Origin of the sequence: Sphingobium sp., from assembly GCA_035196065.1 — a bacterium.
GTDB classification, from domain to species: domain Bacteria; phylum Pseudomonadota; class Alphaproteobacteria; order Sphingomonadales; family Sphingomonadaceae; genus Sphingorhabdus_B; species Sphingorhabdus_B rara.
Genome location: CP136575.1, coordinates 2,447,723 through 2,563,065 on the forward strand (window position 1 = coordinate 2,447,723; position 115,343 = coordinate 2,563,065).

The window sequence follows — 115,343 nt, forward strand, 5'->3', positions numbered from 1 at the left end:
GCATATTCTGCGCGCGCGCTGCGCAGGAATTTGCGCCGCGCAGGAATGTTGCCGAAAAGATTTTCGACTCGCACGCGCGTCCCAGGCGGAATGGCCGCCGGCCCCTCGGCAATGAGGCGGCCGTGATCGACGGTCCTCCCCCAGCCATCGCCGCCACGTACCCGGCTTTCGACTTGGAAACGTGAAACGCTGGCGATTGAGGGCAATGCCTCTCCACGGAAACCCATGGTCATCACCTGATCGATATTGTCATCAGGCAATTTTGAGGTCGCATGTCTTTCGAGCGCAAGGGTAATTTCGTCGGCTGTCATCCCGCAACCGTCGTCGCTGACCTCGACTAGATCGAGTCCGCCAGCGCCCAGCCGGATCGACACCTGCCGCGCGCCTGCATCGATCGCATTTTCCACCAGTTCTTTTAACGCACTGGCCGGTCTTTCCACCACTTCACCGGCTGCAATCCGGTTGATCAGCGCATCGGGGAGCCTTCTTATTGACATCTGCGCGCACGTAGCCCAAGCGCCCGCGCCAAGCGAATCCTTTCATGGCAGGCCGACCGATTTTGCTGTTTAGTAATACAGCGATTTCCTGTAGGGCGGCGCGATTGCACCGGACAGCCAAGGCAGGACAATAGCCCGCGTTCCCAAGCATTTCTCTTCGGGTGAAAGATACAGCATGTTCAAACTTTTCCGATTTGCCTCCCAAGACATGGCAATCGATCTCGGCACTGCGAATACCGTAGTCTATGTACGCGGCCAGGGGATCGTTCTGAACGAACCTTCGGTGGTGGCGATCGAGACCATCAACGGCATCAAACGCGTTAAAGCGGTTGGCGACGACGCAAAGTTGATGATGGGCAAGACGCCCGACAGCATCGAGGCCATACGTCCGTTGCGCGATGGCGTGATTGCCGACATCGATGTGGCTGAGCAGATGATCAAGCACTTCATCCACAAGGTGCACGGCAAGCCCCGGATGTTCAGCTATCCCGAAATCGTGATCTGCGTTCCTTCGGGTTCGACCAGCGTTGAGCGCCGCGCGATCCGCGATGCCGCATCAAATGCGGGCGCCAGTGCAGTCTATCTGATTGAGGAGCCAATGGCAGCGGCGATCGGTGCTGACATGCCGGTAACCGAACCGATTGGTTCAATGGTCGTCGACATTGGCGGCGGCACGACAGAAGTTGCCGTGCTCTCGCTGCGCGGCCTTGCCTATACCACTTCGGTCCGCACCGGTGGCGACAAAATGGACGAAGCGATTGTCTCTTATGTGCGCCGACACCATAATCTGCTGATCGGTGAAGCGACTGCGGAACGTATCAAAAAGGATTTCGGCACTGCGCGCGCGCCTGCTGATGGCATCGGTCAAACGATACACATAAAGGGCCGTGATCTTGTGAACGGCGTTCCCAAGGAAATCTCGATCAACCAGGGCCAGATTGCCGAGGCATTGTCTGAACCGATCGGAACGATCGTCGAGGGCGTTCGCATCGCGCTTGAAAACACGGCACCTGAACTGGCCGCCGACATTGTCGATCAGGGTATTGTTCTGACGGGCGGCGGCGCTTTGATGGCTGGCCTTGACGAACATCTACGCGATGAAACCGGCCTTCCTGTCACCGTTGCCGAAGACCCGCTGACCTGCGTTGCCATCGGCACCGGCCGAGCGATGGAAGACCCCGTGTTCCGCGGCGTCCTTCTCACCGCATAAGGTAGGTCAGACGATGGCGCCGCCCAGAAACCGGCGCCCGGGTTTTTCCCGCAGGGCGCAGTTCAGCCTGTTTGTCACTTATGTGCTGGCGATCGCCGGCGCAGTGATAGGCGGGCTGTTACTGCTTGTTTCAATCGCAGACCCCAAAGGCTTTGCAGCGCTTCGCGCGGGTGCCGCCGAAGTCACCGCGCCCGTTGCCCGAACCTTGTTTGCAATTCGCCGCAGCATATCCGCGATAGGCGAAAATACCGGCGCCTATCTGGACGCCGCTTCACAAAATGCCAGCCTGAAACGGCAGTTGGCAGCGAGCCGGACTATCATCATCGAAGCCAAAGCGTTGAAAGCGGAAAATGCTGAATTGCGGACGCTTCTGGGCCTGAAGAAAGCGGAGGCGAACCAGATTGTCGCGATCGGCAACCTCGTCAGCAGCACGGCATCGAGCAGCCGGCGCATCGCAATCCTCTCCATCGGTTCGAACAGCGGCGTTGCTGCAGGCTATCCGGTACGTGCAGCGCGCGGCCTGATCGGCCGGGTGATCGAAACCAGCCCGACGACTGCCAAGGTGTTGCTTATTTCCGATGCCGAAAATGTCATCCCTGTGCTGCGTGTGCCCGACGGCCTGCCGGCACTTGCCAGCGGGCTAGGCGACGGCACTATAATGATCCGACCGGTCGATCTGGGCGTCAACAACTTCCGGCGCGGTCAAGTCGTCGTGACCTCGGGAAGTGGGGGGCTTTATCCTCCAAGCATCCCCTTTGCGCGAATCGTGCGAAAGACCAGCGATGGCGCGCTCGCCCGCCCGATTGCCAGTGCGGCCTCGGCAGAACATGTGCTGGTGCTCAAACCCTATCAGACCGCACCCAAAAAGGTGCTGGACGATGCCATCGCAGCGATGCCTGAAGTCGGGGACGACGAATGAAGAGGCAGATGTTCGCCACCGGGCGCAGACTTCTGGGCCCAGGCCGCGAATATGAAAGTCGAATCGACCGCGAACAATCGCCGGCGCGGATGCTGATGGTGCCGATACTGTCGGTAATGGCAGGATCGATGCTGACCTCTGCATTGCCACTTGTGGCGGGCGTACCGCTGCTTCCTCCTTTCGGTTTGCTGATACTGCTAGCCTGGCGACTGATGCGACCCGGCATGTGGCCTGCATGGATCGGGCTACCGCTCGGCCTGTTCGACGACCTTTACAACGGCCAGCCATTTGGCAGTTCCGCGCTGGTATGGTCAGCGTGCATGATCATGATCGAACTGCTCGACCTGCGGGGTGTATGGCGCGATTATTTACGAGACTGGCTAATCGCAGCTGTGCTGATTATGCTGGCGCTGCTGGCCGGGCTGGGCATTTCGGGGTTAGCCCATCCGGCGCCGGAGGTTCGCATCATTGTACCGCAGATCATATTGTCTATCCTGCTATATCCTTTAGCAGTTCGGCTATGTGCGCGACTGGATAGCTGGCGGCTGTCCGCATGAGGGATAACCGTGGGCCGACCACCGGGCAACTTGAATTCATTTTTTCGCGCCGCTCGCTTTTCATTGGCGGGGTGCAGGCCGTTATCGGGGCTGTTGTTGCAACGCGTATGGCCTATATCTCGGTCGCCGAGAATGAGAAATACAGGCTGCTTTCCGAAAGCAACCGCGTCAATCTGACACTGATTCCACCGCGCCGCGGCTGGTTCATCGACCGCATAGGCAAACCGATCGCAACCAATCGCGCCGATTTTCGGGTCGATATTATCCCCGATCGGCTTCAGAACAGCAAAGCGACTCTTGAAACGTTGACGACCCTGCTTGATCTGAAAGCAGAGGATGTCGAGCGGATCGAAAAGGAACTTAAAGAGGCTCAGGGCTTCCAACCCGTCCAGGTAGCGGCGGGCCTTGATTATGAAAGCTTTGCGCGCGTCAGTGTGCGCCTTCCCGATTTGCCCGGCGTGAGCCCGCGACAGGGCTTTTCGCGTTTCTACCCCAGCGGGGCTGCGGTCGGCCATTTACTTGGCTATGTCGGCACTGTTTCAGCCGAGGAATATCAGAAAGAAAAGGACCCGCTGCTTATCACACCAGGCTTTAAGGTCGGGAAGCAAGGTCTTGAAAAAACAATGGAAATGCGCCTACGCGGAAAGCCGGGTGCAAAGCGGACCGAGGTCACAGCGCGCGGCAAGATCATACGCGAACTGTCAAGCAGGCCCGACACACCCGGAAAGCCGGTACAGCTAACGATCGATATCGATCTTCACAATTATGCGGCGCGCCGGCTCGGCGTCGAATCGGGATCGGTAGTCGTCATCGACTGCCTGACGGGTGACGTTTTGGCGCTTGTGTCGATGCCCTGTTTCGATCCGAATAGCTTTTCGGAAGGCATTGGTCGGCTCGAATGGAAAATGCTCAACAGCGATGAACGCATCCCGATGCTTAACAAATCGCTGCAGGGGCTTTATCCCCCAGGCTCGACCCTCAAGCCCATGGCCGCGCTTGCCATGCTCGACCATGGCATCGATCCAGATGAAAAGGTGATGTGCGGCGGCGGATACCGGCTGGGCAACCGCGTCTTCAAATGCCTTGGCCGTCACGGGCCAATGGATATGCGCTCCGCCATCATGAAGAGCTGCAACACCTATTTCTATGCGATGGGCAACCGGATCGGCTATGATGCGATCGCGCCGACCGCGAAACTGCTCGGGCTCGGACAGGAATTCCCCTTGCCGTTCCAATCGCAAAGATATGGCACAATACCGGACAGCGCCTGGAAAATGCGCAAATATGGGGATGCATGGACGCGTTCGGATACGCTGAACGCAACGATCGGACAGGGCTATGTCATCACCAGCCCATTCCAGCTTGCGGTGATGGCGGCGCGCATCGCGTCGGGCCATATGCTCGAACCCGAAATATTGCTGAAAAAGCGCAACGGCGCGCCCAAGCACCTGCCTTTTCCCGACGACCATCTTCAGGTCGTTCGCGACGGGATGGATCTCGTGGTCAATGGCGCCGGCACCGCCGTTCGCAGCCGGCTGGAAGTTCCCGACGTTACCATGGGCGGCAAGACAGGCACTGCACAGGTTCGCGCGATCAAGGGCGGTCAGCGCGGCCAAGGCGGCACAAGGCGCTTTCGCGACCATGGTCTGTTCGTCTGCTTTGCGCCGGTTGCGCAGCCACGCTATGCAGCTGCTGTGGTAATCGAACATGGCATGGGTGGCGCGCGTGCAGCCGCTCCCGTTGCCAAGGATGTCCTGACTTTCCTTTATGATCGCGAAAAGGCGATGGCCTCGCTGGAGGCCCTGGAAGCCGGTTGGGGTGGCGGCATAGAAGAACGTATGGCCCGCCAATATGCAGCTTTTCAGGCCGGACAAGGCGTGCCGGCGACCGAACGGAGCGAAATGTGAACGCAATCGTTCCGGCACCAATCGCCGCCCTTCCCTGGCGCGTGATCTTTGTGCTGCTCGGGCTGGCAATGTTCGGCACCGCCGTCCTCTATTCTGCTGCGGGCGGCAGCTTCAGCCCCTGGGCAGGAAACCATATCATCCGTTTCTGCGTATTGATGACCATGGCGGTCATAATGTCGCGCCTGCCGCTCGATTTCTGGAAACAAATCACTTTTCCGCTCTACCTCATCCTTCTGTTGATGCTTGTTGCGGTAGAACTGATCGGTTTTGCGGGCGGCGGCAGCCAGCGCTGGATCGATCTGGGCATCATCACATTCCAACCATCGGAGCTGATGAAGCCAACAGTCGTGCTTGTCACCGCATGGTTTTTCGATCGCCTGCCGCCATCCAAGATCAACGGCCTCGACGCTGTCTGGCCGGTTGCCATCATGCTCATCGTGCCCAGCATCCTTGTGATCATCCAGCCCGATTTCGACGCTGCGCTTGCCTATATCTTCTGCGCCGCCGTGGTCGGCTTTCTCGCAGGCTGGCCGATGATCTACTTCATTGGCGGCGCCTTGGCTGTCGCGGTCATCGCCCCGCTTGTCTTCTTTTTCGGACTGCGCCCCTATCAACAGGATCGCGTTCTGATCTTCCTCAACCCTGAACAGGATCCGCTCGGCGCCGGCTATCATATCACCCAGTCCAAGATCGCGATCGGCTCTGGCGGCATATTTGGCAAAGGTTTCGGCAACGGAACGCAAAGCCATCTTGATTACCTGCCCGAAGGCCATACCGACTTCATCTTTGCCACCATGGCAGAGGAATGGGGCCTGATGGGCGGCCTGATCATCATCGGCCTGTATGTTTTGCTGATGCGCTGGGGACTAAAAGTCGCGATGGAAAGCACTAGTCGCTATGGCCAACTGGTCGCTGGCGGACTGACCTGCACGATCTTTTTCTACATCATGGTCAACCTTTTGATGGTCGTCGGATTTGCCCCTGTGGCCGGCCTTCCTCTGCCTTTCATCAGCCATGGCGGATCGTCGATGCTAACCATGATGATCTGCGTCGGCATCATCATGTCGATCGAACGCCACCCCGGAAGGCGAACTTTCGGCTAAATCGCCAAAAGGCTGCCGCGCGGAGGCTTGACAAGGCCAACGGAAAGCATCAAAGGCGCGCTTCATTTTGCGGGATCAAGCTTGATTCTGCCGGGTGGACGCATAGCTCAGTTGGTAGAGCAGCTGACTCTTAATCAGCGGGTCCTAGGTTCGAGCCCTAGTGCGTCCACCATATTTCTCCTTGTGAATCAGTAGTCTGCCCAGCTCGTTTCGGAAGCAGCTTTCTGGCGCTGCCTCCTGCTTAAAGCATAGGCATCACATAGGCATCAGATGTCGGCCTCCGAAAACTTACACCAGATATTCAGGTTAAGCTCTGCGTGTCGCATAACTGCAACAAACGGTAGGCAGTCAGAATTCGCAAGCGGGAGAGGGTCAAGCATTGGGTCCATCAAAGCAGATTACAAGCGAAACGCGCTATTTCAATCGCGAGCTGAGCTGGCTCAAATTCAATCGCCGGGTGCTTGAAGAGGCTGGAAACCGCAAATATCCACTTTTGGAGCGGCTGCGTTTTCTGTCAATTTCGGGCAGCAACCTCGATGAATTTTTCATGGTGCGCGTTGCAGGCCTGCGTGGGCAACAGATCCGCAAAATTGACGAACTGTCCATCGACGGGATGACCGCCGGGGAACAGCTGGAAGCCATTACTCGGGATGCCGATGTCTTGATGGCAGAGCAGCAGAAACTTTGGCAGCATCTGCGTAAGCAGCTGGCGAACGAGGGAATCTCTGTCTTTGAACCTGTTGAGATCGGCAAAAAGGCTGAAACTGCCGTCGAAAAACATTTTCGTGACCAGATCCTCCCGGTACTCACCCCGCAAGCCCTCGACCCGGCACATCCCTTTCCATTCATCCCCAATAAGGGGCTCAGCCTGATTTTGGAGATGCGCCGATTAAGCGACAAGGCGGTCATCCGACAGTTGATCATGATCCCCCCTGCCCTGCCGCGTTTTGTTCGCGTTCCTGGGCCACGCCGGCGGTTCGTTACGATCGAAGAACTCATCAAATCTCACATCGGCCTGCTTTTTCCCGATCACAAGCTGCTAAGCGCCGGTGCATTCCGGATCATCCGCGACAGCGATATTGAAATTGAGGAGGAGGCGGAGGATCTGGTCCGCCACTTCCGCAGCGCGATCAAAAGGCGCCGGCGTGGGCGCGTCATCCGATTAAAGATGCAGAAAGGCATATCTCCAAAGCTGCAGAAACTTGTCCGCGAGGCGCTGGGCGGTGAAAGTTCGATCGTTTCCGAGACGATCGGGTTTCTAGGCATTGGCGATCTGGCGCAGCTTGTCGACGAAGATCGCCAAGCACTCAAATTCAAGCCATATACGCCCCGCTTTCCAGAACGGATCCTTGAACAGGGTGGCGATTGCTTTGCCGCCATTCGCCAGAAGGACATTGTCGTCCATCATCCCTATGAGAGCTTCGACGTTGTCCTCGCTTTCCTCGAACAGGCGGCGTCAGACCCTGATGTCATCGCGATAAAGCAGACACTGTATCGTGCAGGCAAGCAATCGGCGGTAATCCGGGCTTTGTGCGACGCCGCGGAGGCTGGCAAATCGGTAACGGCTGTTGTGGAACTTAAGGCGCGGTTCGACGAGGAACAGAATTTGCTTTGGGCATCGCAGCTCGAACGATCGGGCGTGCAAGTGATCTACGGCTTTGTCGACATGAAGACACACGCCAAGATTTCGTTGATTGTGCGTAAGGAAGCAGGATCGATCCGCACCTATTGCCACTTTGGCACGGGCAATTACCATCCGGTCACTGCCAAGGTTTATACCGACCTCAGCTTCTTCACTGCTGATCCACGGCTCGGGCGCGACGCAGGGCAGATCTTCAACTTTGTCACCGGCTATGTCGAACCGCACGGCCTCGAAATGTTGAGCATGAGCCCACTCGGCATGCGCGAACATATCGCGGCTATGATCGATGCCGAAATCGCGTTTGCGCGCGAGGGCAAGCCTGCATCGCTCTGGGCAAAACTCAACTCTCTTGTTGATCCCAAGATCATCGACAAGCTCTACGAAGCGAGCGAAGCGGGGGTCGAGATTGACCTTGTCGTGCGCGGCATTTGCTGCCTGCGCCCCGGCGTAGCCGGGCTATCTTCGCGCATCCGTGTAAAGTCGATCATTGGCCGCTTTTTGGAACACAGCAGAATCTGGGCCTTTGGCAATGGCAAGGACATGCCCCACCCCGGCGCGTTAGTGTTCATTTCTTCGGCCGACTGGATGAGCCGCAATTTCGACCGCAGGGTCGAGTATATGCTGCCAATCGAGAACCCGACCGTGCACGATCAGATCCTAGACCAGGTAATGGTCGCCAATCTGATCGACAACCAGCAAAGCTGGAAACTGCTACCAAGCGGAGAATATGAGCGGATCAAGGCGAAGGGCCGGAAGTTCAACCTGCACCATTATTTCATGACCAACCCGTCATTGTCTGGCAGGGGCGGCGCCCTTGCAGAACGTAATGATGTCCCCAAGCTGGACCTTATCCGGCAGTAAGCCTATTCCCCCCGGATGATCCTTTCGCCCCGCGCCGTTATTGACATTGGATCGAACGCAATCCGCCTGGTCGTCTATGGCGGCCCGCCGCGTGCGCCGATGCCGATCTACAATGAAAAAGCGCGGATCGCGCTTGGCGATTGCGTGTCGAAATCGGGAGAAATCGATGCCGACGTGATGGACGCCGCCATTGCTGCGCTGGTCCGTTTTGATGCGCTGACCCGCGCGATGCAAGTCGGCGAAAGACATATCATAGCCACAGAGGCGACCCGCCGTGCGACGAATGGAGCAGAATTCCTTGCCCGCGCGACAGATGCAGGCGTTGCCATCGAGATGATCAGCGGCGAGGCGGAGGCGCGTGCCTCCGCACTGGGCGTTGTGTGCGACATGCCTTGGGCTGAAGGCTATGTCGCCGATCAGGGCGGTGGCAGCCTTGAACTGGCGATGATCGAAGATGCCGTCCCGGCCCAGCCAATCTCAATGCCATTCGGAACGATCCCATTGAGCCAGCGCGGAGACATAAACCCCAAGGCGATAGCAAAGGACATTGAGGCGAGGCTCGACCGGGCAGGCGGTTTTACAATCCGCCAAGGACTTCCTTTGCACCTTGTCGGCGGAGCTTGGCGTGCACTGGGCCAACTGCACATGCAGACGGTCGGTTATCCGCTGACCATCCTGTCCAACTATACCTTGCCGCAAGCGGCGCTTTCTGACCTCGCCAAGGTCGTCGAGAATGAAACAACCATGCAGGCATCAGGGGTGGTATCAACTGCGCGCATTCCTTTCATGCCGGCAGCGATGGCCACACTCGAAGCGCTCGATCGCATCTTCGCACCATCGGAAATTCGGGTCAGCGTCTATGGATTGCGCGAAGGTCTGCTGTTCGACCGGCTCGATCCCGAATTACGTCGCGAAGACCCGCTGATTGCGGCGGCACGTCATGAAGGCAACCGTCTGTCGCGCTTTGCCTATCATGGCGACGGCATTTCCGGCTGGATCGCGCCGCTTTTCGACGACGATCCCCCGCGGCTTGTGCGGTTGCGACATGCGGCATGTCTGCTCGCCGACAGCGCATGGAATAGCCACCCTGAATATCGCGCGATCCACGCCGCCGGACTGGCGCTAGAGGGTAATTGGCCGGGCGTGACAGCCGAGGATCGAGCGATCCTCGCTGGCGCGCTTTACGCGGCTTATGGCGGCAAGCGCCCCGGACTGCCTGTACTCGCCGAACTGGCGTCAGAAGCCGATCTCGATCGGGCACGGCTGTGGGGCCTTGCCGTCCGACTGGCGCAACGGCTGGATGGCGGCACCGGAACGGCGCTCGGTAGCGTCGCCTTGCTCCGGCGCAATGGCAAAATCGGCCTCGACTATGCCGGAAAATATCGGCAGCTCGAATCATCTACGGTGAAGCGCCGACTGAAACAGCTTAATGAAGCCTTTGCAGCCTCCACCCGCTAAAACAGCGCCTTGAGCACATCTGCCCAGGACACATATTTGAAGTTTTGGGTTTCGGGGCTGTTGTCACCATCCTGCACAACGAGCAGACCGGCCGGATAATCGGGTCCAAAATCGCTCAGTGCGAGTTCAAGACCATCTGTTTCCTGCACACCGTCTACACCCGGGCCATCGCCGATACGGAACCGGCCGATATAGCGCCCGCCGCGCAAGCTGTATAGCGTGTAGGCATAATCACCTTGGCTCGACGCCAGCAGATAGCCGCCATTGCGTCCAGCAGGGGCGATCGCCAGCCCTTCGGCGTCGGCAACCAGTTGCTTGCCATTGGCGCGCGCCATAGCCCTTGCCTTTACGGAGGCAGTCGGCCGCGCATCGAACCGCCAGATTCCAACATCCTCTTCCGCTACGTAAAGAAGGCCGGTACGATCATCGACCACACAGCCCTCGGACTGACTGCTAAGCTTTATCTGACGGACGACCTTACCGGTGATGATGGCTCCCGACAGATCAAGCTCGACCTGGTCGATACGGCCGTCCTTCAGCACCAGAAAGGCATAGACGCGCCCGTCACTCTTCCGCTGCCACAGGCACATGCCATAGGCTTCACCCGGCCCGATCTGCAGGTTAGCTAGCGGCAACAGCTTTCCAGCATCGGTATCGAGCGTGAACAGCGCAATCGCGGCATTGGTCTCATCGCGACGGTCGCTTGCCGCGACCAGTACCGCCGTTTCGCCATTCACCCTCACATTGTCGCGCAAGTCGACATTGTTAAGACGGGGCGCGGGTGTGAACGACACCGCCCGACCGGCCATGTCATAGACATGGATGCCTGCACGCTTATCAGTCCCAATAATCAGACTTTTTCCGCGATCTGACGGATTGACCCATATTGCCGGATCGTCAGCCGCATCGTCAATTGTTGCCACCGGGGTCGTTTCGGCTTTTGCCATCACAGTCTTTGCCGGCAGAGCAGCGGCAATCAGCTGCTCTACCGGAATTTCGGCTTCCTCCTCGGCCGCCACGGGTGTGTGAACCGGGGCGGGCGCGGCGGCGAGGAGAAACAGAGAAAGCAGCTTGCCCATCAGAATGTGAAGCGGACGCCGCCGGTATAACGGCTGCCGAAACGCTCCCATTCGATCGTGTACTGGCCATTACGCTGTGCCGGAATGCCGAGTGCGTTTAGCAGGTTCGAGGGATCGGAATAACGGCGTCCTGGATTGTTCAGCAGGTTCGAGGCGTCAAAATAGACTTCGAAGCCCTCGAATAGTTCGTAACGGGCAGAAAAATCGAGCTCGTCATCAGCCGCCCAATAGGTATCGCCGGCGTCGGCCAAGTTATCGGCAAAACCGTCTGCCCAGGTCGTGCGCTTTTGATATTGCAGGCGAAGCGATAGGCCATATTTTTCATAATAGCCGCCAACATTGAACACAGCTTCCGAGGTTCCAGGAAGCGGTACCCGACGCGATGGCACAAGCTGCACCCCTAAATTGTCGAGCAGTGCAGGCTTGGTCACCTTAGCATCGTTCCAGGTCGCATTGGCTGTGATACCGAACCCGCCCATCCAGTCGGGCAGACCGAGCTGCTCGGTATAAGGTTCGAGCTGCGCTTGGACGGCGGCTTCGACGCCATAGATACGCCCCTTGCCGCCATTCACGATCCCGCTAAATGCATAGCCAGACCGGTCGATGCCGCCGAAGTTGAGAGCATCTGAGCCAAAACTGCGACGCGAGGTGTAGAGCACCTCCTCCACGCGCTTGTAGAAGGCCCCCAGCATGAAATAGCCCTGCGGCTGGGCATAATATTCGTAATAAGCGTCGACGCCATAGGCCCGCTCGGGCTTAATAGCAGGATTGCCGCCGGAAATGCGCTGGTTTGCATCGTCCACCACGACATTGGGGCGCATCTGGTCGTAATCCGCACGTGCTGCGCCGCTGGTGAAGCCAACTCGGAACTTTTGTTCATCGGTCACGTCGAAATTGACATGAAGGCTGGGGAAGGCCAGCGTGCTGCTGCTCTCGGTTTCGACCGTACCGGTAACGCCCGGGATGGTCGCAAGCGACTGCCCACGGTTGGTGACTTTTTCCACACGGACGCCGCCGATGAAGCTACCCCCGTCAAACTTGCTATTCGCCATCAAATAGCCGGCAAGGATGCGTTCCCGCACATTGTAATGATTGCCGCTCACCGGGGTCGAAGGGAAAAGCTCCGCGGCGCGGTCAGTAGCATCGCGCATTGCGTCTTGGCTGAAATATCGGAACGAATAACCAAGCGGGATTTCGCCGCGAAATGGCCTGTCGAGCGAGAAGGCCGAATAGCTGGTCGGCATGCCGATAGCCGCAAATTGTGCAGCTGTATTGAGCAATATTTCGCGCTCGCGGTTGATCTTCGTTCGCTGGTCATATTGGAAACCGGCGCGGATGCGGCCTTCACCGCCGAATAGGTCGATGTCTCGGGCTAGTTCGGCCTTGAAGGTATATGCCTTGGTCGGATCAACCGCGATCAGGCGGCGCAGCGACGACAGAGGTTTGGTAAAGCCGTCGATTGCCGTCACCGGCGTACCCGCCTGAAAGCGAGTCGGGCTGGCAAGCTGGTTGGTCGTGAACAGGGCGATCCGCTGGAATCGACCATCGGCAAAATCATAAGCGATGGTCGGGCGCAGGTTACGCGTCGATGGGCTGTCCCAACGCGCTTCGCCGACGACCGAACGGTCATCTTTCGAGACCGTGTAATTGGCCACCCATTTGAAGCCCCAATCGTCGCCGAGACGATGGCTGCCTTCGGCAGTGTTGGTGAACACAGACTGGCGAAAGGCGCGCAGCGTTGAACGTTGGTTGATGTCGATGCCATAGACCGTGCCAAGGAACGCGTTGTTATTACAGACATCTGCATAGGCGCTGGTCGTCGGGGTGTTGGTTGGCGCAGTCGCACATGCGGCAGTATTGGCGACAAGATCTCCCTGCCGATCGTCCATATCGAAGATATAATTGTCTCGCGCCTCATCATCGGTGAAGATGGTGTAAAGCGAGCGCAGCGAGATAGTGTTGTCCGCATCCGGGCGGAAATCGACCCGGCCGGAAACCGACCAGTTCTTTCGCGTCAAGCGATAGAGCTTGTTTTCAGTCTCACGCGCCCAGAAGCGGTTCTCGAACCCGGGGCGGCGATCCTGCGATACCTGTTCCCAGTCGGTTTCGAAATTGTCGGTGACCATGTTGCGCTCATAATAGCTACCTGAGAGCAGCACGCCGATTTCACCGACATTGGTGTCGAAGACGTTAGAAAGCGTCAGCGAACCTTCATATTCCTCGCGGCTGCCATAATCGACCTTGCCGCCTCCCAGTTTGCCCGACAGGCGGAAACCGTCATAATCGAGCGGCGAGCGGGTGATGATATTGACGTTGCCCGAGATCGTCTCGCCGGGCATGTCCGGCGTCACGGCCTTCGATACCACAATCTGCGAGGCAAGCGCGCTGGGGATGCTGTCGAAACGTGCATCGCGGCCTTCGGGGCTGACGATGTTGATGCCGTCAAATGACAGCGTGGTCCAGTAATTGGGCGCCCCGCGCAGCGAAAGATAACGCGCCTGCCCCTGATCGCGTTCGACCGCCAGGCCGGGAAGACGGCCAGCTGCCTGTGCAATATTCTGGTCCGGAAGGCGGCCGACCGAATCTGACGCAGCGACTGTTACCAGCGAATCCGAATTCTTCTGGATGACAAGCGCGGCTGCTTCCGATTCGGCAATCGGTCGACTCCCGGTGACAATGATCGCATCCTCATTGGCTGGCAATTCCTCACTGCCGGGCGCTTGCGCGATGGCCGGAACAGCAACAAATGCTGCGCCACAGAGAAGAAACTGCCGGAACGTTTTAGAAATATTATCGGATGACATTTACAATCCCCTGATCAAAACTCAAAACAGCAGCTAGCGTTGCCATATGACTTATTGGGGAATCTTCGGTGACGGATTTGAGTCGGCACTGTGACCAATTAATGTCGCCACCTGAAGTGACTCAACCAGGAGCTAAAGATTGACAATAATCGCCGTCTTCAGCCCCAAGGGAGGCGTCGGGAAAACCACAATTGCGGTTAATCTTGCCTGGTGTGCGGCACGCCAAGGCGCTCCAGTGCTCTTATGGGAAATAGATCCCCAACGCGGCGCATCATTTTTGCTTGGTGAAGACGAACTTCCCACAGACCCCATGCTGCCTATATTTGCCCGAGAACGGCCTGTAAATTCTGCCATAGTTCATACCGAGGTCGACCATCTTGATCTTTTGCCGGCAGACAATAGCCTGCTAAATCTTGATAGTTTCTTCTCGCGACTAGGCAAAAAGCGCCGACTCGCCCGCATCGCATCAGATTTGCAAGAAGAGTATCAAACGATTTTTCTTGATTGTCCGCCTGCCATGAATGAGGTCGGCCGGCAGATCTTGCGCGCCGCAGATCTGATTATAGTCCCGCTATCTCCCTCACCGCTTGCGCGAAGGGCGCTCGACGAAGTTATGCGCCAATTGGCCTTGATGACAAAGTCATCCGCAGTGGTGCTGCCGGTGTTCTCAATGATCGACCGGCGACGATCGCTTCATAAGGAAGCATGCAAAGCCCAACCTGACTGGCCAGTAATACCTATGTCGAGCGCAATCGAACAAATCGCTGTACAGCGCGCGCCAATAGGAAGCTGTGGCGGCAACTGCCTTGCGGCTGATGCCTTTGCAAAATTATGGACAGCTATTGATCGCAAGCTCGGCTCATTATCCCGACCATGAGCCTTGCCGAACAACGTAGCGTAATCAAACATACTTAATTGAGACGCCAAACCGTCATCGGTATCACGCATTTTTGAAACAGTGTAATCCTAGTGCGCCCCCTCAGAACAACCAAAGAGGGAATCACAATGCGCATCACCACTCTCCTGCTGTCAACGGCGGCACTTGTCGCAACGCCTGCATTTGCCCAAGCAACCCTGCCGGGAAACACCGACAGCGCGCCTGCTGATGAGATTGTCGTCTTCGGCCAAGGCGAAACCCGCCAAGTACAAGAAATCAAATCCGAGGACATCCAGATCCTCGCTCCCGGCACCAGCCCGCTCAAGGCGATTGAAAAGCTGCCTAGTGTGAACTTCCAGTCAGCCGACCCGTTCGGAACATACGAATGGTCAAGCCGCGTATCGATCCGTGGCTTCAACCAGAACCAATTGGGCTATACGCTCGACGGTATCCCGCTTGGTGATTCCACCTATGGTAATAATAACGGCCTGCATATCGGCCGTGCTATCACTTCCGAAAACATCGGCGTGACTCGCGTTTCACAAGGTGCAGGCTCAATTGGCACTCAGGCGACCAACAATCTCGGCGGCACGCTGGAATTCTTTTCCGCCGATCCCGCAGACGGTTTTGGCGTTGATGCCAATCTGACCTATGGATCGGAAAACACCCTCCGCGGCTTCACACGCATCAATTTTGGCGAAAGCGACGGTGTTCGCGGTTTCGTTTCGGGCGTTTATCATAACGCCGACAAATGGAAGGGCGGCGGCGTTCAGAAAAACTGGCAGATCAATGCCAAGGCAATTGTACCGGTCGGTGAGGCAGAGTTCGATGCCTATTTCGCTTATTCCGACCGGGCCGAACAGGACTATCAGGACCTGTCACTCGAGATGATCCGGCGCCTCGGATATAATCACGACAATTTCTTTCCCGACTATGCCCGTGCGATTGCGGCAGCACGTGGTAGCTATGTTGCACCGATCAACAATCTTGACGACAGCTATTATGACGCGTCCGGACTGCGCAAGGATACACTCGCGGCTTATGGTTTGATGGCTCCGCTCGGCGAAAGGGTGACCTTCAAGATCAAAACCTATTACCATGACAATACCGGTCAGGGCACTTGGGGCACACCTTATGTCGCCAGCCCTAACGGGGTACCGATGTCCGCTCGCACTACGGAATATGATATTCAGCGCGGCGGTGTTTTTAGCTCGCTGGAAGCGGAAGTTGGGGATCATACAATCAGCGTGGGCGGCTGGTATGAACATAATGATTTCACGCAGGCACGGCGTTTCTACGCTTATGAAAGCCTTACAAATGCCGGGCGCGATCACACCAAGTTTTTACGCAATCCATTTTTCACCCAGTGGCTGTTCGATTTCAACACCGACACCCTGCAATATTATGTGCAGGACAAGATCGCGTTGGGCGACCTGACCATCAACCTCGGCTGGAAGGGTTTCCAGGTCAACAACGAGGCCGACCCGCGCGTGCAGGGTTCGCTTGCCGCGGGCAAGATCAAGTCACAAGACTGGTTCCAGCCGCATGTCGGCGTGGCATACAAGCTCAGCAGCAATGCCGAAATGTTCGGCGGCTTCACCCAAGTGACCCGCGCATTTGTATCGTCTGCGACCAGCGGTCCCTTTTCGACGACACAGGCGGGTTTCAATGCACTGCGCACGCGTGGTCTTAAGCCAGAAGAATCGGACACGTTTGAACTGGGCGCTCGTTATAATGACGCGCGGTTCAACGGCGTGGTCGGAGTTTATTTGGTCAACTTCAGGAACCGATTGCTGGGCGTTCCGACAGGCCCCGGCATCGTCGGCAACCCGGCAATCCTGCAAAATGTCGGTTCGGTACGCTCGATCGGATTCGAGGCAGCAGGCGATTACCGCCTCGGCAACGGATTTACAGTGTTCGCATCCTACAGCTTTACCGATGCAAGCTATCGCGACAATGTCATTGTCCCGGGTGCCACGGCAACAGTCATCGCGATCAAGGGCAAGGACGTGGTCGATACACCAAAGCATATGCTGCGCGGTGAAATCGCATATGACAGCGATGGCCTTTTCGGTCGCTTGGGCGCCAATTACATGAGCAAACGCTACTTCAACTATCTGAATGATCGCTCGGTTCCTTCGCGCCTAGTCGTCGATGCCACATTGGGCTATCGCTTTGATGCAGGCTGGCGTCAGCCAATCGAGTTGCAGCTGAATGCCACCAACCTATTCGACAAGAAATATGTATCGACGATCGGTTCAAACGGGTTTGGCAATAGCGGTGACAACCAGACGCTGCTCGCAGGGGCTCCGCAGCAGTTCTTTGCGACGGTCAAGGTCGGATTCTGATGCGAATGATGCCCCGCCTTCTGGCTGCTGCCGCCCTGCTCTCCCCTGGGGCAGTAGTGGCCGAGCCTGTGCTGCTGATCTCGATTGACGGCCTGCAACCGGCCGATATCCTTGAAGCAGAAAAGCGGGGCATCGACATCCCGAACCTGCAAAGGTTCGTAACGCAAGGCAGCTACGCCAGCGCCGTTGTTGGCGTGCTGCCGACCGTCACTTATCCCAGCCATGCGACTTTGATTACCGGGGTTTCACCCGCCGAACATGGCATCGTGTCGAACACCGGATTTGATCCACTTCAGATTAACCAGTCAGGCTGGTATTGGTACGCCAGCGATTTCAAAGTCCCAACTTTATGGGATGCCGCTGCCAAGGCGGGGCTCAAGACCGCAAATGTACATTGGCCGGTCAGCGTTGGCGCGACATCAATCACGTTCAACTTGCCGCAAATCTGGCGCACCGGGCATGGCGACGACATCAAGCTGATGAAGGTTCTGGCAACGGCTGGTCTTGTCGATCGTCTCGAAAAATCCGTTGGACAAACCTACGCCCAAGGCATTGACGAAAGCATTGTGGGCGATGAAAATCGGTCGCTGTTTGCCGAAGCCTTGATCCGCGAGGAAAAGCCGGATTTCATGACCGTTTATTTCACTGCTCTTGATCATGAGCAGCATGAAAAGGGACCAGACACCGCTGAAGCGCACCGTGTCCTTAAGCGCATTGATACAATCGTCGGCCGACTGGTCAACGCGCAGATGAAGGCTGATCCCGATGCGGTGATCGCTATCGCATCGGACCACGGCTTCGCGGCAACTTCAACCGAGATTAATCTCTATAGGGCTTTCATCGATGCCGGCCTGATCAAGCTCGATTCCGCTGGCAGGATCAAGAGCTGGCAAGCAGCGCCCTGGAATTCTGGTGGCTCGAGCGCGATCATGCTCGCCAACCCCGATGATGCAGCGGTTGCAGCCCGCGTCCAGGCGCTTCTCGAGAAACTCAAAAGCGATCCTGCCAACAAGATCGCGAACTTAGCTGTTCCTGAAGATGTCGCGTCCATGGGCGGTAATCCAAGAGCCAGCTTCTATGTCAATTTCGAATACGGAGCCTATGCCGGGGGGTTCAAAGGCGTTGATGCACCGCTGGTTGCTCCCTCTGCTTCGAAAGGCATGCACGGCTATTTTCCCCGCGGCAGCAGAATGCGATCATCATTCATGATTATGGGTAAGGATGTGTCTGCAAAACGCGACCTCGGCGAAATCGACATGCGCATGATAGCGCCAATGCTTGCCGCGCATCTTGGCATCAGCCTTAGCCATAGAACGCCATAGTCCGGGTGTTTTACCCCAGAAAATTCGACTTATCACTGCAACTCTTCGGTCGGCGACCCGTGAAACAGGAGTCATGAATTTGTCATTTAGAGGCTGCATTTAGCAGAAATTGCAGAGGGGAAGCCAATAATGACGGATCGGAAGACAGTGCTCTTTACAACGCACCGCCCTACCCTCCTCACGGAATTGCAGAGGGAGCGCCCTGACCTAGCAGTAATGGTCATTGGATCAACGGTTCCTCCTTTAGATCCATCATCCGCAACCTGGTGCTTCGTCGATTTTGTAATGCACCCGATTTCGGGAATTGAAATGTGCCGCCGGCTTCGCAATGAACTGGCGACACACGAAGCCAACATAACGATGGTGTTTGAGGAACTGGATTCCGATCTTGTCTCTCGCGCGCTGAAGGCGGGAGCTGATGACTATACGATCGGAACACTGGCAATTAGTGACATCTTACACCGGCTAGACACCAAGTCGATCCCGACAACTTGGTTGAACGCTAAGATCGAGCTTGGCGAATTGGCAATTGAGCCGCTCGCTCGCCGGATCAGATACAGAGGCCAAAGGGTGGATTTGGCACCCAACGAATTCAATTTACTTCTGCATCTTGCGCATCAGCCGGACCGGGTCTTTACCCGCGAGGACATTATCAAGCTGATTGGCAAACCATCCGAGGAAATAGACACTCGCACAGTCGATGTCTGGATCGGCCGGCTCAGGAAGGCGCTCAAACTGGGTGGTGCACCTGACATTATTCGAACGGTTCGTCCCATGGGATATATGCTTGAGATTAATTGAATGGTGCAATAAAACCGACATCAAACCGACGCTGAATTGTCCCCATATCGCGACGTGAATGTAAAATTCTTCCTCTAAATAACGACCATAAGTCGTTGGGGGAGACGGAGCGATGTTGAATAATGTTGAAACCGCAGCAAGAAATCTTACCGCTCCTCCAGCAGCTAGTCCTCCAGACTGGATAGCATATCCGGAGCCAAAAAGTTTTCGACCTAAGGCGCGGTTTCGCACGATTTGGGTTTCGGACATTCACCTCGGTACAAAGGGCTGCAATGCCGAACTGCTGCTCGATTTTCTGCAATCCACCGAAAGCGAGACGCTCTACCTCGTCGGTGATATCATCGACGGCTGGCGGCTGCGCAAGGGTTGGTATTGGCCCGACACCCATAATGAAGTCGTGCGTAGGATTTTGAAGATCGCGCATCGCGGGACGCGGGTTGTGTTCATTGTCGGCAATCATGACGAAATGCTCCGCGATTATGCAGGTTTCTCCTTCGGCGGGATCGAACTGGCGCGGGAAGCAATCCACGAAACTGCTGATGGACGGTTGCTCCTGATAACCCATGGTGACGCTTTTGATGGCGTCGTGCTCTACGCACGTTGGCTCGCCTTTCTCGGCGACAAAGCCTATGAATTACTGCTCAAGGCTAATGTCTGGCTGAACCGGCTGCGCAAGTGGTTCAACCTGCCCTATTGGTCACTGTCATCTTATCTGAAAAAGCGGGTTAAAAACGCGGTCCAATATGTCTGCGCATTCGAGGATGCGGTGGCACGCGAGGCTGCGGAGCGCGGTGTGGACGGCGTGGTATGCGGCCATATTCATTGCGCCGAAATTCGCCAGATTGGCGAGACAACTTATTACAACGACGGCGACTGGGTGGAGAGCTGCACCGCGCTGACCGAAGCATTTGATGGCAGCATGCAAATTGTAGACTGGCTCGAAGTACATCGCAGTGAACATGCGTCCCGGAAAGTGCGGGAGACTGTATGAGGATCGCGATTGTAACAGATGCCTGGTTCCCGCAGGTCAATGGCGTTGTACGCAGCCTTGTCATGACAGTATCGATCCTCCAGCGGCGAGGTTACGAGATTGAACTGGTGACACCTGATCAGTTCGCGACATTGCCGATCCCGGGCTATAGAGAAATCCGTTTGGCGGTCGCTCCTCGGTTCCGGGTCCGAAAGACATTGGGCAACTATCGGCCCGATATCGTGCATATCGTAACGGAGGGTCCGATCGGATGGGCAGCGCGGTCATGGTGCATAAGCCGCAATGTTCCTTTTACAACAGCCTTCCATACGCGCTTTCCAGACTATGCGGCAGTGCGGACAGGCATTTCGGCCGATCGGTTCTGGCCCATCATGCGCCGTTTCCACAAGCCTGCCCGAGCGGTGCTTGTTTCGACCTTCAGTTTGATCGAAGAGCTGGAAAAACGGGGGATTAGAAATTCCCGACTGTGGTCACGCGGCATCGACAAATCGGTATTCCGCTCCGGCCTGCCACCCCTTGAGGCGCTGGCCGACTTGCCACGTCCAATTTTGTTGTCCGTCGGACGGGTAGCGTCCGAGAAGAACTTGCCTGCATTTTTAAATGCCCCCGTTGCCGGGACCAAAGTTATAGTAGGCGACGGTCCGGCGCTTGCGCAATTGCGCGCACGGTTCCCGGATGCCATTTTTCTAGGCGCACTGTTCGGCGAGGAACTCGCACGCGCTTATTGCAGTGCAGATGTTTTTGTCTTTCCCAGCCGCACCGACACTTTTGGTCTGGTGGTCATTGAAGCGCTTGCCTGCGGTCTGCCGGTAGCGGCCTACCCCGTCGCCGGCCCGATAGATATATTGGGGCGTTCGGGTAGAGGCAATTTTGATCAGCTGTCCGAACCGGCCGGCGTGGTCGATGAATCGCTTTCGCACGCCATTATCCGGGCGCAATCGGCATCGCCTCAATCAGCAACAGAATTGGGATCCAGTTTTGACTGGGAAAAATGCACCGACCAGTTTCTCAGCGCGCTTATCGATGCAGTCGAAAGCCCGTCGGAAGAAATTCAGAAATTACTGCCTGCCTGACTTTGAGGCGCTAAAACCAATACGAAAACCATTGGCTACATAGAAGTAGGGGAACAGCCAAAGCAAGACAGGTGCCGAATGGGAGCCGTGTGACATCACGTCCTCGCACAGTCGCAAATAAAACAAGCACCAAGCCGAAACCACTGGCCCCCAACAGCAACAGAGGCAGATCGAGCGGGGCACACCAAAGTGCAATCGCAGCAGCCAGTTTCGGGTCTCCTGCCCCCATACCTTCTCGGTGGCGAAGCACCATATAAGTACGGCGCAGCGCTTCGAGCAGCAAATAGGCAAGCACGGCACCCATCAGCCGCGTAGCAAGTCCAGACCCGCCAGAAGTGACACTGCCACCAATGGTTCCGACCGCTGCAAGGGCTATCGTCAGCCGGTCAGGTAACCAGAAATGCCGTGCGTCCAGCATCGCAATGGGCAGCAGCAGCAGCAACAATGTTAACCAAGCGAACGCCGCTGTTGGTGGCAGCAAAAGAAAGACCGTGAAAGCAACAGCTGCACTCAACGCCTCGCTTAACGGCTGTATGCCATCAATCGGCGCTCGGCATTGGGCGCATCGCCCGCGCAGCGCTACCCATGACAGCAGCGGCAGCATTTCGTACCACGAGAGTGTCCGACCACATCCGTCACATGTCGAGCGGCCCGCCACGGTCTGTTCCGATCGCGGCCAACGCAATACGATGACCCCGATATAGCTTCCGATGATTGCACCGCACATACCAGCAAGAATGGCGGAAACCAGAGGGCCGACGTAAAGCAATATGTCCACGGGATTACCCAAGGCTACCAGAATTTTCCCTTGGCGCTAAGCCGATAGCCACTTGCAACTGGCGTGAGGCCCGCTTGATCCAGCAGCGGAACGAGCTCGGCTGATGGTTGTTGTAACAGCAGCTTTACACTATAGCTGCCGGTGCCGGAAATGCGCAGTTCCAGGCGTTCCATTCCTGACCCGCTGGTCATCGGCAGCAACAAATCCCCTTTGTCACACCGTGCACGGCCAATCAGGCCATCACCTAACCCCAGAATTGCGAATATCTCGCTGTCGGGCCGACTTCGAATACTTCCGCTTGCCGTGCGACACCGCCCATCGGAAAGATCGACCGACAGATCTTCAAATTCCAACCGCACCGCAGACATGCCGGGCAGCAACCCGCCAATTACGATCGGGCCGTTCAATTGTTCGACCGCAACTCCGCTAAAGCTCTTTGCAATACGGCCCCGCAGCCCTTCTGTGCCAGCCGCGGCAGGCTGACTGAACCATAAGGAATAATCGGCAGTAAGCAGACCGAGAGGACGCAATCCTGCTTCAATCGTTCCGATAGCAACAGACCCCGCGCGCATGTCAAATATCCGGCCGGCCCAAATCGAACCGCTGGCGCCGGATGCGGCCATGGTCGAGCTGTTGGGAATGCTGGTTGAAAGCAGAAAACGCATCGGCATTAACGCGAGCAATGCCAGTATGAACACCAAGCCGGCGGCGATCCTGGCACGACGCGAAAGCTGGAATGCGATCATCGCCCGGCCCTTGTCAAAACGATCCGCGCCGCGACTGTTTGGTCGCCGGCCTGCTTGATCTCGATGGTCTCAACCAAGACACCCGACATTTCGGTTTCTGCTATCCATTTCATCAGCGCAGCTGGCTTGGCTTGGGCCATGTAAAGCGCAACCTTGTCCTGTCCTTGAGATGTCAGTTCGTCGACCGAGAAGCCAGCTTCGGTTGCAGTCCCGCGAATGATTGGTTCCAGCGCTGCCTGTTCACCAGCGACAACGGTGGGGCTGGCATTTGCCCGCAAATCAGCAACCATAGCCTCGACGGAAACGCGCCGCTCCAACGCTTCGCGATAGGCGATACGTTGATCGGTGATCGCATTGGTCAGCGGCAAATAAAGCCCATATATTGCAAGCACAAGGGCAGACAGTCCAGCGGCAACGGCAACCATCACCCGCTCGCGCAGCGACATATTGCTGTACCAGTTTTTGAATGCTTCGATCATGGTGTCCTCACAGTGATCGCCGCCGCAATCGCGCCATTGGCTTCCTGCCGGGGCGTCGCCGTTACCTTGAAACCCTTGGCCTGCAAATCTGTCAGCACACGATTAATCGGATCAACCGATGCAGCCGTCAACGTCAGCGACACTATCCTGTCTTCCCCAAAGCGTAGGTCGCGCAAAATTGCACCCTCGGATTGACGCAGCGACTGCCAGACCGCCACAGTCGCAACGGTAAAGCTGCGCTTTCCGCCGCCACGCGAAACCAACTCACGCTCTATCCGCGCGGGCGCCTCGTCAGGGGACTGAACCGACGGCACCATCTTTTGGGCAGCGGCAAGCGTTGCTGCGTCTTCGCGCGCGACAGCCTGTTTTGCCTGGACCCAGTTCGTAATGGCAAGAAGCAGGCTCAAGATAAGTGCTGCACCGCCGATAATCCCGGCAAAGCGCAGTTTGTTGCGGTCAATTGCCGACCTCCGACGTTTCTTCGCAAATTCACCGCTACGAAGGTCAATAGGCGATGCTTGCAGCGCAGCGCGAAGACTGTCGCCGAGTTCGGCATCGTTGATCTCGAGAATGCGCTGTCCGTCGATCAACCTGGCGAGCAGTTCGGATTCGTCCGGCAAGAGCAGTGCTCCCGAGCGGACAACTGCCATTCCGCCTAGCCTAGCGCGGACCGGATCAATCTGATCTGGGAGGACGAGCCCAAAAGGCCAGACATGATCCGGATCAAAGCCATGTGTCTGCAATATACCCAAAGCAGCCGCAAACTGCGCTCGATCAATCGTGATCGACTGAATATCGGCGTCTCGGGCCTGCGCTGCGACATGCACTTTGCCAGGATCGACAGAGGCTGATGCTGCATCAAGCCGAGCGGCCGTTTCGGCCTGCCGTTTTGTCAGGCCGTCATAATGATGCACCCGCATTACGCTGTCTTGCGGTGCCACCAGCGCAATAAGCAAGGGCGTTTCGCCCTCAGTCGGGGCGGCATGACCCGGTTGCAGCGCGGTTTCGGTCAAATCCCAGAAGCGGGGCTGATCGGTCGGATCGCAAGGCAAAATGCTTATTCGGGCAAGCAAGGTCATCCTGCATCACCCCAACGGCGCCATATGGTCCGAACTTGCGGCGATCGGGCATCGAGAAGCGCCTCGCTCTCCAGCTCAATTGATTCAGCCGCGATTCGGCTGCGTATAAAAAACCAGTTGCTTGTCACACCTATTTGACCCTGAATATCGGCTGGGATTTGGGCTGCGGCCAATTGCGGCTGCGCCCAGAACCTGACGGCGCTGCCATAGCCTCCGGCTGGTCTAATGGCGAGCAAAGCCTTCGCCTGCGTCGGCGAAACTTTTCCCTCAAGTAACGCCGCAAGCAATATCGCACGTTCGGGAATGAGCGTGTTGGCATTGAGTTTAACGGGCTCCGAAATCGGCAAAGCGCAGATCCAAGGGCGCAATCGTTCAAAATGGGACGATGTCACCCCCCGAACGGCCCGCAATTCGCCCGCATCGACCAAGAGCCTATTGGCCGCCAGAAACGGACTGCTCAATCCGGCATAATAGCCGTCCTCTGCGCCATAAGGTAAGGCGTCGCTGTCACTGTCGATCCAGTCTGCAGTTGCATCGGCAATCACCGCCGCATCGGCAGGCGCGATTGCCAACAGCGTCATCAGTTTGGCAAATTGACCGATACTGCGACGGTTAGCGGACAACTGCCCTCCCTTGCCGGAGACGAGGCTGTTGAGATTGAAGCAATTCTGGCCATCGCTGATGTTCACCACTGCCTGGCCCCGGTCGACTGGTACCGGCAAGTCGCGCCCCAGCCAGTCTCCGTTTACGGTCAATTGCGCGGGGCTGGACTGGATCAGGTCTTCCAGCCGCACCGCCGCGATCGCCTCTGCGGCATAGCTATAGGCCCGCGCCTGCGCCATTGCAGCCCCATTGACCGCCAGACGGGTCGACAGACGCAACCGGTCCAGCGCAGTTGCAGTGATCACGGCCATTACAGCAACCAGCAGCAAAACGGTCAACAACGCTGCACCCCGTTCACGCTCGGGCATTTTAATGGCATCAGACACCGGACAGTTCCTCCGGCTCAACAGGCTTAGGCAAGCCATCGGCACCAACAAGGAACAGCATCTTATAAGCGGGTGCGCCGGCTGCGACGATCTGCATTTCGACTGCGCGCGGCATCGCTTCAGGATCCAGCGCGGACCAATCGCTCCTCCATATGCCGGTAGCATCCCTGAACCGGACAGAGATGTCAGCAACGTTGGCGAGAATGATGGCCTCGCTGCTTTGGCCGCCATCAGCATGGGCAGTCGAACCGCGCACAAGCTGACCCTTGGTGAAACGATACGAAATTCTGCCGAGCGATGACTGGCCGGTATCGTCTGTGCCGACCGCACCTATGCGACTGAAGGAAAACAACTGGCCATCGACGGTGGTGAAGGCCGCATCGATAGTGCCACCAGATCGGCGCACCGGCCGGGGCACAGCCTGAGCAAGGTCTGCTTCGAGAAGGTTCGACAAACGACTTAACGTGGCGCGTTCGCCCAATTTGGTACGCAACTGCACCTGCCCGTCGGCACTGCTACGCAGCAAGGTGACCCCTGCAGCGGAGACTAGCCCGAAAACGAAAAGCGCAACAAGCATTTCGACAAGCGTGAAGCCATTGGCACAAGTTATTGGACGAACCATGCGCATTACAATGCCCGCCTTGCCAGCGAGATCACGGCCTTTCCGCCCTGCACGCCTTCCACAACAATATCAACGCGGACGAAACGGGAGTCATCGGTTTGTCGCGCAGTCTGGCGCCAGACAAAGTTCTGCCCGCCATTGCTATCGTTTCCGCGCGTTTCACCCAGCACAGGTGGCTGGGGACCAGACAACACATCGACCGCGCGATTGCGAGCGACCTGCCATGCCATTTCATGGCTGATCACGTCCCCGCCCGTACGCAGCGAAAAAGCAGACAATCGGATCAGCGCAAGCGCAGCAAGGCTGAAAATCGCGAGCGCGACTACCACCTCGATCAAGGTGAAGCCATCGGGTCGGGGATGGTCAGCGCGCAACTGCCACCTCACCCGAAGCACTGATCTTTACGATGCTGCGATCATCCGTATCGGACAGGGTAATTTCGACTGCGCGGGACGGCAAGCCGGTGGCATCAAAAAAGATGCGGTTGTTGGCCGGGCCACTTATGCGTACCCCGCTGCTAAATTCTTGGTTGCGGAAGGCCGTATCCAAGTGGGGTTGCCATTTACCGTTTATCCTTCTTTCGAAACCATAGCCTGACGCGCGTGTCCAGACCGCGATCGGTCTCGCCTGCAAAACGGCTTCATCGCGCGCAGATGCGATGCGCGCGGCCAGCCTTTCAGCGTCGGTGCGTAGCGCGCTGCCACCCGGCGGGACCACAAGGACCACCGCCGCCGATGCTAGGCCAAGGATAAAAACCACAACCAGCATTTCGACGAGCGTGAAGCCGTTCTCGGTTGGCGTGGGTTTATTCCGAATAGATATCGGCATTTTCATTTTCGCCACCAGGCGCTCCGTCAGCCCCTAGCGAATAAACGTCAAACGCGCCGTTGCGGCCGGGATTGGCATATTGATAGGGCCGACCCCACGGATCATTTGGCAGTTTTTTGATGTATCCCGGGCGCGCCGAGCTGGATCCAGCAGCGGCCGGCGGTGTTACAAGTGCCTGCAAGCCCTCGCTTGCCGAAGGATAGGTCATGTTATCCAGCCGATAACTCTCCATCGCCTGTGACAGCGTAGATACATCCGCCTTGGCCTTAGCCACCATCGCTTTGTCCTGATTGGGCAGAACGTTGATAACCACGACGGTGGTGACAAGCCCGAGGATGAAAAGCGTCACCAGCATTTCGGTTAGGGTAAAGCCGTTGGACCGAATTCCCGGCGACTGGCGCGGTTCGGACTTTGGCAGCTTTTCCCGGCGGCTCTGGCGGACCGGCATTCCGGTATCGGTGAAGAGGTTCCAGATGAGTTTGCGAGAGATCATGGTCACAGTCCTGCAAGGTTTTGCAATTGAAGAATGGGAAGGAGGATCGACAAGATGATGACGGCAACGACACCGCCCATCATTACAATGATCAGCGGCTCAAGGAGGGAAAGCGCTGTTGCCGTAAAGTCGTCGAATTCGCGTTCAAGATAATCGGCAGCCCGCTCGAGCATGATATCCAATTGCCCGGCACTCTCACCGCTTGCCGCGAGATAAACGAGCAGGGGCGGGAAGACCCCAGTCGCTCGCATGGCACCAGATAGGCTGCCGCCCCCGCGCACCTGTTCAATCATCATGTTGTTGGCCTTGCGCAAGGCCCTGTTGCCGATGGTATCGCGGGTGAGCCGTAATCCATCAAGCAAGGGCAAACGGCTTGACACCATCGTGGCGAGCGTCCGCGACAGGCGTGCTGCATTGAGATCACGGATCAACCGGCCCAGAAAGGGAAGACGAAGCAGATGGCTGTCCACCCTTAGCCGAACAGTTTCTCTCCGCAGCAATGCCGCGAAGACGCCCACGATGAAGGCCAGTGCCAAAAGTAGCAGCCACCAATAAGCAGCGAGAAAAGCGGAAACGCCAATGACGATTTGGGTGATCAAGGGCAATTGCTGATTTACATCGTCAAATTGCTCAACCACGCGTGGCACGACCGAAATCATCAATGCCGAAACGACCAGCGTTGCGACCAGCGTTAGGATTAAGGGATAGGCGAGAGCCGAGAGCAGCTTGCTGTTTATTGCTGCCCGCCGCTCCAATAGCGTCGCAAGCCGCAAAAGTATCTCGGGAAGTGCCCCTGAACTTTCACCAGCTGACACCATCGCCCGATACAGCGGAGGGAAACTGGCTTCTTCGCGACGCATCGCTTCTGAAAGGCGCTGCCCTTCGACGACACCGCTATGCACATTGCCGAGGATTGCACGGACCTGCATAGATTCGGTTTGAAGGCTCGCAGTACGGAGCGCTTCTTCCAGCGGCGAAACTTGCACCAGCGAGGACAATTGTCGGGTAAACAAAGTGAGCTGCTTCAGACCTAGCTTTGGCGTTCGACGCAGGATCGCCGTGACCGAAACCGTTCGCGCTTCACTGGCTGCCGGCTCGACAGCGATAATATGTAATCGTTGGCGGGCAAGGCGCGCGCGCGCAGCAGCGTCATTGGCAGCAGCCACCCGACCAGTGCGTTCTCGGCCTTCAACATCGATTCCCCGCCAAGCGAAATCAGGCATCTCCGCTTGCCTCCGCACGCATGATGCGTACTGCCTCTTCAGCAGTCGTCTGACCTTCCGATACCAGCCGCCGTGCAGCCGCCGCGAGATTGGGATTATTGGCGAAAACATGACGGGCGATAATTGCTTCGTCGCCGCCATTGGTGATGTACCGCCTTACTGTATCGTCGATCTTGATTGTTTCGAACACGCCAATACGACCCTGAAAGCCAGTTTGACCGCATGACGGGCACCCCTTTGCGCGGTAAATCACGCTTCCGGCATCAAAGCCAAGCAATGCCGCAGCGCTCGCATCAGTCTGCACGGGCTCTCGACATTCCTGACAAAGACGACGCACCAGTCGCTGCGCGATGACCCCCCGCAAAGTCGACGCCAGCAGAAATGGTTCGATCTTGAAATCGCGCATGCGTGTAATGGCGCCGATTGCATCGTTCGTATGCACTGTAGAAAGCACAAGATGCCCTGTGAGTGCCGCCTGCACAGCAATGTCTGCGGTTTCGCGATCGCGGATTTCCCCGACCATCACCACGTCAGGATCCTGACGCAAAATCGCGCGCAGCCCAGCCGCAAAGGTCATTCCAACCTTGGCATTGACTTGAGTCTGGCCAACACCTTCGAAGGCATATTCAACTGGATCCTCGACCGTCAGTATATTGCGCTTCCCGTCATTTAGTTGCTTGAGACAGGCATATAAGGTCGTCGTCTTGCCCGAACCGGTGGGGCCGGTCACAAGAATGATGCCATTGGGCTCGGACAGCGCTGACCCCACCATCGTCCGTGCATTTTCAGACATGCCCAGCAAGTCGAGCGAAATGAATGCGTGATCCTTATCCAGAATTCGAAGAACCACGCGTTCGCCAGCGCGACTTGGTAGGGTCGAAACGCGCACATCGATCGGTTTTCCGCCTAGTGTCAGGCTGATGCGGCCATCTTGCGGCACACGCCGCTCGGCGATGTCGAGTCTTGCCATGACCTTGATGCGGCTGACCACGACCGGGGCGACATGAGGCGGCATACGCAGCCGTTCCTGCAAGACACCATCTTGCCGCATGCGGACAACAAGGCCGGTTTCATAAGGTTCAACATGGATATCGGAGGCGCCTTGGCGGATCGCCTCTGCAATAATGCCGTTAATCAACCGGATCACCGGAGCATCGTCGGCGCTGTCAAGCAGATCATCGGCGCTCGGCAAGGCAGAGCCCAAAAGGTCTCCCTCGTCCGTCTCTTTGCCGATCGACCCGGCCATCGCTTCGGCCGTCCCGTCAACGGCATATGTTTCTGAAAGATGCCTATCAAAATCAGCGGGTTCGGCAATCTCGACATCGAAAGGCATTGCGAGATAACGGCGAACCTCAAGCAAATCAGCAGGGTTAGCATCGCTGCGCATGGCAACGCGCAGCCGCCCGCCGTCATCGTCAAGGATAACCACACCCCTGCTTTTGGCGAATGCATAAGGCAGATTTACGCGCAACGCTGGCAACAGCGGCGAACCCGGAACCTCTCCTTCCGGCCTGCTATCGCTCATGGTCGGACCTCGCTTTCGGGCAGCGACTGGATTGCGCCATCCTCGGTTCTGCTGCGATCGGTTGACGCGCCAATTAGGACATCGCCCTGCGAAACCGTCGGAGCCACGGGTGACACCGCACCCATATAGTCCCGAAAAAGCTGATCGATCGAAGGCTCAAGATCAGGATTACGGTCAAGCTGCAGGTTGCGCACATAATCATAGCGACGCGCGGTATGGACATCGCCGTCAGCACGGCTGCGGATGACGGTCGGACGGATAAACACCGTCAAATTGGTCTTGCGCCTTGTCCGGCTCTTCGACTTGAATAACTCGCCCAGCAGCGGAATATCGGACAGCAAGGGAATTTTCTCGATGGTCCGGCGTTCATCATCGTTCAGCAGGCCGCCAATTGCAAGGATCTGGCCATCGCCTACCGTCAGGGTCGTTTCGAATTCGCGCTTGTTGAAAATCAGGTCCGACGATCGGTTCGACACTGGGCCGGCGACACTCGAAACTTCCTGCCGGACGAAGAGCTTAACTTCGCCCTGCTTGTTGACCTGCGGCATCACCTCCAGCTTGATACCTACTTCCTTGCGCTGCACGGTCCGAAAGGCATTGTCAAAATTGCCAGAAAGAGCCTCACCAGTCGTGATTGGCACATCTTGCCCTACCAGAAACTTGGCCTTCTGGTTGTTCAGCGTCACAATATGCGGCGTTGCGAGGATGTTGGATTCGGTATCATTTTGCACGGCGTTGATGATCGTTCCGAAAATCGCATCATTGCCGATGTCGAGTGCCAGCCCGCCAAAACCACCGGTTGCGTTAAGTAATGATTGGGCAGCTGCCTGCTGCAAGCTGTCTCCAAGCGGAGAACGCTGCGTTGTGGTCGTCACATTTCCATTTACCGTGGTTGTGTTGGTGGCCAATTCTTCTGCAGCTACCGCCCCGCCAATGGTCAATATGCTTGGAACGGCATTGGAATAGTTGGTCGCCGCAAAGGGGGCATTCTTCCCACCAACAAGGAACTGAACACCAAGGCGCTTTGCCGCATCGTTGCCAATCTCAACGACGATAGCCTCAACCAGCACCTGTTGCGGACGCGTATCGAGTTGCCGGATAAGTTCGCCCAGCATTTTCTGCACGTCCGCACTCGCCGCAATGATGATGGCATTGCTGCCTTCATAGCGACTGACAACCACCTTCCCGCGACCGCCGAGCGCCGTTGCCGAACCAGTGGCAGTAATCGGGGCGGCAACCGACGCAGCTGACGTGGCGCCCGCGCTTGGCGACGCATTTGCAGCCGCCGCAGGCGCAACGCCTGCATCGCTGCTTTCACTTCCCGTTTCACCGATCAATGAACGGATAGTAGGCAGCAAAGTCTCGGCATTGGCATATTCAAGCGGATAGACGCGGATTTCGGCACCGGATTCTGCCCGCTTGTCCAGTTCGCGTGCCATAGCAGCAAATCGTGAAACCGAAGTCGGATCGCCGCGCAACGCAATAGCATTACTTGAATCTACCGGAACCACCGTCACCGGCGGACGGCTACCCTCGCCGCCGACGCCCTGCCCTGCGAGACCCTGCAGCGCGCTGGCAATCTCGCGTGCTCCAGCAAAATCCAGCGTTACGATCTGTGTTGCGGCGCTATCGCGATCGATCTGACGAACAAGATCGCGAATGCGGCGAATATTGTCTGCATAATCTGCAATGACCAAGCTGTTTGCATTGCGGTTGGCCGTGATTGAACCTTCCCGGCTGACCAAGGGCCGCAAGGTTTCGACGGCCGCCGTGGCATCGATCGAACGCAGCCGGAAAACCTCTGTCACAAACTGGCTAGCGGGTGCCGAAGCCGATCCAACGCGTGACGGCTGGGTTGCCGCCCCTTCAGCCTGCTGGATGCGATAACCGCCGCCGCGCAAAGGAATGGCGACAAGGCCATTGGCCCGCAGGGTAGACAAAAATACTTCAAAATATTCAGAACGCGACAGCGATCGATCGGTAACTACCGACACCTTCCCCTGCACCCTGCTATCGACGATGAAGGTTTGACCCGTAACGCGCGCGGCATCCTGCACAAAGGCGCGAATATCGGCATCTCTTACGTTCAGGACATGCTGGGCCTGCAAGGGGGTTACAGCCAGCAAGGCGACAAGCGAACAGGCGATCAGATATTTCTTCATTATGGTTCCAGAATAATGGCGACCGGGACTTTTTGAGCACCCCGCTCAACATCGAGCGTCAGGCGCGCACCGGGGCGCAATTGGGCTGCAAGTTCGGAAGGCGCGGAGACAGGCCTGCCGTTGATGGCGGTGATAATGTCACCCTTCTGCAATCCGGCAACGCCGAGCATCGTGCCGTCATCCTTGGCGGCAACGACCAAACCAGTCACCCGGCCTCCTTCGCTCCTCGGGGTGAGGCCGATCGATTGTTGCAGGTTCTGGGAGTTCAGCTTGGGCGCGCCGTTCTTGGAACCGGCTGGCCCCGATACCGTTGTGACTGGCGGGACCGAAGGCTGCGGGGTTACATTCTCCGCAGGGACTGACTGATCGATGAAAAGCTTTTCAAGAATGCCGTTATTACTGATCACGACATGGTCGAATGCGACTGCATGCAGCACGGCGCCGGGCATGATTGTTTCGCCGACGGTCCAACTCGACTGGATGCCATCGGCGCCTGCGATAATGGCCGAGCCGCCCCCTGAAGCCTCATTGGTTCGGATCCCGTAAAGTGTCAGCGGCAGTGACGTAACAATTTCTGTATTTGTGGACGCAAACTGCGTCCTGAAAAATGGATCAAAACCGCCAAAAAGTGCCGACCTCTCCGCCAGTGGAACGATTTGGGCCTTGGTGGGTCGCCAATCGCCGATTGGGGCTAACGGCGTGACAACCGTCCAGATCAGGCGGGCGGCCTGAACCGCTGCAACCACAATTGCCAACACTAGAAGGAGGTCGGCAACCGAAGGTCGCGGGACGCGCCCGATCAACCGACTGACCTTTGTTCGCAATTGATTTTCCAACCGAACTACTCCCTGACCGAAAATGATTTATTCCGGTCCGAAGACAGTTGGATGACTCTTGCGTTTCACTTTAATGACAAAGGCGAAAGAAAAGGTCGGCAAAGAGGTGCTTCGCCCTTTCTTTCGCAAAAATCAAAACTCGACATCAATACCTAGGCTGAACGAACGGCCAGGCTTATACCGATTGTAGAAGATGCGATTGTCGCCATTTTGCTGGAATTCCTGATATTTGGTTCCGGTCAGGTTCCGCGCCTCAAACTTCAGTTCGATTTCCTGATCACCGATCTTGATCCCCTGCCGTGCTACAAAATCCAGTTCGAAACCTGGGCGCTCGACAATGTCAGGCTGATTGGATGCGCCGCGGCTGGTAACCCGATCTGACGCATAATTCAAAAGCAGCGTCTGCGCCGACAGGCTGTCGGTATCTTCAAAACCAAACTGCAGATTGACCAGATGGTCCGACTGGCCCGTGAGCGGCGCGCCGTCACGGAAGAAATCAGCCGCATTGGTCGAAGACGCCGAAAACACGGCAACAGGATCGCCAGGTTTCACGCTGATCTTAGATTTGGAATATGTGTAGTTGGCCACCAATACGAGACGACGCGTCGAGAAGAATCCTTTTTCGGAAAGCGAAGAAAGATCGAAATATTTCTGAAGCTCGAACTCGGCACCGTAAAGCTGAGCGGTCGGTGCGTTGGCGAAGCTGGTAACGACGCTGTTATCGTTGAAGCTGGAATATGCCTCGATCGGCTTATCAATTTTCTTGAAGAAGCCGGCAGCCGAAAGCCGCTGATCGCGATCGAAATACCACTCGTACCGCGCTTCGGCATTGTACAGTTGGCTGTCGGTTAAAAGCGGGTTGCCGCGATATTGACGGTTACTGTCCGGATCGAAAAAGGTCTGGAAGATCAGTTCCCGAAACTGCGGGCGCGCGATCGTCTTAGAACCGCTGACGCGGAATTGCATCTGGTCAGCCAGTTCCCATGTAATCGTTGCAGACGGCAGCCAGTATTTCTTGTTGAGCGCAGTCGAAGCCAAAACCGCCGTAGGCGTGGTGAAAACCTGCACGGCTTCGACCGATTGCTTAGCGGCCTCATAACGCACACCCAGATTAACGTTGATTTCGGGTGTGATATAGGCGCGGATCTGGCCATAGCCGGCATTGTTGACCAAGCTGGCATCAAAGATCGGATTGCCTTCATTGGTGTCGATCAAACCAATATTATAGAATTTGATGACATCGGGTTGCAGCAGCAAATCCGGACGGAACAAGGCAACTGCGGTCGGAAATGTTGTCGGCGCTGTGAACAGGAAATCACGTTTTTCTGTGCGGCGTGCCGTATCCGTATAAGCATACCCAATCGTCGCAGTAATATCGGGCGTGACATTATATGTCAGGTCGAGGCCGCCTGCCCAAAGATTTTCGTTCAGGTCAGAATAGCTGACTTCGGCGCTGCCCTGCTGACCGTTATTAAGGCGATTTATGAAATACTTGCCATAGGGATCGCTCGCAACATTGCTGCGGAAATATTCGAAGCTCAATTCGCCCGGAGCTTCGCGCTGCGAATTTGCAAAGGCCAGACGCACGTCGAGTTTGATGTCTGTCGCGGGGCGGAATTCGCCGACAAGTTGCGAAGTAACGAGTTGACGTTCAAACCAACCAGTATCCTGCTGCTGCAATGTAGCGATCGGCGACAGCGTCTGACGCGTGCCGACGCCCAACCGTGTCTGCTTGATTGTGTCGCGGATAAAGACATTGGTCCAGCGCAACTTCTGGTCACCGGCTTCAATGCCGAAACCGACCATTGCGTTGGCAACGATCCGATTGTCTGTAAGAACCCGCCGGAAATCGAGTTCCTTTTGCGACAGATCCGCCGATGCTGCTGTCTGCTGGATCGTATCGCGGGTCCGCCATTTGTTGCTGTATCCAGCGGATGCAAGAATACCGAGCGTTGCATCGTCGCCGATTTCAAAGCTGGTGCCACCCGACAAACTCGCCGAGCCATTGACTGGAAGATGTTTGTTGCGCTGGATCACGCCATTGCGTCCGGTCACCAGTTCAGATGCAATCGCCTGGGTGTTGACGTTGCCTTCACTTATCCGAGCGCCGCTGTTCAGGTAACGCTTTAAGGCCGGTGGGACCGCACGATTATCGTTGGTAAAACCACTCCAGTCGATGGAACTGCCGTAATGGGTATAGCCAAGCTGATTGGTCGTCTCGCTATTACCGCTAACGCTTCCGCCAACGCTGAGAAAGGTTTCCTCGGGTATTGCCTTGGTTGTCAGGTTGATGACACCGCCGCCAAATTCGCCGGGAAAGTTCGCCGAATAGGATTTCTGAACAAGCGACGAAGCGATGAGACTGGTGGGAAAAAGGTCAAGCGGCACAACGCGGCGCAGCGGTTCAGGGCTTGGCAAGGGTAAGCCGTTGAGCAGAGCAAGCGAATAGCGATCGCCAAGGCCGCGCACATAGACATAGCCATTGCCCACAACGCTAAGACCGGTGACGCGGCCGAGCGCGCCAGCAATGTCGCCTTCGCCTGTGCGGGCAATATCGGCCGCCGACAGGACCGAAACAACTTGGGGTGCAGCCTTTTCGACATTCTGGCTGCGACGACCTTGAACGACAATTTCGCCTCCGGGGATTGACACGTCGACAGTTTCATCCTGCGCAGCGTCGGCACTAGTCTCGGCGTCCGCAGCAGCTTCCGGCGGTTGCTGGTTTGCATCGTCCTGCGTGGCCGCGGCACCCGCAGGCTCTTCGGCCGACTGCGCGAATGCGTATGATGGCATTACGAGAGCGGTTGTAACGAGCAGGAGGCTCATTCGCCCAAAAGGCTTCAGCATTGGAATTCCCTTATCCCCGATTGGAAAAAGGGGTGAGGTGCCGCCACGGCGCACCCCACCCCGATCATCATTAAGCGCTTCAGAAGATCGGAAGCGAGGTGCAGAGGCCGGTGTTGCCGGTGCCGAAATCGGCAGTGCTGCTGTTGCAGGTCCAAGTGCGGTACCAAGTGTCGTTGGCATCGCGGACTGCACCGATGTATGTCACGGCATCAAAGAACGACGAGATGCTGGTCGGGTTGAATGCCGGAATTGCTGTTTCAGCTGTGCCGTTGATGAACAGCGAGCTGAAGCTGGGCGTGAAGGCATCATTGTTGTTGTTCGAACCCGTGCCGAAAATGGCTGCAACCTGCGCTTCGGTCACGCCGTTGCGACCCGAATATTTCGGGTTGCCGCACTGCATCGCGACCGAGCGGAAGACCGGAGCACCGGCTTCATCGATTGCGGCATCGGCCGTGGCTGATGCGGTCTGCGCCCGGCTGATGGCAAGGCAGGCCGTGTTCGGAGCCGATACGACACCATTTACCAGCGTATAATCGGTGCCACCACGCAACAGAATAGCAGTCTGGTTGCCGGGAGTTGCGCGCTGGAAGAAGGCGAAGTTTGAAATCCGCGTATCCTGACGCGGGTTGTTCCCGTCGAGCGCATTGTCTGAGTCCGCCTCAATGATCGAGTCACCCGCAGCGGCGCGCTGAACGGCGATCACATATTGGAAGTTTGCCTTCAAACCCACGTCGGTATCGATGCTATCGTCCTCAGCACCGACTGAGATGTAGTATTTCATGTTAACGCGGCCACCGAAGAACTCAGCACCATCGTCCGAACTGTTAAACACCTGAATGTTGTTGAGCACTGTTCCGGTACCCGTACCGCCGGTGGTCAACGCCTGCAATTCGGAGTTGCCCGAGAGCACGAAGCCCGAGAAGCGGATCTGGACGAAGCTCATCCGGCCGCTATTGTCTGCGGGGTTAGCACCGCCGTAAAGCGCAGGATCAACGGCACCTTCAACCTGGCGTTCGCATGCAGCGGTGCCGGGCGTTGCTGCCGGTGCAGCGCAGTCGGTTACAGGTGCGCGACCAGAAAGAACGACCCCGCCCCACTGACCGCTGGAGCTATCGGTATTGAGGCCGAGGACATTGTCACGGCTGGTAAAGATGATTGGCAGGGCTGCCGTGCCAACTGCGTTGATGCGGTTGCCGCGGTTGACGTGCAACCAGGAAACACCCGTGCCGCCAAACACGATCACGCCGGGTTCAATAGAGAGCGTTACGACATTGTTGGTCGATGAAGCGCCCTGATCCGTGCCGACGTCAACACGGCCGCCGAGACGGTACAGCAGGCCCGCAACGCGCGGGAGCGTGGAGCTAACATTGACGCGCGCAGGCAATGTGCAGACGCGATAGGTACCGGTCGGACCGGTGATTGTGCCGGAATCAGTCAAACCCTGCGGATCGGCAATCGTCGGGCATCCACCAGCCGGGGTCACCGCTGCGGGCGGCGGCGGCGGCGGCGGCGGGGGTGGCGGCGGAGCCGGATTGTTGATGGTGATGTTGCCACCTGCACCAGGCGATGCAATGTCATCTGCGCCGCAGCCAGCGAGCAAACTGGCTGCCGCCGTCACATAAACGATCCCACGCAATTTAGGGTCAATCATTCTGAATCTCCGCAATAAACCTTTGCCCTGATCGGGCAGCGAGACATGCGGGCGCGAATCTGAAAAGGGCCCCACCCGTCGTCGAGTAGAGGCCCTATGCTATGCGTGTGACTCTATTGTTTGGATTTGATGACAATACTGTGAATGTTATGTGTCATTTTTATTTCTGTATCCACAGGGATACATCCACGTCGCAAATGCGCGCGTGAAATTTAGATTAAAATATTTTTAATTTAGTGATTTGAGCGCCAATAATGCAGCCTTACGCGAGCCCATAACCGAACCATCGGCCAGCACAAGATCCACCTCCTCGGTGGATTTCGCTGCAGCTTCAAACGCTTTGCGCGCACTCGCCTTGTCGCCAAGCCGCGCATGCGCCCGACCGATGTTAATCAAACGGGCCGGATCGTTGCGCGCAGTCTGATCGGCGAGCAATTGGCGCAAGGCACCTTCATTGTCGTTCGACATTAGCGCCGCATAGCCTGGTGTCGTGCGATCCGCATTCACCTCAGCCAAGGGAGCCTGCGCGACCGCCGCAGAGGCAACAAACATGGCGGCCATCCCACCAAAGAGAATCACTCTCATCGTATATCTCCTTCTCCGTTCTCCTGATTGTTACACTATCATTACAGTCGACGAAAAAAAGCAAAATCGGTCGGTCGGATGGCTTTTTGGGCAGTGGGGCATAATGAGCTCTGCAAGCGTCGGGTGCAGTGCCTCGAAATGCCTCGTACGAAGGCCACGCACGGGGGACGAAACAATGATCTCGAACCAGCCTCAGCCTCGCCGGGATTTCCGGCAGCGAGGGGTTTAAACGACCAGTTCGATTAGAAGGTTGAACGGAAACGGCGATTTTGCTTCGTCTCGACTTAGAGCATACCAAGACATCCTCGGCGAGTCCGCTGGCAAAAGTCCAAATTTTTCGAGCCTTTTTGCCAATAAAAAGCAGAATAGGGATTTGGAATCCCAACCGTATTTCTTTTCTGGCCAGCCGATCCTTGATTTTTATTTCGCCTAGTCAACCACCGACCGCAGCGAATGCTGCCTCTCGATTCATTAACTTGGCTTACAGCTTTAATCTTGTTGGAGGACGAGTTTATTTCGACAATCCCAGCAATCGCCTCTCAGCTTTTTAAGCGGCGCGGTAAGCGCGGCAAATGGGCGTCTCCGCTGCGAACCGTAAGAGACACCCCTGCCCTGCACGGACGCAAACTGGCATTTGCGCGGCGGGAGGACGAGCGTCGTGCACCTGCGGCCGGCTATCGGACAGACCGCATACCAGCGCACACCGGCAGATGCCGCCCTAGAAGCGCAGTTGCGCCAACCTGTCGATTTCATCTTCCACGAACCCCTCTCGTTCGATCAGCCGATCCACCAGCCGTTCTCGCGTAGGTCTGCGGGTATATTTGGACAACGCACGGAGGCGCATGTCAGCCTTGTAGATGGCGCGATGGGCTCTCTCGATCGGGCACTCGCGTTGCGAGCCATATGCGACGTTCCAGCCGCTTACGGACGCGAAGTGTGTTTTGCCTGGCGGGAGAACAAGGACTGCGCACCTGCGGCCAGTATGTGGGCACAGTGCATACCATCGCTCTCCGCCGAAGGGGGCCGGCAGGCAGTCGAGCCACACCATACAATCGACCTTCCTGTCGAAGGCTCGCCCGGTGATTTTCAGGCAGGGAAAGGGTTCTCTACATTCGATGTCAGTCATCAAAGTCAGCCGCGCTATAACCTCTCCGTCGCTGCTCCAATATCGCTCCCGACGGTTGAAACAGTGTCGCCTAAGCATACCGAGGCTTTTAAGTTGCGACAGACTGATGCGCACGCACTCGTCGGTCGACGGCCGGTTGGTGCGTCGCCCAGATCCGTAGCCACCCATGCCGCCTCCAGATTAATCGAAATTCCCTGCGTAAATACATTTTTTAAGTGACTGCGTCGATTATTTTCGGAGGGATGGTTTCTAAGTGTTTCGAAGTTAAGTTTCGGCCAGCTTGCTTCTGCTACACGCTTCACCCCTATAGGGTGGTGAAGCATGCAGCATTTGAAGCAGCATTTGCTCGCAATGCTACAATTGCTGATTTGTAGCATTTTGAAGATGAAGCACGATCCGTACCCGCATCAACTAGGCGCCACGCTTGGCAGATACAAACGATCATGATGCGTCTTAAGGTGGCCTTGCTCGCACAGCCGGTCGAGCGCCCTTTTGACACTCGTTCGGCGTTGGTCACGCCGTCCTTTAGAACCCTCGGCCGGTTGTGGTTCAAAGGGTATCAACTCGACACAAGCGTCTATAACATCTTGGGTTAAGGCCCCCTCGGACGTGCCTGCCCCGCATTGGCGCGCGCGGTTCATGATATCCCTTTGCCTCGCGCCGGTAGGTCCATCGGACTTATTCTTCCTTTGTGGAGCGGGGACATATTCAACAACACAACTGGTTTCAGGATCGCCGTCAAAGTCGACGCCTAAGTCAATGACATTAAGATGAAACCCCCATGCAAGATTGTCGTCGCCATCTTTCATTTTCGTGATCTTTAGCAGCCGACCACTATCATTGGCGCTGACCTCGAGTTCAGCATCTGCTGCAGCCCTGATACCCGACCACCCCCGCGCACCACGTGCCGCATCTTTACCCGCATGGTGAACGATTAGTGCTGTTGCGCCTGTGACTTGGGTTAGCGTTCGAATGTTCCCTAGGGCGCGCCCCATGTCTTCACTGGAGTTCTCATTCTTTCCCGGCGTCACCTGCGCGAAGGTATCGATCACAAAGATATCAGCCGCGACTGCTTTAAGCGCTTTGGCTAGCTCAGCGATATCCACATCTTTGATGACGTCAGGTGGCACATTGATAACTCCAATGTCAAAATCCGCCTCATTTATGCCGTGGCGCTTACAGTAGGCCCGAATACGCTTTCCAACTCCCCCTGCCCCCTCGGCAGCGATGATAACGGCATTCGCCTTGTTTACACGGTGTCCTTGCCAAGGAACGCCTTGAGCGATTGCGGCAGCCATATCCAAAGCGACGAAGCTTTTCCCGCTACCAGACGCTCCGTACAGGACGATCAGATCCGCCTTTGGTATTACGCCTTTTATATACCATTCACACGGCTGGTGCAGAATAGGATCTCCAGCCGAATAAATCGGAAACTTACCGGAAAAGCCTTCGGGCGTACGCACCCCATCGACCTGAGGCAGTTTTTCTAACTCCTCTTCGACAAGATGGCGCAGATTGTCTGCCTCCCATTTGGGTGCACGATAACCAGCATCCTTGGCCATCTTGATGACGGTCGCCATCGTGACCTGCCTGCGGCGCTGCCCTTTCCGGCGATCGAAGCTGTCCCACTGCGTGCGCAACCCCTCAGTGCCGGGGTAAGTAGCCCCGTCAGATGACCATTCGTCCCAGAGTTCGAAGCCGGTGTCGTCCCCTTGACCTTCATGATGCAGGGCAAGGCCAATTCGGATCCAATCGTCTCGACTCATGTTAGGGTCGAGCGCAGACAGTAGTTCCTCCATCTGCTCGACCGACAGGCCGAGGCGTGGTTCGCGACCGATCATGAAGTCCTCGGGGTCGGCCTCGACCTGTGGCTGCGAAGTGCGGAAGCGATTTTCGCAGAGGTTGCGCACATCGTCGCCCGCAGGCGCGATGTAGTTGGGCCCGACCACTAAGTCTGACACGGGCAGGATGTTGCCGGTGAAGGTCACGAAGCCCGAGGAGCTGAAGGTCTCGAAGCCGTACTGGTCGTCGGTCGCCTTGCTCTTGCGGTTGCCCAGATCGCCCTTCAGGGCGGCCCTAATGCCCTTGCCGCTCGGGCTGTACTCGGCATATGTGCGACCGACGATCTGTTCGATCTCGGGCGGCAGGGAGCCGTCAACGCCGACGCAGTTGTCGAAGTCGAGGAAGGTGTAGCCGCAGCCGGGCAGCGGTGCGAAACCCACACCTTCAAAACCTTTTTCTGCAGCGGCGGCTCGCGCAGTCGCGAATGTTGTCAAACGCTCGCGATCATTGCGATCACCATTTGCCCCATACCGCCGCATACCATCAGCCCAAGACGGTACCTTGCGAGGCCGGGCCTCACCCTCGACCTGCTCGAAGCGCCAGATCAACCACGCAGGGATTTCGCGCAGTTCTTCGGGTACCTCTATCGACATGATTTTGGTTACGCTAGCGCTTTGCCGGATCATACGCCAACCTCGCAAAGATCACCGTTGTTGTCGGAATATTTGTTGGGCAGTTTCGCAATTGTATCGAGCACGGCCGAAGTGAGCTTTAGCGCTTTTGTCAGTTCAGCTTTTGTGTCTCCCAATGACCGCTCCAATTGCATCAGTGACAACCATAGGGCGTCATTATCGCTAAGAAGGTTGCGGAAGGAAACGCCGTAAAGGTGTTCCATCACCATCGCTTTACCCAACGGGACCGAACCTTGCTTTTGCCAGCGATTGAACTCATTAGGCGTAATGCAGATTGCGCGCGAAATTGCCACGACACCGCCTGCCCGAGCAACGACTTCCTCGAAAGCAATCGCTTTGTTTGGTGTCTGACATTCAACTTCAAGCTGGTCTGGTATTGGTTTGTTCTTAGTATCCATCATTTAAACTCCTAAAGGCGCCCGCATCGACGTGCGCCGCCCTTCGCATTCGCAATTGTTGGGACATTTAAGCTGCGCGGCAGCCACTTGAGGTGCTGGTCGATGCGACCAAACGGCTCTCCAGCCACTTGTCGAGTTCGGCGCGTCGATAACGAACGGCGCCACCCAGTTTGACATATAGAGGCCCTTCTCCTGTGAGCCGGAAACGCTCCAGGGTGGGCTTGGAGTGTTGATTGTCGTTGAGAAGTGACCCGTTAGGGGCATAAGTTTTCACTGAGATTTGACCCATGTTTGAACCACACCCTGACCGACCGGTTGGGGGGATGAGGAGTGATCAACATGGATTTATTGAGTGTGATACGTCGCTGGCGTTTTCGGCAAGGGATGCCGATCCGTGAGATTGTACGGCGGACAGGATTGTCGCGGAACACGATCCGCAAGTATTTACGTGCAGACACGTTAGAACCGGTATTCAGGGCCTCTGTTCGGCCGAGCAAGCTTGATCCGTTTGCAGAGAAGCTGTCGGGGTGGCTGCGGATTGAGGTTGGCAAGTCGCGAAAGCAGAAGCGCACAGCCAAGCAGATGCACGCTGATCTTGTGGTATTGGGCTATGACGGTTCCTACGAGCGGGTTGCAGCCTTTGTGCGCGCTTGGAAGGCTGAACGCCAACGCGAGCAGCAGACCAGCGGACGCGGCACTTTTGTGCCCTTGGTGTTTGCGGCGGGTGAAGCCTTCCAGTTCGACTGGAGCGAAGACTGGGCCATTATAGGTGGCAGGCAGACCAAGTTGCAGGTAGCGCATACCAAGCTATCATACAGCCGAGCGTTCATTGTTCGGGCATATCCACTTCAGACCCACGAGATGCTGTTCGACGCGCTTGCTGAGGCGTTCAGGGTGCTGGGCGGTGTTCCCCAGCGGGGTATTTTTGATAATATGAGGACGGCGGTCGATCGCATTGGCCGGGGCAAAGTCAGACAGGTCAATGCGCGCTTTGCCGCTATGGCGAGCCATTACCTGTTCGAAGCAGACTTCTGTAACCCGGCCTCGGGGTGGGAGAAAGGACAGGTCGAGAAGAACGTGCAGGATGCGCGGCGGCGGCTGTGGCAGCCCCTTAGTGCCTCTGGGCCCAGCTTCCCCGATATCGATGCCCTGAACGCTTGGCTGGAGGAACATTGCATTGCGCAATGGGGGCATATCAAGCACGGTAGCCTGCCTGGTACCGTGGCTGATGTGCATGCCGAGGAAGTCGCCAGCTTGATGCCGCAGGGCCGTATCTTCGACGGCTTTGTCGAACACAGCAAGCGGGTATCCCCGACCTGCCTCGTGAACTTTGACCGTAACCGTTATAGCGTGCCGGCATCGTTTGCGAACCAGCGGGTGAGCCTGCGGATATACCCGAACCGGGTCGTTGTTGTTGCCGAAGGGCAGATCGTGTGCGAGCATGTTCGGATTATTGAGCGCTCGCACCATATGCCCGGCCAAACGGTGTATGACTGGCGCCACTATCTGGCAGTAATCCAACGCAAGCCCGGTGCCTTGCGTAACGGGGCACCCTTCACCGAACTGCCGCAAGCGTTCCGGCAGTTGCAAGGGCTGATCCTCAAGCGGCCTGGCGGCGACAGGGAGATGGCCGAGATACTGGCGCTTGTGCTGCATCATGATGAGCAGGCAGTGCTATGCGCGGTCGAGCTTGCCCTTGATGCTGGGGTGGCGACCAAGACCCATGTTCTCAATATCCTGCATCGTTTGACCGATGGCAAAGCTATCCCGCCAACCCCTATAGATGCACCACAGGCTTTGCGCCTTGCGCGCGAGCCTCTAGCCAATGTCGGGCGCTACGATGCCCTCCGGAACAAGGAGGCGCGTCATGCGTCATGATCCCGCCAGCGCCGCGATCGTGGTCATGCTACGCGGCCTCAAGATGTACGGCATGGCTGGCGCCGTCAGCGACCTGATCGAACAGGGTGCCCCTGCGTTCGAAGCGGCTGTGCCGATCCTCTCGCAGCTGCTCAAGGCGGAGATGACCGAACGTGAGGTCAGATCCATCGCTTACCACATTAAGGCAGCCCGGTTCCCGGCCTACAAGGATCTGGCCGGGTTCGACTTTGCAGCCAGCGAGGTGAATGAAGCCCTCATCCGTCAACTCCATCGTGGAGATTTTATAGACGGTGCCGACAATATCGTACTGATCGGCGGTCCCGGGACAGGTAAAAGCCACATGGCTACAGCGCTTGGCGTGCAGGCTGTTGAGCATCACCGCAAAAAGGTCCGCTTCTTCTCCACGGTTGATCTGGTCAATGCGCTGGAACAGGAAAAGGCTATGAATAAAGCTGGCCAGGTTGCCGAGCGCCTGCTGCGCCTTGATCTCGTCATTCTCGACGAGTTAGGCTATCTGCCGTTCAGTCCATCAGGCGGCGCGCTGCTGTTCCATCTGCTCTCCAAGCTTTATGAGCAGACCAGCGTCATCATCACCACCAATCTATCGTTCAGCGAATGGGGCGGTGTGTTCGGTGATGCCAAGATGACGACCGCTTTGCTCGATCGACTTACGCACCACTGCCACATCCTTGAGACCGGGAATGACAGCTTCCGCTTCCGCGCCAGTGCCGCAGCGCCCAAAAACAGAAAGGAAAAACCAACCTCTTGACCCAAAACCCGCAACGCGGGATATACCAACCACCCGGGTCACTTCTCAGTGAAAATAACGGGTCACTTCTCAACGACAATCAACATTCAGTGGTGCAATCGAACAGATCAGGGCAAATTTCACGCCCAAACATGCGGCTACCTTTGCCGTCGACTATCGCTTCCCGCGCTTTTCCTTCGGGCAATTGCGCGCGAACATGAACCTCGATACGGCAGGGAATTATTACGCGAACGGCACCGTCAACTTTAAAGCCGAGAAGGCGATGCTCCTTGGTGGCCGTGTGACGCTGGGTGACATCAGCTTCCTCGACAATGATCTGGAGTTTGCTCTGTGGGGCAAAAATCTGACCAACACGCGCTATAATCTGTTTGATTTCCGCGTTGCCGGCCGAAATACGGCCACGCAATATAATGATCCGCGCACATATGGTTTTGAAATGCGTGCGCGTTTCTAACGGACGTTGAAGAGCAAGGGGTTTCCGATGAAGACATGGATTTGCGGATTGGTGGCGATTGCCATCGCATCGTCACCGGCTCAGGCTGAAAACATCCTGATCACCAATGACGACGGCCTGACCAGCAACCTGAAGGCGCTTTATACCGCACTGAAGGCCCAAGGTCATGACGTGATCGTCTCTGTTCCCTGTCAGGGTCAGAGCGGCATGGGTGCTGCCATCAAATTCATGCGGCCATTGGGCCCCCTTGCCACAAATTGCCTGAATGACGCCGCGAAGGCCGGTGATCCCGGCGTTGGCCCGATGACCCGGACGGGCTTTGAAACCGACTTTCACTATGTCGACGGAACGCCCGTAATGGCAACATTATATGGCCTCGACGTGCTGGCACAGGCACGGTGGGGCAAAATGCCCGACCTTGTCATTTCCGGACCGAATGAAGGCCGCAATGTCGGGACAATGATCGTGTCGTCGGGAACGGTCAGCAATGTTCAATATTCGACGGCACGCGGCGTGCCTTCGATCGCCGTGAGCGCGGGTACCAACAGCGTGGACAACGCAAAACTGGCCAACCCCAATTCGGCACTTGTCGCGGAACGGACCGCTGAGTTGGTAGGGAAGCTGTTTGCGAACAAAGCTAAGGGCGCTTTGCTGCCGACGGGGATCGCCCTCAATATCAACCTGCCTGATGATGTTGCCAAGGCCAAATGGAAAGCGACACGCATCGGCAGTTACGAGATTTATGATATCCGCTTTACCGCCGACATGGGAAAAAGCGAGGCGGCCGCGGCCTTTGGCCTTGGAGGCGTGCACAAGCCAGGAATGGTATTGGGCTTCAACAAAACCCCTCCCCGCGCTGACCAATCGGATGACGAGGCCGGTGTTTCCCTGACCCACATCTCCATCAGTGCTGTTCAGATTGGGTATGAACCTGGCGCGCGGCAAAACCCGGATAAATGGCTGCGCAGGCTTATAAAGAAGCTGGACGGGAAATAGGCAGCCGCCACTATACCTATTCGTCCATCTCCCGCTTCACTCTGGCCTCACCCATCTGGCGTTCATGCAGAGTGATCCGTTGCGCTTTTGTCCAACCTCGTGCGATCGCCGCAAGCCTTTGATCACGCGCCGGATGGGTCGGCGTTTCCCAATTCTGGGCATATTCAGATGCAACGAGCTGCGCCTCCTGCAGCGTAGCCCCCATACGATAAATCAGAAATCCGGAAAACTCGTCCGCCTCCAATTCACGGACTTTGAAATTCTGGTCATATTCGAAGATATGGCCAAGCAAATGGTGCCCAATTTCATGCAGAATTACAGAAATTTGTGACCATTTGGGCGAGCCATAGCTGCTTATTTCGCGAATGAAGGCCGGATTATAGTAAATCACTCGATGCCCGCGCTCATCCATCGTTGCCAGTGCATTTGGAATGCGTGCTGCCTGTTGCACGAAATTGCGGGTTAGGCCGGCATGCTCCATGATGTGGTCGATAACAGCGTCGACGCTGTTATCGTCATGGTCGACCGGCTCCAGCCTTTCGCCAGAATCCGGTTTTCCAGCATGATCAAATGCCAGCATCTGTGGTGGCTGTTGGGCCTGTGCGAACGATGCCCATGGAAACCCTGCGCAACAAACCGCCAGTAGCAGCAACCGCACAATAGACGGCATTGCGACATATGAGAGCAACGGGCGAGGGTTCACCACAAATTGCCCATGCGAACTTGACCCGAAGCTTTTCATTGTTAGCTCGAGGCTATCTCAGCCAGCGTCCGATACTAACAATTATCGAAGCCAATCCGGCACCATCGGGACCGTCCGTTCCCATCCGCTGGGGCGCGCTCAAGGCACAGCATTGCAAAAACGGGAGACCATCGCGGCCGCCCGATTTTGAGCGATCTAGGCCTTATCAGCTGTCGATATTGCGCCGGAATGTTTCAGGCAGGAACATCAAGCCAATCACCACCGTCACGCCGGCAACGATGATCGGGTACCAAAGGCCATAATAAATGTCCCCTGTGGCAGCCACCATCGCAAAGGCCGTAGTGGGCAGAAATCCGCCGAACCAGCCATTGCCAATATGATAGGGCAGCGACATTGCTGTGTAGCGGATACGCGTCGGGAAGAGTTCGACGAGCAGCGCGGCAATCGGGCCGTAAACGGCGGTCACCAGCAGCACCAAATATGTCAGAATCGCGATGACAACCGGCGTGTTAATCTCATCGGGATTGGCCTTAGAAGGATATCCTGCTTTGGCTAGTGCGGCTCTCGCCTCGTCTTGGAATTTAGCGATCGCAGCCTTGCGTTCATCGCCATTCACCTTCGCCGGATCGGGCGCTATCAAAACAGTATTGCCGATGCGGATCTGGGCAACAGTGCCCGCGGGTGCCTCAACCTTGCTATAGCTGATCCCACCCTTGGCGAGGAAGGATTTCGCAATATCGCAGCTCTTGCTGTCAAACTTGTTCCTGCCAACGGGGTCAAACTGGACCGAACATTCATTATCATTGACGACAACGCTGACCGGGGCAGTTGTCTGTGCCTTGGCAAGCGCAGGGTTGGCTGCTTCCGTAAGGGCGTGGAATGCCGGGAAATAGGTGAAAGCCGCCAGTGCGCACCCCGCCAAGATGATCGGCTTGCGGCCAATCTTATCCGACAGCCAGCCGAAAAAGACGAAGAATGGCGTGCCAATTGCCAGCGCAATTGCGATCAGGATGTTGGTGGTCGCACCATCGACCATCAACATTTTTTCAAGGAAGAACAGCGCGTAGAACTGACCCGTATACCAGACGACGGCTTGACCGGCGACGGCACCAAGCAAAGCGATCAAGACAAAGCGGCCGTTTTTCCAGTTACCAAATGCCTCCGAAATCGGGGCTTTGGAAGAGGTCCCCTCTTCTTTCATCTTTTGAAAGACGGGGCTTTCCTGCAATTGCATGCGGATCCATAGCGAAACGCCGAGAAGCAACACGGAAATAAGAAACGGCACGCGCCAGCCCCAATCCTTGAAAGCATCCTCGCCGATCAGCGTCCGGGTTCCGATCACCACAAGCAGCGCAGCGAAAAGGCCTAGCGTTGCCGTGGTCTGGATGAAACTGGTGTAAAGCCCGCGTTTGTGATTGGGCGCATGCTCTGCAACATAGGTCGCAGCACCGCCATATTCACCGCCCAGCGCCAAGCCTTGAAGCAAGCGTAGTAGGACGAGCATGATCGGCGCAGCGACGCCGATGCTGGCATAGTTGGGCAGGATACCGACTGTGAAGGTCGCAAAGCCCATCAGGCCCATTGTCACCAGAAAGGTATATTTGCGGCCAACAAGGTCGCCAAGGCGTCCAAATACCAGCGCGCCAAAGGGGCGCACCGCAAATCCCGCAGCAAAAGCGCCGAGCGCAAAGATGAATCCGGTCGTTTCATTCACGCCCGAGAAAAACTGCGCAGAAATTACAGTGGCTAAAAGGCCATAAAGATAGAAATCATACCATTCGAAAACCGTACCCAAGGACGAGGCCAGGATGACTTTCTTTTCGCCTCCTGTGGCCGCGTGATGCTTGGGCATGGCGTCATTAATCGTAGCCATTGCTATTCCCCCACTCTCGGTCATTCATTCCAGAAAATATGTCGTGCGGCAAGTTTACACGATCACACTTGCCATCCGCCACATTCACCTGCCTATGTTCCGGGTGACAATAGTCGGCGTTAGCAAAGCCCTCCAGTTCCGCTTCGCGTCACCGACCGAAATCCAAGAAGCGTGAGGCACGCAGGTACAAACAATCAAAGTGGATATGATTTCGCTGGTTTTGAATAAATCCTGCCGCAAGGTGAAAATTGATCAAGTAAAACAGCTTTTGGTGGCGGAGAATATGCCAAGGTTCATCAACTTTCTTGTCAGTCTGCGCCGCCTGCCTCCTTTATCCGAACTGTCCGGAGACGAAGAGCGCATGCTTTTCGAACTGCGCCTGTTGTGGGAACGACAGGGGAGCCTCTCAGTGGCGGATGTTTACGACCTGGTAAGCGCGCAATCGGCCACCACCTCTTACCGGCAGTTGATGGCGTTAAAAAACCAAGGGCTTGTTGATGTCCGCGTGACCGACGAAGATCGTCGCAAACGGGCAGTGACCTTTACGCAGTCTGCAGAGAAGCTGTTTTCAGCTCTCGGATAAGCGGATGCATAAGCCGCAATTTCGAACCTTCGCCACGGCGGGGATGTTTGCCGTCCTCTACGTCATCTTGTTTCATGTTTCCGACCTTATTTTAGGCAATGTTCATTTTGGAGGCTTCGCCAGCCTCCTCTTCCTTCCCGCATTCATTCGTTTGCTGGGTTATCTTATGGTTGGCCCATGGATCGTTCCCGGGCTTTTTCTGGCATCATGCTGGCTGGTCTTTACCGGCGCCTATGACATTGCACCGGGAAATGACGTTGAACATCTGGTCAGCGCAGCCACTGCAATCGGCGGCCCATTGGGCGTCGCCGTGGCAGCTCGCGTGGCGAGACTTGAGACCAATCTCGCCAATTTGACGCCCCTGCGATTATTGGCTCTTTCCTTTGCTTGCTCTGCCGGCAATGCGCTATTCTATTATGCAAGCCTTCGGTTGACCAGTCTGGGCGCAGGGCCGGCCTCATCGATTTTCGCTATATTCGCCGGTGACATGCTAGGAACGTGGATGATCATCTATTTGATCAAGCTGGCGGTGGATTTTCTTCCGTCGCGCCTCCGGCGATAACCACATCCTGGCCGCATCGCTCGCCTGTTTAACCGCGAAATAGTCTCATTTTGGAAGCAATTTGACGGCCGGCTGTAATATGCTAGGGCGGCGTCCTACCCGATGATGCTTGTTTTTATGCAGCATCTATCCTGCCCGGCGTCTCGACAGCGCCGGGCTTTTTCCGCCGGTTCAGATTTCCGCTGCCATCGGCCCGGCTAAAATGCTCAGTCGATCATCCACCCTTGGCGCATGTCTTTGCGCATTACACGACCGCAGCCGACACATTCGGATACATGCTGACGCCCGTCGTGACGCGCGCGACGTTTGGATCGCTTATGGTAACCCAAGTTACACAATATCATTCGGCGCAATATTTGCATGAACACCCCCCAATGGGTTAGGAGCATGCACATTCAATTCATAATTGAAAACATTTAACGCTAATCATATCGGCACAATAGAACATCTATCACGCCCATTATGGCGGGATGACGGCACACTGACGATCAGCTCCAGTCGCGGCGAACTGGCTATGTAGAGATCAATTGTTGTTCTGCAGCGCGATGATCAACGGCGTCGTCAAAAGAGGCACGACCTGCAGGGCATCGCGGAACAGGCGACGGGCCTGCGAATCACCAACGACGATCACGTCATTGGCGAAAACTTCAGGATCGCCATAATTGCCGCGGCGTATCGCCTTCAGGTCATAAAGCGCCGCCAGTTGCTGGCCCTTGACCGTGCGAAAAATGACCACATCCTCCAACTTTGCAAATTCCGCCGTACCTTCTGCGGTCGCAACCGCGCGCATCAGCGTCATCTTGCCAATTACCGGATAAAGGCCGGGTCGCTTGACCTGACCGTCCACCGTGATGACCTGGCTGACCGTTTCCTTAAGGTTCACCGTAACTTGCGGATCCCGCACATAGCGCGAACGCAACCGCGCTTCGATCTCTTCCTCTACCTCGGCGGGCGTGCGGCCGGCCGCCTCAATTATGCCGGCAAGAGGGAAGGATATGCGACCACTCGCGTCGGTCTGAACCTCTTTCTTGCTCAGTTCCTCAATGCCAAAAACGTCGATCATCAGCTTGTCGAACGGACCAATAAGATAGGGCCGCGATTCACCCAGAAGATCCGAACGATCAGGCACCGGCAATTCGCTGCCTTGCAATACTGTTACGTTCGACGCCCCGCCAAGCTGTCCCGAGCCGGCGCATCCAGCCAAAAGCGATAGAGCAAGCAAAGGCAAAGCGATCTTTTTCATCAATCCGTTCCTGTATATGATATGGTGTTCTGCTAGACGATAGCACAATCAGGTTCCAGCATGTTTTTCACTGCAAAGCTTTTACAGTTACTGAATCGTCGCTTTAGTATGAATTTAAGATCAGTAAGCCTAATGTTTGGCCATGGCTGAACTTCCCAAGATCCTTGTCATATTCGGAACCCGTCCCGAAGCTATCAAGCTGTTTCCGGTGATCCACAAACTGCAAGAGCACAGCGATGTGCAGACGCGGGTGTTAGTCACAGGGCAGCATAGGCAGATGCTCGATCAAGTCCTCGATATTGGGGAAATCCAGCCTGACCATGATCTTGACGTCATGGCACCCAACCAGACGCTGGACGCGCTGACGGCCCGGCTGCTGACCGGCATCGGCGCGGTGCTGGACATCGAACGCCCTGCCCGCGTGATTGTTCAGGGCGACACGGCAACCGCAATGGTGGGGGCACTTGCCGCCTATTACCGCCAGATCCCTGTCAGCCATGTCGAGGCGGGTCTGCGCAGCCACAATATCTATCAGCCCTGGCCCGAAGAGGTGAACCGCAAAATTATCGGCACCATTGCCGACCAGCATTTTGCGCCGACCCATGTATCCGCCGATGCGCTCCGTGCCGAAGCAGTGGCGCCGGAGAATATCCACATCACAGGCAATAGCGTGATCGACGCCTTGCATTGGGTCACCGACAAGATCGCGCGACAACCCGACCTCGCTTGCGATCTGGCGGAGATAGAAGAGCGATTTGAGGGCAAACGGATCATAGGCGTCACCACCCATCGGCGTGAAAATTTTGGTGACGGTATGGAAGATATCGCTGCCGCCTTGCTCGAAATCGCGGCCCGCGACGACGTTGCGATCATCTTTCCGGTGCATATGAATCCTAATGTTCGCAAAGTGATGGATGCCAAACTTGGCAATCACCCTCGCATTGCAATGATCGAACCACTGGATTACCCACATTTCGCACGTTTGCTCTCGATCAGCCATATCATGCTATCCGACAGCGGCGGTGTGCAAGAAGAAGCCCCGGCACTGGGCAAGCCCGTTTTGGTGATGCGCGAGACAACCGAACGCCCCGAAGGCGTTACTGCAGGCACCGCAAAACTTGTCGGAACTGACAAAAACCGAATCATTTCCGAAATATTCACGCTTCTCGACGATGAAGCCGCATATTCAAACATGGCGCGCGCGCACAATCCGTTCGGCGACGGGCAGGCTGCGCACAAAATAGCAGGATTGGTGGCCAATGCTTGTCGATAGGAAACCCGATGTTTGCGTCATGGGGCTGGGCTATATCGGCCTGCCTACCGCAGCTGTCATAGCAAGATCGGGATGCCGGGTTCTCGGCGTCGATGTGAACAGCAATATAGTCGATACAATCAACCGCGGCGAAATCCATATTGAGGAAGTCGATCTGGATGGCCTGGTGCAGGGCGTCGTCCAACGCAAGTTATTGCGCGCATCCACGATGGTTGAACCGGCGGATGTATTCGTCATAGCCGTGCCGACACCCTGTGGTGATGATCATGCGCCCGATATCAGCTATGTTCTGGCCGCAGCCACCAGCATCGCGGCCGTGCTGAAAACCGGCGATACGGTGATCGTCGAATCCACCTCCCCCGTTGGCACCACCGACCGGGTGAAAGACCTGATCGCAAAGCTGCGGCCTGACCTCAAGGTTCCCAGCGTTACGGCGGATACGCCCGATGTCGCCATCGCGTATTGCCCAGAGCGCGTCCTTCCCGGAAAGATCCTTGAAGAACTGATTTCCAATGACCGCTCGATCGGCGGCATCACACCGCGCTGCGCCCGCAAGGCGCTGACCTTTTACAAGCGGTTCGTGCGCGGCGAGTGTGTTACTACCGATGCCCGTTCGGCAGAGATGACCAAGCTGGTCGAAAACGCCTTTCGCGACGTCAACATTGCCTTTGCGAACGAACTGTCGATCGTCGCTGACCAGATGGGGCTGGACGTGTGGGAGGTGATCCGCCTCGCCAACCGTCATCCGCGTGTCAACATTCTCCAGCCGGGCCCCGGCGTCGGCGGCCATTGTATCGCCGTGGACCCTTGGTTCATCGTCCATGGGGCGCCCGACCATACACCGCTGATCCGCGCTGCGCGGGAAGTGAATGACGGCAAGGTTGACCATGTCATCGCACAGGCGAACGCCTTGATAGAGGCTAATCCTGCCAAGACCATTGGTCTGCTGGGGCTTGCTTTCAAGGCCAATATCGATGATTTCCGCGAGAGCCCGGCGAAGAAGGTGGCGACAGCGCTTGCGCAAAAATATGGCGCCCGCATCCGCATTGTCGAGCCTTATGCAGCCGCCCTGCCTGTTGAATTTGAAGGCTCAGGCGCACAGTTGACCGACATTGACAGCGCATTGCAGGACTGCGGTATACTGATCGCGCTGGTCGATCATGACGCGTTCAAAGCAATTCCGCTGGCCGAAAGGCGCGAGAAGCTGGTTTACGATACGCGCGGCATCTGGCCCGACCAGCCAGTGATGGCCATCGAAACCGCCTCGCTACGGCTGGCCAGCTAGCGCACTTGCCGCACTTTCCCGCAGCGTCTAAACGCCGGGCTCAATATATCTTGCGGGGAAGCATCCATGAAAATCGCGATGATCGGCTCGGGCTATGTTGGTCTGGTGTCAGGGGCTTGTTTTGCCGATTTTGGTCATGATGTTGTCTGTGTTGACAAGGATCAGGGCAAGATCGACCGGCTGAACGCCAATGTGATGCCGATCTATGAGCCGGGGCTGGATGCACTGGTGAAGAGCAATGTCGATGCCGGGCGCTTGAGTTTTTCGACAGAACTGGCCAGCGCGGTAAAGGGTTGCGACGCGGTGTTCATTGCGGTCGGCACGCCTTCACGCCGCGGCGATGGCCATGCCGATCTGAGCTATGTCTATGCTGCGGCAAGAGAGATTGGCGCTGCGATCGATCCCAAGACGGTGGTCGTCACCAAATCGACCGTGCCCGTCGGCACAGGCGATGAGGTGGAGCGGATCATCCGCGAGGTGCGCCCTGACCTTGAATTTGCCGTTGTCTCCAACCCCGAATTCTTGCGCGAAGGTGCGGCAATCGGCGATTTCAAACGGCCTGACCGGATCGTTGTCGGCACCGATGTGGAATGGGCCCGCGATGTGATGCGCGCGGTCTACCGTCCGCTTTTCTTGAACGAATCGCCGATCCTGTTCACCAGCCGGGCCTCATCCGAACTGATCAAATATGCCGCTAATGCCTTTTTGGCGACGAAGATCACCTTCATCAATGAAATGGCTGATCTGTGCGAGAAACTGGGCGCTGATGTGCAGGATGTCTCGCGCGGGATCGGGCTGGATGGCCGCATTGGCGCAAAGTTCCTGCACGCAGGGCCGGGCTATGGCGGCAGTTGCTTCCCCAAGGATACGCTCGCGCTTTTGAAGACCGCGCAGGACAATGACACGCCGGTGCGGATTGTAGAGGCGGTGGTGCAGGCAAATGATTTGAGGAAGCGCGCGATGGGCCGCAAGATCGTCAATGCGCTGGGCGGTGATGCGCGCGGCAAGAAAGTCGCGCTTCTGGGTCTCACCTTCAAACCCAATACCGATGATATGCGCGATGCGCCGTCGATTGCGATTGTACAGACGCTGATAGATGCCGGTGCCAAGATCAGCGCGCATGATCCCGAAGGCATGGCGGAAGCCGCCAAGATCATGCCCGAGGTCAGCATGACTGAAAGTGCCTATGCTGCAGCACAAGGTGCCGATGCGATTGCCATTGTCACCGAATGGGATGCCTATCGCGCGCTTGACCTTGCCAAGCTCAAGGCCGCAATGACGGGCGATGTTCTTGTCGACCTGCGCAACATCTACCGCCCCGAAGAAGGCGCTAAGGCAGGGTTTGATTATTATAGCGTGGGGCGTTGAGGCGAAAGCAGGGCTTGATCACATCCAAGTCATAACTTCTTGCACCTCAGCGCGGCTTGGCCAATTGAGGCCATCATGACGCGTAAATTGACCCATCTCGAACGGCTTGAAGCCGAAGCCATCCACATCATGCGCGAAGTTGTGGCCGAGGCAGAGCGTCCGGTGTTCCTCTATTCGGTCGGCAAGGATTCGGCGGTGATGCTCCACATCGCGCTGAAGGCCTTTTATCCGGCGCCCCCGCCCTTTCCCTTCCTTCATATCGCGAGCGGGTGGGATTTCAGGGACCTGCTCGAACTGCGCGACCGGCAAGCTGCGAAATATGGTCTCAATCTAATTGTCCACCACAATGCCGAGGCGGCGGCACAAGGCATTGATCCGATCAACAGCCCGACATCGATTTACTCGCAACTGATGCTTACCGACGCTTTGAAAGCCGCGCTCGACGCTGGCGGTTTTGATGCTGCCTTTGGCGGCGGACGGCGCGATGAAGAGAAAAGCCGCGCCAAAGAGCGCATCTTCTCCTTCCGCACAGCAACGCACAACTGGGACCCCAAAAACCAACGCCCCGAATTGTGGAACCTCTACAACGCGCGCAAGAAAAAGGGTGAAAGCATCCGCGTTTTCCCGCTGTCGAATTGGACGGAACTCGATATCTGGCAGTATATATTAGCCGAAGGTATCGAGATCGTACCGCTTTATTATGCGGCGACGCGGCCTACGGTCGAGCGCGACGGATTGCTTCTGGTTGTCGATGATGATCGCATGCCGCTGCTCCCGGGCGAAACGCTGGTCGAGCAATCAGTGCGTTTCCGCACGCTGGGCTGCTATCCGCTGACGGGTGCCGTGCCAAGTGAAGCAGCCACCCTGCCCGAGATCATCCAGGAAATGCTGCTGACGACGACATCCGAACGGCAAGGCCGCGCCGTCGACAAGGATCAATCTGCGACGATGGAGATCAAGAAGCAGGAGGGCTATTTCTGATGACCCGCCCTGTTTACGAAACCGATGCCTTGATAGCTGAAGATATCGAAGCCTATCTCGAACAGCACCAACACAAGTCGATGCTCCGCTTCATCACTTGCGGCAGCGTTGATGATGGCAAGTCCACGCTGATCGGTCGGCTGCTATATGACAGCAAAATGATCTTCGAGGATCAACTCGCAAATCTCGAAAGCGACAGCAAGCGCGTCGGCACGCAAGGCGACGAAATTGACTTTGCCTTGCTGGTCGATGGCCTCGCTGCGGAGCGCGAACAGGGCATCACCATCGATGTGGCCTACCGCTTTTTCACCACCGAAAAACGCAAGTTCATTGTCGCCGATTGCCCGGGACATGAACAATATACCCGCAACATGGTCACGGGGGCCTCGACCGCCGACCTCGCCGTAATTCTAATCGACGCGCGCAAGGGCGTGCTGCCTCAAACACGGCGGCACAGCTATTTGTGCAAGCTGCTCGGCATCCGCAACATCTTGCTGGCCGTCAACAAGATGGACCTTGTCGATTATGGGCAGCCCGTTTTCGACCAGATCGTCAGCGATTACCGCAGTTTTGCCGGATCGATTGGCATCACCGAATTTACAGCCATCCCGATTTCGGGGTTCAAGGGCGATAATATCACCTCAGCATCGCCGAACATGCCCTGGTATCAGGGCCCTTCGCTGATCGACCATCTGGAAACGGTCGAACTCGACAATGACGGCGAACAGGCCAGTCCGTTTCGCCTGCCGGTACAATGGGTCAATCGCCCCAATCTGGATTTCCGCGGCTTTGCCGGCCAGATCGCGAGCGGCACGATCTGCAAAGGCGATGCGGTGCGCATATTGCCATCGGGGAAGACCAGCAGCGTCAGCCGCATTGTTACCCTTGACGGCGATCTGGACGAGGCCGTCGCCGGCCAGTCGGTAACGATTTGCCTTGCCGATGAAGTTGATTGTTCGCGCGGCAATGTCATTGCCGCTGCCGACGCTCCGCCGCAAACGGCCGATCAATTCGAGGCCAATCTAGTCTGGATGGCGGACGAGCCGATGATCCCGGGCCGGGCATATTGGCTAAAGCTTGGCACGCAAATGGTTTCGGCAACCGTCCAGCAACCGAAATATCAGGTGAACGTCAATGCCGTCGGTAGTTCTGACGAGCAGTTGGCGGCAAAGACGCTCGAACTGAATGCCATTGGCGTGGCTGTAGTCAACACCGAACGGCAGTTGGTGTTTGAACCCTATAGCGACAATCGCACGCTGGGCGGTTTCATCCTGATCGACAAACTTACCAATGCGACGGTAGCCGCAGGCATGCTCAATTTCTCGTTGCGTCGCGCCGAGAACATCCATTGGCAGGCGATAGATATCGACCGCGATGCCCATGCACGGCAAAAGGGGCAGGAGTCCCGCCTGCTCTGGTTCACCGGCCTTTCAGGTTCGGGCAAATCGACAATTGCCAACCTTGTCGAGAAAAAGCTTTATGCTCTCGGCAAGCATAGCTTCCTGCTTGATGGCGACAATATCCGCCATGGCTTGAACAAGGACCTTGGTTTCACCGACGCCGACCGCATTGAGAATATTCGCCGCGTTGGCGAAGTCGCCAAACTGATGACCGATGCCGGGTTGATTGTCCTCACTGCATTCATCTCGCCTTTCCGGGCGGAACGCGAAATGGTGCGGGCGATGCTTCCGAACGGCGAATTTGCGGAAATTTTCGTCGACACTCCGCTTGAAGTGGCTGAATCGCGCGATGTGAAAGGGCTTTACAAAAAGGCGCGTTCGGGGGCGCTGAAAAACTTCACCGGGATTGACAGCCCCTATGAAGCGCCGATCAATCCGGATATCCACATCGACACCACAAAGATGAGCCCGGAGGATGCGGCCGAAATGATCGTGCAAAAACTCCTCGGAGTATGGAGCCCAGACCTGTGACCGACGCCGAGTTCGCGCATTTCCTTGCCGAAGAGGCAGGCCGGATGCTTCTTATATTGCAGCAAACCAGCGGGCTGTCGGGCAAAGAATTAGGAGCCGAGGGCGATCGTGTTGCCAATGATTTTCTGATGGGCATGTTGCGGATGCGACGCCGCGACGACGCGATCCTTTGCGAGGAAGAAAAGGATAGTCCGGCCCGGCTATCGGCCAGCCGCGTATGGATCATCGACCCACTAGATGGAACCCGTGAATATGGCGAAGGCCGCAGCGATTGGGCGGTGCATGTCGGTCTTGCCGTGAATGGCGAGGCCAGCCTTGGCGCTGTTGCCCTGCCCGGTCTTGGTACCACGCTATCGCCGCTGACACCAATGTTGCTGCAACCGGCCAATCGGCCGCTGAAAATGCTGGTCAGTCGCACCCGCCCGGCAGCCGAAGCAGTGGCCGTCGCCGACTATATGAGCGCCGAATTGTTGCCCATGGGGTCGGCAGGTGCAAAGGCAATGGCCGTCGTGCGCGGCGAAGCCGACATCTATCTGCACACCGGCGGCCAATATGAGTGGGACAATTGCGCTCCAGTCGCTGTTGCGGCTGCGGCAGGACTCCATGTCAGTCGCGTCGATGGATCGTCGCTGCACTACAACAATGCCGATCCCTATCTTCCCGACCTTCTAATCTGCCGCAAAGAACTGGCAGCCCCGGCATTTGAGGCGCTGGCCGCCAGATAAGCGTCAATTGACCTGACGTTCATACCCTTCCCAATAGGGTGCCCGCAAATCCTTACGCAGGATCTTTCCTGATGCGTTGCGCGGCAGTGCCGGAATCACATCGATCGACTTCGGCACCTTGAACCCGGCAATGCGTTCGCGTGACCAGTTAATAATGCTGTCGGGGTCGATCGTTGCGCCGGGTTTGGGCACGCAAACGGCCTTGACCGCCTCGCCCCATTTCGGATCAGGAACACCGATCACTGCTACCTCCAGAACGTCGGGGTGGCCGTAAATTGCGCTTTCTACCTCGGCCGGATAGACATTCTCCCCACCGGAGATGATCATGTCCTTCACTCGGTCATGGATGTAAAGATAGCCATCCTCGTCCAAATAGCCCGCGTCGCCGGTCTTGATCCAGCCGCCCTCTGCCATTGTCTTTTCGGTGGCATCGGGCAGGTTCCAATACCCTGCCATATTGTTCGACGAACGGGTCCACAGTTCGCCTACCTCGCCTGCCGGCATTTCATTACCGGCGGTATCGACAATCTTCAGTTCAACGCCGGGCAGCGCCTTGCCAGCGCTGCGCATCCGCGCATTGCCATTTGGATCATGATCTTCGGGCGGCAGCATCACGATCGTGCCCGTCGTCTCCGTCATCCCATAGGCCTGAATGAATTCGCATTTAAACATCAATATGCACTGGCGCAGCAGTTCAAGCGGGATCGGCGCTGCGCCATAAAGGATGTATTTCAGTCGGCTGAAATCAACGGTCGGGCAGCGCGGATGCTGCAGCAGAATATGGAGCGCAGCGGGAACGATAAAGAGCCTGGTCACGCCGCCCGTTTCAACCGCATCAAAAAATCCGTCGGGGGTGAATTCGCCCAGGATATAGGCGGGAAGGCCCGACGCGATCGCCATGACTCCAAGCCCGGTGCCGCCGATATGCGCACAGGGCATCGCAACCAGCACAACCTCGTCATCTGCCCATTTGGTATAGGCAAGTTCGGCATCATGGGCCTGCTTACGCAGTGCAAACATATTACGGTTGGTCAGCACAGCACCCTTGGGGTTGCCCGTCGTACCCGACGTATAAAGTTGCAGCACCGCATCGTCTGGACCGGACGCTTCGAATGGCGCACGCGCTGTATTTTCAATAAGCGCTCGCGCTTCATCAGCGGGAATGACCCGCTCGATATGCTCAACAAGTCCGTCCAAGGCAGTGCCCGCACTTTCGAAACCGGGACCAAAAAACAGCATTTTGGCTTGGGTATCGTTGAGAATGAAAGCCCATTCGGGCGCAGCGAGTCGCCAGCCGATCGGTGCCATCACTACGCCAATCCGCGCGGCACCGTAAAACAGGGTGAAATAAAGATCGCTGTTTTTGCCGATCCAAGCGATGCGATCACCTTTCTGAAGACCCATTGCCAGCAGTGCGGTCGCAACACGCGCCGTCCGCTCTTCAAGCTCGGCATAATTGTACGCCCGATCCTCCTCGCGCATCGCCAGTCGGCCACCGCGTTCGTCACCCCAATGCGTCAAAAATTCATCAAAGGTCAGCAGATCCGAAACGTCGGCCATTATTAATCCTCTCCCCAGAAAGCCCGAGCCTTGTTCAACCCCGACCCGTTTAATTGGGATGAGTTATCCGGCCGAGTCAATGCAATGTTAAGCGTACGCTTAAAATTGAGAGCGTTGCCGGAGCGGCAACAATCCGCAGGACCTACCGAATTTAGGTGCCATTTGCCGGTTGCAGTTGGCAGGATGGTCTGCCTCGTTTATCGAGCCAGTGTTTGCAAGCGCCTAGCCGCGATGCAAAATGCTGATCAGACCTGCCCTCTCCCGTTTCGCGAAAGGAATTTCCATGTTGCTGCGCATTGCCCTGAGCCTTTCGGCTGCTCTGCTGACCACTGCTGCCATTGCAGAAGATGCGCCCGCCAACCGCGAAATTGTCGTCATCGGACAGTCGTTGAAAGACACTGAAAGGGCATGGCAGGATTGTATCGCGCGCGGCTGTCCGCCAGATCAGGAAATCCGGGCAGCGCTCGCCCATGCGGAGAATCAGTTCATCACCGGCGATTATCGCGATGCCAAGACCACCATCAACAAGACGGTCGGCCGCAATCGCAAGCATGGCGGGCAGTATCCCATCGAGGTGTCGGATCTCTTCCGCGCCTCCAGCCGCATTTCGGAGCATCTTGGCGAAGCGGATCAATTCCGCCTCGCCGTTCTCGACATGCGCGACACGCTGCGCGAGGGCCTGACCGAAGGCGATCCGCGCGCAATGGTTGCCCAGATCGAGGTCGGTGACAGCCGCGCCAAGCTTGGATACCCGCGGGAAGCAATCCGCATCTACCGCGATGTCGCCGAAAAGGCCTTCAAGGCAGGGCAAGCTCGTGTGGGCACCTATGCCGACCTGCGGCGTTACTTGCTTGAATATGCCGTTGCCGATGAAAGCAATTACAAGGCCGATATGGACAAGGCGCTGGATGGCCTTCAGAAAATGGCCGATGGCCCGCCAGCAGGCGCCGAAGATTTCGGACTAGTCGCTGCTGTCACCCTCGCGCGTCTCGACCGCAAGGCCGGCAACACAGATTCCACTGCGGCAATCGTCAAGCGTTTTGCTGATCGCGGAGGTGCCAATCGACCGATCCTGTTGTCGGCGGAACCGATCAAACTGCCCGATACCGCAGGCCTCGACCAAAAAAGCGGCAATGTGCTGGCAATCAGCCAAGGCAATATTGAAGATCGCTGGATCGATGTCGGCTTCTGGGTCAATGCCAACGGCCTTGTCAGTGATGCCGAGGTGCTCCGTTCTTCGGGCAATAGCCGCTGGTCGAAACTGGTGATCGATTCAATCGCATCACGCATTTATGCGCCACTGAAATCCAAGGGCGATGCCGCCGCCCCCGGATTTTACATGATCGAACGCTATACCTTCACCGCCCGCTACATGGACGAAGTAACTGGAACCCGTATCCGCCAGCGTTCACCGGTTCCGCGGATCGAACGGATCGACATCACGCCTGAAAATTACGATCAGCCCTTTGTCGCTCCCACTAAGACCGCATCGGAAGAGGCAAAGCCGCAGAGCTGATCGCATACCGGTTCGGGATCAGCCTTCGGCCTCGCGCTCAAACGCGGCTTCACCGCCGATGCGTGAGGCGATCTTACCGAGCCACACCAGCACGGCCACTGCAATCAGCGTGGCGACCGCGGCATAGGCAAAAAGACCACCAAGGCTATCACCGAGATGCATTTCGGCGAGCAGCGCCTTGATTGCCTCATTCCAGGCGAGGGCCGCGGCAAGGCCAAGCGAGGCCGAAGCAAGCGAAATCATCGTCTGGATCATTGCGCGAGGATTCATGTGATATTCCTTCCGTGAGTTGAACTTCGGAAGGGGTTAGTCCGCAAGTCTTTTGTAAAACAATGATAAATTATTAGCCGGCATCTCCACACGCGCTTCAAGAGCAAAACCGGAATGCGCAGCAAGGGCGTTCATCTGCTCAACAGAGCGAAGCCCCCAAGCCGGATTGCGCGCCTTCAAGCTAACGTCGAAGGCCTCGTTGCTTTCGGCGGTTGCAATGCCAGCCTCACGATAAGGGCCGTAAAGATAAAGCGGCGCGCCAGGTGCCAACAATCGCGCAGCACCGGCAAACAGGCCCTCGCTCGCTTCCCATGGTGCGATATGGGCCATGTTAATGCAGATGATGGCTTCAGCGCGCGTCATTGGCCAATCTGCTGCACTGGCGTCAATCCGAAGCGGTGACAGAATATTGGGCAAACCGCTCTCACTAGACCACGCCCCAATCGACGCAAGGCCCGCCGGGTCATAGTCACTTGGTTGCCAAGTCAGATCGGGAAAGGCGGCCGCGAAATGGACAACATGCTCGCCCGTCCCGCTCGCCACTTCGAGCACAACGCCCTTTGCAGGAAGGATATCCCGCAAAACTGACGCTATTGCCTCACGGTTGCGCTGCGTTGCCGGGGCGATGCGTTTCGCCTCGCCGCCTGCTTCAAGGATGAAGGGTTGCGGTCTTTCGGTCACTCTGCGGCAACCGCGAGTTCAGGCTCTTTCCAGACGAGCACGGGCTTGCGCGCGGCCAGCGTTTCGTCAAGGCGGCGACGCGGGGCAAAATGGGGTGCGGACTTCAACGAGGCATCGCCTCCCTTGGCCCGCTCTGCCACCGAACGCAGCGCACCAATGAACTGATCCAGGGCGGCCTTACTCTCGGTCTCGGTCGGTTCGACCAGCATCGCACCATGGACGACGAGCGGGAAATACACAGTCATTGGATGGTATCCCTCATCGATCAGTCCCTTGGCCACGTCCAGCGTCGTGAAACCTTCAGCCAAGCCATTGTCGGTGAACAGTGCCTCATGCATGCAGGGACCCGACGCACCAAAGGGTGCTTCCAGCGTACCTTCCAGACTGCGCAAAATATAATTGGCGTTGAGCACTGCATCCTCAGCAACCTGTTTCAGCCCGTCGGCACCGTGACTGAGAATGTAAGAGAGCGCGCGGGTGAACATGCCCATTTGCCCGTGGAACGCGGTCATGCGACCGAAAGTTCGCGGGTGCATGTCGCTCGCCGACTCCTCTTCTACCAGCTTGAAACTACCGTCGGACATTTTTGCAACGAACGGGATCGGTCCAAACGGTGCCAGCGCTTCCGACAGCACCACGGGACCAGAACCTGGGCCGCCCCCACCATGCGGGGTAGAGAAGGTCTTGTGCAAGTTGATGTGCATCGCGTCGATGCCAAGATCACCAGGGCGGACCTTCCCGACAATGGCATTGAAGTTTGCGCCATCGCAATAAACATAGCCTCCGGCCGCGTGGACCGCATCCGAAATGCGGCGCATATCGCGCTCAAACAGGCCGCAGGTATTTGGGTTGGTAATCATCACCCCGGCCACGTCAGGGCCCAGCCGCGCCTTGAGTGCTTCCAGATCGACACGGCCTTGGGGGGTTGCCGGAATATTCTCGACCTTGAAGCCAGCAAAGGCCGCCGTTGCGGGATTGGTGCCATGCGCCGATTCGGGAACAAGGATGACCGGTCGGTCTTCGCCGCGCGCTTCGAGCGCTGCCTTGATGCACAGGATGCCGCACAATTCACCATGCGCACCCGCCTTGGGCGCCATAGCGACACCATACATCCCGGTCAGCTTAATCAGCCACACCGCAAGTTCCTGAATGGCGGCAAGCGCACCCTGCACCGTTTCCTGCGGCTGAAGTGGGTGTACATCGGCAAAGCCTGCCATCCGCGCGACCTTTTCATTCAGGCGCGGATTGTGTTTCATCGTGCACGAACCCAACGGGAAAAGGCCGAGATCGATGGCATAATTCTGCCGCGACAGGCGCGTGTAATGGCGTACCGCTTCGGGTTCAGACAATCCCGGCAAACCGATTTCGCGATTGCGCTCCAGCCCACCAAGGCGCGATGCGACCTTGGGCACGGCCTCTATATCGACACCGGTTGTGCCGCCGTCGCCGATCTCGAAAATCAGCGCCTCTTCGAGCATCAGCGCACGATTACCGGTAAAGGTCGCGGTCGCTATACTATCATTTGCACCCATTTCGGGGCGCCATCCGCTCTGGTTGATCGTGCTCATGCCTGAACTCCTTCAGCAAGCGCCCTTTGAAGCGCGGTCGCCAATGTCTCAATATCCTCTTCGCTCACAACTTCGGTAACCGCGATAACAAGCCCCTTTTCAAGCCCGCTCACGCCCGGATAAAGTCGGCCAAGCGAGACGCCCCCCAACACCTTGTCCGCGGCCATTATGTGGACGACATCGCGCGCATTAACCGGCAGTTTCAACGTGAATTCATTGAAGAAGCTGTCATTTACCAAGCTAACGCCGGGGATGCGGGACATCCGGTCGGCAGCCTGCACCGCGCGCGCATGGTTCAATGCGGCAAGATCGCGCAAGCCACGCTCTCCAAGCAAGCTCAAATGAATACTGAAGGCAAGCGCACAAAGTCCTGAATTTGTGCAAATATTACTCGTCGCCTTTTCGCGGCGAATATGTTGCTCACGGGTAGAAAGCGTCAGCACGAAACCGCGCTTGCCCTCGGCATCCACTGTCTCACCGCACAGCCTGCCCGGCATTTGCCGAACGAATTTTTCTTTGCAGGCAAAGAGGCCGACATAAGGGCCACCAAATTGCAAGCCGACGCCCAGCGACTGCCCCTCACCCACCACAATGTCGGCACCCATTTCGCCCGGTGCGCGGATGGCGCCCAATGCCACAGGCTCGGTCACAACGGCTATCAGCAGCGCACCATGTTCATGCGACTTTTGCGCGATAACCGACAGATCCTCGATACGCCCCAAAATGTCCGGATACTGCACCACGACACAGCTTGTTTCGCCATCGATCGCTGCGATCAGGCGTGCAGTGTCGGTGCTTTCGAAATTGGGCAATGCAGTGTCCAGCGTATCGCCGGTGAAATGTGCCATTGTCTGCGCAACGCTGACATAATGCGGGTGCAATCCGGACGAAAGGACAGCCTTGCTGCGTTTGGTAATGCGTCCCGCCATGCCGATCGCTTCCCAGCAGGCAGTCGAGCCATCATACATCGACGCGTTGGCCACATCGCAGCTGAAAAGCCGCGCGACCTGCGTCTGGAATTCGAAGAGCATCTGCAGCGTGCCCTGTGCGATTTCGGGCTGGTATGGCGTATAGGCCGTGAGAAATTCACCGCGCTGGATCAAGTGATCGACACTCGCCGGCACATGATGTTTATACGCCCCTGCTCCCAAGAAGAAGGGATGATGCCCGGCCGCCATGTTGCGCCGTGCAAGCGCCGAGAAATGCCGTTCAACCGCCATTTCGCTGGCGTGCATCGGCAGGCCTGCAATCGGTCCATCCAGACGCGCCTCTTCAGGGACGTCCGCAAACAAGTCATCTATGGTCGCAGCGCCGATGGTGGCGAGCATCGACTGCCGGTCGGTATCTGTCAGGGGTAGGTAGCGCATTTCCTAATCCTTCCGCCCTCCGGCTTGCCAGAGGGGCTGGGGTAGGCCGAAAATCTAGGGAAGGAATGGCCCGGACTGACCCTCCCCTACCCCTCCCGCAAGCAGGAGGGGGATTGATCAAAGCGAGTCCACAAATACCTTATAGGCAGCAGCATCCATCAGCCCGTCGAGTTCCGACGGATCGCTAAGCTCTATCTTGAAGAACCAGCCAGCGCCTTCAGGATCGCTGTTCACCAGCGCCGGATCATCGGCCAACGCATCATTGCCTTCGGTCACGGTGCCCGAAACCGGCGCATAAACATCCGACGCGGCCTTCACCGACTCCACAACCGCCGCATCGCCGCCTTTGCTCAGCTCTGCGCCGACAGCAGGCACTTCGGCAAACACGATGTCGCCCAACTGGCTTTGTGCATAGTCGGTAATACCAACTGTCGCGTTGGTACCTTCAACTTCAATCCATTCATGTTCGTCGGTAAAATAACGAGTCATTTTGGGGCTCCTTTCCGGTGATAGCGATGGGGAATGAATGGCATTTGCGCGACCGTGAGCGGCACGCGCTTACCGCGCACCTCGGCCTCCAGCGCCGTTCCAATGCTGTTATGACCGGCAGCAACATAGCCCATAGCGATCGGTGCACCGACACTGGGGGCAAAGCCGCCGGACGTCACGACGCCCACTTGCGTGTCGCCGGCAAAAATCGGCGCGCCTTCGCGCACCGGCATCTTGCCCTCCACGGAAAAGCCGACCAGCTTGCGTTTAGGCCCTTCGGACAGCGCCTTCAGAATTGGCTCCGCACCATTAAAGCCGCCTTCCTGACGGCGGCGTTTTGATACGGCAAAGCTGGCATTGCCCTCAACCGGATCGGTGGTCGGGTCCATATCATGGCCATACAGCGGCAAGCCCGCCTCCATCCGCAGCGAATCACGCGCGCCCAATCCGATGGGCTTGACTTCCAACTGGGCGCTGAGCGCATCCGCGAGCGCCTCGACATGCTCTGCAGCAACAGAAATCTCGACGCCATCCTCGCCAGTATAGCCCGAGCGGCTGATCCAGAGCGGCACTTCACCCCATAGGAACAGGTCGGCCTCCATAAAATAAAGCTGGTCGACGCCGGGCACGACCCGCGAAATCGCGGCAACGGCTTTGGGACCCTGCAGCGCGAGCAGTGCGCGGTCTTCAAGATGGTTGATCGCTATGCTGTCCGGCAGGTTAGCTCGCAGGTATGCGATGTCCTGATGCTTTACCGCCCCATTGACGACGACGTAGATGCCGGTGGGAGTTGCCGTGACCATCAGGTCATCGAGCACGCCGCCATCTTCGGCAAGCAGCAAGGAATAGCGCATCCGCCCTTCCTTAAGCGCCGAAACATCACCTGGAACCAGCCTTTCCAAAGCGCCAGCCACATCGTCACCGGAAAGGATAAGCTGCCCCATATGCGACACGTCGAACAGCCCTGCATGTTCGCGCGTCCAAAGATGTTCGGCCATAATGCCTTCATACTGGATCGGCATCGCATAGCCTGCGAACGGCACCATTCGTGCGCCCTTCGCGCGGTGCCAGCCATCCAATGGCAGCGTCAGAATTTCGGTGTCGTCGCTCATAAACTCTCCGCGCAAAGGTCCAGCCAGCGACTACGTCGCTACCTGCCCCCTCTGTCACGGATACCTGAGAGCTTTACCCCTTCGGTGGCCCATCCAAGGGCTCTTTCCAGAGTGTCGCAAAAGCCGAACCGGTCCTTTTGCCTGAGAGATTCCGGGGCGGTTGCTCCTTCGGCGGCGAAGTTTCCCTCGCACTCTCCCGTTTCGTCAGCGACTAATCCGACTTAGGCCTTTGCCTTGCTTGGAGTCAACCGGCGAGCGCGCGGATTGATTCATTTTCGTGGATATGTCGCCCGTCGCCGCCAGTAAGTGCCAGATTAGCCGCGGCCTGAGCGACTATGCGCGCGGGAATCGAGCGATAGCGGCGGAGCCCTCCCAGCATCAAAATGTCGGTCAACGGCGCAAGCAATGAGGCGATGCTTTCGCCGGGGCGGCTTTCAGGACGCTCGCCACCCGTCAGCAGTCCAGGCCGCAGGAAGTCGACACGGTCAAAGCCGGCTTGCATAATGGCGGCTTCCGCCTCACCTTTGGTTCTGAGGTAAAAATTGTTCGCCGATGCTGACGCGCCTACTGAAGTGACCGCGATCATGTGCCGCGCGCCTGCTTGATGCGCTGCAGTAGCTAAGTCAGATACCATACCGAAATCGACTGCGCGGAATGCCTCTTTCGATCCGGCTGTTTTCATTGTTGTACCTAGGCAGGAAATCGCGACTTCGGCTTTGATCGCCGTAACTTCACCTCCCCAATCCGCAACCGTTGCTTCATGCACGATCACACCATCGGGAACACGCCCCAGTTTGCGACGGACAAGGATATGTGTTTCGACGCCTTCTTGCACCGCCAAGGCGGCAACCAATTGCTTGCCAACCAACCCGGTCGCGCCCGCAATGACAATTTTTTTCATTTGCCCAGCCCCTCTATCTTCCCGCCGAAAATCTCTCGATGACAATTCATCGCGAAACGATCCGTCATGCCGGCAAGGAAATCACCGATATGGCGTGCGCGAGCAGGCTGCTCTATCGGTAGGCTATCCCGCCATTCCTGCGGCAGGAGCCGCGCGTCGGTGCTATAGGCTGCGAACAGATCAGCGACAACTTTCGCTGCATGCTCGGCCGCCTCCAATTGTGTAGGGTGATGGTAGAGATTGGCGTACATGAAATTTTTCAGCATGCGCTCTCGATCTGCCAGTTCATCGGAAAAGCCGCCGATGGTCCGCCCGGCCGCACGAACATCATCGGCCGTTTCAATGCCGGCAGCTGCAATGCGCGCCCTCGTCGTTTCAATCACGTCGTTGACCATCACGCCAATCTGTTCGCGGATCAGCTCGCGAAGAAGTGTTTCATGGCGAGCGCCTGGATAGCGATCGCAAATCTCGCGCCAACGCCGTTCGACGAAGGGAAGTTCAAGCAGTTGATCGAGCGTGAGCAGGCCGGCGCGAATACCATCGTCAATGTCATGATTATCATAGGCGATGTCGTCTGAAATCGCCGCTATCTGTGCCTCAAGCGAGGCAAATTGCTGCAGCCCTAAGGGAAACACCTCGTCGATTTCGCGCAAAGCCCAATTGAGGTCATGAACGGGCCCGTTATGCTTGGCCAAGCCCTCCATCAATTCCCAACTGAGGTTCAAGCCGGGCCAGAGCGGATAGGGGCTTTCCAGTTTCGATAATGTGCGCAGCGTCTGAGCATTATGATCAAACCCGCCATAGGGAGCCATTGCGGCCTCAAGCGCATCCTCCCCCGCATGACCGAAGGGCGGATGGCCGATATCATGGGCAAGACACAGGGCCTCGGTCAGATCCTCATCCAACCCCAACGCACGGGCAATGGTGCGACCGATCTGCGCCACTTCGAGGCTATGGGTCAGACGAACGCGATAATGATCACCGTCGGGCGCAATAAACACCTGGGTCTTGTAACGCAGACGGCGGAAGGCAATCGAGTGAATGATGCGATCGCGATCGCGCTGGAATATATTACGCGGGCCACGCGCTTGACTGCTCGGTTCTGGATACAGTCGGCCCCGGCTGCTGTAGGGATCGCAGGAATAGGATACACGCATCTGCATGGCGGCGCTTTGCACTAGAGCCTGTCGCAAGACCAGCGGCTATTTTGCCGCCAGTTTGTCAACCACGGTACCGTTCGCGCTTTGCCAGACAAAGGCGTCACCAAATTCCTTCTTGAAATCAGCTTCCCATTTTTTCGCGGCTTTCGAGTCAGGGAACGGCCCGACTAGCAATCGGCTGGTGCGTCCCCAATCCGAAGTCCATCCCGACTGGCCTTTGAACAAGGCAGGCGACTTGCGCGACATGCGACGGAAATCGGTCGGCAGGGCAGCTTCGGCGCCGGTCGCAATCTGCACCCAGATGCGCGCTGGCTGCGGCGGAGTTTTGGACTCCACCTTCGGCTTACCTGTTTTTGGATCCTTCGCCGTCGCCAAGGCTGTCGACGCCTGCCGACGTTCAAGAGCGCGTAGATCAACCGGCGCGACTTCGCGACGTTGCTCGCTTTCCGGAATTTCAATGGATTGTACCAGCGCACCCAGATCGAAGCTGGATCGCGACGCAGAAGCGACGGCACTGCTCGTAACCGGCAGCGCGGGCAGCGCGGCCGGAGCAGAAGAGGACGGCGGCGCTGCTATGGCGACCGAAGCCGGGCTCGATACCGGAATTTCGACGGCTCGCGGCGCAACAGCAACCTTGACTTCAGTTTCAGAAATGGATGGTCGCAATGGCGCGGCTGTTGCCTGAGCAGGCACCGGCGCGGTGACAATGGTCGGTTCGATAGCCTTCGCTGGCGCAGCCGCCACACTGGAAGGGGCCTGAACAACCCCGCTTTGCGCGGGGCTAACCCCTCGATCGACGGCGCTCAACTGATCGGCGCGCGCAGCAATCGCAGCGGCCGAAGCAGCAGGAGCCGGCGGCATAGTGGCAATTGCAGGCGGCAAGGTAACGCGCACCGGCGGGCGGGCGGCATCCGGCGGCGGCAACGTTGCTGCCGCTAAAACGACAGGCTTGCCCTTGGCCGCGTCCTCAACCTTTTGCCGCGCATTTTCGGTCGAGAAGCCAGGGGTTGCATCATTTTTCGGCTCAACAGCGGCGACGGCATTGCGCTGGTTGCTGCCCTCCACCCTCTTGGTCGCAGGCGATTTCCTGGAAGCGGTACCAAGCGGTTCGCCGCTGGGGACAAGGCGATCCTGTCCGACTGCAGACGCTGCTGTGCGGACGGCGCCGGTCGCAGATGCCAGCTTGCGGACATCGGGCGTGTCTTCGCCGATCCTGCCCACGGGAAAATGTCCAAAATGCATTGCTGCTGCGCGCTGGGCTTCAGTCATGCGCGGCATCTGGCGCAAAAAGCCCTCCATGCGACGAGCGGCATCAGCCGACAGAAAACCTTGTGCGATCTGCCCTGCTTCCTTTTGTTCCCCGCGCGCAGCCAGCATGAAGGCGCGCGCGCGCCAAGCATCTGGATCGTTGCGTTGCAGCAACGGAACCAGCATCGCGTCTGCTTCCTTGGCCTTGCCCGCCATTGAAAGTGACATCGCATAGCGGCGTATTAGTTCATCATTATCGCCCAAACTGCGTGCCAACTGATAATCTTGGTGTGCGCGCGCGAAATTGCCAAGAAGGTCAAACGCCAAGGCCCGGTCAAACGCGATCAATCGCTCGCTGGCTCCCAGTCGTAGTGCATCATCAAAATATTTCAGAGCTTCGAACGGATTCTCAGTGCGGACGAGAGCGGAACCCAGCCCGGCCAATGTGCGGGCATTATTTGGTTGAACAGCATTGGCGCGCGTAAAAAAGTTGAGCGCAGCGGCCGCGTCCCCCAGCTTTATCGATGCGTAACCCGCATCCGACAATGCGATCGGATCGGTGGGGCGTTGCGCCATACGCCGCACGGCGTCGCGCAATTCAACCGAGGCAGGCGAATCATTGGTCGGTACAGGCCGCGTCTGTTCAAATTGATCCAGCGCGCTTTCGTCAGCTTCCTGCGCACGCACCGGAGTTGCGACCAGCGCAAGAAGCGCACAAGCAGTCATTAAGTGACGAGCAGCAATCATGGGCGTCAAATGTGCGCACGCCTCGGCAAATGCAATTGTGTGAAAAAAATGCACGACCAACGGTGCCGGATGCCGGACGAGTGACCGGCATCCGGTCGCAGATTAGTTATTGCTCTGGCGATCGAGGAAACGCGGAATGTTGATATTGCCTTCCGGCTCGCCCGTGTCATCTTTGTCATCGCCGCCACGGCCAAGGCCCCGCGACAGATTTGACATGCGCTCAAACAACGTACCGCCGCCCGAGGCAACCCGAGGTGGAGGCGGCAACGGATCGCCGCTACCATGACCGTAGTCAGCCTCTTTTGCAGCCAATTCATCGCTCTGCACAGGTGCTTCAAGCGCTTCGTCCAATTCGAGCGGTGCATCCTCGACGGGCTGCGACAGATCGAGGACACCCTCTTCCTGTTCGGCTTCCACCGGCATTTGCGGTGCCGCTTCAAATCCAGGCGCGTGCTCGGTTTTCGGCTGGGCATCAGCATAAGAAGGCGCTTCTGCCTCTTCTGCACCGAAACCCGTCGAACCGAAATCTTCCGCCGGTGCTGCAACGGGCTCGGCCGGCGCTGGAGCAGCAGCAAAGCCACCAAGCGGGGTCGCCGTTCGGTTGTTCATGGCGAAGGCAGGCGCGGGCGTGGCGGCAGCGCTACCATCCTGGTCGATTCCCGTCGCGACAACCGAGACGCGGATCTTGCCATTCAGGTTTTCATTGAAGGCAGACCCCCAGATGATGTTCGCGTCGGGATCAACGAGTTCGCGAATATGGTTTGCGGCTTCATCGACCTCCATCAGGCGCATGTCTTCGCCTCCAGTGATCGAGATGATCACCCCCTTCGCACCTTGCATCGACACGCCGTCGAGGAGCGGGTTGGCAATCGCGCGTTCGGCGGCCTCAAGTGCACGGCCGTCGCCTTCGGCTTCGCCGGTACCCATCATCGCCTTGCCCATTTCGTGCATCACCGAACGCACGTCGGCAAAGTCGAGGTTGATGAGGCCAGGCATGACCATCAGGTCGGTGATGCCCCGTACGCCCTGCTGCAGCACTTCATCGGCAAGCAAAAATGCTTCCTTGAAAGTCGTATTCGGGTTGGCGACCAAGAAGAGGTTCTGGTTCGGAATGACGATCAGCGTGTCAACATGCTGCTGGAGTTCGGCAATCCCCGAGTCTGCCGAGCGCATTCGCCGCGAACCTTCGAACAGGAAGGGCTTGGTGACGACCCCTACCGTCAAAATGTTCATTTCACGGGCCGCGCGGGCGATAACAGGGGCAGCGCCTGTTCCGGTGCCGCCGCCCATGCCGGCTGCGATGAAGCACATATGCGCACCTTGCAGTGCGCCTTTGACCTGCTCGATCGTTTCTTCGGCGGCTGCACGTCCGACTTCGGGACGCGAACCTGCACCCAGACCCTGTGTGATATCTGGACCAAGCTGTATCCGATATTCGGCGGGAGAGGCGTTGAGCGCCTGAGCATCGGTGTTTGCGACTACAAAGTCGACGCCTTCAACGCGCGCGCCAATCATGTTGGCGATCGCATTGCCCCCTGCGCCACCGACACCGATGACTGCAATTTTCGGCTTCAATTCATCGACGATTGGCGGACCGATGTTGATGCTCATTCCTGTTCACTCCCTTGGCCAGTCTGGAGAAATTATATAAGTAAAAGACCCCGTAATCTGCGCCTTGTTGCACAAAACTACGGGCAAAACACGTAAAAGTTACCCACAGGCTAACCTCACGGAAAGTAGGCTGTTCAGAAGTTTTCGCGTACTGCCTGCAAGATGCGGGCAATAACGCCGGTTTCTGCAGTTTTCATCGCACTATCAGAACCTTGCAACCCCAACCTCAGGTCATGCGGGTTGGAAACCGCATGTAGCGCTAACCCTGCAAGGGTCGAAAACGCCGGCCCCGAATGCGCTTCCGGCAAGCCCGCAAGCTCTGTCGGGCGGCCGATGCGGACCATCCGGCCAAGCGCGGCCTGCATATGGTCGGCAAGCCCCTTCAACTCGGCGCCGCCGCCAGACAGGACGACATGGTGGCGACCGGGATTGGAGAAGCCCATTTCCTTGAGCGCGCGGCCGACATCGGCAACCATAACGTCGATACGTTGCGCAATAATCGCGTTCAACTCCGCCCTCGTAATCCGAGGACGATCGCTTTGAGTGCTATCGCCCGGAGCGCCAACGTCGAGGCTTTCCTGATGATCGCGTGGAGAGGTAATTGCCGAACCGTGGAAGCATTTCAGCCGCTCGGCTTCCGCACGGCGCACCCCGAACACTGAGGCTATTTCATCGGTGATGTCCGCCCCGCCCTGTTGCAGCGTAACCAGCCCGGCGAGCATGCCGCCGATAAACACGGAAACATTCGTAACCGCCGCACCCATTTCAACCAGGGCCACGCCCAGTTCACGCTCCTCGGCGCTGAGGCAGGCAAGACCCGCTGCAACCGGGGATGCGACAATCGCGTCAACGCCCAGATGCGATGCCCGCGCCGTCATATCGAGATTGCGAACAGGCGCAGGATCGGCAAGCACGGCGTGGATATCAACGCCGAGGCGGTCGGCATAAAGCCCCAAAGGATTGGCGACGCCTGCATTACCATCAAGCGAATAGAGTGTGGGACTGAGATGAAGGACAATCTTGCCGCGCGTATCGATATTGAGCCGTCCGGCGGTCAGCAAATCGTCAATATCCGCCTGCTCCACGCGATCGCCGCCCAGATCGATTTCGACTGGCGATAATAAGCTATCGAGCCCGCCTGCGGACATGCCGAGCCAGGCTCGGTCGATATTAATGCCTGCGATCCGCTCGGCCTGCTCGACCGCATGACGCACCGAAAGTTCAGCAAGCTGCATGTCGGCAATGCAGCCCCGGACAACACCCTTGCTTTCGCGCTGACCTGTGCCCAGCACATGGATAGCACCGCTTTCATCAACGCCCGCAATCAGCGCCGACACTTTCGACGATCCGATATCCAGCGTTGAAATGATCTTTTCGTAACGAACAGCCATCAGGCAGCCACCCCGCTGCTACCCGCGTTCGAAGTTGGCTTTTCTTCGTCTACTTCTATCTCAACGACAGGCTCTTTCGCGGCGCGGCGCATATAGGCCCGATCGGGATCACGTAGGTCGAAATGGATGATGTCGCGACCGAGCAGGCGATGAACGCCGTCCATGCGTGTGAAATTGACCAGCGCCTGTGCTGCCAGAACATCGCCTTCGGGAAGCGACAAGGTCTCGCCAGTCTTGAAACGCAAATCCCAACGCCGGTTACCGACCCAGCTTGCACCGGCAACCTGATCTTTCAGCGATTGCGCACTATCGAGCAGCTTCCCCAAAGCCACAACTTGGCGGTCGGCACCTTCGCCGTTGATCACTGGTAGTTTGCCAACTTCAGTGGCGCCGATTTTCTCAAGCTCCACGCCCTGATCGTCAATCAGCGAATAAATGCCGCCGCGTTGCCATACTGCGGTCGGCTTTCGCTCGATGATGTCAACCACCAGCGTATCGGGAAGACGGCGAGTGACTCGCACATCCTTGATCCAGCCATAATTGATCAGGTCAGACCGGATTTTGTCGATATCGACCAGCGGCATCGCCCGATCCTTCTCGGCCAAGACGATATCATAGACCTTCAACTGGTCGACACGGTCCATTCCGGTGATTTCGACCCGCTTCACCTCGAAACCCACATTGGCGGCAAGCTGGGCATATTGGCGGTAAGCAGCCTGTGGAACGCCGAACCAGTTGGCAATCACGCAAGCAATCAATAGCCCAATGGTGAGCAGGATCCAAGTCAGCGCACGCTGGATATCCTCTTCTGTGAACGGCAGAATCCGGAACAACCGATCGATGATGCTGGCCTGCCGTACTGTTTTGCGCGGCGCAGCCTTGCGCGCCTTGGCAGGCGCTTTGCGCGCTGAAGTGGTTTTCATCCCAGGGCCTCCTTCACAAGAAGGTCGACCAACTGCTCATAGCTAATACCCATTTCACGTGCCTGTTCGGGTACGAGGCTGAGCGGCGTCATCCCCGGCTGGGTATTAGTTTCAAGCACGAAAACGCCGTTGCGGCCGAGATCATCATCCCATCGAAAATCTGTGCGTGACGCACCCTTGCAGCCGAGCATCTGGTGCGCACGCAGCGCAAGTTCCATCATGTAATCGGCAATGTCCTCGGGAATTTGGGCCGGGCAGACATGTTCTGTCAGGCCATCAGTATATTTGGCATCGAAATCGTAAAAGCCGCTCTTGGGAACCAATTCGGTCACACACAGCGCTTTTCCACCCAGCACTGCGACGGTGAGTTCGCGCCCCTTGATAAAGGGTTCGGCGAGCAGTTCGTCAAATTCCTGCCAGGGGCCGACCGCGTCACGCGATATCGGATTGCCGTAATTGCCTTCAGGGGTGATGATTGCGACCCCGACTGAACTGCCTTCATTCACAGGTTTCAGAACATATGGCCGCGGGAGCGGATCTCCTGAATAAAGGCTTTCGCTCGAAACCATCTTGCCCTTGGGCATCGGAATTCCGGCCGGCACCAGTCGCTGTTTCGTCAACTCCTTGTCGATCGCGATAACCGAGGTGACCATGCCACTATGGGTGTATTTGATCCCCATCAGATCGAGCATTCCCTGCACGCTTCCGTCTTCGCCCGGAACGCCATGCAGAGCGTTGAACACGACATCAGGCTTCAGGCTGGTAAGAGTCGCGGCAATGTTCCGGTCCATGTCGACCCGGCTGACCTTATAGCCCGCCTTTTCAAGCGCATCGGCGACGCCATTGCCGCTCATCAGCGAAACCGGCCGTTCTTTAGACCAACCACCCATGAGGACTGCTACATGAATCGGTTCGCTCACTTGGCTGCCCCCACTCGTTGTATTTCCCAATGCAGGTCGACGCCCGATTTCGCCTTAACGCGTCGGCGGACCTCTTCACCCAGTTCCTCGATTTCGGCGCTCGAAGCATCGCCTATGTTTATCAGGAAATTGGTATGCTTTTCCGAAACCTGCGCGCCGCCAATCTGAAGGCCGCGGCAACCCGCTTCATCGACCAGTTGCCACGCTTTCTGGCCATCGGGATTCTTGAAAGTGGACCCGCCGGTTTTGGATCGAAGCGGTTGCGATGCTTCACGACTGGCAGAGATACGGTCCATCTCTGCCTGAATGGCATCTGCATCTCCAGCCCTACCTCGAAACCGCGCAGCAACCACGATTGCACCCGCGGGCAATTCGCTGTGCCGATAGCTATAATGGAGATCATCGACCGACAGTGTGGCAATCTTGCCATCACGCAAAACCACGTCGCAATCGACAAGGATATCCTTTACCTCACCACCATAAGCGCCGCCATTCATGCGCACGAAGCCACCAACAGTGCCGGGAATCGAGCGGAGAAATTCCATACCGGCAATGCCATTGTCGCGTGCGGTCGAAGAAACGAGGATACCGCTGGCGCCTGCGCCACAATCAAGCGTCACATTATCAACATCAGATACCTTGGCAAACGCCTTACCAAGCCGAACGACGACACCCGCAACACCGCCATCACGCACGATCAGGTTTGAACCCAGCCCCAGTGCCATCACGGGCACTGATGGATCGAGCTCGGATAAAAAATCAGCTAGGTCCTTCACGTCGGCAGGCTCAAACAGCCATTCCGCCGGGCCACCTGACTTGAACCACACCAACGGCGCAAGCTGCGCATCCTGCGTCAACTTTCCCCTGACGGGCGGCAAGGCGTAGCAAACGTTCATGCCTTGGCGGCTCTTATCGCAACGGCGAGTCCCGCCGCCCATTTGGTGATATCCCCTGCACCAAGACAGACAACCATATCCCCGTCACGCGTCTTGCCTGCTAGTTCGCGCGCAAGCGTCTCGGCGCTTTCAATTTCCTGCGCACTATGGTGCCCGCGCCGCTTGATCTTACCGACCAGTTCCGCGCTGCTGACGCCTTCGATAGGTGCTTCGCCAGCGGCATAAACCGGCGTCACATAGACCATATCGGCGTCGTTAAATGCGGTAGCGAAATCTTCCATCAGATTACCGAGGCGCGAGTATCGGTGCGGCTGGCACACTGCAATCACACGGCCTTTGACGCCTTCACGCGCTGCGGAAAGCACTGCGCGAATTTCAACCGGATGGTGGCCATAATCGTCGATGATGGTCACACCATCGACCTCGCCCACCTTGGTAAAGCGGCGCTTCACTCCGCCGAATTTGGCAAAGCCATTCTCTACCTGCGCATCGGTCATCCCGCGTTCAAGACCCACAGCAATCGCGGCGAGTGCATTCTGCACATTGTGTCGACCCGACATTGGCAGGAAAACGTCCTTGATCTCGCGCTTGCTGCCGTCACGCACCCGGATCACTACGTCAAACGTGTTGCCACCTAGTTCGGGGCGAACATTGTCCGCCCGCACGTCGGCTTGTGCAGAAAAGCCGTAGGTCAGGATGCGGCGGTCGCGAATGCGCGGTATGATCGCCTGCACTTCGGGATGATCGAGGCACAGAATCGCGACCCCATAAAACGGCACATTTTCGATGAATTCGATATACGCGGCCTTCGCCCGATCGAAATCTCCATAATGATCAAGATGTTCGGGGTCGATATTGGTGACGACGGCGATCGTGCCATCAAGACGCAGGAAGCTTCCATCACTTTCATCGGCCTCAACCACCATCCAGTCGCTATCGCCAAGGCGGGCATTAGACCCATAGCTGTTGATGATGCCGCCATTGATGACTGTAGGATCCAACCCGCCTGCATCAAGCATCGCCGCGATCAGTGAGGTAGTTGTCGTCTTGCCATGCGTTCCCGCTACCGCAACGGTATATTTCAGCCGCATCAGTTCAGCGAGCATCTCCGCCCGGCGCACGATCGGGATACGCCTCTCCAGCGCCGCCTCAACTTCGGGATTGCCGCGCTTCACTGCTGTGGATGTGACGACAACCGCCGCGTCGCCCAGATTGGTGGCGTCATGGCCGATCATCACATTGATCCCGCGCTCACGAAGCCCTTCAACGACATAGCCCTCGGCAATGTCGCTGCCCTGCACCGAATAGCCCAGATTGTGCATCACTTCGGCAATACCGGACATGCCGATCCCGCCTATACCGACGAAATGGATCGTGCCGATATCGGTTCCCACACCCTTCATACTGCGGCTTCCTTTGCCATGGCCGGCTGTGCACCGCCGAGATTTAGGCCATTTTCCTCTCGCGTCGTCAGCGTGTGCATCAACGGCGCACGGCCGAAGGATTCGACAAGATCGGCTAGATCGTGAACGGCATCCGGCCGCCCACAACTTTTTGCTGCACGCGCCGCATTTTCGAGCGTTTCGGGCAGCAGCGCCATTTTCTGGATCTGTTTTGCAAGCTCGACCGGCGTAAAGGCGGCCTGATTGATCGCGCGTGCACCGCCTGCCTGCACCATTTCACTGACATTATAGGCCTGATGATTATCCATCGCGCTGGGAAGTGGAACGAGGATGGCTGGCCGGCCTGAACAGGTCAATTCCGCAATCGTCGACGCGCCTGCGCGCCCGATCACCAAATGTGACCAGCCTAACCATTCGGGGAAGTCGTCAAGATAGGTCGCAAGCTGAGCAGGTATCTGGTGGTCGGCATAGGTAGCGCGAACCTTTTCAATATCCTCAGCCCGGCATTGCTGAGTTACTTGCAAACGGCGGCGTAGATTGAGCGGCAAGCGGGCAAGTGCGTCAGGCACGATATCAGAAAGGATCGACGCGCCCTGACTGCCACCCGTTACTAGGACGCGAAACACCCCATCCTCGATGAACGGCGGAAAAGGCTCATCGCGCAACGCGACGACTTCGGCGCGCACGGGGTTGCCAACCAAATGCACCTTTTCCGAATGGCCGGACTTGATCCGCTGGACATCCGGATAGGCAGTGGCAATCGCATTGACCTTGCCTGCAACCAGCCGGTTGACCCGACCGAGCACGGCATTTTGTTCATGCACAATCGTTGGGATTTTATGCGAGAAAGCCGCGAGGAGCGCAGGTAGCGCCGGATAGCCGCCAAAGCCGATCACAGCAGTAGGGTCAAACTCGTCGAACAATTCGCGGGCCATCGCCCGACCGCGCCAGATATTGCGCGCTGCGGCAAACCAGCCGCGCGGACCGCCGGCAACGCGACCCGCCGGCATGACGTGCATATCCATGCCGTCAGGACAACCCGGAATGGCAGAACCCCGATTATCGGTGATCAGGGCAAGCTGATGCCCTCGACGCATCAATTCTGCGCCCAGTGCATAAGCAGGGATGATATGTCCACCGGTGCCACCAGCGGCGAGGACGAAATTGCGCGAGACTGTCATCGTTCAACGCCCATTCCCGATATAGGGAGACTGGTCAAGAAAAGGGTTGCGCCGCGTTAGCGCAAGCAACAGCCCGCAGCACAAGCACAGTGCCAACGTCGACGACCCGCCATAGCTGATGAATGGCAAGGTCATACCCTTTGATGGGAAAATCCCGAGATTAACCGCGATATTGATCATTGCCTGACCGCAAAATTGTGCGGCAAGACCAGTCACCGCCAAAAGGATGAACTGGTCCTGCTCATCCAACATACGGACCACGACACGCACAAGGATTGCGAAGAACAGAAACGCAATCACCATACAGGCAATCAGTCCAAACTCCTCGCCAATGACGGAGAAGATATAGTCGGTATGCGCCTCTGGTAAGGCGAATTTACGGGTACCCAGCCCCGGCCCGGTGCCGATCAGGCCGCCTGCGGTGAGCGTCGCCATCGCTAGCTTATCATGGGTGATGCCATCGGTTCCGAACAACCAGGCGTCGATACGCTGCTGTGCCACCGAGTAGAAATTATAAGCCGCAACGATACCAACCACGCCACCAATCACACTTGACCAGAGCAGCTTTGCCTGCACGCCCGAAACCATCATCAATGCAAACCAGATGCCACAGAAAAGGATCGTCTGGCCCAGGTCGGGCTGGAGCATCAGGAACGCGCAAATCAGCCCGGTAAGAAGCATTGTTATCGTGCGGACGGGCAGGCTTGGATCGCGTTGGCGCCAGCTGATCACCCAAGCCATGGTCACGGCATAACATGGCTTCAGAAACTCCGATGGCTGAAAACTCGCAGGACCGAGCCCGAACCAACGCTGTGCGCCATTCACTTCCTTCCCCAAGAGCGGAACCAGCAGCAGCAACCCAAGAAAAATGCAGAAGCCGCCAATCGCTATCCGCTTTGCCTGTTCGCGTGGGTACATCGAAATCACGAACATGAAGGGAATGCCGAGCGCGACCCAAGCAAGTTGTTTGTAGAAGAAATAGAGCGGACTGAGCGTCGCGCTATCGGTCGAAAGCCGCTTTGCTGTTGCCGGCGATCCGGCGGCGACAGCGATCAATCCGATCGCAATCAGCACAAGGATCAACGAAAGCAAGACGCGATCCAGTTCCCAGAACCAGATGCTCAACGGCGACCGGTCGCCGCGCCCTAGACGGTTTGACAAATCGCGCTTGCCGCCAAAACCTGGCGGCAGATTGTTTCCATTGCCCTGCAATATGCCAAACATCACGCACCCCTTTCGCGCAACGAAGCCACTATTTCCCGAAAAGAATCGCCGCGATGCTCGAAATCGCGAAACTGGTCGAACGAAGCGCAGGCCGGCGAAAGCAATATTGTCTCGTTCGACTTGGCAGCCGCAGCAGCCGCATTGGTAGCCGTTTCAAGATCAACATAGACCGAAACCTCAACCTTACCGTCCAGCAAAGCGGCCAGCTTTGCGCCATCCTGCCCAAAGGCATAGGCCGCGCGCACATTCGCAATATGTTGCAGGCAGGCGTCAAGATCATCGCCCTTTGCCTGCCCACCAAGGAGCCAATGGATCGCCGGATATGCGCCCAGTGCAGGTGCCGTCGACGTCGGATTGGTTGCTTTGCTGTCGTTGACGTAAAGGACGCCGCCTATTTCGCCAAGCGGCTCCATCCGGTGCGATAGCCCGGGATAACTTGCCAGCCCGACCTCGATCGTTTGCGCATCAATTCCGAGAGCCGCGCAGGCAGCAATTGCACAGGCGACATTCTGGGCATTGTGCGGGCCCTTGAGCGCTGGCCAGCGCGACTGGTCAGTCACATCCTTTGCCGACACCCGCTTCAGCCTATGATGCACGCGGCTTGCGATCATCCGGCACGGATCGTCATCGACGGCGATCACCGAAAGTCTGTCCGCATGCTGCATGAGGAACAAGCGTTCCTTTGCAGCGGCATAATCCATAAAGCTGTCATAGCGGTCGAGATGATCGGGCGTGATGTTGGTCAGCACCGCAATGTCACAATCCAGGCTCTGCGTCAGATCGATTTGGAAGCTCGACAGTTCAAGAACATAGACCCCGCCTTCGGGCAAGGGATCGCGCGACAGGATCGGAAGGCCGATATTCCCGCCCATTAGCGTCGGCAAACCTGCAGTCTTGACCATATGGTGCAGCAGCGCGGTGGTGGTCGACTTGCCATTGGTGCCGGTTATGCCGATTACCTTGTGTGGGGGCAGTGTGGCGCGCGCTTGGGCAAATAATTCAACATCGCCGATGATCGGCACATTCGCATCACGCGCCCGGTTGGTAATCGGATGGCTGTTGAGCGGCACACCCGGCGACAAGACCAATCCGTCAAAGCCTGAAAGGTCGATCTGCATCGGATCAGCAAGTTCGACGTTGCCTTCGACCTGCGCCCGTGCCTCTGCTTTGCTGTCCCACGCGGTGATCTGCGCGCCGCTTGCAAGCAGCGCACGAAGCGTCGCAAGGCCGGAACGGGCAAGACCGAGGACGATGTAGCGTTTTCCGCGAAAGGCCTCCGATAGGATCATCTCAGCTTTAGTGTCGCCAATCCTGCCAGTGCTAGCACGAACGAAATGATCCAGAAACGAATCACGACCGTCGATTCGGGCCATCCCAATTGTTCGAAATGGTGGTGGATAGGTGCCATGCGGAATACTCGCCGCCCAGTTCGTTTGAACCAGAAAACCTGTATGACCACCGATAGCGCTTCAATGACGAAGAGACCGCCAATAATTGCGAGCACAAATTCATGGTGCGCAACTACTGCGATCGCACCCAGCGTGCCACCAAGCGCGAGACTGCCCGTGTCGCCCATGAACACCGCAGCCGGCGGAGCATTGAACCATAGAAAGGCAAGGCCTGCACCGATAATCGCACCGCACAGGATAGAGAGATCCCCTGCCCCGAGAAAGAAGGGAATGCCCAGATATTCCGCATAACGCACATTGCCCACCAGATAGGCGATAAGCATGAATGCAAGCGAGGCAATGATCACCGGCATGGTCGCCAATCCGTCAAGCCCATCCGTTAGGTTCACGGCATTGCCAAAGGCAACGATCACAAATGCGCCAAATGGAATGTACCAGTAGCCAAGGTCGGCAACCGGGCCATTGACGAACGGGAAATAGAGCTTTCCACCCGACTGGTGGACGATCAAGGCGACGGCGGCGCCTGCGATGATGAATTCAATCAGCAGGCGCAGCTTACCGGAAACCCCTGCTGTGCTGCGCTTTTTGACCTTGTCATAATCGTCCATAAAACCGACAAGTCCGAAGCCGAGCATCACGACAATGCAAGCCCAGACATAAGTGTTGGATAGATCCATCCAGAGCAGCATCGATATCGCAATCGATGTAAGGATCATCAGCCCACCCATGGTGGGTGTACCTACCTTGGCAAGATGGGTCTGCGGACCATCTGAGCGGATCGGCTGCCCCTTGCCCTGTCGGACTCTCAGCATGCTTATGAAGCGCGGCCCAATGATCAGTCCGATCAGGAAGGCCGTGCCTACCGCCGCCCCGGATCGAAAGGTCAAATAGCGGAAAAGGTTTAGAAATCCCGCAAAATCAAAATATTCGGCAAGCCAATAAAGCATTAATCCCCTCCGCCGAGCATTGCCTCGACCACCGCAGACAAGCCCACGGAATTAGACCCCTTGATCAATATGGCATCGCCTGCGCGCGTTTCATCGCGCAACCGTTGCGATGCTTCACCAATTGAGCCGCAATGGGCGAATTTACCCGCCCATGCAATCTCGCCGGCCAACGCTTCGGCGAGTGGAGCCATCTCTTCGCCGACAACCAACAACAAGTTTACATTTGCTGACTCTAACGGTTGCTGCAGCGCACGGTGAAATTCGGGCGACTGCGCGCCCAGTTCCTTCATCGCACCGAGTACGGCGATGCGCCTATCTGCTGATGCATTGCCCAGCCCAGTCAATGTAGCCGCCATCGATGCCGGATTGGCATTGTAGCTTTCATCAATCAGCAAAGCGGTGCCACCAGGAACCACAATATGGTGCCGCGCGCCGCGACCGGCAAGGCCGCCCATATCGGCAAGCGCCAGACCCGCAACCGCAAGGTCGCCGCCAACAGCCTGAACCGCGGCCAGGACCGCAAGCGAATTGGACACCCAATGTTCGCCCGGTTGCGATAGTTCATATTGCAGCATCGTGCCGGGTAACTTCGCCGTTACAAGACTTCCTCCGGCGCTATTGGTCATATGGTCGATGCAACGGACATCGGCGCTTTCGGAAAAACCGAAACTGACGATGTTCGATGTGTATTTGCGGGCATGATCCAACAGGCGGGGATAATGGGGATTGTCGGCAGGGATGATAGCTACACCACCTGGTTCGAGCCCTTCAAAAATCTCAGATTTAGCATCTGCAATGCCGCTCTCGTCCTTGAAATTCTCGATATGCGCGGGGGCAATGGTGGTGATGACTGCTACATGCGGACGCACGAAGCGCGTGAGTGCCGAAATCTCATAAGCATGATTCATGCCCATTTCGAACACGCCATATTGGCAATCGCGGGGCATGCGTGAAAGGCTCAGCGGGACGCCAACATGGTTGTTATAGCTTTTGACCGAGCGGTGCACCTTACCCGGGGAGCAACGATCCAGCGCTGCATAGATTGCTTCTTTAGTTCCCGTCTTTCCGGCCGAGCCCGTAACACCGATGATCTTGGCCGACACCCGTGCACGCGATGCTATGCCCAACTGCTCCAACGCGCGCATGGTATCCGGCACTAAAATATTTGGTCCATCAACAGCTTCGCTGACGACCGCTCCGGTCGCGCCGCTGGCAAAAGCCTGCGCGGCAAATCGATGGCCGTCGGAATGTTCGCCCTTCATCGCGAAAAACAGGTCACCGCCGCCGATCTCGCGCGAATCAAACGCAACGCCATTGCATTCGAAAGCACCATTTGCCGTGCCGCTAACCGCTTGCGCGATTTCGTCCGATGTCCAGAGCGCGGTCATGCGGCACATTCTCGCGCTACTTCAACATCATCGAACGGATAAACCTTGTCGCCAATAATCTGGCCCACTTCATGCCCCTTCCCTGCGACAAGGACGATATCCTCTGCCGCTGCCATGCTGATAGCCGCTTCAATGGCCGCCCGACGATCGCCAATGTCTTGCGCGCCTGGCGCGCCTGTCAGGACTTGCCTGCGAATGGTTGCCGGATCTTCGGTCCGCGGATTATCGTCGGTCACGATCACGATGTCGGCATCGCGAACCGCAACTTCGCCCATCAGCGGTCGTTTGCCATTGTCGCGATCACCGCCGGCACCGAACACAAGGATTAACCGCCCCTTGGTGTGCGGGCGCAGTGCAGCAATCGCCGCCTCCAGCCCGTCCGGCGTGTGAGCATAATCGACATAAACCGGGGCGCCGCTGCGGCTGATCGCTGCGCGTTCTAGGCGCCCGCGCACCGGCTGCAGCCGCGATAAATTTGCTATCACTTCCCCCGCCGGGTAACCACTGGCGATGGCAATCCCCGCAGAGACAAGCGCATTGGCTGCCTGATAGGCACCGATCAATGGCAACTTCACCTTATGCGGCTCGCCCTGCACGGTGATATTGAGAGTCTGGCCTAACTGGGTCGGCTCCCGGCTGACAAGCCGTATGCCGTCGCCCTGTTCGCCGACAGTAATCAACCGTAGCGGGCGCTGTTTCGCTCGTTCGATCGCCCGGTGCGACCAAAGATCGTCCGCCCAAATGACAGCGGTTCCATCCACATCTGCCACTTCGTCAAACAGCCGCATCTTGGCTTCGAAATAGGCATCCATTGTACCATGATAATCAAGGTGATCGCGGCTCAGATTGGTAAAGGCGACGATCGGAACCGGCACGCCGCCGATACGATATTGATCAAGCCCGTGGCTCGAAGCTTCAAAGATTGCATGGCTCACGCCCTCTCGCGCAAGCCCCGCCAGATTGGAGAGAAAAGTCACGATATCGGGCGTGGTCAGCCCGGTGCGGACGCTTTCGTCGGCTGTCGTGACACCTAATGTACCGATTGAGGCGGCATTATGCCCCGACATGCGCCACAATTGCCGCGTGAGTTCAGCCGTGGAGGTTTTGCCATTGGTACCAGTGACCGCGGCAAGGCTGCGCGGAAACGGCTTGAAGAAACGCGCGGCAATTTCGGCGAAGCTTTTGCGCGGATTATCGCTCGCAATGTGCACTGCTCCGCTGACCACCGCTTCGGGACGGGCAACCACGGCAATCGCGCCGGCGGCAATGGCAGCACCAATAAAATCCTCACCGTTAAACGTAGCACCAACAAAAGCGCCAAAAACTGAACCGGCTGCGACTTTCCGATGATCGATTGCAAAACCTGTTACGCGCAGGGAACCGGCATCATCTGCCAGCCCGTCGATCACATTGTCGAGGCGCATCAGGTATTACCTTTGGGCGACCAAAGGAGTGGCATAAGTTCGGACACATCGACATCGCGATGCGTGTCTGGAATGATCCCTAGTTGCGGACCAATGCGTTCGACGGTGCGGCGCACGATCGGAGCCGCTGTCCAGCCTGCGGTACGCTGGAATCCCGTCTCAGCCGTGCCTTTGGGTTCGTCTACCATAGCGATGATGATATAACGGGGATTATCCATCGGAAAAGCCGCCGCGAAGGTGGAGACGACAAGATTCCGTGCATAACCTCCCTCATTGGGCTTTTCTGCGGAGCCGGTCTTGCCGCCAACGCGATATCCTGCCGCATCGGCCTTTTTACCAGTACCATCGACAACGATCATACGCAGCAACTGGCGCATCCGCGCACTGGTTGCAGCGCTGAACACCCGGCGACCGATCGGCTTATGCCCAGGCTTTGCCTTATGTAGCGTTGCAGGATGCCAGATACCGCCATTGACCATCGCGCCATATGCTGACGCCAAATGCAGCGGCGTCACCGACATGCCATGTCCATAACCGACGGTCATCGTGGTTACGCGGCCCCAATTTGCCGGCCATAAAGGCTTTGCCCGTTCGGCCAGTTCGATCGAAGGGCGCTTGTCGAATTCCATGTTGCGCAGCATCCGTTCAAGCCTTTGCTGACCCAACCCGTCGGCAATGCGCGCGGTTACGATATTCGAACTGTGCACCAGCGTTTCCGGCACGTTGAGCCACCGACCCGCAGGATGGGTATCGCGGATCCGGAAACCGGCGATTTGCAGCGGTGCTGTGGCGTCGTAGCGCAGAGCAAGATTACGCACCGTTCCCGCATCCAGCGCTGCAGCAACGGTCAACGGCTTAAAGGTTGAACCCAGTTCAAAAACACGGTTGGTCACGAAATTGGTCTGGCGGCTGATAGGATAGCGTCCGTCAACAATGACCTGGCCATTATCAGGGATATTGGCAAAGCTGGGACGATTGGGATTGAACGATGGCAGGCTGGCCATTGCCAGCACCTCGCCCGTCTGGGAATCAAGGATGATGCCTGCAGCGCCTTTGGCGCCGGTTGCAATCATGCCATTGGCGAGTTCGATTTCGAGCGCTGCCTGAACGCGCACATCGAGCGACAGTTCAACCGGCTTTCCGCGGCTCTCGCTGGACCGCAGATGCTTATCCATCACCCGTTCCATGCCCAATGCACCCTTGCCATCGCGACTTACAAAGCCAAGGACATGCGCCGCCAATTCATGCTGCGGATAAAGCCGGGTACTTTCACGTGGAAATTCGATCGCGATTTCACCCAGATCGTGCACCGCGCGCACCTCCTCGGGAAGTGCGCGTTTGCGCAAATAGCTGGGCGTTTTGGCGGTGAGCTTCGCGAAAAATTCCGCCTCGCTGGTGTCGGGAAAGATGCGCGACAGACCGGCGGCGAGCTCCTTTGGGTCATTGACCAATTCGCTCGGCTTTACCCAGATCGCATAGCCCTGAATCGTTCGGGCCAGCGGCGCACCATTGCGGTCGACAATATCGCCTCGCTCCGGAACAAAACTGACCGGCGTTGCACCAAATGCACGATTACCTTCGAAGATCGCCAGAATCGCCAACCGGCCCACGACCAGCAACAGGAATACGCCAAACAGGCCCACCAAAACAAGCAGCCGCCAATATGCTATGGCGGCCTGAACCTTTGTCGCATTGATCGCATGGCGGGTTTGCGGACGAACAACAAAGGCCGTCATTGTGATCTACGCTCCCGGTCGGATCGGGTCTGGATTTCACGCATCAGATTATCAGAAAGCAATTTTTCGTCGATATTTGCAAGCCGCTCTGTACGGGTTTGCGTTTTTGCCTTGGCAGCTGGCTGAGCAGCGGGCTTTTCCTTCGCAGGCACTGCAACTTTCGGGGAAGATTTTTCGCTTGATGAAGGCAGAAGCGCCGAAGCAGTGCGCACGATTGCAGGGGCCACATCGTCAATGTCGGTCGGTGCCGATGGGACGGCACCAACGCTGCCCACTTCGCCTGCAGGCATGTCGACTGCAACCAGCACTGGCTTTACGCCTTCAGCTGCACCGCCAATGCTAGCCAGGCCACGTTCGCCATCAATGAATTGGTCGGCGCGGGGCGGCTCGTAACCGTAAAGTAGCTGATTCCACTCTTCGAGTTGCGCGACACTGGCTCGGGTGCGGATCTCAGCCTGCAAAAAACTGATTTCCTGGCGAGTTTCGAGAATGTCACGATCGATCCGCGTCAGATCGCTATGCAGCGCGGCGACATTGAGCGACAGCGGGTAGAGGAGCACGGCTACCATGAACACAAGCGCAAGCCAGCCAATATTCTTGAGGCGCTTCATTGCCAGGGTCATGCTGCAAGCTCCTGCTGATCCCAGACCGGTGCCGCCGTGCGGATGGCGGAACGCAATGTGGATGAACGAGCGCGCGGGTTCGCGGCAATTTCGCGCGCTCCCGGACGGATGGCCTTGGCCGGTTTTTCGAATGTAGGCTCGTTCGCAGCCTTGACGATGGGCATATGACGTGATCCCGATGCTGTCGATCCGCTGCGGTCGCGCAGAAACTGCTTCACGATCCGGTCTTCCAGACTGTGAAAGCTGACGATCACAAGGCGGCCACCGGGCTTCAGGATGCGCTCGGCAGCGGCCAGACCTGCAGTCAGTTCGTCAAGTTCGCGGTTCACATGGATACGCAGCGCCTGAAAGGTGCGCGTCGCGGGGTCTTTGGGAGCACCAGGACGATGACCGAGTGCTTTGCGGACGATTTCCGCAAGACGCGTGGTCGTATCGATCGGGCGTGCAGCGACAATCGCGCGCGCGATGCGCCGCGACTTCGGCTCTTCGCCATAGAGAAAGATGACATTCGCGATTTCGGCCTCGTCGGCAGTGTTGACGAAATCCGCCGCGCTTTCCCCTGACTGGCTCATGCGCATGTCAAGCGGCCCTTCCTTCTGGAAAGAAAAGCCGCGGTCAGCCTGATCGATCTGCATCGAGGATACGCCGATATCGAGGACGACGGCGTCCACCTGAGTAACGCCAGCTTCGGCCAGCCGCTTATCCATTTCGGAAAAGCAGGCGGAGTGGAAGCGCAAGGCACCACCACTCCGCTCTGCAAGGTCAGCACCTGCCGCAAGCGCATCGGGGTCGCGATCAAATGCATGAACGCGCGCGCCTGCAGCCAAGATAGCCCGGCTGTAACCGCCTGCACCAAAGGTGCCATCCACAACATCTGAACCAGGGGTGATGGCCAGAGCGTGAATCACTTCATCCAGAAGGACTGGAATATGAGGAGAAGGCTGCGTCATTTGCCGCGCCTTCCATGTTCGCCCAGCCAATATTCCAGCTCTTCGCGAACATGCGCGAAAGCAGGCGGGGCGGAATCCATAAATATTTCCGGGTTCCACAGCATGAAATGCGTTGTGGCCCCGAAGAAAAAGGCCTTTTCATTCAGTCGACCGAAATGGCGAAGCATCGGCTGGAGTACGAAGCGGCCGCTGCTTTCAAAGGCTGTTTCAAAAATCGAGGACGCGACAACACCGGCCGTTTCGCGATCAAATTCACCGCCACGCTCGACCGCAGCCTTCCACTGGGTCTCGATATCTTCCCGCAATTTCTGGCGTTCGGCGCGACCATAGCCGATCAGGCAGGGTAGGCTGGGATGACGCGCGAGGCAGACAATATTCTCGCCAGACGCCTGCGCCACAGTATCGCGCAGCTCTGCAGGAATGGTGACGCGCCCCTTGCCATCGATCGTCGACAGTCCGGAACCGGCATAGACAACGAAGGAAGACACGTACCCGAAGACCCCTCACCTGCTTGGGCAAATCCTCCTTGTCGCAAAGGCCGCATAGCCTTTGCGATGACGCTCCTGCGAACGCACGACATATTGGATTCCACCCCGGAATAAGGGGGTCATACCAAGGGAAAACGTGGGTGAAAAGAGGGATTCTATGGGACTAAAGTACAAAAACTACATAAATATCTGTTTTTATTATATTTAAATATTTCACTGCTGTCATAATAGCTCGATCAAGGACCTGAACCACTTCCCAAAAAATAACTCATCATATTGTTTTTACATAATTAATTTCAACGCCGTTGTCGGCTTCCCATAATTTCCCATCAAATCCCGGCGCGACCTACAACACGCTCACCCGCGCGGAGTCGGCCGATCGCCCAAATCAGCCATTCGATGTTATCGCTGGTATCAACACCAGGAATTGCCGACTGCCACATACTTGCCTCCAGCATGTCGGCATCAGCCACAAGGATGGCTTGCCCCTTTCCCGGTCGGCATTCCGCCATATATCTCCCCAGATCGATACGGCAGTTGGCGCTGCCTTTCGCGTCTTCAATCGCCTGCCAAATCCCAGGCGAGGCCAGCTTTACATCATGGTCTGACAGATTTGCAGCAACGACCGCGCCCTCGGCATCCATCGGGAAAGCAAGTTCGAGGCCCCAATATTGAAAAAGTGGCGACAGCAGCGATGTAAACAATGGACGGTCCGGATCGCCGATCGGCTGCTCGCTCGGCCATTGCAGCGCCGGGTCGGCAAATAACAGCAAGCGCCCGCCAGCGCGGACCCATTTATCCAACCGCACCATTTCATCGGGCGACAGGGCGCGTGGCTGTATCAACAGGGCAATGTCGGGCCGCCCCGCCTGGATCTGCGCCACGGAGTCAACGAAGCTAACTGATCCCGCCTCTGACAGGCGAGCAATGAGCGGATCGGGCCGCCCCCGGCCCTGCGCAACCGCGGCAATATCACCCTCGCCCCATTGCAACGGCACGCTGGACAGAACGGTGATCTTCGTTGTCGACGGCGCCTCATTGGCGCGGCATAGAAAAAACCATGCACCAGCAAGTGCAATCGCCACGCACAAGCCGGCCGGCACAATTGCCCAAAGCCATTTCCATCGCGGCATTTTATCGCGGCGCCGACTGCGCAGCCTTTGCGGTTTCGGGGTTTTCCTCGACCACAGGCGTCACGCCCAGTTCGGCTAGGGGTTCGTCCTTGAGCTTAGCCGGCCCGCCGGCCGCAGGTGCGCCTTCCACCGCAGTGGAGGTATTCCTGGACGGCACCCGTTCCAATATCAAATTGGCAATATAGACGAACAGCAGCACGGCCAGCAGGCCTAATACACCCACTTGAATGCGCTGGAGGGCAGATACATTTGAACGCGCCATGGTTACTCCTGCAACAAGGATGGATCGGTTTTAGTCAATAGTCCAGTTGCCATGGCATAGGCGCCAAACCCTTTGCCTGCATCCATTGAGGGTTATAAAGCGTCGAAAGATAACGAAAACCAGTGTCGCACAGGATCGTTGCGATCCGCTTGCCCGGACCCAATTGCCGCGCCAATTCAACCGCGCCCGCAACGTTGATGCCCGACGACAGTCCGAGGCATAGCCCCTCTTCTGCTAGCAGCCGGCGCACCCAGACCAAACCGTCTTCGTCCGAAATGCGAAATTGCGTGTCGATCGGCGCGCCTTCCAGATTTGCGGTAATCCGGCCCTGCCCGATGCCCTCGGCGACCGAATTGCCCTCTGCCCGCAATTCGCCATGGGCATAAAAGTTGTAAAGCGCAGCGCCGTGTGGATCGCTGAGCGCGATGGTAACCGCCTCATCCTTTGCTTTCAGCCCCAGACCGACGCCCGCTATCGTACCGCCGGTGCCCGCTGCACAGGTGAAGCCATCGATCCGACCATCCATCTGCGCCCAGATTTCTTCAGCCGTGGTTTCAATATGTGCCTTGCGGTTGGCGATGTTATCGAACTGGTTCGCCCAGACGGCATTTTCTGTTTCTTCGGCGATACGGCGTGATGTGTGGACGAAATGGCCGGGGTTGGAAAACGGAGCAGCGGGCACCAGCACCAGTTGTGCACCAAGCGCACGCAGCGTGTCCTTTTTCTCCTGGCTTTGCGTTTCGGGCATGACAATGATCGTGCGATAGCCAAGCGCGTTTCCAACGAGCGCGAGCCCGATGCCGGTGTTCCCGGCCGTTCCCTCGACAATCGTGCCGCCGGTCTTGAGTAACCCCTGCGCTTCTGCATCGCGGACGATGAAAAGCGCCGCCCGGTCTTTCACCGACGCCCCGGGGTTGGCAAATTCGCACTTGCCATAGATTTCGCAACCGGTTTCCGCACTCGGCCCCTTCAGCAGGACCAGCGGCGTATTTCCGATAAGATCAAGTGTGGATGCAATAGCAGTCATACTGCTTTCGTTAGTTGCGGTTGCAACTCTGTGCAAGCGGCGCCGGCCTAATTTGGAAAAAGGTTACCAGGGAAAACGTCAACTTTTCCTGCCTCAATCTCTCGTCGCGTCTTAATGCCCGTTCATCGAGACTCTACGAAAATGTCTTGATATGTTATAACATTGGAATTAGCAGGTATCCAGATCAATTGGTCGAAACACACAATCAATCCACGGAGCATCATGAAAAAAGCCGTTCTCCTTCGCAGCGCTGCATTCGCTGCTGTCGCACTTTCTGCAGTGCACGCACCAGCCTATGCGCAAAATGCGGAGACCGCGAACGCAGCCGATGAGGCTGACGAAGACGACGATTTTCACCGCACCGGCGAGATTGTTGTCACTGCCCCCTATTTTGAGAAGCTCGATCTGCTGGCAGGCACCTCTGCCCTTGCCGGAGAAGATCTCGCCCAACAATCACGCGGCCAGATCGGTGATACGCTGACATCCCTTCCCGGCATTTCTGCGACAAGCTTTAGCCCCGGATCGTCGCGCCCGGTCTTGCGCGGCTTTCAGGGCAATCGCGTCGCGGTGTTGACAGACGGCATTGGCAATATCGACGCGTCGAATACCTCGGCTGACCACGCCGTGACGATCGAAACACTGACCACCGAGCGGATAGAGGTATTGCGCGGACCGGCGGTATTGCTTTTCGGCGGCCAAGCTGTGGGCGGCGCGGTCAACGCAATCGACAAACGCATTCCCCGTTCAATCCCCGAGGCCCCGGCGCATGTTGACGTGCTGGGCGGCTATGGCAGCGCAGCGAGTGAATGGTCGGGCGGCGCGTCGGTTGACGTGGCTTTGGCCAACCGCATTGTCGTCCATGTCGACGGTAGCTATCGCAAAAGCGACGATATGCGCATCGGCGGTTATCAACTCTCCCCCGAGCTTCGCAAAGAGGTACTCGAACTCGCCGATGAAGAGGCTACCGAGGGCCATCTCGACGAAGCCGAGGAATTGCGGGAGGCTGCTGAAAATCGCGGGCGCATTCCCAACAGTGCCGTCGAAAGCTGGAGCGCGGGCGTTGGCGCGGCCTTTATCGGTGAACGCGGCAATCTTGGTGCGTCGTTCAGCATTTACGACACAAGCTACGGCATTCCCTCGCGCCCGGGCACCGCGCACGCCCATGGCGGTGCAGAAGCGAGTGCCGGCGAAAAAATCGCGATGGGCGCAAAGGGTGAAGAAGACGTCACAATCGGGCTACGCCAATATCGCGCCGACCTCCGCGGCGAGGTCGAAACCGGCGGGGACTTTATCGAGAAACTGACATTCCGGGCAGGCTATGCCGACTATTCACACACGGAATTTGAAGGCGACGAAATCGGCACCGTCTTCAACAGCGACGGCATTGAAGCCCGTTTCGAAGCCGTGCAGGCAAATCGTAACGGTTGGCGCGGGGCCAGCGGCGTCCAGTATCTGACACGCGATTTCGAGGCTATCGGCGCCGAAGCATTTGTGCCGCCTAACCGAACACGCCAATTGGGTCTTTTCACATTCCAAGAATATGGCTGGGACAATTTCGAAATCGAGGGCGCCTTGCGCTATGACAGCGTCACGCAAGAAGCGCAGACGCGGGGCCTCGAACGGACCTTTAACAATGTATCAGCCGCCATGGGTGCCGCCTATCTATTCAGCAGCCTGAAGCTGGGCTTGAACGCATCGCGCACCGCGCGAGCCCCAGCAGTCGAAGAACTGTTCTCCGATGGACCGCATATCGCAACCCAGGCCTATGAAATCGGCGACCCCACGCTCGGCAGCGAGAGGGCATGGAATCTCGAGCTTTATGCTCGCTACGACAGCTCGAATGTGAAAGCGACAGCAACCGTCTATTCAAACTGGTTCAGTAACTTCATCTATGAAGACGCTACCGGCACCGAAGAGGATAATCTGCCGGTTTTCCAATATTTCCAAAACAAGGCCCGCTTTTGGGGCTTCGAGGCCGAACTCTCGGCGCGACTGGGCCAGATCGGCGGCTTTGACTTTGTGGTCGATGGGGTTGCCGACCATACGCGTGCAACCATTTCGAATGGCGGCGGGCCCGTTCCGCGCATCCCGCCGCTCCGCCTGCTGGGCGGCGCCGAACTGAAAAGCGGTGCGCTTGATCTGCGCGGTGAAGTGGAATGGTCAGCCGATCAGAATCGGACGGCAGCCTTCGAAACCGACACGGCGGGCTTCACTATGGTCAACGCTTCAGTCAGTTGGCGACCCCTTGGCGCGAACCGAAATATTGTGTTCATCGCGTCGGCCAACAATATCTTCGATGTAACCGCCCGCCGCGCCGCGTCGTTCACCAAGGATTTTGTGCCGCTTTCTGGACGTGATTTCCGACTCACCGCAAGATTGAGCTTTTGATACCGCAACTCATCTGGCGTTAAGGAAGTACTGCGCACTGTTATGCGAATAACAGAAAAGAGGAATTCAACATGCGCAAGATCATCGCTGCATCACTGATCGCCGCCAGCCTTTTGCTGTCCGCGTGCAACACCGTGAAGGGCCTTGGCAGGGATATCGAATCGGTTGGCGAAGCCGGCGACCGCGCGATTTAACGCAGAGGTGCCGGGAAGGCCCTAGGCTACCTTACGCAGGTTCGCCTTCGTCTTCGGCAGCGGCGTCAACCTCTTGTGTGCGCTTCTTGTGCGTGAAGCGAATGGCGATCAGCGCAAGTTCGTATAACAGACAGAGCGGGATTGCGAGCAGCAGCTGTGAGATAATGTCTGGCGGGGTCAAAACCGCCGCAGCCACGAACGCGCCAACAATTGCGTAACGCCGGCCATCCCTCAACTGTTCGTAAGTTACAATGCCAGCCCGCTCCAGCAGCATCAGCAACACCGGCAGCTGGAACGCAACGCCAAAGCCGAAAATGAAGGTGGTCGAAAAGTTCAGATAATTGCCAACGCCGGGCAAGGCCTCTTGCGTTACTCCGCCGACATTGCCTTCAAATCCGAGAAGAAAGCGCAAGGCAACGGGCATTGCGCCGAAATAGGCCATGCTGGCGCCCATGCCGAACAATATCGGCGTCATAAGCAGAAAAGGCAGGAAAGCCTTTTTTTCTTTCCTGTAAAGGCCTGGCGCAATGAACCGCCACATCTGGGTAGCGAAAACCGGAAAGCTCACCATCAGCGCCGCGAAAAGGCCGACCTTCACCTGAACGAAAAACGCTTCGAAGATATCTGTATAAATCAACCGGTCATGCCCGATATTCTTCAGCGGCTGCACGAGCCAGCCATAAATCGTCTGAGCGAAATAGAAGCAAATGCCAAAGGCAATTGCGAGCGCGAGCACGCACCAGAGCAAGCGGTTGCGCAGCTCGATCAAATGATCAAGCAAGGGCATTTTGCTATCTTCAAGCTCGCTCACGGCTTCGGGTCTGCCTTCGCATCAGCGTCCTTGGCAGGATCAGGCTCTATGTCAGGCGGCGGCAGCGAATCATATTGGCGCACACTTGAGTTGTCGGTGACCGGATCGGCAGAAAATTCGCGCATGATGCGTTGATTTTCTGCGGCCCATTTCTTCTCGAGTTCCTCAATTTCAGATTGCCGAACCATTTCATCGAGTCCGCTGCGGAAATGCGCAGCCATGCGCCGCGCCTTACTCAGCCAATTGCCGACAGCGCGCAGGACGCGCGGCAGATCCTTAGGACCGATCACCAGTAGGGCAATCAGCGCGACAAGGATCAATTCGCTGGAAGCGATGTCAAACATGCGGTTTCAGCGCCTTCGCAGGTTCAACTGGTCTTATCAGTCTGCTTTTCGGCGTCGACAACGGTCGGCTGCGGGCTTTCGATGCGCGCCGCGGGCTTGGAATCTTCGTCTTCGGCCATGCCTTTTTTGAATTCCTTGATGCCCTTTGCGACATCACCCATCATGCCGGAAAAACGACCGCGGCCGAAAAGCAGCAAGATGATAATGCCGACCACCAGCCAATGCCAGATACTAAAACTTCCCATTTTTCAAACTCCTAGCGGGGATTTTTTCCCTTCACGAACCTCGCGGCCGCTATATTGCACTTGCGGTCTAGGCGCTTTCGTCACCAATTTCCAGTTCGCTATCGCCACCTTCGGGCAAATCGCCATTTTCGACCGCGGAAACACCCTGCATCCCGTCAAATGCCAGATCAACCGGATCAAGCAAGCCCGCCGCCCGTAAATCGGCAATTCCGGGGAGATCTCGACGCGACTGTAAACCGAAATGCGCAAGAAAATCGCTTGTTGTAGCGTAGGTTAGCGGTCGCCCAGGCACTTCGCGTCGCCCGGCCGGTCGCACCCATCCCGCCTCCATCAGCACGTCCAATGTGCCTTTTGAAATCTGGACGCCTCGGATCGCCTCTATCTCGGCGCGACTGACCGGCTCATGATAGGCGATGATAGCAAGTGTTTCGACCGCCGCGCGGCTCAGTTTGCGGCTTTCTTCCCGCTCGCGGCGCAGCAAATGCGCCAGATCAGCCGCCGTCTGGAAGTGCCAGGCCTTGCCCCGCTTGACCAATTCTACACCGCGCCCGGCATAATGCGCTTCAAGCCGGGTCAGCGCATCAGCGACATCAATTGCCTCGCCGACATAGGCCTTGATCTGCTCCACCGTCATTGGCGTTTGAGCGGCAAACAGCGTTGCTTCAACCGCGCGTATGGCAGGATCATGTTCGATCATCATTGATGCGCTCGCTCCGAAATCGAGCCATGACTGACCTTCACCATCAACGGCGCAAAACTTGTTTCCTGCTGCAATACCAATCGCCCTTGTTTTGCCAGTTCGAGCATCGCCAGAAAGCTCGACGCTAGCGCCGAACGCCGCAATTGCGGATCTGCATCCTTGGGCAGAAATGCTTCAAGCGACGTCCATTCAAGTGCAACGCCTAGCATTTTGGAAACGTGATCAAGCGCTTCGTCGAGTGTCATCACCGCTCGCCGTTTGACAACGTGCATTACAGGCGCGCTGCGCGCCTGTATTTGTCCATAGGTCGCGATGAGTTCGAAATAGCTGCAATCCCAGGCGGTGGTGCGGACAACGCGCAGGCCTTCGGGTGTGCCGCGCAGAAAAACATCACGACCTATACGGTCCCGTGCCATCAACCGCGCGCCGCTCTCCCGCATCGCGTTCAACCTTTCCAGGCGTAGTTGCAAACGCAGCGCAAGTTCTTCTGGCGAAGGATCAATGGTCGGGTCCTTGGGCAACAGCAGCGCTGATTTCAGATAGGCAAGCCATGCCGCCATCACCAGATAATCGGCGGCGAGTTCCAACTTCAGCGCACGCGCGCTTTCAATGAAATGCAGATATTGCTCAACCAACTGCAGGATGGAGATCTGGCGCAGATCGACCTTCTGATTGCGCGCTAGCGTCAGCAGCAGGTCGAGCGGACCTTCCCAGCCGTCAATATCGATTTTTAGCCGATCCACGTTTTCTGATGGCGCAGATTCCGCCGCAGCGTCGTCGAAGTCGAGGTCCAAAGACGCGCTCATGCCGCCCCAGTCGCTGCCCGGGTCAGCTTGCTGTCAATGCGGTCCTCTCCAATGGCGATCAGTTGATCCCGCTTGTCCAGCAAGGCAGCGAGTTTATCGTCGGCATACTCAACAGGCCCGACCGTCGCCATGGCGCGATCTAAACGCTCCAGTGCCGGCGCCCCCATTTCAGGCAGTCGGTTGGCAATCTGGACCATTTCATCCATCCGCCCCCAGCAATTAAGAGCAATGTCGCACCCTGCCACGATGCACGCCTCTGCGCGCGAGGCAATATCCCCCGACAGCGCCTTCATATCGAGGTCGTCACTCATCAGCAGATTGTCGAATCCGATATCACCGCGGATCACATCGTTGATGATGGTGGGAGACATTGTGGCCGGCAGATCAGGATCATAGGCATCAAATACGATATGCCCCGTCATCCCCATAGGGGCCCTGTTGAGGCTACGGAACGGGCTGAAATCCTGCTCCAGTTCCTCTCTCGTCGCGCTAACCTTGGGCAATTCATGGTGGCTGTCGACAAGCGCGCGACCATGGCCCGGCATATGTTTAACGACGCCAACCACACCGCCGGATTGCAACCCGTCAAGAACCGCACGACCAAGCGCCGCCACGCGCATCGGATCACTGCCCAATGCCCGGTCACCGATCGCAGCATGGGTTTCTGGGACGCGCACATCCAGCAAAGGCGCGCAATTCACGTTGATCCCAACCTCCGCAAGCGTCAGCGCCAGCGCATATGCGTTTACACGCGCGGCCTCTATCGCAGTCATCGCCGAAATATCGTAAAGCGCGTCAAAGACGGCGCCAGCGGGAAAGACGGGCCACACCGGCGGCTGCATCCGGGCAACACGGCCGCCTTCCTGATCGATGAGGATCGGAACATCGGCGCGGCCGCTCACCTCTCTCAAGCTGTCGGTCAACGCCCGCAACTGGAAGCGATCCATTATGTTGCGCTTGAAGATTATATAGCCCGCCGGCTGACATTCGCGAAAAAAGGCGCGCTCGTCGGCGGTCAGCTCGAGACCGGAGAGTCCAAAAATTACGGGCTTCATCGCCTGCCTCAAAGTCTGCGTTCCATGGATACAAGGCTAGGTCAGCTTGTGCATTCGCACAAGCGCCTCTGCCCCATTCTGCGCCAAAAACTGTGCAAAAAGGGCTGCAACGCGAACGCGTCCTACAGCCCCATTGCACACGTTTCAGCGCATCATTAGCAGTTACCCAAGGCTTATTTCACCACCATGCAGTTTTCGCCTGCCGCTTTCAGCTTTGCGCAAAGCTGCTGTGCAGCGGCGGGATTGGCGGTAACGGCCTGCAAGCGGAAAACCTTGCGTCCGCCTTCAGCCGCGCCTTCGACAACCCGGCGGTTCAGCCCCGAGAGGAAACCGAAGCGCTGGCCCATTGCAGTCCAGGCCTGCCCTGCCTTTGCCGTATCGCTAAACGCCCCAAGCTGGACAAAACCTGATCCTGTAGGCGCTGCGTCAGCCGCAGCCGACGCTGTACCAGCGGTTGCAACAGAAGCGGCAGGCGCGGCTTCTGCAGCTTTGGCCTTAACCGGATCGATACTCGCGCCGACCTTCTTGCCTTCACTTGCAGCAAAGGCGGCATCGCCCTCACCTTCGAAACTCTTGCCTTCGCGGTCGGTCGGGGCAACCTTGTAATTGCCTTCCTGAGCGGCGATCAGCTCGCCATTGCCTGAACTGCCGCCCGACTGGTTACGTTGCAGCCAGTAAATGCCGCCGACTATTGCAGCGAGTAGCAAAAGCCCGCCCATTACCAGACCCGCCACCTTAAGCGGCGAGGCGCTCTCTTCATATTCATAACCATCTGCGGTTTCGAGCCAGGGCAGGCGATCCGGATCGTCGAGCCCCAGATTATCGTCTTGCTTGTTGTCTGTCATGGCTGGTCCTTTGCAGGGTTCTTACATTTGCTCGGCTGCATCGACCCCCATCAATTGCAGACCGTTTCGAATAACCTGCCCCAAATTGTCCGCCAAGAAAAGCCTTGCGGCGCTTAATTCAGGCGATTGTGCCAATATGAAGCGCTTGTCCGGACGATCATTACCGAGGTTCCAATAGGCGTGGAATGCAGCAGCAAGGTCGCCGAGGAAAAAGGCAATTCGGTGTGGTTCACCCGCCTTTGCAGCAGCCTCAACGATGCGCGGGAAGTTCGCCGCCTCGCGCACAAGCGCCAGTTCTTCATCACCCAGCATCGCCACATGACTGACGTCCGGGCGATAACCTTCCTCATTTTCAGCCTTGCGTAGCGTCGAACAGATACGCGCATGGGCATATTGGACATAGAAAACCGGATTGTCCTTCGATGCCTCTACAACCTTGGCAAAATCGAAATCCATCTGGGCGTCGGCTTTGCGGGTCAGCATTGTAAAGCGGACAACATCCTTACCGACCTCACGGACCACATCTGCTAGGGTAACAAAGTTGCCCGCCCGCTTTGACATTTTGATCGGCTCTCCTCCGCGCAGCAAACGGACCATCTGAACCAGCTTCACGTCGAAATCGGTCTTGCCTTCCGTCAGCGCGGCGACCGCCGCCTTGATCCGCTTGACGGTGCCGGCATGATCGGCACCCCAGATATCGATCAACCAGTCGGCATCCTGCGCTTTCTGGAAATGATAGGCCATATCGGCACCGAAATAGGTCCAGCTGCCATCGGATTTCCGGATCGGCCGATCCTGATCGTCGCCAAACTCCGTCGATTTGAATAGCGGCAGCGTTACCGGTTCCCAATCGGGGTCGAGTTCGCCTTTTGGCGCTTCGAGTTCACCGTCATAAACCAGCCCGTGTTCGCGCAGAAAGGCCTCCGCTGCTTCTGGTTTCTTCGCGTTCTGCACTTCGGCTTCCGATGCGAACAGATCGTGATGGATGCCCAACAAGGCCAAGTCATCCTTGATCATTACCAGCATATCGGCGACCGCAGCGGTGCGGAACAACGCAAGCCATTCGCTCTCGGGCTTGCCAACAAGGGCATTGCCATGTTCGCGCGCCAAACGCTGGCCAACAGGAACAAGATAATCGCCCGGATACAGTCCTTCGGGGATGTCGCCTATCGTTTCGCCCAAAGCCTCGCGATAGCGCAGGTGCACGGAGCGGGCGAGAACGTCGACCTGCCCGCCGGCATCGTTGACATAATATTCGCGCTTTACTGCATATCCGGAAAACTCCAGCAGATTTGCCAGCGCATCGCCAACCACTGCACCCCGGCAATGCCCCATATGCATCGGCCCGGTGGGATTGGCTGACACATATTCGACATTCACGCGGCGGCCACTGCCCATCGACGAACGGCCATAGTTGGCACCTCGGGCAGCAATGGCGCGTAATTCGTCAAGCCAAACCGATGCGTCCAGTTTCAGGTTAAGGAAGCCCGGTCCAGCGATATCAACGCCGTTAACGCCCGGTGCTTTCGCAAGTTCGCCCGCTATCAGTTCGGCCAATGCGCGCGGATTGCTGCCTGCCGGCTTCGCCAATACCATCGCGGCATTGGTCGCCAGATCGCCATGCGCAGGATCGCGCGGCGGCTCTACAGTCACATTGCCGCGATCCAGCCCTGCCGGCAGGGTTCCGGCGGCTTCAAGGGCATCAAGCGCGACATGCAGATGCGCGGTAAAGTTGGCAAAAAGGGTCACGATATTCATTTCCTGAAAAGCTGGCACAGCGGCAGTTGTTGCTGCCCCCTATCCCATGCTGCAGGAAAGAAAAAGGGGGCGCTCGCCCCCGATTGGGCAACGCTTAACGCGTCACATTATATCGGAGTTGGTCTTCGGTAAGCTGGAAACCGATCAGCAGTTCAAAACTGGCACGTTGCATCGCGGCCCGAACTGCTGGATCGGCCATCGGATCGAGTGCAGCATCGGCGTCACCCGCCTTGCGCTTTCTGGTAATTTTCTCGACAATTTCCGGCGGCAGCGAAGCGGCGGCGGGGTCAATATAGCTGGCTGCCTTCCCCATCGCAGTCGCGCGATCCTGCCCATCGGCAAAATTGATCGTCACCTGGCCAACGCGTTTCGCGATCACGGCCGAACCGCCCTGAACCACGGTTGAGAAATAGGGCAGCGTCACGCTGCGCGCGCCACCTGTTCCGTTCCGCCGGGCATGCACTTCAAAATCGGCTATCGAATAGATTTTTTCGCCTGCAGTGCATGATGGCCGCACCTTGGTGATCGTTGCCACAACATCGACTGCGTCAGCGGTCTGGCTGGACGGCGGGTTGAAAAGCGTGATGTCCCCTGTGCCTTCGGCGATCGCAACAGCCGGGCAACCGGTACGTGTCGCGGTAATGCCGACCCCGGATGAAACATCCAGTTCGCCGTCACGCGCGCATCCTGCCAGAAGCATTACGGCAACAGGCAAAGCGATTGGCAGGGCTTTCATCGATGGCATTCCTTCGCAATTTTGACGGCATTCGCCTGTTGCCGGGTCTTTATCGGTGCATTCCTCGCTGTGCAACAAGGGAAAGCTCTTGGCCGATGCGACGATACTATCTAAATGACATTGCCGATGACTGAACAATCCATTGCCCGCCCGAAACTTGAAATCCTGCTTGCCGCGCCGCGTGGCTTTTGCGCAGGGGTCGATCGCGCCATCCAGATCGTGGAACTCGCGCTGGAACGGCACGGCGCCCCAGTCTACGTCCGCCACGAAATCGTCCACAACAAATTTGTAGTCGACAGCCTGCGCGATAAGGGAGCCGTTTTCGTCAAGGAGTTGGACGAAGTTCCGCAAGGCGGGCATGTTGTTTTTTCTGCGCATGGCGTACCGAAGTCGGTGCCCGAAGATGCCCGCAACCGCCAACTTGATTATCTGGATGCCACCTGTCCGTTGGTTTCCAAAGTCCATCGGCAGGCCGAACGCCAGGTCGAGGCCGGACGTCACATCCTGTTCATCGGCCATGAAGGCCATCCCGAAGTCATCGGCACATTTGGGCAGGTTCCGTCCGGTGCAATGACGTTGATCGAGACTGTGGAAGATGCAGAATCGGTTGCAGTCGTCGATTCAGATAACCTCGCTTTTCTGACACAAACGACGTTGTCTGTTGACGATACCGCCGAAATCGTCGCCACATTACAGCGCCGTTTTCCATCAATTGTCGGCCCCAAAGGCGAAGACATATGTTATGCGACATCCAACCGCCAGGCGTCGGTCAAAGCCATTGCCGGGCGTTGTGACCTTGTGCTGGTCATCGGCGCGCCCAACAGTTCCAACTCACTCCGCCTTGTTGAAGTGGCCGAACGTGCAGGCACGCCGTCACGCCTCGTCCAACGTGCAGAGGATATCGATTTTGCCTGGCTGAAAGGCGTGAAGACGCTCGGCATAACTGCGGGTGCCTCTGCCCCCGAAGTTTTGGTGCGCCAATTCATCGCCCGCCTTTCCGAAGCCTATGACGTCTCGGAAGAACAGATAACGACCGCAGAGGAGAGCATCACATTTAAACTGCCCCGTGCCCTGACGCTTGAGGCCGATGCAGCCTGATGGCAGTCTATACGCAGGTCAGCGCCGAGGCCGCGCAGATTTTACTCGACCGTTACGACGTCGGGCGTCTGGTTTCGATGAAGGGCATCGCCGAAGGCGTAGAGAATAGCAATTATCTGCTTGAAACCGACCGTGCACGGTTCATTCTGACGCTGTATGAAAACAGGGTCGATCCTGCGGACCTCCCGTGGTTTCACGATCTGCTGGCACATCTACATCAGGCAGGATCGCCTGTTCCCCGTTTCATCGAAGATCGCGGCGGCCAATGGCTGCAAGATCTGGCAAGCAAAAAAGCCTGTCTGATCGAGTTTCTGCCCGGCATTTCGGTATCCGAACCCTTGCCCGAGCAGGCACGCGCCGTCGGGGCTGCGCTGGCGAAAATGCACGTTTCGGTAATGGGTTTCGAGCAGCAAAAACCCAACCGGCTCGGCATCGATTCGTGGCAAGCACTCTTTGACCGTTGCGAACATTCGGCCGCAAACGAACTTTCGGCTGGTCTTGCCGATGATATTGCCGCCGAATTGACCTGGCTTGTCGCGCAATGGCCAAACAATCTGCCCGCCTGCGCAGTCCATACCGATCTGTTTCCCGACAATGTCCTGTTCAAGGGCGAAACTCTGGGCGGATTGATCGACTTTTACTTCGCCTGCACCGATTTTCGCGCCTATGATCTTGCGGTAACGCATGCAGCATGGTGTTTCAGCGCAGATGGGTCGATGTTTAATCAAGCGATCAGCGATGCGTTGATAGGCGGATATTCTGACATTGTTCGGCTTGAAGAGAGCGAAATCCAGCTTTTCCTCGTACTTGCACGTGGAGCATCGATGCGTTTCCTGCTGACGCGGCTGTTTGACTGGATCAACACGCCGCCGGATGCAATCGTCACCCGCAAAGACCCCCTCGCCTTTCATCGCCGGTTGCAATTCTATCGCACGGCAGCCGCGGACCAATTGTTCGGGAGACGGCAATGAAACAGGTGGAAATCTTCACCGACGGCGCATGTAAAGGAAATCCAGGCCCCGGCGGTTGGGGTGCAGTCATCCGCTATGGCCGGCACGAAAAAGATATTTCAGGCAGCGATCCCGACACCACCAACAACCGAATGGAGCTGACCGCAGCGATCAAATCCCTCAACCTATTGATCGAACCTTGCGCAGTGACCCTGCATACGGATAGCAAATATGTGCTCGACGGCATCACCAAATGGGTGGCGGGCTGGCAGCGCAACGGTTGGAAGAACGCTTCAAAACAGCCGGTCCGTAATGCCGATTTGTGGCATGAACTGATTGAGGCTGTCGCCCGGCACAAGGTGGAATGGATCTGGGTCAAAGGCCATAATGGCCACCCTGAAAATGAAAGGGCCGACCGGCTGGCCAGCGACGCCGCTGCCACAGCCGGTTGACGCACTTAGCTTGGGTCAGCCCTCGCGGACTTCGGCACCGGGGCCGTTTTTCAGGATCGATTCAATCGCGTTCTTCGCCGAGGCTTTGGATTTATAGCCCTCGGTCCAGAAAATCGCTTCGCTATTATATTTGAAATAGGCGACATATTCGCCGGCCTTGTTCTGCTTGATCTCGAAATAATGCGCCATGACGGGTCCTTTCGCGATTGGGCATTTCGCCCTGACGCTGGGATATCAAGCCTGATGGCCGCCGCCAATGCCAAGCGATGTAAAATCAGTGAAGCCGGTCCGGCAGGTAGCGACGGTGGTCAACTCCAATCAGCTGCGTCGTGCCGCCTTGCAGCAAGGAAGCAGCAATCTTGGCAATTGCCGGGGCCGTCTGCATGCCGAACCCGCCCTGCCCCGCCAACCAGAAAAACGCACGGTCTTCAGGGGAGGGTCCGATAACCGGCAGGCGGTCTGAAGCAAAACTGCGCAATCCCGCCCATTTGCGTTCAACCGATGCGATACGCCAAGTGAGCACCGTCTCTAGCCGGTCAATCGCGCGCGCAACGTCAACTTCGTCAGGCGCAGCGTCACAAGGAGGCGATGCCGTCTCATCATGAGGACTCAACCAGATGCGGAAGTCCGACTCGCGCTTGAAATAAAAGCTGCCATCCAAGCCGACGACAAGAGGTAGGCTTTCAGGCACCGGATCGACCATACGCAACTGGAGCATCGTCCGCCGGTAGGGGGTGATGCCCATTGGCTGCATACCCGCCATAATCGCTACCTCGTCCGCCCAGGCACCAGCGGCGTTAACAATCGTTGCGGCTTCGATGCTGCCGGCTGCGGTATCGAGTAGCCATCCGTCGGAACGACGGGTGATTGCTTTCACTCCGGCTCGGACCGATAACCGAACCCCCTTGCGTCGTGCTGCGGCCAGATAATGATTGTGCAGCGCGCCTGCGTCAATGTCGCAGCAATCTGACTCCCATAGGCCTACATCCCATCCCGGCCGACGCCCCGGAAGAATAGCGTCCAGTGCGGAGCTTTCCATCCTGCCAAGCTCGACGCTGCTGCCTGCAAAAGCGTCTAGCATATTTTGGGCAAGTGGCGCCTGTGCCTCAGTCGCAAGGTGCAGGCCACCGCAATGTGTCAGAAAGCCGTTTGGCGCAAATTGGGGCTGGGGTGCTTCAAGAAAGGCACGCGACGCGCTGGTCAATGGCTGGACATCGGGTCCGCCATAGGTTTCGCTCCAGAAGGCGGCCGAGCGCCCAGTCGCGTGATAACCGGGATGATCCTCGGCTTCGAGCAGCAGAACTCTGCTCCCCGACGGCAGATTCGCTGCAAGGCTCGCCCCCGCAATACCTGCGCCGATGATCGCTATATCAAACTGGCTCATGAACGTGGCGCGCGGCGATCGAAAAAAGCCATTATTGCTTCGATGCAGCGGTTCCGGACAGGGTCCGCCTCACGCAGTAATTCGTGCGCGGCTTCCTTCCCGAAGAGCAGCAATTCGCAATCGGGCAACCGCTTGGCATCTCGCTCGATCCGGTTGGTATCGACCAATCGGTCGGCCCGTGTTGCCAACATCAAAATCGGCGTCCTAATCGCTTCCAGAATGCCCGGCTCGTTCAGCGCGCGCGTCGATGCAATCGCCCGCTCCACCCAATGCCAACTTGGCGGGCCAAGGCGGATATCGGGCCGTGCCTGCCACCAGTAGACTTCATCTGCGTAGCGATCGGCATCGTGAGTCAGGATATTCGAACGCAAGCTGAGCGGTGATCCCGGCTTTTCGCCCTCCTTCCACGCTGCGCGATCGGGATCACCGATACGGCAAAACAGCTTGGCGATCGCGTGGTGCAGAGCATAGGGCAAGCCCATGGTGTCGATCCCAAGCATCGGAGCAGATAGTGCGACGGCATCGGGCGCTATCGCACCTTCCGCCAGTGCACGCATCACAAGGTGTCCACCCATGCTGTGCGCCACGACCACATGGGGGCCAGTTTGTTCAGTCGTCCATTTTGACCAGAAATTCCGCAGATCGGAAACCCAAGTTCCGAAATCATCAATGTAACCGACATTGGGGTCGGCCAGCAAACGGCCCGACCCCCCTTGACCGCGCCAATCCACGGCCGTGACCTGCCAGCCTTGGCGCGCGAATTGATCCAGCGTTTCCAGATATTTTTCATAATGGTCACCCCGCCCCGGCAGGAAAAGCAGCGCGCCGCGCGGCACCGCTAGCACGTCAACCTTAGCGGGAAAATCGATCCTGCGGATCGGCCATCCATCAGCTGCGTTCCACATGGTTTCGCGTGCATGGGGCGGTATGGACCGGCGGTCGAACATCGAGTGAGCCTCGGGCATGGTTACCTTTTGGTAATGTCTGATGGTTAATTGCTTGGTGATATGGACCAGATCATCTTCGCTTACGCATTGCTTTCCGGCTTGGCAATCTGCCTGCTGGTATCGGTCTATACCGATATAAAATATCGGCTGATCTACAACAAGGTTAGCGCTGCAATCGTACTTGGCGCGCCGCTTTACTGGCTCACGATAAATCAATTCGGATGGCCGCAGGTGGGATTTTTCATCGGCGGTGGCGTGCTTACCTTCTTGTTTTTCGCTATTTTTTTTCGCTTCGGCATGATGGGTGGCGGCGATGTCAAACTGTTTGCCGCCGTGGCCCTATGGCTTCCTCCCGTCGAACTGATCCGATTCCTGTTCAATGCCAGCGTGCTGGGTGCGGCAGTGACGGTCCTGTTCTTCATTACACACAAGCTGCGAAAGGGAACCGGACCCGTCCGGGTACCCTATGGCGTAGCAATCGCAATCGCAGGCCTTTGGAGTGCCGGTGAACAATTTTTTAAGCATTTTGGGTGATTAGCTGTTCCATTCAGGGGACCGTTCAGGAGCTTGTTCGTCATGGATAAGAGAAAAGTCATTTTGTTGGTCTGCGCGTTGCTGATCGCTGCAGTCACCGCCTTCATGGCACGCAGCATGTTTGCTGGCGGCGATGCAGCACCTAAAGCCGTTGCCCAGAAACCGGTGCCTACCGGCCCCAAGGTCATCGTGGCAACCCGATCACTGCCTGTCGGCACGATATTAACTGCTGATGCCATCCGCTACCAGCCCTGGCCTTCAGAACTGATCGAGGCAGCCTATTTCATCCAGAAAGAGGGTGAGCCCGATGCCACCAGCAATCTGATCGGAACCGTTGTTCGCAACAATATCACGGCAGGGCAGCCGGTAACGCAGGGATCGCTCGTATCGCCGGGTGATCGCGGTTTCCTTGCAGCCGCTCTCGGGCCGGGCATGCGGGCCGTTTCAGTGCCGGTGTCGGCGCTGACAGGCGTTGCAGGCTTTGTATTCCCTGGCGACCGTGTTGACCTAGTGCTGACACAGAATGTGAATGGTGCCGGCACGGGCCAGTCGTTGAAAGTCTCCGAAACCGTCATCCGCAATTTGCGTGTTCTTGCAACCGATCAGCGTTCGACACCCAGCGTCGATGCCGAGGGCAAGACCAAACCGTCGAAGTACCGGCTCGTTACGCTTGAAGTAACGCCGCGCCTTGCAGAAAAAATCGCCGTTGCGCAAACCATCGGCACACTGAGCCTGTCGCTGCGCGCGCTGGCCGATAATGCCGCTGAACTTGAGCAGGCGCTGGCTTCAGGCGAAGTCAAGGTTCCGAACGGCGCCACTCGCGAAGAAGAAGAGAAGTTCCTCACTTCGATCGAGAAGCAGCCGGTGGCAGGACCCTCAACGTATGCAACCGGCGGCGATGTATCGCGCTTCCAGCGGCGCACACCCCCGGCAACCACGCCGGTTCAGATCGCCGCTGAACAGATCAAGGTCGAGAAGCAGATCGAAAAAGTACGTCGTGGCAGCATCGTTCGCGTTTCGCGCGCCGGTTCTGTTGAAGAAGTCAATGTGGACCGGAGGTAACTGACATGACCCTTTCGAACCTTATCAAATCCGGTGTCGCAGCGATCGCAATCGCCGCAGCATTTGGCAGCCCGGCGCTCGCCGCACCCGCTGCCTCGGCAAAATCCGCCAGCAGCGCAAACAACGGCAAGGTCGTCGTCCTTTCGATCGGCCGAGGCGAGCAGATCAATTTGCCGGTGGGTGTCAGCGATGTTGTAGTTTCCAGCCCCAATATCGCCGATGTGGATGTGCGCAGCCCCAGGCAGCTTTACATCTTCGGCAAAAGCGCGGGTGAAACGACAGTCTACGCAACGGATGCTGCCGGACGCACCGTCTACACAGCCACCGTCCGTGTCGGCCAATATCTGAATTCGATCGACCAGATGCTGCAACTGGCAATGCCAGAGGCAGATATCACCGTCACGACCATGTCAGGCATCGTTCTTTTGACGGGCACGGTTGCCCAGCCGGAGGACATTGCCGAGGCTGAAAATCTCGTGCGGCTTCTGGTTGGCGACAGGCAGACCGATGGCGATCCCGTCCGCGTAGTCAGTCGTCTGAAAACCGCTGTCCCGCAGCAGGTCAACCTGCAGGTGCGCATCGCGGAAGTCAGCCGTTCGCTGGCCAAGGAAATCGCGTCCAACTTCACTTCGCGTGACAATGACGGCAATGGCCTGGTCTTTGGTATCGGACGCGGCCGGAATGTCGGCACGATTGGCGATATCAATACGTCAGGAATGCCGCGACTTGATGCGTCGTCGCTCTATGGGCTTCCTGCAGGGTCACTCTTCCTGCCGTTTAATCCGGCGAACGGCCAGTTCGTAACCGGCGGAACGCAATATACGTTCAGCAATCCGGCGGGCAGCAATGTCGTCAATCTGGCAGGAAAGCTGTTCGGTATCGATATCGCAGCTGCCTTTGACCTTGCAGAACGGGCCGGCCTTTCGTCGACACTCGCACAGCCGAACCTGACCACAATTTCGGGCGAAAGCGCGGAATTCCTGGCCGGCGGTCAGTTCCCGATCCCGGTTGCCGACAATTTCGGCTCGGTATCGGTCCAGTTCCGCGATTTCGGCGTCAGCCTGAAATATACGCCGACAGTTCAGGCAGACGGCCGCATCCTTCTGCGCGTTCGCCCTGAAGTATCCGACATCTCGTCGCAGGGCGCGGTTCGCATTGCCGGCACCGAAATTCCGGCGATCACTACCCGTATGGCTGAAACCACGGTCGAACTCGGCTCTGGCCAAAGCTTCATGATTGCTGGCCTGCTATCGAACAGCGCCAACACGTCGATCGACAAATATCCCGGTCTGGGTGACGTGCCGGTCCTTGGCGCGCTGTTCAAATCGAACGGCTGGCGGCGCAACGAAACCGAGCTGGTCATCGTTGTGACCCCCTATCTGGTAAAGCCGGTTTCGGAATCGGAAATCAAATTGCCGACCGATGGTTACAACACACCTGCGGACCTGGAGCGGATCCTGCTCAACAAGACCGCCAGCACTACCAACGGCAATCTGGAACGTCCGATGCCGACGGTTGCACCGGAGAATGTCAAGGGGCCGGAATTCGGCACAATGGGTGAAGCGGCTCCACCGGTCACCAAGAAACAAGCGCAGAACACCAAGGCAGGCGGCGAAGCCTCTGCCCCCGGTTTCAGCTTTTAACTGAGCGAAGAGAGGATCAAGGACATGCGTGGTAAGATCATTCTGACGGCATCGCTGGCTTTCACTCTCGCCGGTTGCGGCGCGGTCGGCGCGAATACGTCCATGTATTCGACCAACCAGCCCGTCGTGCAGCGAACCAATTATGCGATCGACGTCAATGTCGATGGCGGCGGTGTTTCTAATGCCGAGCGGGAGCGTATCGGCCAGTGGTTCGAAGCGATGAAGCTTGGCTTCGGAGACCGCATCGCGCTTGATTATGGTGATGGCTATGCCGACACATCGGTGAAGCAATCCGTGGCGGCCATCGCGGCTCAACACGGAATGCTGTTGAACGAGACCGCCCCTGTCACCAGCGGCAATGTAGCGCCTGGAACGGTTCGCATCGTCGTCACCCGTTCGACGGCAAGCGTGCCCAACTGCCCAAATTGGACGAAGACGACTGAGGCCAATTACAATTCAAGCAACCACCCCAATTATGGCTGTGCAACCAACAGCAATCTGGCGGCGATGGTGGCAGATCCCGAGGATCTGGTCAGAGGTCGCGAATCGACCCCTGAAAACAGCCGCGGCGGATCTCGGAAAAAAGCTGGAGGCACCAGATAATGAACGCACCATGGAAAAGCACGATTGCCGGAGCGCGTGACCCGTTCATGGGTTATGTGTGCGACGACCTGACGCTCGACGTTATCCGCACCGTATGCGACGAAATGGGCTGGCCACAGGAAAAAGCCTTTAAGGGTGGCCTGCGCAATGCAGTCCAGTCTCTGTCGATTTCGGCAAGCCCACAAATCCTGCTCGTTGATCTGTCAGAATCGGGGGATCCGATCGGTGACATTAACGGCCTAGCAGAAGTTTGCGAACCCGGCACCGTGGTCATCGCCATGGGCCAGGTAAACGATGTGCGCCTTTACCGCGACCTCATGATGTCGGGATTGCAGGACTATCTGCTAAAACCGATCAGCCCGGATTCGCTCCGTGATGCTATCGCGCATGCACAGATGATACTGAACGCGCCGAAGCATGACGGCGACTCCAAGGATCACCCCCACATGTCGATGGCGATCATCGGTACCCGTGGCGGCGTTGGGGCATCCACAATCGCCACATCTGTCGCTTGGCTGCTGTCACAACAGCAGGGTCAACTGACCGGTCTGCTTGACCTCGACGTCCATTTCGGAACGGGTGCATTGTCTCTCGATCTGGAACCGGGCCGTGGCCTGACAGACGCGATCGACAATCCCAGCCGCATCGATGGCCTATTTATCGAGCGCGCGATGATCAAGGCGAATGATAAGCTATCGATCCTCTCTGCAGAAGCGCCGATCAACAGCCCAATCCTAACGGATGGCACGGCATTCTTCCAGCTACAGGAAGAGTTTCGCGCAGCCTTTGAAAACACCGTAATCGATCTGCCACGTAGCATGCTGATCGCCTATCCTCATCTGTTGCAGGACGTGAACGTCGCTGTGGTCACGTGCGAACTGACCTTGGCTTCGGCCCGCGATGCGATCAGGTTGCTGGCTTGGCTCAAGTCAAACGCGCCACAATGCCAGACGCTGGTCGTTGCCAACAAGGTCCAGTCCGGCGGCGTCGAAATTTCGCGCAAGGATTTCGAAAGCTCGATCGAACGCAAGATTGATCTGATGATCCCCTATGACGCCAAGGCAACTGCCCAGGCAGCGAAGCTTGGCAAACCACTGGTTGAATCGGTCCGGTCAAGCAAGGTTTCGGCGGGCATAATCACGCTGGTCGATATGGTGAAAAACAGCACCGTACCGGAATCTGTCGATGACGATAGTGCAGCCAAGCCGAAGAAATCGGTGATGGCCGGTTTCAAATCGCTTCTGGCGAAAAAGTAACATGCAATCGGAGGGCCGCGTACCGCAATCGTCGGTGCACGGTCTCACCCTGTCGGGCGAACGCGAATGAGCAATATAGTTCTGATAGCAGGTGGATTATTGACGCTAGTCTTGCTGGCTATGGCCCTTGCCGGGCCGGCAACCGGCAAGGCAGCAAGTCGCCGTCTGGGGGCCGTCAAAATCCGTCATTCTGATAGCGTCGATGTTCGCCTTGAACAGCAGATGCGAAAGGCCGTCGCCGCCCGTCGTCCCATCAGCTTTACCTCTGGCCAAAAAATGTCGGCCAAAGACCGGCTGCAGCTTCGATTGCAGCAGACCGGCAAAAAGTGGACGATCAGTCAGTATATCTATGCCTCTGGCGGCATATTGGTGGTCGTTTTCGCCGTATTGGTATTGCGTGGCGCGCCCCTGTCCCTTGCTTTGGGAGCTGGATTTTTCCTCGCATTGGCGGTTCCACATTTCACGATCAGTTTCCTGATCAGCAAACGCATCAACGATTTCACGACCAAATTCCCGGAAGCGATCGAGCTTTTGGTACGCGGCCTGAAGTCAGGTCTGCCGGTTAGCGAAACCTTGATGGTCGTGTCCCGAGAAATTGCCGGCCCTGTCGGCGAAGAGTTCAAGATCGTCACCGAGAAAATCAAAATCGGCAAGACGATGGAAGACGCGCTTCAGGATACTGCTGATCGGTTGGGCACCCCAGAGTTCCAATTCTTTGTGATCACGCTTGCGATCCAGCGCGAAACAGGCGGGAATCTGGCAGAAACGCTGTCTAACCTTGCCGAAGTCCTTAGAAAACGTGCGCAGATGAAGCTGAAGATCCGTGCAATGTCTTCGGAATCCAAGGCGTCGGCCTATATTGTTGGCTCTCTGCCATTCGTCGTATTCGGCCTCGTCTGGTCGGTGAACCCCGGATATCTCTCCGGGTTTTTCTCCGAACCTCGGCTGATGATTGCCGGCCTGATCGGCCTTGTGTGGATGGGTATCGGCGTTGCCATCATGGCAAAAATGGTCAGTTTCGAGATTTAGGAGCGGAGGCAACAACATGAACAACCCGTCCGCCCCTGGGCCCGAATTGCTTGGCTTCGATGTATATTGGGTCGCCACCATATTGATGGCTGTCGCCAGCATCGCGGTGCTGATCGCGATCTACGCCGCAGTCACTGTGCGCGATCCGATGACGAAAAGGGTCAAGGCGCTCAACGAACGCCGCGAGCAGTTGAAGGCCGGCATTACGGCATCGACTGCGAAAAAGCGGGCGAAACTCATTCGCAATACCGAAACCACCGATCGCATGCGGCAAATGCTGTCGTCGCTAAAAGTGCTTCAGGAAGACCAGATCAAGGTGGCCCAGCAGAAGCTGGCGCAAGCGGGCATCCGCCGCAAGGATCTGGCCGTTGCCGTCATTTTCAGTCGGCTTGTCGGGCCGATCGTGCTGGGCGGCGGCGTGGCTCTATGGCTGTATGGCATGGGCGGTCTGGCGGACTGGACAACGATCAAGCGGTTCGGCGTGTTCGCGGCCGCCACCATTGGCGGCTATAAGGCGGCTGATATCTATCTCAACAACCTGATTCAGAAACGGACCGATGCGATCCGCAAAGGCCTGCCTGATGCACTCGACCTTTTGGTGATTTGCGCCGAGGCCGGCCTGACCGTCGATTCCGCTTTCAACCGTGTGGCGAAGGAACTCGGTCGGGGTTTTCCCGAACTGGGCGACGAATTCGCGCTGACAGCGATCGAATTGGGATTCCTGACAGAACGGCGCATGGCGTTCGAAAATCTCTCCTACCGCGTCAATCTCGACTCGGTGAAGGGCGTAGTGACGACCATGATCCAGACGGAAAAATATGGTACGCCGCTGGCATCGGCATTGCGCGTTCTTTCAGCGGAATTCCGCAATGAACGCATGATGCGCGCCGAGGAAAAGGCCGCGCGCCTGCCCGCAATCATGACGGTACCGCTGATCCTTTTCATTCTGCCGACGCTGTTCATCGTGATCCTGGGGCCTGCGGCCTGTTCGATCGGGGACGCATTCGCAAAGCGCTAAGCATCAACGATGGCAAAAGAAAAAGGCGGGGTTCAACCCCGCCTTTTTTCGTTCAAACAGCAACGACTTCTTGTTCGATTACGCCAAAAACCGGATGATGCCGATCATCCTCCATCCAGATGCGCACCGTATCACCTGATTTCAAGAAGGGCGTTTCGGGGTTGCCCCGCAAGATGGTTTCAACCGTCCGCACTTCAGCAAGGCAACTGTAGCCCAAGCCACCCTCACTGATCGGCTTGCCCGGGCCGCCATCGGCATCGCGATTGGAAACTGTTCCCGATCCGATGATTGTTCCTGCGCCCAAATTGCGTGTCTTGGCCGCATGTGCGATGAGCTGGCCGAAATCGAAGGTCATATCGATACCCGCATCGGCGCGGCCCAATGGTTTTCCATTCAAGTCGACACAAAGCGCGCCATGCAGCTTGCCGCCGCCCCAACGGCTGCCCAAGCTGTCGGGCGTCACGAATACCGGCGAAAAGGCGCTGGCAGGTTTAGACTGAAAGAATCCGAAACCCTTGGCCAACTCGTCCGGGATAAGCCCGCGAAGCGATACATCATTTGTCAGGCCGACCAGCCGGATCGCTTTTCGCGCTTCTTCTGCCGAAATTCCCATCGGCACGTCGCCGGTGACCACAACAACTTCCGCCTCCATATCGCAGCCCCATGCCGGGTCGCCGAGCGGAATGGGATCACGCGGGCCAAGAAAGCCGTCAGATCCCCCTTGATACATCAACGGGTCGTGCCAGAAACTGTCGGGCATTTCCGCACCCCGTGCCTGCCGGACCAATGCGACATGGTTCACATAGGCCGAACCATCGGCCCATTGATAGGCACGCGGCAAGGGCGAGGCAGCGTCGTGTTCATGAAAACGGTCGCGCGGAATCGCGGCATGCTCCAGATCGGTAGCGAGTGCTTCAAGTCGAGGCGCGATGCGATCCCAATCATCGAGCGCGGCCTGCAACGTGCCGCAAATATGCGCGGCATCGGCGTACCATGCCAGGTCGTTAGAGACGACA

General features: G+C 57.3%; 105 protein-coding genes, 1 tRNA gene and 1 riboswitch (2 of these 107 running past the window's edge). Of the genes, 39 read left to right on the forward strand and 67 right to left on the reverse strand.

From position 1 onward, the window contains the following. A protein-coding gene (gene mutL / locus RSE16_11790) for a DNA mismatch repair endonuclease MutL (GenBank protein WRH75382.1) crosses the window boundary here: on the reverse strand, positions 1 to 497 show its 5' portion. It extends 1,318 nt beyond the left edge of the window; only the first 497 of its 1,815 coding nucleotides appear in the window; the start codon lies at positions 495 to 497; its stop codon lies beyond the left edge, outside the window. A gap of 175 nt (positions 498 to 672) precedes the next feature. On the opposite strand from mutL, the gene RSE16_11795 reads away from it, so the two are divergent. The 8 genes from RSE16_11795 (at position 673) to RSE16_11830 (ending at position 10,154) form a co-directional block, all read left to right on the forward strand. Next, positions 673 to 1,707 (forward strand): rod shape-determining protein, encoded by a 1,035-nt coding sequence (locus RSE16_11795; GenBank protein WRH75383.1) that lies wholly within the window; start codon positions 673 to 675, stop codon positions 1,705 to 1,707. Between the two features lie 13 nt (positions 1,708 to 1,720). Beyond that, the gene (gene mreC, locus RSE16_11800; GenBank protein ID WRH75384.1) at positions 1,721 to 2,626 is read left to right on the forward strand and encodes a rod shape-determining protein MreC; all 906 of its coding nucleotides are present in this window, start codon (positions 1,721 to 1,723) and stop codon (positions 2,624 to 2,626) included. Continuing rightward, on the forward strand, positions 2,623 to 3,183 hold the full coding sequence (mreD, locus tag RSE16_11805; GenBank protein ID WRH75385.1) for a rod shape-determining protein MreD: 561 nt from the start codon (positions 2,623 to 2,625) through the stop codon (positions 3,181 to 3,183). Before mreC ends, mreD begins: the two co-directional genes overlap by 4 nt. Then, a complete protein-coding gene (mrdA, locus tag RSE16_11810; protein ID WRH75386.1) occupies positions 3,180 to 5,090 on the forward strand; it encodes a penicillin-binding protein 2 in 1,911 nt (636 codons plus the stop codon). The genes mreD and mrdA overlap by 4 nt, the downstream gene beginning before the upstream one ends. Further along, positions 5,087 to 6,193 (forward strand): rod shape-determining protein RodA, encoded by a 1,107-nt coding sequence (rodA, locus tag RSE16_11815; GenBank protein WRH75387.1) that lies wholly within the window; start codon positions 5,087 to 5,089, stop codon positions 6,191 to 6,193. The genes mrdA and rodA overlap by 4 nt, the downstream gene beginning before the upstream one ends. 96 nt (positions 6,194 to 6,289) lie before the next feature. Next, a tRNA-Lys gene (locus RSE16_11820) sits at positions 6,290 to 6,365 on the forward strand. 207 nt (positions 6,366 to 6,572) lie between these two features. Further along, positions 6,573 to 8,696 carry an RNA degradosome polyphosphate kinase gene (locus RSE16_11825; protein ID WRH75388.1) on the forward strand — a complete coding sequence of 708 codons (2,124 nt, stop codon included), beginning with the start codon at positions 6,573 to 6,575 and terminating at the stop codon, positions 8,694 to 8,696. Positions 8,697 to 8,711: 15 nt separating this feature from the next. Next, positions 8,712 to 10,154 (forward strand): Ppx/GppA phosphatase family protein, encoded by a 1,443-nt coding sequence (locus RSE16_11830; protein ID WRH75389.1) that lies wholly within the window; start codon positions 8,712 to 8,714, stop codon positions 10,152 to 10,154. On the opposite strand, the gene RSE16_11835 is transcribed toward RSE16_11830, so the two are convergent. Together RSE16_11835 and RSE16_11840 are read right to left on the reverse strand one after the other, a co-directional pair. After that, positions 10,151 to 11,233, reverse strand: a complete 1,083-nt coding sequence (locus tag RSE16_11835) for a phytase (protein ID WRH75390.1) — start codon at positions 11,231 to 11,233, stop codon at positions 10,151 to 10,153. The genes RSE16_11830 and RSE16_11835 overlap by 4 nt on opposite strands. Next, positions 11,233 to 14,037, reverse strand: coding sequence for a TonB-dependent receptor (locus RSE16_11840; GenBank protein ID WRH75391.1), 2,805 nt, complete (start codon positions 14,035 to 14,037; stop codon positions 11,233 to 11,235). Before RSE16_11840 ends, RSE16_11835 begins: the two co-directional genes overlap by 1 nt. 139 nt (positions 14,038 to 14,176) lie before the next feature. Here RSE16_11840 and RSE16_11845 point away from each other — a divergent pair, with 139 nt between their 5' ends. From RSE16_11845 to RSE16_11870, 6 genes are all read left to right on the forward strand, one after another. Continuing rightward, on the forward strand, positions 14,177 to 14,914 hold the full coding sequence (locus RSE16_11845) for a ParA family protein (GenBank protein ID WRH75392.1): 738 nt from the start codon (positions 14,177 to 14,179) through the stop codon (positions 14,912 to 14,914). 128 nt (positions 14,915 to 15,042) lie between these two features. Beyond that, positions 15,043 to 17,262 carry a TonB-dependent receptor gene (locus tag RSE16_11850; protein ID WRH75393.1) on the forward strand — a complete coding sequence of 740 codons (2,220 nt, stop codon included), beginning with the start codon at positions 15,043 to 15,045 and terminating at the stop codon, positions 17,260 to 17,262. 5 nt (positions 17,263 to 17,267) lie between these two features. Continuing rightward, a complete protein-coding gene (locus tag RSE16_11855) occupies positions 17,268 to 18,584 on the forward strand; it encodes an ectonucleotide pyrophosphatase/phosphodiesterase (protein WRH75394.1) in 1,317 nt (438 codons plus the stop codon). Positions 18,585 to 18,713: 129 nt separating this feature from the next. Next, positions 18,714 to 19,385 carry a response regulator transcription factor gene (locus RSE16_11860; protein WRH75395.1) on the forward strand — a complete coding sequence of 224 codons (672 nt, stop codon included), beginning with the start codon at positions 18,714 to 18,716 and terminating at the stop codon, positions 19,383 to 19,385. 112 nt (positions 19,386 to 19,497) lie between these two features. Next, positions 19,498 to 20,376 (forward strand): UDP-2,3-diacylglucosamine diphosphatase, encoded by an 879-nt coding sequence (locus tag RSE16_11865; GenBank protein WRH75396.1) that lies wholly within the window; start codon positions 19,498 to 19,500, stop codon positions 20,374 to 20,376. Beyond that, the gene (locus tag RSE16_11870) at positions 20,373 to 21,449 is read left to right on the forward strand and encodes a glycosyltransferase family 1 protein (GenBank protein WRH75397.1); all 1,077 of its coding nucleotides are present in this window, start codon (positions 20,373 to 20,375) and stop codon (positions 21,447 to 21,449) included. The genes RSE16_11865 and RSE16_11870 overlap by 4 nt, the downstream gene beginning before the upstream one ends. A 10-nt stretch (positions 21,450 to 21,459) precedes the next feature. Here the strand turns inward: RSE16_11870 and RSE16_11875 are convergent, their stop codons facing one another. From RSE16_11875 to RSE16_11965, 19 genes are all read right to left on the reverse strand, one after another. Next, positions 21,460 to 22,227 carry a prepilin peptidase gene (locus RSE16_11875; protein WRH75398.1) on the reverse strand — a complete coding sequence of 256 codons (768 nt, stop codon included), beginning with the start codon at positions 22,225 to 22,227 and terminating at the stop codon, positions 21,460 to 21,462. Positions 22,228 to 22,241: 14 nt separating this feature from the next. Then, positions 22,242 to 22,973 carry a type II secretion system protein N gene (gspN, locus tag RSE16_11880; GenBank protein ID WRH75399.1) on the reverse strand — a complete coding sequence of 244 codons (732 nt, stop codon included), beginning with the start codon at positions 22,971 to 22,973 and terminating at the stop codon, positions 22,242 to 22,244. Next, a complete protein-coding gene (gspM, locus tag RSE16_11885) occupies positions 22,970 to 23,452 on the reverse strand; it encodes a type II secretion system protein GspM (GenBank protein ID WRH75400.1) in 483 nt (160 codons plus the stop codon). The genes gspN and gspM overlap by 4 nt, the downstream gene beginning before the upstream one ends. Further along, on the reverse strand, positions 23,449 to 24,531 hold the full coding sequence (gspL, locus tag RSE16_11890) for a type II secretion system protein GspL (protein WRH75401.1): 1,083 nt from the start codon (positions 24,529 to 24,531) through the stop codon (positions 23,449 to 23,451). The genes gspM and gspL overlap by 4 nt, the downstream gene beginning before the upstream one ends. Next, complete coding sequence (gene gspK, locus RSE16_11895; GenBank protein WRH75402.1) at positions 24,528 to 25,520, reverse strand: type II secretion system minor pseudopilin GspK; 993 nt, start codon at positions 25,518 to 25,520, stop codon at positions 24,528 to 24,530. The genes gspL and gspK overlap by 4 nt, the downstream gene beginning before the upstream one ends. Then, positions 25,513 to 26,148: a type II secretion system minor pseudopilin GspJ gene (gene gspJ, locus RSE16_11900; GenBank protein WRH75403.1), complete on the reverse strand. Its 636-nt coding sequence runs from the start codon at positions 26,146 to 26,148 to the stop codon at positions 25,513 to 25,515. The genes gspK and gspJ overlap by 8 nt, the downstream gene beginning before the upstream one ends. Continuing rightward, a complete protein-coding gene (gene gspI / locus RSE16_11905; protein WRH75404.1) occupies positions 26,148 to 26,516 on the reverse strand; it encodes a type II secretion system minor pseudopilin GspI in 369 nt (122 codons plus the stop codon). The genes gspJ and gspI overlap by 1 nt, the downstream gene beginning before the upstream one ends. Then, a complete protein-coding gene (locus RSE16_11910; GenBank protein WRH75405.1) occupies positions 26,506 to 26,970 on the reverse strand; it encodes a GspH/FimT family pseudopilin in 465 nt (154 codons plus the stop codon). The genes gspI and RSE16_11910 overlap by 11 nt, the downstream gene beginning before the upstream one ends. Then, positions 26,948 to 27,463 carry a type II secretion system major pseudopilin GspG gene (gene gspG, locus RSE16_11915; GenBank protein WRH75406.1) on the reverse strand — a complete coding sequence of 172 codons (516 nt, stop codon included), beginning with the start codon at positions 27,461 to 27,463 and terminating at the stop codon, positions 26,948 to 26,950. The genes RSE16_11910 and gspG overlap by 23 nt, the downstream gene beginning before the upstream one ends. A 2-nt stretch (positions 27,464 to 27,465) precedes the next feature. After that, positions 27,466 to 28,686 carry a type II secretion system inner membrane protein GspF gene (gene gspF, locus RSE16_11920; protein ID WRH75407.1) on the reverse strand — a complete coding sequence of 407 codons (1,221 nt, stop codon included), beginning with the start codon at positions 28,684 to 28,686 and terminating at the stop codon, positions 27,466 to 27,468. After that, entirely contained in the window at positions 28,679 to 30,211 is a 1,533-nt protein-coding gene (gene gspE, locus RSE16_11925; protein ID WRH75408.1) for a type II secretion system ATPase GspE, read from the reverse strand. Before gspE ends, gspF begins: the two co-directional genes overlap by 8 nt. Beyond that, on the reverse strand, positions 30,208 to 32,373 hold the full coding sequence (gspD, locus tag RSE16_11930; protein ID WRH75409.1) for a type II secretion system secretin GspD: 2,166 nt from the start codon (positions 32,371 to 32,373) through the stop codon (positions 30,208 to 30,210). Before gspD ends, gspE begins: the two co-directional genes overlap by 4 nt. Further along, positions 32,373 to 33,209, reverse strand: a complete 837-nt coding sequence (locus RSE16_11935; protein WRH75410.1) for a type II secretion system protein N — start codon at positions 33,207 to 33,209, stop codon at positions 32,373 to 32,375. The genes gspD and RSE16_11935 overlap by 1 nt, the downstream gene beginning before the upstream one ends. Before the next feature lie 132 nt (positions 33,210 to 33,341). Next, the gene (locus tag RSE16_11940) at positions 33,342 to 36,002 is read right to left on the reverse strand and encodes a TonB-dependent receptor (protein ID WRH75411.1); all 2,661 of its coding nucleotides are present in this window, start codon (positions 36,000 to 36,002) and stop codon (positions 33,342 to 33,344) included. Between the two features lie 133 nt (positions 36,003 to 36,135). After that, entirely contained in the window at positions 36,136 to 37,707 is a 1,572-nt protein-coding gene (locus RSE16_11945) for a hypothetical protein (GenBank protein WRH75412.1), read from the reverse strand. A 228-nt stretch (positions 37,708 to 37,935) separates the two neighbouring features. Continuing rightward, positions 37,936 to 38,292, reverse strand: a complete 357-nt coding sequence (locus tag RSE16_11950; GenBank protein ID WRH75413.1) for a hypothetical protein — start codon at positions 38,290 to 38,292, stop codon at positions 37,936 to 37,938. Positions 38,293 to 39,010: 718 nt separating this feature from the next. Further along, the gene (locus RSE16_11955; protein WRH75414.1) at positions 39,011 to 39,136 is read right to left on the reverse strand and encodes a hypothetical protein; all 126 of its coding nucleotides are present in this window, start codon (positions 39,134 to 39,136) and stop codon (positions 39,011 to 39,013) included. A 689-nt stretch (positions 39,137 to 39,825) separates the two neighbouring features. Beyond that, entirely contained in the window at positions 39,826 to 41,853 is a 2,028-nt protein-coding gene (locus RSE16_11960; GenBank protein WRH75415.1) for an AAA family ATPase, read from the reverse strand. Between the two features lie 29 nt (positions 41,854 to 41,882). After that, positions 41,883 to 42,293 (reverse strand): hypothetical protein, encoded by a 411-nt coding sequence (locus tag RSE16_11965; GenBank protein ID WRH75416.1) that lies wholly within the window; start codon positions 42,291 to 42,293, stop codon positions 41,883 to 41,885. Positions 42,294 to 42,629: 336 nt separating this feature from the next. Here RSE16_11965 and istA point away from each other — a divergent pair, with 336 nt between their 5' ends. From istA to RSE16_11985, 4 genes are all read left to right on the forward strand, one after another. Beyond that, complete coding sequence (gene istA, locus RSE16_11970; protein WRH75417.1) at positions 42,630 to 44,168, forward strand: IS21 family transposase; 1,539 nt, start codon at positions 42,630 to 42,632, stop codon at positions 44,166 to 44,168. Next, positions 44,158 to 44,937: an IS21-like element helper ATPase IstB gene (gene istB / locus RSE16_11975; protein WRH75418.1), complete on the forward strand. Its 780-nt coding sequence runs from the start codon at positions 44,158 to 44,160 to the stop codon at positions 44,935 to 44,937. Before istA ends, istB begins: the two co-directional genes overlap by 11 nt. A 106-nt stretch (positions 44,938 to 45,043) precedes the next feature. Then, the gene (locus tag RSE16_11980; GenBank protein WRH77352.1) at positions 45,044 to 45,391 is read left to right on the forward strand and encodes a hypothetical protein; all 348 of its coding nucleotides are present in this window, start codon (positions 45,044 to 45,046) and stop codon (positions 45,389 to 45,391) included. Between the two features lie 27 nt (positions 45,392 to 45,418). After that, complete coding sequence (locus RSE16_11985; GenBank protein ID WRH75419.1) at positions 45,419 to 46,387, forward strand: 5'/3'-nucleotidase SurE; 969 nt, start codon at positions 45,419 to 45,421, stop codon at positions 46,385 to 46,387. A 16-nt stretch (positions 46,388 to 46,403) separates the two neighbouring features. On the opposite strand, the gene RSE16_11990 is transcribed toward RSE16_11985, so the two are convergent. Further along, positions 46,404 to 46,967, reverse strand: coding sequence for a hypothetical protein (locus tag RSE16_11990; protein ID WRH75420.1), 564 nt, complete (start codon positions 46,965 to 46,967; stop codon positions 46,404 to 46,406). 328 nt (positions 46,968 to 47,295) lie between these two features. Next, positions 47,296 to 48,963, reverse strand: coding sequence for an MFS transporter (locus RSE16_11995; GenBank protein WRH75421.1), 1,668 nt, complete (start codon positions 48,961 to 48,963; stop codon positions 47,296 to 47,298). Positions 48,964 to 49,162: 199 nt separating this feature from the next. Between RSE16_11995 and RSE16_12000 the strand changes: the two genes are divergently transcribed. Both RSE16_12000 and RSE16_12005 read left to right on the forward strand, forming a co-directional pair. Further along, positions 49,163 to 49,546: a hypothetical protein gene (locus tag RSE16_12000; protein WRH75422.1), complete on the forward strand. Its 384-nt coding sequence runs from the start codon at positions 49,163 to 49,165 to the stop codon at positions 49,544 to 49,546. Positions 49,547 to 49,550: 4 nt separating this feature from the next. Next, positions 49,551 to 50,108, forward strand: a complete 558-nt coding sequence (locus RSE16_12005) for a hypothetical protein (GenBank protein ID WRH75423.1) — start codon at positions 49,551 to 49,553, stop codon at positions 50,106 to 50,108. A 523-nt stretch (positions 50,109 to 50,631) separates the two neighbouring features. Here RSE16_12005 and RSE16_12010 read toward each other — a convergent pair. Beyond that, positions 50,632 to 51,351, reverse strand: coding sequence for a polysaccharide biosynthesis/export family protein (locus RSE16_12010; protein WRH75424.1), 720 nt, complete (start codon positions 51,349 to 51,351; stop codon positions 50,632 to 50,634). A 142-nt stretch (positions 51,352 to 51,493) separates the two neighbouring features. On the opposite strand from RSE16_12010, the gene wecB reads away from it, so the two are divergent. From wecB to RSE16_12040, 6 genes are all read left to right on the forward strand, one after another. Next, positions 51,494 to 52,624 carry a UDP-N-acetylglucosamine 2-epimerase (non-hydrolyzing) gene (gene wecB / locus RSE16_12015; protein ID WRH75425.1) on the forward strand — a complete coding sequence of 377 codons (1,131 nt, stop codon included), beginning with the start codon at positions 51,494 to 51,496 and terminating at the stop codon, positions 52,622 to 52,624. After that, positions 52,611 to 53,909 (forward strand): UDP-N-acetyl-D-mannosamine dehydrogenase, encoded by a 1,299-nt coding sequence (gene wecC, locus RSE16_12020; GenBank protein ID WRH75426.1) that lies wholly within the window; start codon positions 52,611 to 52,613, stop codon positions 53,907 to 53,909. The genes wecB and wecC overlap by 14 nt, the downstream gene beginning before the upstream one ends. A gap of 66 nt (positions 53,910 to 53,975) precedes the next feature. Then, positions 53,976 to 55,277: a UDP-glucose/GDP-mannose dehydrogenase family protein gene (locus RSE16_12025; GenBank protein ID WRH75427.1), complete on the forward strand. Its 1,302-nt coding sequence runs from the start codon at positions 53,976 to 53,978 to the stop codon at positions 55,275 to 55,277. A gap of 75 nt (positions 55,278 to 55,352) precedes the next feature. Beyond that, on the forward strand, positions 55,353 to 56,258 hold the full coding sequence (gene cysD, locus RSE16_12030) for a sulfate adenylyltransferase subunit CysD (GenBank protein WRH75428.1): 906 nt from the start codon (positions 55,353 to 55,355) through the stop codon (positions 56,256 to 56,258). Then, a complete protein-coding gene (gene cysN, locus RSE16_12035; protein ID WRH75429.1) occupies positions 56,258 to 58,189 on the forward strand; it encodes a sulfate adenylyltransferase subunit CysN in 1,932 nt (643 codons plus the stop codon). The genes cysD and cysN overlap by 1 nt, the downstream gene beginning before the upstream one ends. After that, positions 58,186 to 58,914, forward strand: a complete 729-nt coding sequence (locus RSE16_12040) for a 3'(2'),5'-bisphosphate nucleotidase CysQ (GenBank protein WRH75430.1) — start codon at positions 58,186 to 58,188, stop codon at positions 58,912 to 58,914. Before cysN ends, RSE16_12040 begins: the two co-directional genes overlap by 4 nt. A gap of 3 nt (positions 58,915 to 58,917) precedes the next feature. On the opposite strand, the gene RSE16_12045 is transcribed toward RSE16_12040, so the two are convergent. Next, positions 58,918 to 60,474: a fatty acid--CoA ligase gene (locus RSE16_12045; protein ID WRH75431.1), complete on the reverse strand. Its 1,557-nt coding sequence runs from the start codon at positions 60,472 to 60,474 to the stop codon at positions 58,918 to 58,920. Between the two features lie 283 nt (positions 60,475 to 60,757). Between RSE16_12045 and RSE16_12050 the strand changes: the two genes are divergently transcribed. Continuing rightward, a complete protein-coding gene (locus RSE16_12050; GenBank protein WRH75432.1) occupies positions 60,758 to 61,990 on the forward strand; it encodes an energy transducer TonB in 1,233 nt (410 codons plus the stop codon). 18 nt (positions 61,991 to 62,008) lie between these two features. Here the strand turns inward: RSE16_12050 and RSE16_12055 are convergent, their stop codons facing one another. The 28 genes from RSE16_12055 to RSE16_12190 form a co-directional block, all read right to left on the reverse strand. After that, positions 62,009 to 62,260, reverse strand: a complete 252-nt coding sequence (locus RSE16_12055; protein WRH75433.1) for a DUF5654 family protein — start codon at positions 62,258 to 62,260, stop codon at positions 62,009 to 62,011. A gap of 36 nt (positions 62,261 to 62,296) precedes the next feature. Beyond that, entirely contained in the window at positions 62,297 to 62,941 is a 645-nt protein-coding gene (locus RSE16_12060; GenBank protein ID WRH75434.1) for a DUF938 domain-containing protein, read from the reverse strand. Then, positions 62,938 to 64,509 carry an aminomethyl-transferring glycine dehydrogenase subunit GcvPB gene (gene gcvPB, locus RSE16_12065; GenBank protein ID WRH75435.1) on the reverse strand — a complete coding sequence of 524 codons (1,572 nt, stop codon included), beginning with the start codon at positions 64,507 to 64,509 and terminating at the stop codon, positions 62,938 to 62,940. The genes RSE16_12060 and gcvPB overlap by 4 nt, the downstream gene beginning before the upstream one ends. After that, positions 64,506 to 65,876: an aminomethyl-transferring glycine dehydrogenase subunit GcvPA gene (gene gcvPA, locus RSE16_12070; GenBank protein ID WRH75436.1), complete on the reverse strand. Its 1,371-nt coding sequence runs from the start codon at positions 65,874 to 65,876 to the stop codon at positions 64,506 to 64,508. The genes gcvPB and gcvPA overlap by 4 nt, the downstream gene beginning before the upstream one ends. Positions 65,877 to 65,993: 117 nt before the next feature. After that, on the reverse strand, positions 65,994 to 66,365 hold the full coding sequence (gene gcvH, locus RSE16_12075) for a glycine cleavage system protein GcvH (protein WRH75437.1): 372 nt from the start codon (positions 66,363 to 66,365) through the stop codon (positions 65,994 to 65,996). After that, complete coding sequence (gene gcvT, locus RSE16_12080) at positions 66,362 to 67,477, reverse strand: glycine cleavage system aminomethyltransferase GcvT (GenBank protein WRH75438.1); 1,116 nt, start codon at positions 67,475 to 67,477, stop codon at positions 66,362 to 66,364. Before gcvT ends, gcvH begins: the two co-directional genes overlap by 4 nt. A gap of 119 nt (positions 67,478 to 67,596) precedes the next feature. Beyond that, positions 67,597 to 67,686, reverse strand: a riboswitch (glycine riboswitch). 35 nt (positions 67,687 to 67,721) lie between these two features. Then, on the reverse strand, positions 67,722 to 68,378 hold the full coding sequence (locus RSE16_12085) for an NAD(P)H-binding protein (protein ID WRH75439.1): 657 nt from the start codon (positions 68,376 to 68,378) through the stop codon (positions 67,722 to 67,724). Further along, the gene (locus RSE16_12090; GenBank protein WRH75440.1) at positions 68,375 to 69,541 is read right to left on the reverse strand and encodes a deoxyguanosinetriphosphate triphosphohydrolase; all 1,167 of its coding nucleotides are present in this window, start codon (positions 69,539 to 69,541) and stop codon (positions 68,375 to 68,377) included. Before RSE16_12090 ends, RSE16_12085 begins: the two co-directional genes overlap by 4 nt. Positions 69,542 to 69,580: 39 nt before the next feature. Continuing rightward, positions 69,581 to 71,542 (reverse strand): hypothetical protein, encoded by a 1,962-nt coding sequence (locus RSE16_12095; GenBank protein WRH75441.1) that lies wholly within the window; start codon positions 71,540 to 71,542, stop codon positions 69,581 to 69,583. Positions 71,543 to 71,635: 93 nt separating this feature from the next. Further along, the gene (gene ftsZ, locus RSE16_12100; GenBank protein ID WRH75442.1) at positions 71,636 to 73,144 is read right to left on the reverse strand and encodes a cell division protein FtsZ; all 1,509 of its coding nucleotides are present in this window, start codon (positions 73,142 to 73,144) and stop codon (positions 71,636 to 71,638) included. Positions 73,145 to 73,278: 134 nt separating this feature from the next. Then, the gene (ftsA, locus tag RSE16_12105; protein WRH75443.1) at positions 73,279 to 74,535 is read right to left on the reverse strand and encodes a cell division protein FtsA; all 1,257 of its coding nucleotides are present in this window, start codon (positions 74,533 to 74,535) and stop codon (positions 73,279 to 73,281) included. Beyond that, entirely contained in the window at positions 74,535 to 75,458 is a 924-nt protein-coding gene (locus tag RSE16_12110) for an FtsQ-type POTRA domain-containing protein (GenBank protein WRH75444.1), read from the reverse strand. The genes ftsA and RSE16_12110 overlap by 1 nt, the downstream gene beginning before the upstream one ends. Further along, positions 75,455 to 76,378, reverse strand: a complete 924-nt coding sequence (locus RSE16_12115; protein ID WRH75445.1) for a D-alanine--D-alanine ligase — start codon at positions 76,376 to 76,378, stop codon at positions 75,455 to 75,457. Before RSE16_12115 ends, RSE16_12110 begins: the two co-directional genes overlap by 4 nt. After that, complete coding sequence (murB, locus tag RSE16_12120; protein ID WRH75446.1) at positions 76,375 to 77,274, reverse strand: UDP-N-acetylmuramate dehydrogenase; 900 nt, start codon at positions 77,272 to 77,274, stop codon at positions 76,375 to 76,377. The genes RSE16_12115 and murB overlap by 4 nt, the downstream gene beginning before the upstream one ends. Beyond that, entirely contained in the window at positions 77,271 to 78,677 is a 1,407-nt protein-coding gene (gene murC / locus RSE16_12125) for a UDP-N-acetylmuramate--L-alanine ligase (protein WRH75447.1), read from the reverse strand. The genes murB and murC overlap by 4 nt, the downstream gene beginning before the upstream one ends. Continuing rightward, entirely contained in the window at positions 78,674 to 79,858 is a 1,185-nt protein-coding gene (gene murG, locus RSE16_12130; protein ID WRH75448.1) for an undecaprenyldiphospho-muramoylpentapeptide beta-N-acetylglucosaminyltransferase, read from the reverse strand. Before murG ends, murC begins: the two co-directional genes overlap by 4 nt. 3 nt (positions 79,859 to 79,861) lie before the next feature. After that, positions 79,862 to 81,082, reverse strand: a complete 1,221-nt coding sequence (locus tag RSE16_12135) for a putative peptidoglycan glycosyltransferase FtsW (protein WRH75449.1) — start codon at positions 81,080 to 81,082, stop codon at positions 79,862 to 79,864. Beyond that, the gene (gene murD / locus RSE16_12140; protein WRH75450.1) at positions 81,082 to 82,371 is read right to left on the reverse strand and encodes a UDP-N-acetylmuramoyl-L-alanine--D-glutamate ligase; all 1,290 of its coding nucleotides are present in this window, start codon (positions 82,369 to 82,371) and stop codon (positions 81,082 to 81,084) included. Before murD ends, RSE16_12135 begins: the two co-directional genes overlap by 1 nt. Further along, positions 82,368 to 83,438 carry a phospho-N-acetylmuramoyl-pentapeptide-transferase gene (gene mraY, locus RSE16_12145; GenBank protein WRH75451.1) on the reverse strand — a complete coding sequence of 357 codons (1,071 nt, stop codon included), beginning with the start codon at positions 83,436 to 83,438 and terminating at the stop codon, positions 82,368 to 82,370. Before mraY ends, murD begins: the two co-directional genes overlap by 4 nt. Next, the gene (gene murF / locus RSE16_12150; GenBank protein WRH75452.1) at positions 83,438 to 84,826 is read right to left on the reverse strand and encodes a UDP-N-acetylmuramoyl-tripeptide--D-alanyl-D-alanine ligase; all 1,389 of its coding nucleotides are present in this window, start codon (positions 84,824 to 84,826) and stop codon (positions 83,438 to 83,440) included. The genes mraY and murF overlap by 1 nt, the downstream gene beginning before the upstream one ends. Next, on the reverse strand, positions 84,823 to 86,250 hold the full coding sequence (locus RSE16_12155; protein WRH75453.1) for a UDP-N-acetylmuramoyl-L-alanyl-D-glutamate--2,6-diaminopimelate ligase: 1,428 nt from the start codon (positions 86,248 to 86,250) through the stop codon (positions 84,823 to 84,825). Before RSE16_12155 ends, murF begins: the two co-directional genes overlap by 4 nt. Next, positions 86,250 to 87,986: a penicillin-binding protein 2 gene (locus tag RSE16_12160; GenBank protein ID WRH75454.1), complete on the reverse strand. Its 1,737-nt coding sequence runs from the start codon at positions 87,984 to 87,986 to the stop codon at positions 86,250 to 86,252. Before RSE16_12160 ends, RSE16_12155 begins: the two co-directional genes overlap by 1 nt. Then, entirely contained in the window at positions 87,983 to 88,609 is a 627-nt protein-coding gene (locus RSE16_12165) for a hypothetical protein (protein WRH75455.1), read from the reverse strand. The genes RSE16_12160 and RSE16_12165 overlap by 4 nt, the downstream gene beginning before the upstream one ends. Next, entirely contained in the window at positions 88,606 to 89,559 is a 954-nt protein-coding gene (rsmH, locus tag RSE16_12170) for a 16S rRNA (cytosine(1402)-N(4))-methyltransferase RsmH (GenBank protein WRH75456.1), read from the reverse strand. Before rsmH ends, RSE16_12165 begins: the two co-directional genes overlap by 4 nt. After that, positions 89,556 to 90,047: a hypothetical protein gene (locus tag RSE16_12175; GenBank protein ID WRH75457.1), complete on the reverse strand. Its 492-nt coding sequence runs from the start codon at positions 90,045 to 90,047 to the stop codon at positions 89,556 to 89,558. Before RSE16_12175 ends, rsmH begins: the two co-directional genes overlap by 4 nt. 329 nt (positions 90,048 to 90,376) lie before the next feature. Further along, positions 90,377 to 91,180 (reverse strand): hypothetical protein, encoded by an 804-nt coding sequence (locus RSE16_12180; protein WRH75458.1) that lies wholly within the window; start codon positions 91,178 to 91,180, stop codon positions 90,377 to 90,379. Between the two features lies 1 nt (position 91,181). Continuing rightward, positions 91,182 to 91,442: a hypothetical protein gene (locus RSE16_12185; protein WRH75459.1), complete on the reverse strand. Its 261-nt coding sequence runs from the start codon at positions 91,440 to 91,442 to the stop codon at positions 91,182 to 91,184. A gap of 34 nt (positions 91,443 to 91,476) precedes the next feature. After that, positions 91,477 to 92,469 (reverse strand): cysteine synthase A, encoded by a 993-nt coding sequence (locus RSE16_12190; protein ID WRH75460.1) that lies wholly within the window; start codon positions 92,467 to 92,469, stop codon positions 91,477 to 91,479. Positions 92,470 to 92,691: 222 nt separating this feature from the next. On the opposite strand from RSE16_12190, the gene RSE16_12195 reads away from it, so the two are divergent. Further along, complete coding sequence (locus tag RSE16_12195; GenBank protein WRH75461.1) at positions 92,692 to 94,857, forward strand: TonB-dependent receptor; 2,166 nt, start codon at positions 92,692 to 92,694, stop codon at positions 94,855 to 94,857. A 71-nt stretch (positions 94,858 to 94,928) separates the two neighbouring features. Beyond that, positions 94,929 to 95,051 carry an entericidin A/B family lipoprotein gene (locus tag RSE16_12200; GenBank protein WRH75462.1) on the forward strand — a complete coding sequence of 41 codons (123 nt, stop codon included), beginning with the start codon at positions 94,929 to 94,931 and terminating at the stop codon, positions 95,049 to 95,051. 31 nt (positions 95,052 to 95,082) lie between these two features. On the opposite strand, the gene tatC is transcribed toward RSE16_12200, so the two are convergent. The 9 genes from tatC to RSE16_12245 form a co-directional block, all read right to left on the reverse strand. Beyond that, positions 95,083 to 95,862 (reverse strand): twin-arginine translocase subunit TatC, encoded by a 780-nt coding sequence (tatC, locus tag RSE16_12205; protein WRH75463.1) that lies wholly within the window; start codon positions 95,860 to 95,862, stop codon positions 95,083 to 95,085. Then, positions 95,859 to 96,206, reverse strand: a complete 348-nt coding sequence (tatB, locus tag RSE16_12210) for a Sec-independent protein translocase protein TatB (protein WRH75464.1) — start codon at positions 96,204 to 96,206, stop codon at positions 95,859 to 95,861. The genes tatC and tatB overlap by 4 nt, the downstream gene beginning before the upstream one ends. 23 nt (positions 96,207 to 96,229) lie before the next feature. Continuing rightward, positions 96,230 to 96,451 (reverse strand): twin-arginine translocase TatA/TatE family subunit, encoded by a 222-nt coding sequence (locus RSE16_12215; protein WRH75465.1) that lies wholly within the window; start codon positions 96,449 to 96,451, stop codon positions 96,230 to 96,232. Positions 96,452 to 96,518: 67 nt separating this feature from the next. Further along, positions 96,519 to 97,151: an SMC-Scp complex subunit ScpB gene (gene scpB / locus RSE16_12220; GenBank protein ID WRH75466.1), complete on the reverse strand. Its 633-nt coding sequence runs from the start codon at positions 97,149 to 97,151 to the stop codon at positions 96,519 to 96,521. Next, on the reverse strand, positions 97,148 to 97,957 hold the full coding sequence (locus RSE16_12225; protein WRH75467.1) for a ScpA family protein: 810 nt from the start codon (positions 97,955 to 97,957) through the stop codon (positions 97,148 to 97,150). The genes scpB and RSE16_12225 overlap by 4 nt, the downstream gene beginning before the upstream one ends. After that, entirely contained in the window at positions 97,954 to 99,012 is a 1,059-nt protein-coding gene (nagZ, locus tag RSE16_12230) for a beta-N-acetylhexosaminidase (protein ID WRH75468.1), read from the reverse strand. Before nagZ ends, RSE16_12225 begins: the two co-directional genes overlap by 4 nt. Before the next feature lie 173 nt (positions 99,013 to 99,185). After that, positions 99,186 to 99,857 (reverse strand): SPOR domain-containing protein, encoded by a 672-nt coding sequence (locus RSE16_12235; protein ID WRH75469.1) that lies wholly within the window; start codon positions 99,855 to 99,857, stop codon positions 99,186 to 99,188. A 21-nt stretch (positions 99,858 to 99,878) separates the two neighbouring features. Further along, a complete protein-coding gene (gene argS, locus RSE16_12240; GenBank protein WRH75470.1) occupies positions 99,879 to 101,606 on the reverse strand; it encodes an arginine--tRNA ligase in 1,728 nt (575 codons plus the stop codon). A gap of 103 nt (positions 101,607 to 101,709) precedes the next feature. Further along, positions 101,710 to 102,351, reverse strand: a complete 642-nt coding sequence (locus RSE16_12245) for a hypothetical protein (GenBank protein WRH75471.1) — start codon at positions 102,349 to 102,351, stop codon at positions 101,710 to 101,712. Positions 102,352 to 102,477: 126 nt separating this feature from the next. Between RSE16_12245 and ispH the strand changes: the two genes are divergently transcribed. From ispH to rnhA, 3 genes are read left to right on the forward strand one after another with little or no spacing between them, the layout of a single operon-like run. Continuing rightward, a complete protein-coding gene (gene ispH / locus RSE16_12250) occupies positions 102,478 to 103,449 on the forward strand; it encodes a 4-hydroxy-3-methylbut-2-enyl diphosphate reductase (GenBank protein ID WRH75472.1) in 972 nt (323 codons plus the stop codon). Further along, positions 103,449 to 104,420 carry a homoserine kinase gene (thrB, locus tag RSE16_12255; GenBank protein WRH75473.1) on the forward strand — a complete coding sequence of 324 codons (972 nt, stop codon included), beginning with the start codon at positions 103,449 to 103,451 and terminating at the stop codon, positions 104,418 to 104,420. The genes ispH and thrB overlap by 1 nt, the downstream gene beginning before the upstream one ends. Further along, positions 104,417 to 104,851 (forward strand): ribonuclease HI, encoded by a 435-nt coding sequence (gene rnhA / locus RSE16_12260; GenBank protein ID WRH75474.1) that lies wholly within the window; start codon positions 104,417 to 104,419, stop codon positions 104,849 to 104,851. Before thrB ends, rnhA begins: the two co-directional genes overlap by 4 nt. 15 nt (positions 104,852 to 104,866) lie before the next feature. On the opposite strand, the gene RSE16_12265 is transcribed toward rnhA, so the two are convergent. The 3 genes from RSE16_12265 to RSE16_12275 form a co-directional block, all read right to left on the reverse strand. Then, positions 104,867 to 105,040, reverse strand: coding sequence for a DUF1508 domain-containing protein (locus RSE16_12265; protein ID WRH75475.1), 174 nt, complete (start codon positions 105,038 to 105,040; stop codon positions 104,867 to 104,869). Between the two features lie 85 nt (positions 105,041 to 105,125). After that, on the reverse strand, positions 105,126 to 106,235 hold the full coding sequence (locus tag RSE16_12270; protein WRH75476.1) for an FAD-dependent oxidoreductase: 1,110 nt from the start codon (positions 106,233 to 106,235) through the stop codon (positions 105,126 to 105,128). Next, entirely contained in the window at positions 106,232 to 107,182 is a 951-nt protein-coding gene (locus RSE16_12275) for an alpha/beta hydrolase (protein WRH75477.1), read from the reverse strand. The genes RSE16_12270 and RSE16_12275 overlap by 4 nt, the downstream gene beginning before the upstream one ends. Positions 107,183 to 107,242: 60 nt before the next feature. Here RSE16_12275 and RSE16_12280 point away from each other — a divergent pair, with 60 nt between their 5' ends. The 7 genes from RSE16_12280 to RSE16_12310 all read left to right on the forward strand — a co-directional run bounded on the left by RSE16_12280 (position 107,243) and on the right by RSE16_12310 (position 114,327). Further along, positions 107,243 to 107,716, forward strand: coding sequence for a prepilin peptidase (locus tag RSE16_12280; protein ID WRH75478.1), 474 nt, complete (start codon positions 107,243 to 107,245; stop codon positions 107,714 to 107,716). 42 nt (positions 107,717 to 107,758) lie between these two features. Next, positions 107,759 to 108,778, forward strand: a complete 1,020-nt coding sequence (gene cpaB / locus RSE16_12285) for a Flp pilus assembly protein CpaB (protein ID WRH75479.1) — start codon at positions 107,759 to 107,761, stop codon at positions 108,776 to 108,778. Between the two features lie 5 nt (positions 108,779 to 108,783). Beyond that, positions 108,784 to 110,421 carry a type II and III secretion system protein family protein gene (locus tag RSE16_12290; protein WRH75480.1) on the forward strand — a complete coding sequence of 546 codons (1,638 nt, stop codon included), beginning with the start codon at positions 108,784 to 108,786 and terminating at the stop codon, positions 110,419 to 110,421. Between the two features lie 24 nt (positions 110,422 to 110,445). Beyond that, complete coding sequence (locus RSE16_12295) at positions 110,446 to 111,024, forward strand: CpaD family pilus assembly protein (GenBank protein WRH75481.1); 579 nt, start codon at positions 110,446 to 110,448, stop codon at positions 111,022 to 111,024. Beyond that, on the forward strand, positions 111,024 to 112,280 hold the full coding sequence (locus tag RSE16_12300; GenBank protein WRH75482.1) for a pilus assembly protein CpaE: 1,257 nt from the start codon (positions 111,024 to 111,026) through the stop codon (positions 112,278 to 112,280). Before RSE16_12295 ends, RSE16_12300 begins: the two co-directional genes overlap by 1 nt. Positions 112,281 to 112,346: 66 nt before the next feature. Then, positions 112,347 to 113,309 (forward strand): type II secretion system F family protein, encoded by a 963-nt coding sequence (locus RSE16_12305; GenBank protein ID WRH75483.1) that lies wholly within the window; start codon positions 112,347 to 112,349, stop codon positions 113,307 to 113,309. A 16-nt stretch (positions 113,310 to 113,325) separates the two neighbouring features. After that, positions 113,326 to 114,327, forward strand: coding sequence for a type II secretion system F family protein (locus RSE16_12310; GenBank protein ID WRH75484.1), 1,002 nt, complete (start codon positions 113,326 to 113,328; stop codon positions 114,325 to 114,327). A gap of 52 nt (positions 114,328 to 114,379) precedes the next feature. Here RSE16_12310 and RSE16_12315 read toward each other — a convergent pair whose 3' ends face one another. Then, on the reverse strand, positions 114,380 to 115,343 hold the 3' portion of the coding sequence (locus tag RSE16_12315; protein ID WRH75485.1) for a fumarylacetoacetate hydrolase family protein. Its footprint extends 44 nt past the window's final position; the window shows 964 of its 1,008 coding nt (coding positions 45-1,008); its start codon lies off the right edge, out of view; it ends in the stop codon at positions 114,380 to 114,382.

Coding starts and splice junctions, on each gene's coding strand:
- RSE16_11795 (WRH75383.1), top strand. CDS start 673: ATGTTCAAACTTTTCCGATTTGCCTCCCAAGACATGGCAATCGATCTC.
- mreC (WRH75384.1), top strand. CDS start 1,721: ATGGCGCCGCCCAGAAACCGGCGCCCGGGTTTTTCCCGCAGGGCGCAG.
- mreD (WRH75385.1), top strand. CDS start 2,623: ATGAAGAGGCAGATGTTCGCCACCGGGCGCAGACTTCTGGGCCCAGGC.
- mrdA (WRH75386.1), top strand. CDS start 3,180: ATGAGGGATAACCGTGGGCCGACCACCGGGCAACTTGAATTCATTTTT.
- RSE16_11830 (WRH75389.1), top strand. CDS start 8,712: ATGATCCTTTCGCCCCGCGCCGTTATTGACATTGGATCGAACGCAATC.
- RSE16_11835 (WRH75390.1), bottom strand. CDS start 11,233: ATGGGCAAGCTGCTTTCTCTGTTTCTCCTCGCCGCCGCGCCCGCCCCG.
- RSE16_11840 (WRH75391.1), bottom strand. CDS start 14,037: ATGTCATCCGATAATATTTCTAAAACGTTCCGGCAGTTTCTTCTCTGT.
- RSE16_11850 (WRH75393.1), top strand. CDS start 15,043: ATGCGCATCACCACTCTCCTGCTGTCAACGGCGGCACTTGTCGCAACG.
- RSE16_11855 (WRH75394.1), top strand. CDS start 17,268: ATGATGCCCCGCCTTCTGGCTGCTGCCGCCCTGCTCTCCCCTGGGGCA.
- RSE16_11860 (WRH75395.1), top strand. CDS start 18,714: ATGACGGATCGGAAGACAGTGCTCTTTACAACGCACCGCCCTACCCTC.
- RSE16_11865 (WRH75396.1), top strand. CDS start 19,498: ATGTTGAATAATGTTGAAACCGCAGCAAGAAATCTTACCGCTCCTCCA.
- RSE16_11870 (WRH75397.1), top strand. CDS start 20,373: ATGAGGATCGCGATTGTAACAGATGCCTGGTTCCCGCAGGTCAATGGC.
- gspN (WRH75399.1), bottom strand. CDS start 22,973: ATGATCGCATTCCAGCTTTCGCGTCGTGCCAGGATCGCCGCCGGCTTG.
- gspM (WRH75400.1), bottom strand. CDS start 23,452: ATGATCGAAGCATTCAAAAACTGGTACAGCAATATGTCGCTGCGCGAG.
- gspL (WRH75401.1), bottom strand. CDS start 24,531: ATGACCTTGCTTGCCCGAATAAGCATTTTGCCTTGCGATCCGACCGAT.
- gspJ (WRH75403.1), bottom strand. CDS start 26,148: ATGCGCATGGTTCGTCCAATAACTTGTGCCAATGGCTTCACGCTTGTC.
- RSE16_11910 (WRH75405.1), bottom strand. CDS start 26,970: ATGCCGATATCTATTCGGAATAAACCCACGCCAACCGAGAACGGCTTC.
- gspG (WRH75406.1), bottom strand. CDS start 27,463: ATGATCTCTCGCAAACTCATCTGGAACCTCTTCACCGATACCGGAATG.
- gspF (WRH75407.1), bottom strand. CDS start 28,686: ATGCCTGATTTCGCTTGGCGGGGAATCGATGTTGAAGGCCGAGAACGC.
- gspE (WRH75408.1), bottom strand. CDS start 30,211: ATGAGCGATAGCAGGCCGGAAGGAGAGGTTCCGGGTTCGCCGCTGTTG.
- gspD (WRH75409.1), bottom strand. CDS start 32,373: ATGAAGAAATATCTGATCGCCTGTTCGCTTGTCGCCTTGCTGGCTGTA.
- RSE16_11940 (WRH75411.1), bottom strand. CDS start 36,002: ATGCCATCATACGCATTCGCGCAGTCGGCCGAAGAGCCTGCGGGTGCC.
- RSE16_11945 (WRH75412.1), bottom strand. CDS start 37,707: ATGATTGACCCTAAATTGCGTGGGATCGTTTATGTGACGGCGGCAGCC.
- RSE16_11950 (WRH75413.1), bottom strand. CDS start 38,292: ATGAGAGTGATTCTCTTTGGTGGGATGGCCGCCATGTTTGTTGCCTCT.
- RSE16_11955 (WRH75414.1), bottom strand. CDS start 39,136: ATGCGCCTCCGTGCGTTGTCCAAATATACCCGCAGACCTACGCGAGAA.
- RSE16_11960 (WRH75415.1), bottom strand. CDS start 41,853: ATGTCGATAGAGGTACCCGAAGAACTGCGCGAAATCCCTGCGTGGTTG.
- RSE16_11965 (WRH75416.1), bottom strand. CDS start 42,293: ATGATGGATACTAAGAACAAACCAATACCAGACCAGCTTGAAGTTGAA.
- istA (WRH75417.1), top strand. CDS start 42,630: ATGGATTTATTGAGTGTGATACGTCGCTGGCGTTTTCGGCAAGGGATG.
- istB (WRH75418.1), top strand. CDS start 44,158: ATGCGTCATGATCCCGCCAGCGCCGCGATCGTGGTCATGCTACGCGGC.
- RSE16_11985 (WRH75419.1), top strand. CDS start 45,419: ATGAAGACATGGATTTGCGGATTGGTGGCGATTGCCATCGCATCGTCA.
- RSE16_11990 (WRH75420.1), bottom strand. CDS start 46,967: ATGCTGGCATTTGATCATGCTGGAAAACCGGATTCTGGCGAAAGGCTG.
- RSE16_11995 (WRH75421.1), bottom strand. CDS start 48,963: ATGGCTACGATTAATGACGCCATGCCCAAGCATCACGCGGCCACAGGA.
- RSE16_12005 (WRH75423.1), top strand. CDS start 49,551: ATGCATAAGCCGCAATTTCGAACCTTCGCCACGGCGGGGATGTTTGCC.
- RSE16_12010 (WRH75424.1), bottom strand. CDS start 51,351: ATGAAAAAGATCGCTTTGCCTTTGCTTGCTCTATCGCTTTTGGCTGGA.
- wecB (WRH75425.1), top strand. CDS start 51,494: ATGGCTGAACTTCCCAAGATCCTTGTCATATTCGGAACCCGTCCCGAA.
- wecC (WRH75426.1), top strand. CDS start 52,611: ATGCTTGTCGATAGGAAACCCGATGTTTGCGTCATGGGGCTGGGCTAT.
- RSE16_12025 (WRH75427.1), top strand. CDS start 53,976: ATGAAAATCGCGATGATCGGCTCGGGCTATGTTGGTCTGGTGTCAGGG.
- cysD (WRH75428.1), top strand. CDS start 55,353: ATGACGCGTAAATTGACCCATCTCGAACGGCTTGAAGCCGAAGCCATC.
- cysN (WRH75429.1), top strand. CDS start 56,258: ATGACCCGCCCTGTTTACGAAACCGATGCCTTGATAGCTGAAGATATC.
- RSE16_12045 (WRH75431.1), bottom strand. CDS start 60,474: ATGGCCGACGTTTCGGATCTGCTGACCTTTGATGAATTTTTGACGCAT.
- RSE16_12050 (WRH75432.1), top strand. CDS start 60,758: ATGTTGCTGCGCATTGCCCTGAGCCTTTCGGCTGCTCTGCTGACCACT.
- RSE16_12055 (WRH75433.1), bottom strand. CDS start 62,260: ATGAATCCTCGCGCAATGATCCAGACGATGATTTCGCTTGCTTCGGCC.
- gcvPB (WRH75435.1), bottom strand. CDS start 64,509: ATGAGCACGATCAACCAGAGCGGATGGCGCCCCGAAATGGGTGCAAAT.
- gcvPA (WRH75436.1), bottom strand. CDS start 65,876: ATGCGCTACCTACCCCTGACAGATACCGACCGGCAGTCGATGCTCGCC.
- gcvH (WRH75437.1), bottom strand. CDS start 66,365: ATGACTCGTTATTTTACCGACGAACATGAATGGATTGAAGTTGAAGGT.
- gcvT (WRH75438.1), bottom strand. CDS start 67,477: ATGAGCGACGACACCGAAATTCTGACGCTGCCATTGGATGGCTGGCAC.
- RSE16_12085 (WRH75439.1), bottom strand. CDS start 68,378: ATGAAAAAAATTGTCATTGCGGGCGCGACCGGGTTGGTTGGCAAGCAA.
- RSE16_12090 (WRH75440.1), bottom strand. CDS start 69,541: ATGCAGATGCGTGTATCCTATTCCTGCGATCCCTACAGCAGCCGGGGC.
- ftsZ (WRH75442.1), bottom strand. CDS start 73,144: ATGAGCATCAACATCGGTCCGCCAATCGTCGATGAATTGAAGCCGAAA.
- ftsA (WRH75443.1), bottom strand. CDS start 74,535: ATGGCTGTTCGTTACGAAAAGATCATTTCAACGCTGGATATCGGATCG.
- RSE16_12110 (WRH75444.1), bottom strand. CDS start 75,458: ATGAAAACCACTTCAGCGCGCAAAGCGCCTGCCAAGGCGCGCAAGGCT.
- murB (WRH75446.1), bottom strand. CDS start 77,274: ATGAACGTTTGCTACGCCTTGCCGCCCGTCAGGGGAAAGTTGACGCAG.
- murC (WRH75447.1), bottom strand. CDS start 78,677: ATGAAGGGTGTGGGAACCGATATCGGCACGATCCATTTCGTCGGTATA.
- murG (WRH75448.1), bottom strand. CDS start 79,858: ATGACAGTCTCGCGCAATTTCGTCCTCGCCGCTGGTGGCACCGGTGGA.
- RSE16_12135 (WRH75449.1), bottom strand. CDS start 81,082: ATGTTTGGCATATTGCAGGGCAATGGAAACAATCTGCCGCCAGGTTTT.
- murD (WRH75450.1), bottom strand. CDS start 82,371: ATGATCCTATCGGAGGCCTTTCGCGGAAAACGCTACATCGTCCTCGGT.
- mraY (WRH75451.1), bottom strand. CDS start 83,438: ATGCTTTATTGGCTTGCCGAATATTTTGATTTTGCGGGATTTCTAAAC.
- murF (WRH75452.1), bottom strand. CDS start 84,826: ATGACCGCGCTCTGGACATCGGACGAAATCGCGCAAGCGGTTAGCGGC.
- RSE16_12155 (WRH75453.1), bottom strand. CDS start 86,250: ATGCGCCTCGACAATGTGATCGACGGGCTGGCAGATGATGCCGGTTCC.
- RSE16_12160 (WRH75454.1), bottom strand. CDS start 87,986: ATGACGGCCTTTGTTGTTCGTCCGCAAACCCGCCATGCGATCAATGCG.
- RSE16_12165 (WRH75455.1), bottom strand. CDS start 88,609: ATGACCCTGGCAATGAAGCGCCTCAAGAATATTGGCTGGCTTGCGCTT.
- rsmH (WRH75456.1), bottom strand. CDS start 89,559: ATGACGCAGCCTTCTCCTCATATTCCAGTCCTTCTGGATGAAGTGATT.
- RSE16_12180 (WRH75458.1), bottom strand. CDS start 91,180: ATGCCGCGATGGAAATGGCTTTGGGCAATTGTGCCGGCCGGCTTGTGC.
- RSE16_12185 (WRH75459.1), bottom strand. CDS start 91,442: ATGGCGCGTTCAAATGTATCTGCCCTCCAGCGCATTCAAGTGGGTGTA.
- RSE16_12190 (WRH75460.1), bottom strand. CDS start 92,469: ATGACTGCTATTGCATCCACACTTGATCTTATCGGAAATACGCCGCTG.
- RSE16_12195 (WRH75461.1), top strand. CDS start 92,692: ATGAAAAAAGCCGTTCTCCTTCGCAGCGCTGCATTCGCTGCTGTCGCA.
- RSE16_12200 (WRH75462.1), top strand. CDS start 94,929: ATGCGCAAGATCATCGCTGCATCACTGATCGCCGCCAGCCTTTTGCTG.
- tatB (WRH75464.1), bottom strand. CDS start 96,206: ATGTTTGACATCGCTTCCAGCGAATTGATCCTTGTCGCGCTGATTGCC.
- RSE16_12215 (WRH75465.1), bottom strand. CDS start 96,451: ATGGGAAGTTTTAGTATCTGGCATTGGCTGGTGGTCGGCATTATCATC.
- scpB (WRH75466.1), bottom strand. CDS start 97,151: ATGATGATCGAACATGATCCTGCCATACGCGCGGTTGAAGCAACGCTG.
- RSE16_12225 (WRH75467.1), bottom strand. CDS start 97,957: ATGAGCGCGTCTTTGGACCTCGACTTCGACGACGCTGCGGCGGAATCT.
- nagZ (WRH75468.1), bottom strand. CDS start 99,012: ATGAAGCCCGTAATTTTTGGACTCTCCGGTCTCGAGCTGACCGCCGAC.
- RSE16_12235 (WRH75469.1), bottom strand. CDS start 99,857: ATGACAGACAACAAGCAAGACGATAATCTGGGGCTCGACGATCCGGAT.
- RSE16_12245 (WRH75471.1), bottom strand. CDS start 102,351: ATGAAAGCCCTGCCAATCGCTTTGCCTGTTGCCGTAATGCTTCTGGCA.
- ispH (WRH75472.1), top strand. CDS start 102,478: ATGACTGAACAATCCATTGCCCGCCCGAAACTTGAAATCCTGCTTGCC.
- thrB (WRH75473.1), top strand. CDS start 103,449: ATGGCAGTCTATACGCAGGTCAGCGCCGAGGCCGCGCAGATTTTACTC.
- rnhA (WRH75474.1), top strand. CDS start 104,417: ATGAAACAGGTGGAAATCTTCACCGACGGCGCATGTAAAGGAAATCCA.
- RSE16_12265 (WRH75475.1), bottom strand. CDS start 105,040: ATGGCGCATTATTTCGAGATCAAGCAGAACAAGGCCGGCGAATATGTC.
- RSE16_12270 (WRH75476.1), bottom strand. CDS start 106,235: ATGAGCCAGTTTGATATAGCGATCATCGGCGCAGGTATTGCGGGGGCG.
- RSE16_12275 (WRH75477.1), bottom strand. CDS start 107,182: ATGTTCGACCGCCGGTCCATACCGCCCCATGCACGCGAAACCATGTGG.
- RSE16_12280 (WRH75478.1), top strand. CDS start 107,243: ATGGACCAGATCATCTTCGCTTACGCATTGCTTTCCGGCTTGGCAATC.
- cpaB (WRH75479.1), top strand. CDS start 107,759: ATGGATAAGAGAAAAGTCATTTTGTTGGTCTGCGCGTTGCTGATCGCT.
- RSE16_12290 (WRH75480.1), top strand. CDS start 108,784: ATGACCCTTTCGAACCTTATCAAATCCGGTGTCGCAGCGATCGCAATC.
- RSE16_12295 (WRH75481.1), top strand. CDS start 110,446: ATGCGTGGTAAGATCATTCTGACGGCATCGCTGGCTTTCACTCTCGCC.
- RSE16_12300 (WRH75482.1), top strand. CDS start 111,024: ATGAACGCACCATGGAAAAGCACGATTGCCGGAGCGCGTGACCCGTTC.
- RSE16_12305 (WRH75483.1), top strand. CDS start 112,347: ATGAGCAATATAGTTCTGATAGCAGGTGGATTATTGACGCTAGTCTTG.
- RSE16_12310 (WRH75484.1), top strand. CDS start 113,326: ATGAACAACCCGTCCGCCCCTGGGCCCGAATTGCTTGGCTTCGATGTA.